This window comes from Falsiroseomonas selenitidurans (assembly GCF_012103215.1).
Taxonomy (GTDB): Bacteria; Pseudomonadota; Alphaproteobacteria; order Acetobacterales; family Acetobacteraceae; genus Falsiroseomonas; species Falsiroseomonas selenitidurans.
The window spans coordinates 1-111,064 of record NZ_JAAVNE010000009.1 but is presented as its reverse complement, the minus strand read 5'-3'; the positions used below and the strand labels follow the sequence as shown (position 1 = coordinate 111,064).

Sequence of the window (111,064 nt, the reverse complement as noted above, 5' to 3'; positions counted from 1 at the left end):
CCTTCAAGCAGACCGCCAGCGGCACCGTGGTGATCGGCGGCGGCCATCAGGGACGGAGCGACAAGGCGGCCGAGACCTCCACCGTGCTGTTCGGCAGCCTGGCCCATGCCGCGCGCATCGCCGCGGAGATCTTTCCCTGCGTCGCCCAGGCGCGCATCGTCCGCAGCTGGACGGGGACCGAGGCTCGGCCGCCGGACGACATGCCGGTGATCGGCGAAAGCCGCACCCTGCCGGGGCTGTTTCATTCCTTCGGCTTCGCCGGCCACGGCTTCCAGCTCTCCCCGGCCGCCGGCGCGGCGGTGGCGGAGCTGATGGCGCGCGGCGCCACCAACCTGCCGGTGGCCGCCTTCAGCCAGGATCGCTTCGCCGTTCCGGCTTGATGCGGCGCGCCCGCTGGCGCAGGTTTGCGGATGATGAATCAACCTGCCCTCGACCTTGTCGGCCTGCGCACCGAATTCCGCATCGGCGGAGAATGGCACCCCGCGGTGCGCGACCTGTCGCTGACCCTGATGCGGGACGAAACCCTGGCCCTGGTGGGGGAAAGCGGCTGCGGCAAATCCGTCACCGCCCTGTCCGTGATGGGGCTGGTGCAGCCGCCCTTCGGCCGGGTGGCCAGGGGGCGGATCCTGCTGGATGGCCAGGACCTGGCCGGCCTGTCCGACCAGGCGCTGGAATCCGTGCGCGGCAACCGCATGGCGATGATCTTCCAGGAACCGATGACCAGCCTGAACCCGGTGATGACCGTGGGCGACCAGGTGGCGGAGGTTTTGCGCATCCACCGCGGCATGGACCGCAGCGCGGCGCGGGCGCGGGCGAAACAGCTGTTCGAGGAGGTCAAGATTCCCTCCGCCGAGCAGCGGCTGGACGAGTATCCGCACCAGTTCTCCGGCGGCATGCGCCAGCGCGTGATGATCGCCATCGCGCTGGCCTGCGAGCCGGCGGTGCTGCTGGCGGACGAGCCGACCACGGCGCTGGATGTCACCATCCAGGCGCAGGTGCTGGGGCTGCTGGCGGATCTGCAGAAGAAGCACGGCATGGCGGTGCTGTTCATCACCCACAACCTGGGCGTGGTGGCGCAGATCGCGGACCGGGTGGCGGTGATGTATGCCGGGGAGATCGTGGAGCAGGGGCCGGTCGGCGCCATCTTCGCCAATCCCCAGCACCCCTATACGCGCGCCCTGTTCAGCGCCATCCCGCGGCTGGACCAGCCGGGCCAGGCGCTGTCCGCCATTCCCGGCCGCGTGCCGCCGCTGGATGCCATGCCGCGCGGCTGCCGCTTCGCGCCCCGCTGCGGCATGGCCCGCGCCGGGTGTGAACAGGAACAGGTGCTGGCGGGCGTGGCGGACGGCCACGCGGCGCGCTGCCATGTCGCGACGGGAGCCCTGATGCATGCTTGACCCTGTGGGACGCGTGGTCCTGGTCTCCGGCGCCTCGCGCGGCATCGGGCGGGAGGTGCTGCGGCGCCTGCATGGCAGCGGCTGGCTGGTCAGCGCCGGCGTGCGCAGCGCCGGCCGGCTGGTCGCCGGGCCGGACCTGCTGCTGCACCCCTATGAGGCCGAGGGCAGTGCCGCCGAATGGGTGGCGGCGACCATGGCGCGCTTCGGGCGGATCGACGCCGTGGTGAACGCCGCCGGCATCAACCCCAAGGCAAGGCTGCTGGATGAGGACGAGACCGCGCATGACGCCATGTGGCGGGTGAACGTGAAGGGCCCGATGCGCGTCATCCGCGCCGCCTGGCCGCATCTGGTGGCAAGCGGGGAGGGGCGGGTGGTGAACCTCGCCTCGCTGTCCGGGAAGCGCGTGGCGAATGAGAATATCGGCTACGCGATGAGCAAGTTCGCCGTGGTGGCGATGACGCAGGAAGTGCGGCGGCTGGGCTGGGAGCATGGCATCCGCGCCACCGCCGTCTGCCCCGGCTTCGTGGCGACGGAGATGACCGCGCAGGCGAACTACCCGCGGGAGGCGATGAGCCGGCCGGAGGATGTGGCCGCGCTGGTGGAGATGGTGCTGCGCCTGCCCAACACCGCGACCGTGGGCGAGTTGAAGGTGAATTGCCGGTTCGAGGCGCTGGCGTGACCGCGACCCGCCTGCTTGACCAGGACCGGCCCGGCCTCATCTTCACCGTCGATGGCGTGGAGGTACCGGCGAGGCAGGGCGACACGCTGTTGACGGCGATGCTGACGGCGGGCCTCGGCCATGTGCGCACCAGCGAATTCGGCGATGGCGGGCGCGCCGGCTTCTGCTGGATGGGCGCCTGCCAGGATTGCTGGGTGCAGGTGGCGGGCCAGGGCATCCGCCGTGCCTGCACGACATTGGTTCAACCCGGGCTCGAGGTGATCAGGCGATGAAGGTCGTGGTTGTAGGTGCCGGCCCCGCCGGCATCCGCGCGGTGGAACAGCTTGTGCGCGCCGGCGTGACGCCGACCTGGATCGAGGAATCGCCCGATGGCGGCGGCCGCATCACCCAGCGCCCGCCCGCCGGCTTCACCCGCAGCGCCGCGGCGCTGTACGGCGCCGATGCCGGCCGCGCCCGCCGCCTGCACGCGACTCTGGATGCGATGAAGCCGCGCACGGATTGGCGGCCGGACACGCTGGTGTGGAACATCCGCCCGCAGGACCGCGTGCTGCACACCCAGACGGATGGCGCGGCGCAGGCGGAAGTGCCCTATGACGCGCTGATCCTGTGCACCGGCGCCATGGACCGCGTGCTGCCGCTGCCGGGCTGGACGCTGCCGGGCGTCACCACGCTGGGCGGGGCGCAGGTGGCGCTGAAGGCGCAGGGCGTGGGCATCGGCGCGAAGCCCATCCTGGTCGGGACCGGCCCGCTGCTGTGGCTGACCGCGCTGCAATATGCCAAGGCCGGCGCCAAGCCCGCCCTGGTGCTGGACACCACGCCCTTCCTGACCAAGGCCTGGCAGGCCGCCGGCATGATGTGGAACGCCCCCACCTTCCTGCGCGGCATCGGCATCATGGCGGCGCTGCGCCTGCGCGGCGTGCCGATCGCCGAGGATGCGACGCCGCTGGCGATCGAGGGGGTGGAAGGCGCGACCGCGCTGCATTGGCGCGACGCGGCCTGGAAGGAACATGTCACGCCCTGCGACGCGGTGGCGCTGGGCTGGGGGCTGAAGCCGGAATCGCAGCTGGCCGACCTGGCCGGCGTGCCCTTCGACTATGACGCGCTGCAGCACAACTGGGTGCCGCGCCGCGACGCCGCCGGCCGCGCGCCGGTCGCCGGCGTCTACATGGCCGGCGATGGCGCCGGGATCGGCGGGGCGGAGGTGGCGGAGCTCTCCGGCGCCCGCGCCGCGCTGGCGCTGCTGGCCGATGCGAAGCTGCCCTCGGACGCGGCGCTCACCGCGCATCTGGACGGCCGGCTGCGCACCGAGGCGCGCTTCCGCGCCGCGCTGGAACGCGCCTTCCCCTACCCGGCGAAGCTCGCCGCGCGGATGGAGGACAGCACGCCGGTCTGCCGCTGCGAGGTCATCACCGCCGGCGAATTGCGCGCCGCGGCGGCGGCCGATGCGCCGGAGATGAACCGCGCCAAGGCCTTCTCCCGCATCGGGATGGGCCGCTGCCAGGGCAGGCTCTGCGGCACGCCGGCGGCGGAGGTGCTGGCCAGCGCGCTGGGCGTGACGGTGGCGGAGGTCGGGCGGCTGCGCGGCCAGCCGCCGGTGAAGCCCATCCCGCTGCAACAGCCGGCCGCCTGAGGCGTGCAAGCAGATGTCCTGATCGTCGGCGGCGGCGGCGCCGGCTGTTCCGCCGCCTTGCATCTGGCGAAGCGGGGCGTGCGGGTGGTGCTGCTGGAACGCGGCCTGGTGGGCAGCCAGGCCACGGGCGTGAACTATGGCGGCGTGCGCCAGCAGGGCCGCCACCCGGCCGGCATTCCGCTGGCGCGCAAATCCCGGGAAATCTGGTCGCGCATCACCGAACTCACCGGTGCGGATGTGGAATTCGATCCCTGCGGCCACCTCAAGCTGGCGCGCAGCGAGGCGGAGGAGGCGGAACTGCTGCGCTGGAACGCGCTGGCCGCGGAACACGGGCTGCACCCGCGCATGATCGGCCGCAACGCGATCCGCGAGCGCTTCCCGCATTTCAGCGACGTGGTCATCGGCGGCAGCCTGATGGAGGAGGATGGCAGCGCCAATCCGCGCCTGCTGGCCCCCGCCCTGGCGCGCGCCGCGCGGGCCGCGGGCGCCACCATCCTGGAACACCACGCGGTGACGGAGCTGGCGCATGACGGCGCCGCCTTCGACGTGCGGGCGAATGGCACGCACTTCACCGCGCCCTGGCTGCTGAACTGCGCCGGCTTCTGGGGCGGCGCGATCGCGGCCCGCTTCGGCGAGCCCGTGCCGGTGGAAAAGCTGCACCCCAACATGCTGGTGACGGAGCCGCTGCCCTACTTCCTGCGCGAAAGCCTCGGCGTCGTCGGCGGCGACCTGTACCTCCGCCAGATCCCGCGCGGCAACGTCATCTTCGGCGGTGGCCGCGGCGAGAGCGACGCTGCCATCAGCGTGACGCGGCCACGCCCGGAGGCCGCCTTTGGTGCGATGCAGCGCGCCATCGCGGTGATCCCGCGCCTGGCCCATGCCATGGTGATCCGCAGCTGGACCGGCACGGATGGCGAGATGCCGGACCATTTCCCGGTGCTCGGCCCCTCCCGCACCACGCCGGGGCTGGTGCATGCCTTCGGCTTCTGCGGCGAGGGATTCCAGACCGGGCCGGGCGTCGGCGCCGTGCTGTCCGAGCTGGTGATGGACGGGGCCACGGATGTGCCGCTGGAGGCCTTCGACATCGGGCGCTTCACGGCGGCGCCTGGAGCGGTCTAAGCTCCCCGACAGATCAAACGGGGAAAAATTTCATGCGGGGATTTCGTGCGGCGCTGCTGGGCAGCGCCATGGCCATCGCTTCCGCCATCGGGCTGAACACCACGGCGATGGCGCAGGGTGCCGCTGGGGGCCAGACGCTGCGCGTCGGCATGGCGGCGCAGGATGTCGGGCGGCTTGATCCCCACTTCGCCGTCTCCACCATCGACCGCGTCGTCGTCGCCTGGATGTTCAACGGCCTGGTGCGCTTCAAGCCCGGCTCCATCGACCCGGCGCTGATCGAGCCCGACCTCGCGGAACGCTGGGAGAGCAGCGCCGACGGCAAGACCTGGACCTTCCACCTGCGCCGCGGCGTGCAGTTCCATGGCGGCTTCGGCGAGATGACCGCCGATGACGTGGTGTTCTCGCTGCGCAAGGCCGGCACCGCCGCCTCCAGCGCCTTCGCCGCCGACTACCGCGCGATCGAGACGATCGAGGCGGTGGATTCCCACACCGTGCGGATCGTGCTGCGGAACAACGTGCCGAGCCTGCTCGGCATCCTCACCAACTATTCCGGCGGCTACATCGTCTCGAAGAAGGCGGTCGAGCAGCGCGGCGACAATTTCGTGCGCGCTCCGATCGGCACCGGCCCCTTCGCGCTGGACCGGGTGACGCCGAACCAATCCGCCGAGCTGGTGGCGCATGCGGGCTATTTCCGCGGCGCGCCGCAGCTGGGGCGCATCAGCTACCGCTTCATCCCCTCCGACGCCTCGCGCGACCTGGCCTTCCAGAATCGCGAGCTCGACCTGAATTACGGCCGCGCCGACCAGACCTGGGTGAACCGCACGCGGCAGGTGCCGAACACCGTGGTCGATGTGTTCGAGCCGGGTGAGCTGGCGATCCTGCACCTGAACACCACGGCGCCGCCCTTCAACGACATCCGCATCCGCCAGGCGATGGCGCATGCGGTGAACCGGTCGGAGCTGGTGCGTTTCCGCGGCCAGGACGTGTCGCGGGAAGCGCAGTCCGTGGTGCCGCGCGGCTATCTCGGCTTCACGGCGGAGCACACGCTGCCGGGTGCCGATCCGGCGCGCGCGCGGGCGCTGCTGGCGGAGGCCGGGCACCCGAACGGCATCACCATCCGCGTCATCCACACGCAGCTGCCGGAGATGCTGAACATGATGCAGGTGGTGCAGCAGCAGCTGCGCCGGTCCGGCATCACGCTCGACCTTCAGGTGGTGGAACACGCGACCTTCCACCAGCAGATCCGCCAGGACCTGTCGCCGCTGGTCTATTACTCCGCCGCGCGCTTCCCGGTGGCGGACATCTACCTGACGCAGTTCTTCCATGGCCGGTCCATCGTGAAGACGCCGACGGCGGTGACGAATTTCTCGCACTGCAACCAGGCGGATGAGCAGATCGACCAGGCGCGCGTTTCCACCGACATCGAGGCGCAGCGCCGCCTGTGGGGCGAGGCGCAGCGCATCCTGGTGCAGAATGTCTGCGGCGTGCCGCTGATCGAGACGCTGCTGGTCTTCGCCCGCCGCGACAACCTGGACTACGGCTACGCGTTGCGCGGCTCGATGAGCCTGGGCCCGCTGATCACCGAAGCGACGCGGCTGCGGTGACGCGGCCCGAGCGCTCACCCCAACCCTCTCCCGGATGCGGGAGAGGGCGCAGGGCCCGCCGATGATCGGCTTCGTCCTTCGCCGCCTGCTGGCGGCCGTGCCGACGCTGATCGCGGTGCTGACGCTGGTCTTCATCATCGTCCGCATCGTGCCGGGCGACCCGGCGCTGGTGATCCTGGGCGACCAGGCGACGCCGGAGGCGATCGCCGCGCTGCATGTCCGCCTTGGCCTCGATCGTTCGCTGTGGGCGCAGTATTTCAGCTTCATCAGCAGCGCGCTGATGGGCGATTTCGGCGTCTCCATGGTCACCGGCCGCTCCATCACCGCGGAGGTCGCGGCGGTGCTGCCGCACACCATCGACCTGACGCTGGCCTCCATGGTGTTCGGCGTGGCGGTCGGCGTGCCGGTCGGCATCTGGGCGGCGCTGAACCGCAACGGCGTGGTGGATGTGGCGGCGCGGGTGCTGTCGCTGCTCGGCCTTTCCTTCCCGGTCTTCGTCTCCGGCATTTTCCTCCTGCTGGCCTTCTCGCTGCATTGGCGCTGGTTCCCGGTGATCGGCGCGTCCGACCTGTCCGACTACGGCGACCGGCTGCACAAGCTGGTGCTGCCCACCGTGGCGCTCGGCCTCATCATGGCCGCCTACATCACCCGCGTGACGCGCAGCGCCATGCTGCAGTCGCTGGGCGAGGACTACATCCGCACCGCCCGCGCCAAGGGCGTGCCGTGGCGGCGCGTGGTCTGGGTGCATGGGCTGCGCAACGCCTCCATCCCCATCGTCACCGTGGTCGGCCTCTATGTCGGCATCCTGCTGGGCAATTCGGTGCTGACCGAGATCGTCTTCAACCGGCCCGGCCTGGGCAAGATCATCGTCGGCGCGCTGAACCAGCGGGACTACACGATGCTGCAGGGGTTGATGGTGATCTACTGCTTCCTGATCGTCGTGGTGAACCTCATCACCGACCTGCTGTACGGCGTGATCGACCCCAGGGTGAAAGCCGAATGAGCGTCACCCAGGAACTCGTCGCCCCGCCGGCGCCCTCCGGCTGGCGGCGCGCGCTGGGCAAGGCGCGCAGCAACCCGACCACCGCGGTGGGCGTGGTGATCTGCGTGATCATCATGCTGGCCGCCGTGCTCGCCCCCTGGCTCGCGCCCTACGACCCGGCGGAGCAGGACATCTTCAACCGGCTGCAGCCGCCTTCCGCGGACTTCCTGCTGGGCACGGACCAGTTCGGTCGCGACATCCTCTCCCGCCTCATGTGGGGCGGGCAGATCTCGCTGACCGTCTCGCTCGGTGCCATCTTCGCTGCCGCCATCATCGGCGGCGCCATCGGCCTGGTCTCCGGCTATATCGGCGGCAGGTTCGACCTGCTGGTGATGCAGGTGATGGATGTGCTGCTGTCCTTCCCCTCGCTGATCCTCGGCCTGATCGTGGTGGCGCTGCTGGGGCCGGAGTTGATCAACCTGGTGGTGGCCATCGCGCTGACCGCCATCGCGCCCTTCGCCCGCGTCGCCCGGGCGCCCACCCTGGCGCTGAAGGAACGTGCCTTCGTGGAAGCCGGCCGGGCGCTGGGCTTCAGCCATACCCGCGTGCTGTTCCGCCACATCCTGCCCAACATCCTGTCCGAGGTGATGGTGATGGGCACGCTGTGGCTGGCCACCGCGGTGCGCGTGGAGGCGTCCCTGTCCTTCATCGGCCTTGGCGTGAAGCCGCCGACCGCGACCTGGGGCGGCATGACGCGCGACGGCTTCGAGAACATCCTGGACGCGCCCTGGCTCGCCGTGTTTCCCGGCATCGCCATCCTGTTCCTGGTGCTGGGGCTGAACATGGTGGGCGACGGGCTGCGCGACGCCACCGACCCGAAGCTGAGGAACGAATGACCACACCCGTCCTGGTCGTTGACGGGCTGCGCAAGCATTTCGTCTCGAAGAAGGGGTTCCCGACGCCGCGCACGGTCCGCGTCCGCGCGGTGGAGGACATCTCCTTCACCATCCATGCCGGCGAGGCCTTCGGCCTGGTGGGTGAATCCGGCTGCGGCAAATCCACCGCGGCCCGCGCCCTTCTCAGGCTGATCGAACCCGATGCCGGCACCGTCACCTGGAAGGGGGAGAATGTCCTCACCGCCCAGGGTGCCAGCCTGAAGGCGCTGCGCCGGCGCATGCAGATCGTCTTCCAGGATCCCTATTCCTCGCTCGACCCGCGGCAGTCCATCGGCAGCGCGCTGATGGAGCCGATGCAGGTGCATGGCCTGGCGGAGGGAAAGGAAGCCCGCCGCCGCGCCGCGGCGCTGCTGGAGGAGGTGGGCCTGCCGCCCGCGGCGCTGGATCGCTTCCCGCATGAATTCAGCGGCGGCCAGCGCCAGCGCATCGGCATCGCCCGTGCCCTGACGGTGGAGCCGGAGCTGATCGTGGCGGATGAGCCCGTCTCGGCGCTGGATGTCTCGGTGCAGGCGCAGGTGCTGCTGCTGATGCAGGACCTCCGCAAGCGGCGCGGCCTGTCCTTCCTGTTCGTCAGCCACGATCTTTCGGTGGTGCGCTGGTTCTGCGACCGCGTCGCGGTGATGTATCTCGGCCGCATCGTGGAGGAGGGGCCGGCCGGCCGCGTGCTGGCCAACCCGCTGCACCCTTACGCGCAGATGCTGCGCGACGCGTCGCCGATCCCGGACCCGGCGCGGCGCGGCGTGCTGCCGCGCATCATCGGGGAGATCCCCTCCGCCGCGAATCCGCCGCCCGGCTGCCCCTTCCATCCGCGTTGCCCGCACGCCATGCCGCAATGCTCGGTGCGGATGCCGGGTTGGACGCAGGCGGCGGGCGACAACCAGGGCGGCGTCGCCTGCCACCTGCACGGCTGATCAGCCGGCGGGAAAACCCTCCAGCACGATCTTGCCGCGCGACGTGCCGCTTTCGATCGCGGCATGGGCGCGGCGCAGATTGGCGGCGGTGATCGGCCCGAAATGCTCGCCCAGCGTGGTGCGCAGCGTGCCGGTGTCGAGCATCCGGCTGACCTCCACCAGCAGCGCGTGCTGCGCCTGCATGTCCGGCGTGCGGAAGCGGGACCGGGTGAACATCAGCTCCCAGTGCAGCGAGGCCGCCTTCAGCTTCAGCATCCGGAAGTCAGGCGCGGTCTTCGGGTCGTCGATCAGGCAGATGGCGCCCTGCGGCGCGATGATCTCGCAGACCGCCGGCCAATGGGCCTCGGTCTGCGTCGTCACGAAGATGGCCGGGAAGGGCACGCCGAGCGCCCTGGCCTGCGCCGCCAGGTCGCCCGCATGGTCCAGCACGTCATGCGCACCCATCTCCCGCGCCCAGGCCACCGTCTCCGGCCGGCTGGCGGTGGCCACCACCCGCAGCCCGGTGAGCTGGCGGGCGAGCTGCACGGCGATGGAGCCGACGCCGCCGGCACCGCCGATGATCAGCACCGCTTCCTCCCGCGCCGGGGTTCCGCGCGGGATGCGCAGGCGGTCGAACAGCGCCTCCCACGCCGTGATGGCGGTCAGCGGCACGGCGGCCGCCTGGGCGAAGGAAAGCGCCGCGGGCTTCGGGCCGACGAGGCGCTCATCCACCAGATGCAGCGCGGCGTTGGTGCCGGGGCGGGTGATGTCGCCGGCATAGAACACCGCATCGCCGGGGCGGAACAGCGTGGCCCCCGGCCCCACCGCGCGCACCACGCCGGCGGCGTCGTAGCCCAGGATCTTCGGGCTGCCACGCGGATCGTCGCGCAGCCGCACCTTGGCATCCACCGGGTTCACCGAGATGGCGTGCACCGCCACCAGCAGGTCGCGCCCGGTGGGGGCGGGCGGATCGGGCAGGTCCATGTCCTGCAGGGCGGCGGGGTCGCTGGCCGGCAGGCTGTGGGTATAGGCGATGGCGCGCATCACAGGCTCCTCGAAGGCTTGGCGGATCAGATGCGCCTGCCGGCGACGGTTGGGAATGGCCTGGCTGGACAAACCGATGGCGGCCGCAGGCCGGCCCGGCCGCCTCGACCCCGGCGGGGGACTGCGCCATTCTTCCGCCATGCAGGATATTGACGTGGTGGTGGCCGGGGCCGGGGCGGCCGGCATGATGACGGCGCTGGCGGCGGCCCAGGCCGGGGCGCGCGTGGCGCTGCTGGAACGCGACCTGGCGGCGCCGACCACGCTGTCCGTCTCCGGAGGGCTGATCGCCGCGGCCGGCACGCGCTGGCAGGCCGCGGTGGGGGAGGCCGATTCGCCCGAGGCCTTCGCCGCCGATGTCCGCGCCAAATCCGGCGCGGCGGTGGACCCGGTGCTGCTGGCCACGGTGACGCAGGGCGCGGCGGCGGCGGTGGCATTCCTGGCGGATGTCGCGGGGTTGCCGCTTCACCTGCACACCACCTCCCGCTGGCCGGGCCATTCCGCCATGCGGCTGCACGCCACGCCGGCCGAAAGCGGCGCGGAATTGCAGGCGCTGCTGCGCGCGGCGGTGGCGGCGCAGGCGGGGATCGCGCTGCGCGACGGGGTGCGGGTGACGGGCCTGCTGCCCGGGCAGCGCGGCGTGACCACGGCGGCGGGTCCGGTGCCGGCGCGTGCCGTGGTGCTGGCCACCGGCGGCTTCGGCGGGGCGGCCCCGATGCTGGCGCGGTTCTGTCCCGAGGCCGCCGCGGCGGTGCATGTCGGCGGCGTGCATTGCGACGGGGCGGGCATCAGCTGGGCGGCGGCGCTGGGGGCGGGGCTGCTGTGCATGGACAGCTACCAGGGCCAGCCGCATGTCTCGCCGCATCGCTGGAACGGGGTGCGGCCGCGCTTCGGCGCCTCGCTGCCCTCGCTGGGTGCGGTGCTGGTGAACCGGCAGGGCCGGCGCTTCGTGGCGGAGGACATGGGGCCGTCCGAACTCACCGCGCATCTGCTGGCGCAGCCCGGCGGCGTGGCGGTGGAAGTGTGGGGGGCGGCGGCGCAGCAGGCGGCGCTCGCCGGCGGCCCGTTCCGCCGCGCGGTGGAACTCGGTGCCGTTGCGTGTTGCGCCGACCTGCCGGCGCTCGCCGCCCGCTTCGGCCTGCCGGCGGCGGCGCTGGCGGAGACCCTGGCCGGGCATGGCGCGCTGCCCGACCCCTTCGGCCGGCAGCGCTGGGGCGGCACGCTGGCGCCGCCCTTCTTCGCGGCGGAGGTGACGGGCGCGCTGGCGCACACCCAGGGTGGCGTGCGGGTGGATGCACAGGCGCGGGTGCTGCGGGAGGATGGCACGCCCATCCCCCACCTGTTCGCCGCCGGCGGCGTGGCCTGCGGCATTTCCGGCCATGGCGCCGCCGGCTACGTGCCGGGCAATGGCCTGGCGCAGTCCTTCGCGCTGGGCCTGCGCGCCGGCCAGGCGGCGGCGGGCTGAGTGCCTGCGGCGACCGCGCTGCGGCCGGGCGTGACGAACGCCTGGATACCGCCGTTATAGGCAATCACGATGCCGGTTCGAGCCTCTGCGCCGCCAGCGGCAGCGCCCCGGGCAATGCCGCGCCATGCCGCAGCAGGTCCAGCAGCGCCTCGGCCGCCGTCGCGCCGATCGCCGGCACGGCGAGTTCGTAGAATTTCGCGGCGAGTTCGGCATCGGAAAGCGGCGCGTCCGGGTCGCCCTTGCGGGTCGGCTGGTGGTGTTCCAGCACCCGCCCATCCACTAGTTCCAGGCGCAGATTGGCGGCGCGCCGGGCCGGATAATCCTGCGCCAGGGCGGGGTCCAGGCTGACGGTCACCTTCTCCATCATGGCGTGGATGCGGGGATTGGCCAGGTTCGCCGGCGCGAAGGCGGCCAGCCGGACTCCGCCGAGGACCAGCAGCGCGCCGGCGCAGTATTGCGCGCTGAAGCGGGCCTGCTGTTCCGTCGCCACCACCGGCCGGTCACAGACATCCTTGGTGGCGCTGTAGCCGCCGATATGCAGCGCGGCGACCTGTTCCGCGGTGAAGCCATGCCGGTCCTGCAACGCCGCCAGCCCGTCCAGCGCGGCGAAGATGTGGCCGCAGCAGCCGTGGTTCTTGAAGGTCATGCGGGTGATGGCGACCCACTCATCCAGCCCCGCCAGCGCCTTGTCCCATTGGCCGGCATCCGCGCTGGTGGCGGCGGCGAAGCCCACCGGGCCGTGCAGCACGTCCAGCGCCCCGGTCACGCCGGCCGAGGCGGCGAGCGCCGCCAGGGCGCCGGCTTCCGCCGCATGGCCGGGATGCAGCGGCTTGCTCATCCCCTCGCCGCGGAAGGCCTGTTGCAGCCCGCCCGCCATTGTCGCCGCGGTGGCCAGGGCATGGGCCATGCGGTGCGCATCGAGGCCCAGCACCACGCCGACGGCGGCGGCCGCGCCGAAGGTGCCGACGGTGCCGGTGGTGTGCCAGTAGCGGTAATGGCTGGGCTGCACCGCCAGGCCGATGCGGCAGGAGACCTCGTAGCCCGCGACCATGGCGCGCAGCAGCGTGTCCATGTCCGTGCCCCGGGCCTGGGCGGCGGCCAGCGCGGCGGGGATGGTGGGGCAGCCCGGGTGGTAGCCGGCGTCGCGGAAGATGTCGTCGAATTCCACGGTATGGCTTGCGGTGGCGTTCAGCAGCGCCGCGTGGCGCAGCGCGCCCGCCTGGCCGTCCACGTAGCAGATCGCCCTTCCGGTGCCGCGCTGGTCGGCCAGCACCCCGGCCATCAGGCTGGCGGGGGGCTGGGTGCAGCCGGGCAGCAGGGCGGCGAACCAGTCGATCAGCGCGCGTCGGGCATGGTGCGCCACCGCCGCCGGCAGCGGCCGGTCGCGCCAGCTGGCGGCGTGTTCGGCCAGGCGGATCAGCGGGTTTTCCATGGTGCGCGCTCCTGCATTCCCGGCGGGCAGGATAGGCGCAACGGGGCGCGGTGGCGAAGGCCCCGGCCGGGCGTTGCCCCGCCTGCCTATCCCGCCTGGGCCGCCAAGCGCCGGTAGCGTTCGCGCGCGGCTTCCAGGTGGCGGCGCATCGCGCCGCGGGCGGCTTCGGGGTCGCCTGCCGCGATCGCCGCCGCCACCAGGCGGTGCTCGCCGCGCACCTGGGCCAGGTATTGCTTCCGCTCCGCCTCGCTGCGCTCGACCAGGCCGAGCGCCCGGCGCGGGATGGCGTGGCGCCCCAGCACTTCCAGGAAGCGCAGGAAATGCGGGTTGCCAGTGGCCATGAAGATGGCGCGGTGCAGCGCGAAATCGGCCTCCGCGGCATCGCCGCCGGCGGCCACGGCGGCGTCGAACAGCGCCTCCGCCTCCTCGATCATCGCCAGGGCGGCGGCGCTGCGGCGTTCGGCGGCCAGGCCGGCGGCCTCCACCTCCAGCGCCAGGCGCAGTTCCAGCACCTGGATCACCTGCTGCAGCCCCTCCGCCTCGCTGGGCGTGAGGCGGAAGATGCCCTCCCCGGGGCGCTCGGTGACGAAGGCGCCGACACCCTGGCGCGTCACCACCAGCCCCTCCGCCCGCAGCGCGGCCACGGCTTCGCGCACCACGGTGCGGCTGACGCCGGCTTCCCGCATCAGATCCTGTTCGGTCGGCAGGCGGGCGCCGGGGGCCAGGCGGCCGCTGCGGATTTCCTCCGCCAGCCGGTGCACCAGGGCGCCGGTCAGGTTGGCGGAGGGGCGCAGCGGCGCCATCCCGATATCGCGGCGCATCATGGAACAGGCATCCGGCGGGGCAAATCCGTACGAGTCATCATATGACCTGATGACGCTAGGGGCTGCCCCGCCCCCCGTCAACGCATCCGCAGCGCCGTCAGGCCACGCCGGCCGCGGAAACGCCGGCTTCTTCTGCCGAGATCAGCCGCCCCTCGAACCACAGCGCGGCGGCAACGGCGGACATGGCGCGGCCGTCATGGCCGATGCCCGCCACCGGCACCAGGCGCCAGTTGCAGGCCACGCCGCGCCGCGCCGCCGCCGCCCGGCCTTCCGCCAGGTAGTTATGCGCCCGGGCGAAACGATGCGGCCCCTGGGCGAGGGCGGCCGGCGAGGATGGCAGGGAGGCGGCGTTGGTCTCCGTGTCCTGGTCGCCGGCCAGGATGGTCATCGGGAAGGCCAGCAGCCGCAGCAGGTCGGCCTCCGCCAGCCCGATGCCGCCCAGCCCCTCGGGGAAGGCCCGGTCCAGGGTGGGCAGGGTGTACCAGCCGGGATTGCCGATGGTGGCCGCTTCCAGCCAGTCATGCGGCTGGGTCGACATCAACCGGTGGCCGAACTGGCCGCCAGCGGAATGGCCGAACAGATGCGCCCGCGGGCGGGTGGTGACGCCGGCCGCCCGCAGCGCGGCGAAGACCCGGGCCGGGATGCCATAGGCCCAGGATTGGCGCGGCCTGGGCTGGCCGAGATCGTCCAGCACCAGCCCGTTGTTGTAGTGCTCGGCCTCCGGCCAGCCGGCCTTGCCGAAGGTCGGCGCGATGATGAGCAGCCCGTGCTTTTCCGCCGCCGGGATCCAGAAGTCCCGGTAGTCGTCGCCATTGCGCAGCATGCCGTGCTGCACGATCACCACCGGGTTTTCCGGCCGGTGGCCGGCGGGGCGATAGCCATGCAGGGTCAGCGGCCGTTCCAGGTCGCAGGCGGCATCCGCCCAGGGGATGGCGCTGCGACCGGTGGCGGAGAAGGCCTGCGCCAGCGGATTGAGGGGCGGGGTCATTCGGGCCGCACCTCCTGCGCCAGGGTCCGCTGGTCCATGCGGCCGGCATAGGCCAGGCCGCGCCGGAAGGCCCAGACCGCGCTCTCGAAATGGATCGGCACGACCGGGCCCTGTTCCAGCCCGATGCGCGAGGCCTCGCGCAACAGCCGGCCGCGCTCGGCATCGTCCATCGTCGTCACGGCGGTGACGGCGGCGGCGTCGAAGGCGGCGTTGGACCAGCCGGCATAGTTGCTGCCGCCGAGGCCGCGGGCGCGGTCCGTGCTGGTCATCCAGGTGCGGAAGAACAGCAGCGTCTCCTCCGCATTCGCTGCCCAGCCACCCATGGGGACGGAGAATTCGCGCCGCGCCCGGCGGCCGAAGTAGACGTTGGAGGGCATGGCATCCACCTCCGCCCGCACGCCGATGCGGTTGAGGTACTGGGCGATGGCCTGGATCACGCGGGCATCGTTCACGTAGCGGTTGTTGGTGGCGTGCAGCACCAGGCTGAAGCCCTGCGCATGGCCGGCCTCCGCCAGCAGGGTGCGGGCGCGGGCGGGGTCGTAGGGCAGCACGGGCAGGCCGGGGATGGTGCCGAACATGCCCTCCGGCAGGAACTGCGTCGCCGGCAGCGCCAGGCCATCCATCACCCGCTCCGCGATCGCCTTGCGGTCGATGGCCAGCGACAGCGCCTGGCGCACGCGGGGATCGCGCAGCGGGTTGGCCCCGGTGCCGCCATTGACGAAGGGTGCGGGCTCCCGCTGGTCGAGTTGCAGGAAGATCAGCCGCGTGGTCGGCGCCACCGCCAGGCGGATGGCCGGGTTGCTGCGCAGGCGCGGGATGTCGCCGGTGGAAGGCGCCTCCACGATGTCATGGTCCCCGGCCAGCAGCCCGGCGAGCCGCGGTCCCGCCGCCGTCACCGGCTGCAGCCGCACCGTGGCCCAATGCGGCTTCTCCCCCCAGTAGTCATCGTTGCGTGCCAGCTCCGTCACGCCGCTGCGGTCGAAGCGGCGCATCCGGAAGGGGCCGGTGCCGATGGCGGCGGCGCCGTCGTTGAACTGCGCCAGGGTCGGCCAGGGCTGGCCGGCGCCGGCGCATTTGTCCTCCAGGCTGAAGGCGATGGGCCGCGCCGGCACCAGCCCGGCGGGGATGATCCGCAGGCTGGCAATGTCTGCCGGCAGCAGCGGCTCCGGCTGCCGCGTGGCGATCACCACGCGGTGCGGCCCTTCCGCCTCCACCCGCGCCAGCCGGCGCACGATGGAGGAGTAGGAGACGGCCAGCTCCGTCTCGTTGTTCAGGATGCGGCAGAGGGAGAACACCACATCGGCCGAGGTGAAGTCCTGGCCATTGTGGAAGCGCACGCCCTGCCGCAGGTCGAACACCCAGGTGGTGTCGTCGCGCCGCGACCAGGCGGTGGCGAGGGAGGGCGTGGTCTTCAGCCGCGCATCCTGCTCCACCAGCGTCTCGAACACATGGTCGTGCAGGGTGGAGTTGGGGGCGGCGGCATAATGTTGCGGGTCGGCGGAGGTCGCCTCCGCCGAGGTCGCGATGCGCAGGGTCTGCGCCTGAGGCGCCCCCTGGAAGGCGCCGGTCGCCAGGGCCAGGCCGGCCGCGCCGGCCAACAGGATCCGCTTCATGCCGCATGGTCCTCCATCGGCGGCGATCATGCCGCCGATGCAGGGGTGGCGGAAGTCAGACCACCCGGAAGTTGCGGAACTGCCACGGATCGGTGGTGTCCACCGCCTCCGGGAACAGCACGCCGCGGCCTTCCAGCGGCGTCCAGTCCGCGTATTCGCCGACCACGTCGCCGAGGTAGGGGGCGCAGATCTCCAGCACCCGCGCATGGTCGATCTCGTCCGATTCCACCACGCCCCGGCGCGGGTTCTCCATCGCCCAGATCACGCCGGCCAGCACCGCCGCCGTGACCTGCAGCGAGGTGGCGTTGTTGTGCGGCGCGGCGCGCCGCGCCTCCCCGATCGTCAGGCGGGAGCCGTACCAGTAGGCGCCCTTGGCATGGCCCATCAGCAGCACGCCGAGCTCGTCCATGCCGTGGGTGATCTCATCGGTCATCAGCCGCTTCTCGGGCTGCATCTCCCAGTTCTTGCCGGCCAGCTCATGCACCGACAGCACCGCATCGTCGCAGGGGTGGTAGGCGTAGTGCGCGGTGGGGCGATAGACCACCGTGCCGTCGGCGTCGCGCAGCGTGTAGTAGTCGGCCAGCGAGATGCTCTCATTGTGGGTGATGAGGAAGCCGTGCATCGGCCCTTCCAGCGGCGTCCAGGTGCGCACGCGGGTGGAGGCGCCGGGGCGCATCAGGTAGATCGCGGCGTCGCAGCCGAAGCCGTGGCGGTGGCCATCCGGCGGCAATTCCTTCTCATGGCTGCCCCAGCCGAGTTCCGCCGGCTGGCAGCCTTCGCCCACGAAGCCATCGACCGACCAGGTGTTGACGAATTCGCCCGGCTTCTTCGGGCGGTCGGCCACCTGGGTGTCGCGCTCCGCGATGTGAATCACCTTCACCCCCAGCTTCGCCGCGATGCCGGCCCAGGCCGCGCGGTCGCTGGCCGGCGGCGGCGTGGCGACGGGCGCGCCGGTGTCGCGGGCGATGTCGAGCAGCGCCTGCTTGACGAAGTGGCTGACCAGCCCCGGGTTGGCGCCATGCGCGGTGATGCTGGTGGGGCCGCCGGCGAAGGCTGGGCGCAGCGCCACCGCTTCCTCCCGCATCGCATAGTTGGAGCGCTGGGAGGGGGTGAGGGAGGTGTCCGTGTAGCCGCCGGCCCAGGGCTCCACCACCGTGTCGAGATACAGCACGTCCAGCCGGTTGCAGAGCTTCATCAGCTCCACCGAGGAGACGTCCACCGACAGGTTCAGCAGGAAGTCGCCGCTCGACAGCAGCGGGGAGAGCAGGTCCGAGAAATTCTCGCGCGTCGCGGCCTGCAGGATGAAGCGGATGCCGTATTCGGCCGCCACCTCCCGGCCACGCTCCTCCGCCGTCACGATGGTGATGCGCTCCGCCGGCAGGTCGATATGGCGCAGGATCAGCGGCAGGACTCCCTGGCCGATCGAGCCGAAGCCCAGGATCACCAGGCGGCCGTCGAAGGCGACATGCTTCATTTCAAGGGCACTCCCGAACAAGGAAAGGGGCGCCGCAGGCTGCTACGGCCTGCGGCGCGGGTCACGCGACAAGATGGAGGCGGACCCTGCCATGTGGGCAGGGTCCGGCCCGGCGGCGTCAGGCGGCCAGCGCCACCCGGCCATAACCCGGGGTGTGCAGCAGCGGCGCATCGGCCACCTCCACCATCCCGGCGCGATCGAAGCCGTTGAAGGCGGTGCGCAGGCAGGCGCCATAGGCCCCGAGCTGGCCGATCTCGATCCAGTCGCCCTCCGCCACATCGGCCGGCAGCAGGAAGGGGCCTTCCATCCGGTCCGCCGTGTCGCAGGTGGGGCCGAAGAAGCTGAAGGGCACCGTCTCCACCGTGCTGGCGGAACCGGGCCGGATCAGCTTCACCGGAAACCGGAAGCCCGGCACGCCGGCATCGGACAGCGCGCCATAGACGCCGTCATTGATGAACAGCATGCCATCCCGCCGCGCCTGCACCTGCACGACGACGGAGGCGCCGCCGGCGACCAGCGCGCGGCCCGGCTCCGCCCACAGCTCCACCCCCGGCAGCGCCGCGGCGGCGAAGGCCGTGCGGATGGCCGCCATGAAGGCCGACAGCGGCGGCGGCACCACATCCGGATAGGCGACGGGGAAGCCCCCGCCGACATCCAGCACCTCCACCGCCACGCCGGCGTCCCGGATCACTTCGGCGGCCAGCGCGATGGCGCGGGCGTAGGCGCCCGGGTCCAGGCATTGCGAGCCGACATGGAAGGACACGCCCAGCCGGCCGGCATGCGGCCGCGCGGCGCGCAGCAGGGCGGCGGCTTCCGCCGGCTCCGCGCCGAACTTGCCGGACAGGTCGTAGGTCGCGTTGCCCTTCGGCAGGCCGAGCCGGATGATGAGGTTCAGGCCCCGGCCACCGGTCTCCGCCAGGATCTTGTCCAGCTCCGCCCGGCTGTCGAGCACGAAGTCGCGCACGCCATGCGCGCCATGGGCCTCGCGGATCGCGCCGCGCGCCTTGACCGGGTGCATGAAGTGGATCTCGGCCTCCGGGAACATGGTGCGGACCAGGCGGACCTCGCCGGCGGAGGCGCAGTCGAAGTGGCGGACGCCGCCCGCCCACAGGGCGCGCAGCATCGCCGGCTCCGGGTTGCACTTCACGGCATACATGACGGTGCCCGGGAAGGCGGCCAGGAAGCTCTCCGCCGCGCCGGCGACGGTGGCCGGGCGCAGGCAATGCAGCGGCGCCTCCGGCCGCAGCGCGGCCACCAGCCCGGCGACGTCGCGCGGCAGGTCCTGGGCGGGAGCCCGGCGGAGCGGCGCAACGGCGCCACGGAAACGGAGGTCGGTCATGGCAGCAACCCCTTCGGCGCTGGAGAGGTGGTTCCTCGCGTCCGATGACCGGAGGGCCGTATCGGACGCGTCTTCAAGAGACGCCCGCCGCCGCGCCACGATCCCGGGGGAGCGGGGGGCGCGGCGGCGGGAAAGAGGGAACCGGGGCTTCATGATCGTCGCACACCCGGGCACCGCGCGCGGCACGCCACCCGCCGGGGGCGGGGGGACGGGACGCGGGCGGCGGAAGCGCTGCCGCGCCACGCGCCTCGATCCCTCGGGATCGGGCAGGCGGGGAGGCGGCGCTTCGGGCGCGATGACGCGGTCAGTGCGGGAGGTTGGATCCCGGCTTCGCGCGGCGGCGATCAGGCGACACAGGCGGTTCCCTCGAACCTTCCGGCCCTTGCGGACCGGCGTGAACAAAGGACGCGTCCCGTCGTTGCTGTGCCCCCGGATCTGGCAGGGGGCTCGCGGCACGTGCGATGGCGTCGGGTCTCAGGACGAAGCGCCAGGCGCCTCGTCACGGCCGGATAAATAGCGGCGCCCCTGCGGGGATGCAAGAGGTTTTTCTGGCCCTTTGCAAAAACCCCGCGCGGGTCTGCCGGCCGATCTGCAAAGGCGCCGGAAGTCTTTCAGCCGCGGCAGAGATACTCCCAGGCCATGGTCGCCGCCGCCAGCGCGGTGATCTCCGCATGGTCGTAGGCCGGCGCCACCTCCACCACGTCCATGCCACGGAAATCCAGGCCACTGAGGCGCCGCAGCACCGCCTGGGCCTGCCAGCTTGCCAGCCCCCCCGGCTCCGGCGTGCCGGTGCCGGGGGCGAAGGCGGGGTCCAGCGCGTCGATGTCGAAGGAGAGATAGGCCGGCGCCGCCCCCAGCACCTGTCGCACCCGCGCCGCCACCGCCTCAGGCCCGGTGGCATGGAAATCCTGCGCGGTGACGATGGTGACCCCCTGGGCCAGCGTCCAGTCCCAGACCTCGCGCTGCACGGGAGAGCGGATGCCGAGTTGGATCATCCGCCCGGCGTCCACCAGCCCCTCCGTGATCGCGTGGTAGAAGACCGATCCATGCGCATAGGCCTGGCCGAAATTATCCGCCCAGGTGTCGACATGCGCATCGAAGACCAGCAGGCCGAGCGGCGCGCCGAGGCGCTTCCGCAGCGCCCGCAGCAGCGGCAACGTCACCCCATGCTCGCCACCCAGCGCCACCAGGTGTTCCAGCCCCGCCGCCTGCTGCTCGATCCGCGCCAGGCTGCCCGGGATGTCGCCCAGCGCCAGCGCGAATTCGCCGATGTCGGCGAGCTTCAGGGTGGCGGGGTCCACCCAGCTTTGCGGATGCGCGCCATCGACCAGCATGCGGGAGGCGGCGCGGATGGCGCGCGGCCCGTCGCGGGTGCCGGCGCGGTTGGTGGTGCCGATATCCAGCGGGATGCCGGCAAGGGCGATGGCGCCCGCCGGGTCGCTTCGCGTCACGCCCAGGAAGCCGGGCGGGGTGGCGTAGGTGGGGGTTCCGGCCATGCGCGCGGTCTCCTGCAATGCGGCGCCGCTTCCTGCCAGCCGGGCGGGGATGGACACAAGCGCCCCCGTGGCGGCAGGCTGGGCGAAATGACCAAGAAACCGGCCTCGGGGAAGGCAACGACGGAAGACGGCACGGCAGCCGTGCGCTCCGTTCTCATGGCGGTGCGGGTGCTGGAGGCGATGGCGTTGGCCGGCGGCCCGCTGCGCGTCTCCGACCTGGCGCGCCAATTGGCGGAACCGAAGGGGCGGGTGCACCGCCACCTGGTCACGCTGCGCCAGGCCGGGCTGGTGGCGCAGGAGGAGACGACGGAGCGCTACCACCTGACCTGGCGGATGTTCCAGATCGGCCAGGCGGCGGGGGAGCAGTTCGACCTGAAGCGGGTGGCGGAAGCCGCGATGCACCGGCTGCGCGACGCGGTCGGGCAATCCGTGCTGCTGGCCGTGCCGACGGGCGGGGACCCGCTGGTGGTGCATGCGCTGGAAGCGCCGAACAAGGTGCTGATCAGCGTGCAGCCGGGCAACCGGCCGGCGGCGCATTGCTCCGCCCAGGGCCGCGTCATGCTCGCCTTCGGCCCGCCCGATGCCCTGGCCCGCACCCTGGCCGGGCGGCTGGAGCCGCTGACGCCGCATTCCCTGACCGACGTGCCTTCCCTGCGGGCGCGGCTGGAGAAGGTGCGCGGCCGGATGTGGGAAACCGCACCGTCCGAGGCGCTGCTCGGCATCAACGTGCTGGCCGCGCCGATCTTCGCGGCCGGGGAGGTGCTGGTGGGCTCGCTCGGAATCGTGGGGTCCGTGCAATTCGTGCAGGACCCGCCGGCGCCCGCCATGCTGGCGGCACTGCAACAGGCGGCCGCCGAGATCAGCGCCCGCCTGGGTTCCGCCCGCTACCGCGATTCCGGCGGCACGAAGTCCCGCCAATAGCCCGGCCGGTCCGGCTGCACGCCGTAGCCGACCTGGCGATCGGCGGCGAGGCCGATGAGGTCCTCCACGCTGCCGCCGGTGCGCGCCAGATAGGCCTCGATCTCGGCCACCGCCGCCGCCGCGCGGGCGAAGCCGCCGGCCATCACGGCGCTGGTCATCTCCACCGCGCGCGCGCCGGCCAGCAGGAAGCGCACCACGTCCAGGCCGGATCGCGCGCCATTGGTGCCGAGCAGCGGGAAATCCGGCCCCAGCCGCTTGCGGCTCTGCGCCAGCCAGCGGCAGGTAAGCGCCAGGGACCAGGGGCCGCCGATGGCACCCGCCGTGCCGGTCATCGGCGCGCGGGTTTCCACATCCGGCACCAGGGCCATGAAGCGGCCCATGACGATCACCGCATCGGCGCCGCCCGCCTGCGCCGCGGCGGCCAGCGCCGCCACATCCTCGCTCTGCCCGGTCAGCTTGATCCAGAGCGGGATGGCGATGGCCTGGCGCAGCATGGCGGTGATCTCGCGTACCCGGTGCGCCGCGCGTTCCTGGATGATGGCGCCGGGCACCGCCTCGTCGCCATGCGGCGCGCCGATGTTCAGCTCCAGGATGCGGATGCCGGCGGCCTGGTACTGCCGCGCCAGCTCGCAGGCGACAGCCAGGTCCGCCAGTATGATGGAGCCGATGACGTATTGCCCGGCCTCCGCCGCCGCCCGGTCCTGCGCCGCGACCTCGGCAATCCAGTCCGCGCTGGCGGCCTGGTGCAGGCCGGACCGGCCGAACAGCATGGCATCCGGCGGCGGGGCGAAATCCCAGGGCAGGGGCCGCCACTGGCTGTCCAGCAGCAGATGGTCCGAGCCATCGAGCTGGCGCTTCGCCGCCGCGCTTTCGTTGATCGATTTCGCCACCACGGCGCCGGCGCCGCTGGCGCGCGCGGCCGCCAGCCCGCCCGCGGTCATCACATGGTCGCCGGAGCCGATGATGACCGGGTTGTTGAGCGTGACGCTGCCGATGCGGATGGACAGGTCAGGCATAGTCGGGCCGCGCCGGGGTGAAGACATCGAGGTTCAGTACCGGCTCCTCGCCCACCACCTCGCCATGGTGCAGGGCGTTGGGCGGCACCACCAGCAGCCCGCCGGCCGAAAGCCGGTGCACCATGCCCTCGACATGGAAGTCGATGGTGCCGGCCAGGATGTAGACGATCTGTTCGAAATGATGGCTGTGCGGCTTCGGCTCATGCCCCGGCATCAGCCGGTGCAGCGCGAGGGTGGCACCCGCGCCGGTGAAACCCTTGCGCTCCACCCCCGGGCGCACCGGCGTCCAGGGGATGGCGTTCCAGTCGATGGTCGGGATCGGCATCTCAGCGCCTCTCGATCTTGGCCGCGGTGATCACGCGGCCCCACAGCGCCGTCTCGTCCACCAGCAACTGGCGCATCGCCTCCGGCGTCGTCGGTGTCGGCACCACGGCCAGCGGCAGCAGCCGGTCGCGGATCTCGGGCAGCGCCAGCACGCGGCGCAACTCGGCGTTCAGCCGGTCCACCACCGGGCGGGGCGTGCCGCGTGGCGCGGCCATGCCGTTCCAGGTCATCACGGTGTAGTCCGGCAGCCCGCTTTCGGCGACGGTCGGCACCCCCGGCAGCACGTCGATCCGGCGCGGCGAGGTGACGGCGAGCGCCCGCAGCCGGCCGCCGGAAATCTGCCCCAGCGTCGTCGCCGCCACTTCCATGGCGCCGCCGATATCGCCGGTGGCCGTCGCGTTCAGCAGGTCCCCGGTGGTGCGGTAGGTGACGATCTCCACCGGCAGGTTGCCCATGGACTGGAACAGCGCCAGCGACAGATGCAGCGCCGTGCCGACGCTGACGGAGCCGAGGTTCACCTGCCCCGGCGTGGCGCGCGAGGCCGCCATCAGGTCCTGCAGGCTGCGATAGGGCGCATTCGCCCCGGTGACGATGATGTGCGGGAAGCTGGCGATCTGGCTGACGAACTCGAAATCATTGATCGGGTGATAGGGCAGGGTGCTGAACAGGTGCGGCGCCGTCGCGGCGGTGGCCGTCACCAGCAGCAGGGTGTGGCCATCGGGCGCCGCGCGCGCCACCGTCTCGGTTGCCACGATGCCGCCGGCGGAGGGGCGGTTCTCGACCACCACGGGCTGGCCCAGGCCCTCCGACAGCTTCTGCCCGACGAGGCGCGCCGTCATGTCGCCGACGCCGCCGGCGCCGAAGCCGACGATCCAGCGGATCGGGCGGTTGGGATAGGCGCCCTGGGCCCAGGCCGGCAGGGCGGCGCAGGCCAGCAGGGCGGCAAGCAGGATGCGTTTCATGACGTGGCTCCCAGGAATTGTCGGCTGCGGCCGATCTTGCGTTTCAGGAAGTCCCAGCGAAGGCCGAGATTCGCCGGGTCGAGGAGGAAGCGCCTGGACTGCGCCGCCGCCTGCGGGTCGAGGCGCTGCAACGGCCCGGCCGCGGCGGCGCGCAGCTGCACATCGGCGGCCCATTCCAGCACCGTCATGCCGATGCAGGCTTCCGCCACATTGGCGCCGACCACCAGCGCGCCGTGGTTCTTCAGCAGCAGGCCGCGCCGTGGCCCGAGCGCGGCGGCGATGGCATCGCCCTCCGCCGTGTCCAGCACGATGCCGTGGAATTCGTCGAACAGCGCGATGTCGTCGGCGAAGATGGCGCCGGTCTGGGTGATCGGCTCCAGCGTCATCCCGGCGCAGCCCAGCGCCACGCCGGCCTTGCCATGGGTGTGGATGATGCAGGCCACATCCGGCCGCGCGCGGTAGATGCGGGTGTGGATGTGCAGCGTGGGGTTCACGCGGCCCTCGCCACGCAGGGTGCGCAGGTCGAAATCCGCCTCGATCAGCCCCTCTGCCCGCACCTCGTCGAAGCCCACCCCCCAGCGATGCGACCAGAAGCGGTCGGCGCCGGGCAGGCGGGCGGTCAGGTGGCCGGCGATGCCGCTCGCCTGCCCATCCGCGTCCAGGATGTGGTAGGCGTGCAGCAGGTCGTGCTTCAGCGCGGCCTCGGCGTCGGTCACTGCTTCTGCACCCCGGCCAGCTGCGCCATGTGGCCCCAGGCCGCGACCTCGCGCGGGATCATGGCACCGAGTTCCTCGGGCGAGCTGGCTTCCGGCAGGCCGCCGAGCTCGATCAGCCTGGCGCGGATTTCCGGCACGGCCAGCGCCCGGCGGATGGCGCGGTTCATCGCCTCCACCTGCGGCCTTGGCGTGCCGGCGGGAAAGACGATGGCGTTCCAGGACCGCACCAGATAGTCCGGCATGCCGCTCTCGGCGCTGGTCGGCACGTTGGGCAGGCTGGGGAAGCGGGTCGGCGCGGTCACCGCCAGCAGCTTCACCGCGCCGGAGAGCACATGCGGCATCAGCGGGGCCAGCAATTCGCCGGCCACCTGGATCTCGCCATTGGACAGCGACAGGATCAGCTCGGGCGAGGAGCGGTAGGTGACGGTGGTCATGTCCACCTGCGCCATGGCGCGGAACAGCTCCACGCCCAGGTGCTGCGCGTTGCCGACCGCGATGGAGCCGATGTTGAGCTGCCCGGGCCGCGCCTTGGCCAGCGCCACCAATTCGGTCAGGGAGGCCACCGGCAGGCGCGGGTTCACCGCGATGACATGGTCGTACCAGACCATGCGGCCGACCGGCGTGAAGTCCCTGGTCACGTCGAAGGGCATGGCGCGGTAGAAGGCGGGGGCGGCCATGTTGCTGGTGGTCAGCAGGTACATGGTGTGGCCGTCCGGCGCGGCGCGGGCTACCGCCTCGCCGCTGATCAGCCCGCCGGCGCCGGGGCGGTTGTCCACCACGATGGGCTGGCCGATTTCCGCCTGCATGTGCGGCGTCAGCATCCGCACGGTGATGTCCCCGGCGCCGCCCGCGGCGAAGCCGAGCACGAAGCGCACCGGGCGCGTGAACAGCGCCTGGGCGCGGGCGATGGCCGGCATGGCCAGGCCCGGGGCGCTGGCGAGCAGCGCGCGACGTCCGATCATTGTTGTTCTGTTTCCTCCCCGAAGCGATCGTTCAGGTGGCGGAACCGTAGCCCCCGCCGCCCGGCGTTTCCATCAGCACCTCATCCTCCGCGGCCATCGCCATCTTCTGCGACTTGTTCACCGCCTGGCCGTTCACCAGGAAGCGCCCGGGCTGGCCGCCCGCCCCGCCTTCCAGCCCCTCGGGCCCCAGATCCGTGCGGCTGGCCACCACGTTGAGCAGCCAGGGGTCCCGCGTGCGCATCCGGAAGCCGATGAGCTGGCCGTCGCCGCCACGCTGCCGCCCGGCGCCGCCCGATCCCCGGCGCAGTTCCTTGCGGGTGAAGACGATGGGCATGGCGGCTTCCAGCACCTCCACCGGCACGGCGGCGACGCCGGTGGGGTAGCAGGTGGCGGAAAGCCCCGGCTTGTCGCGCCGCGCGCCCATGCCGCCCGAATAGTTGAACATGGAGGAGGTGAAGGGCCGCCCATCCGCCTCCCGCCCCTGGATCTGGATGGTCCAGACGGCGCCGGAGCCTTCCGCCAGCACCCGGTCCGGCATCACCTGGTGCAGCGCCTTCAGCACCGGCATCGGCACATACATGCCCACCACATGCCGCGCATTCACCGGCGCCGGGTAGCGGCAGTTCACGATGGAGCCTTCCGGCGCCACCACGCGCACCGGCAGCAGGCTGCCGAAATTGTTCGGCAGGTCCGGGTCCAGGCAGGCGCGCACGGCGAAGTTGGCGTAGGCGGCGGTGTAGTTCAGCACGACGTTGATGCCGATTGGCGCTTCCGGGCTGCTGCCGGTGAAGTCGATGGTCAGCTCCCCGGCATCGGCATCCACGGTGACCGCCGCCTTCAGCGTGATGTGGGCGCCGCCGGGCACGTCGAAGATGCTCTCGCCGTGATAGGTGCCGGGGCGCAGCTTGCGGATGCTGGCGCGCGTCGCCTGTTCCGAGCGCTGCAGGATGGCTTCGGCCAGCTCCTGGATGTCGTCCAGGCCGGTGCGGTCGCACAGCGCGTTCAGCCGCTCCGCCCCCACCCGCCCGGCGGCGACCTGCGCGGCCAAATCGCCGGAGACGTGTTCCGGCGTGCGCACGTTGCGGCGGATGATGGCGTGCAGCAGCGCGTTGGGCTGCCCCTTTTCGTAGAGCTTCGCAAGGGGGATCCAGAGGCCCTCCTCATGCACGTCGCGCGCCCCCGCGCCGACGCCGTAGCCGCCGATATCGGTGTGGTGGATGGTGCTGCCGAAGAAGCCGATGCAGCGGTCGCGCCGGAACACCGGCGTCATCACCGTGATGTCGAAGAAATGGCCCGCGCTCAGCCAGGGGTCGTTGGTGATCAGCACGTCGCCGGGATGCAGCGAGTCCGGCGGGAATTCGCGGACGAAATGCTGGCCGGCGGCGGCCAGGCTGTTGATGTGGCCCGGCGTGCCGGTGACGGCCTGCGCCACCATGCGCCCCTGCCGGTCGAACAGGGCGGTGGCCAGGTCCCCGGCCTCCCGCACGATCGGGCTGAAGGCGATGCGCTGCAGCGCGCGCGCCTGTTCGGTGACGGTGGCGATCAGGTTCGACCACTGGATCTCCAGGGCGATGCCATCCAGCTGCGTCATGCCGCGCGCTCCGCCACCACCGCGCCGGTGGCGTGCACGCAGGCGGTCCAGCCGCGCAGCACCACCAGCGTGGTTTCCCTCTCCTCGATGATCGCCGGGCCGGCGATGCGCTGGCCCACGGCCAGCGTGGCGCGGTCGAAGACCGGCACCTCCGGCCCCGCCGCCTCCACCGCCACGCGGCGATGCGTGCGGGGTGCCGCGGGCACGCCGCCGGTGGCGGGGGGCGGGCTGGCCTCGGGGATGGGGCCGCGCGCCGCCAGCCGCCAGGTCACCACCTCCAGCGGCACATCCGGCAGGGTCAGGCCGTACAACGCCTGGTAGGCGGCCTCGAAGGCCGCGCGCAGGGCGGGGGCGTCGCCGGCTGCCAGCACGGCCAGCGGCAGGTCCGCCGTCACCTCGTTCTGCTGGCCGCGGTAGCGGCAATCCACCGCCAGCTCCAGCATCGCCTCCGCCGCCCGCACCCCGGCTTCCGCCAGCGCGGCGCGGCCCTCCGTCTCCATGCCCTGCACCAAAGCGCGCGTCGCGGCCCAGTCCAGCGCAGCGAGCGGCGCGAGGGCGGAGCGCACCAGGTCGAGCCGCACCGGGCTGACCAGCGTGCCGAAGGCGGACAGCACGCTGGCCATCGGGGGGAAGACCAGGCGCGAGCATTCCAGCAGCTCCGCCACCCGGCAGGCATGCACCGGGCCGGCGCCGCCGAAGGCCAGCATCGGCAGGCCGCGCCAGTCGAGGCCGCGGTCCGTGGCATGGGCGCGGGCGGCGCCGGCCATCTGCTCGCACACCACCTCGAAGACGCCGCGCGCCGTGGTGACGGCATCGGTGCCGAGCTGGGCGCCGAGGGCACCCAGCGCGGCCTCCGCGCCGGCGCGGTCCAGCTTCATGTCGCCGCCCAGGAAGCGGTCGGCATCCAGCAGGCCGAGCACCACATCGGCATCCGTCACCGTGGGCTGGGTGCCGCCGCGGCCGTAGCAGACCGGCCCGGGCTCCGACCCCGCGCTGCGCGGGCCGACCTTCAGCAGGCCGAGCGTGTCGACGCGCGCGATGGAGCCGCCGCCGGCGCCGATCTCGATCATGTCGACGGCCGGGATGGTGATGGGAAAGCCGCTGCCGGGCTTGAAGCGGTAGCGGCGATCGACCTCGAATTCCCCGGCCACCAGCGGGCGGCCGCCCTCGATCAGGCAGGCCTTGGCGGTGGTGCCGCCCATGTCGAAGGACAGCAGCCGCGGCAGGTCCAGCACGGCGGAGAAATGCGCCGCCGCCAGCGCCCCCGCCGCCGGGCCGCTTTCGATCATCCGCACCGGGAAGCCGCCGGCCACCCGGGTGCCCACCACGCCGCCATTGGACAGCATGATGAGCGGCCGGTTGGGAAAGCCGCGCCGCGCCAGCTCCGCCTCTAGCGCCGCCAGATAGGGGGCGACGATGGGCTGGGTGTAGGCGTTCATCACCGTGGTGGAGGCGCGCGGATACTCGCGGATCTGCGGCGATACCTCCGACGACAGCGTCACCGCCATCCCTGGCGCCGCCGCCAGGATCGCGGTCCGCGCCGCCTGTTCATTGGCGCCGTTGCGATAGGCGTTCAGCAGGCAGATGCCCACCGCCTGCACGCCATCCGCCTGCATCCGCCGGGCGAGCGCCGAGGCTTCCGCCGCATCCACCGGCTTCGCCACGCTGCCATCGGCGTGGGTGCGTTCATCCAGCGTGTAGACCAGCGCATCGGGCACCAGCGGATCGGGGAATTCGATCTGCGGGTCGAACATGTCGTAGCGGTGCTCGTTGCGGATGCTGAGCACGTCCCGGAAGCCCCGGGTCGCCAGCAGGGCGGTGGGCGGGCCGCGGCGCTCGATCACCGCATTGGTCACCAGGGTGGTGGCGTGGACCGTCACCGCCGTGACCGCCGCCGGGCCGATGCCGGCGCGGTCCAGCGCCAGCTCGACGGCGCGGAAGAAGCCTTCCAGCAGGTTGCGGTGGGTGGTCAGCGTCTTGTCGGTGACGGAAGCGCCGCCTTCGTGGCGCAGCACGACATCGGTGAAGGTGCCGCCGATGTCCACGGCCAGGGCAAAGCCCGAGGTGGCGGTCACGGCGCGTGCCGCCGCGGTGCGCACATCATCCGGCACGGCGTTTCCTTCCCTTGATCCTGCAAGATGCGTGTCTCGTATTGCAGGACGTCGTCCTTCTTTCCAGAAGCTTGCGCCCCGTCGCGGCGCGGCGTCAAGCGTCCTCAAGGAAGCGGCGGACCGCCGGATCCTGCGTCAGCCCGATCGCGCGCCGCCGCGCCGCCGCAGCCTCCGCCACGAGGCCCTGCTGGCGCAGCAGGGCGGCCCGCGTCACCCAATAGGGCTGGTAGTCCGCCACCCGGTCCGCTGGCAGCGCGGCCAGGGCCACCGCCGCGGCCGCCAGGTCCCCGGCTTCGAGCAGGGCCGCGGCGCGGGCCGTCAGCACCCCCAGGCTGGGCGCCTGCTGGGCCAGGAGATCGTAGAGAAGGCGCAGCGCCGCATGGTCCGTGCGGCCGGTGGCCGCCCGCTGGGCATGCACGGACTGGATCGCCGCCTCGCAGAGGAAGCGGCCGAAGCGGCCGGCGCGCGAGCCCTCCGTCAGCAGCCGCTCCGCCTCCGCGACCAGCGGGCGCGACCAGAGGCGGGGGTCCTGGCGCGCGAGCGGCACGAAGCGGCCGGCCGCGTCGCGCCGCGCGTCGCGGCGTGCCTCGCAATGCAGCATCAGGGCGAGCAGGCCCCTGGCTTCCGGCTCCTCCGGCAATTCGGCCACCAGCAGCCGGCCGAGCGCGATCGCCTCCGCCGCCAGGCCGAGCGGGCCGGTGCCTTCCCAGCCCGTGCCATAGGCGGCGTAGACCGCTTCCAGCACCTCGGCCAGGCGGGCCGGCAAGTCCTCCCGCCCCGGCAGTTCGAAGCGCAGCCCGGCGAGGCGGATCTTCGCCTTGGCCCGGACCAGGCGCTGGCTCATGGCGGCAGGGGACAGCAGCAGCGCGCTGGCGATGCGCGCGGCATCCAGGCCCAGCACCACCTGCAGCATCAGTGGCGTGCGGATGCCGGCATCGATGGCAGGATGGGCGCAGACGAACAGCAGCTTCAGCCGCTCGTCCGGCCAGTCTTCAGGGGCCTCCGCCGGGTTCTCCGGTTCCGCCTGCCGGCGTTCCAGCGCCGCGGCGGCGGCCAGGGCCACCCGGCGGTGGCGGCCGGCATTGCTCTGGGCGTTGCGCGCCGTGGTCAGCAGCCAGGCCTCCGGCGAGGCCGGCACGCCGCGCTGCGGCCAGTGGCGCAGCGCGGCGGCGAAGGCCTCGGCCAGGGCATCCTCGGCGCCCGCGATGTCGCGCGACCGGGATGCGAGGCGCGCGACCAGGCGGCCATAGGCGGTGCGGGCCGCATGCTCCGCCGCCTGGATCGCGGCCTCGCTCATCCGGCGGGGAGGGGCATCGGCGGCAGCAGGGGCCGGATTTCCACCGCGGCGCTGGCGGCGGAGGGCGCGCGGGCCGCCCAGGCCAGGGCGGTGTCGAGGTCCGGCACCTCGATGATGAAGTAGCCGCCAAGCTGTTCCTTGCTGTCGGCAAACGGCCCGTCCTGCACGATCGGCTTGCCGTCGCGCAGCCGCAGCGTCGTCGCGGTGTGCGGCGGCAACAGCCCGTCGCCGCGGACGATGATGCCGGCCTGCGCCATGGCACCGATGAAGGCGGTCCAGCCGGACCAGTAGGCGGGGGCCTTCTCCGGGTCCTCGCGCTGGGCGAATTCGGCGGCGGTCTCGGTCAGCAGCATCATGTATTGCATGGCGGTCTCTCCTTCACGCCGGGTCCCGCGGGGCCGGCTGATCCGACCCGGCGAGACTGGCTGATGGGAAGACACTTTTGGCTGCGTCACTTCGACAGGCGGCGAAGAATCTTTATGGCGCCGATCCGAGGCCGTGCGGGACGAGGAGGCGCCCGGCGCTACCGTTTCCAAACCCGGTCGAGCGGCATCAGCCGGTTCACCAGCACCAGCAGCGCCATGGTCACCAGGATGAACAGGGTGGAGATGGCGTTCACCGTGTTCTCGAGGCTGAAGGTCGCCTCCGCATAGATGCGCACCGGCAGGGTCTGCAGCCGCGCCGTGGTGAGGAAGGCGGTGACGGTGACCTCGCCGAAGGACATCAGGAAGCCGATGACGCAGGCCACCGCCATGCCCGGCGCCAGCTGCGGCAGGATGACGCGGCGGAACACGCGGGCGGGTGTGGCCCCCAGCCCGCCGGCCGCTTCCTCCAGCCCGCGATCCAGCTGGGCGACAGAGGCCCGCAGCAGCGCCAGCATGAAGGGCGTGACCAGCACCACATGCACCGCCAGCACGCCGAGGAAGGGCGGCACCTGGTTGAACCATTGCAGCAGCCGCAGCATGCCGAGGCCGATGGCGATGCCGGGCAGGGCCAGCGGCAGCATCAGGAAGGCGCCCAGCGCCTCCTTTCCCGCGAAGCTGCCGCGCACCAGCGCGAAGGCGGCGGGCAGCGCCAGGGCAAGGGCGATGGCGACGCAGCACAGCGCGAGCTGCAGGCTGGTCCAGGCATCGGAGAGATAGCGCGGATTGGTCAGCACCGCAGCGTACCATTTCCAGGTGAAGCCGAGGAATTGCGCCACCGTGGCCTGCGGGCTGTCATTCACCGAGGCGACGGCCACCAGCAGCAGCGGGAACATCAGGATGAAGATGCCCGCGCCCAGCAGCAGCGGATAGACCACCGGCGCCAGCGCCTCCGCCACCTGCACCAAAGCACGGCGCGGCGCCGGCGGCAGGCCGGGCCAGCGCCGCGGCACCCGCGCGGCGACCCAGGGCGTCGCCAGGCCGATCAGCCGCGCGATCACCAGCGTGACCAGGACGGAGGTCGCCAGCATCAGCATCGCCAGCGCGGAGGCCAGCGGGTAGTTCAGGATCTCCATCCCCTCCCGCAGCACCACCATGCCGGTGACCAGCACCTTGCGCCCGCCGACCAGGGTGGCGGAGACATAGGCCGTCGACGCCATCAGGAAGACCAGCGTCAGCCCGCCGCGCAGCCCGGGCAGGGAAAGCGGGAAGGTGACGCGCCAGAAGCGCATGGCGGGCCCGGCGCCGAGCCCCGCCGCCGCTTCCTCCAGCCGCTTCTCCTGCGCCTCCAGCACGTCGTACAGCGCCAGCACCATGAAGGGCAGGAACACCTGCACGAGCGAGACGCCGACGGCGAACCAGCCGAACAGCAGGTTCACCGGCTGCAGGCCCAGCCACTGCCCGATGCCGGAGACGACGCCCTGCGGCGCCAGCAGCAGGATGATGCCGAGCGAGCGCACCACCACATTGGTCAGCAGCGGCACCAGGATGATGGCGAAGCCATAGGGCTTGGCACGCGGGCTGAGGCGCGTCAGCCACAGCGCCAGCGGATAGGCCAGCAGGGCGGAGGCCCCGGCGACGGCGAGCCCCAGCAGCAGCGTGTTGCCCAGCAGCCGCCGGAAGAAGGCGTCGCCCAGAATCTCCGCATACTGGGCGCCGGAGGGCACCAGCTCTAGCGGCGCGAACATCTCGCTGCTCTCCTGCACGGAGAGCAGTGCGACGGCACCGAGCGGCGCGGCGAAGGCCGCCAGCAGCCACAGCACATAGGGCGCGGCCAGCAGGCCGGCCCGCTTCGAGTCCTGCATCACATTCAGGCCAGGCTCAGCCCGCGATCTCCCGCGTGAAGCGGCTGGACCAACGCGGCTGGTTGCGGATCACCACATCCCAGTCGAAGTCGATCAGCTTCTCCACCGCCGCCTCGCCCATGATGAGCTTGGCGGCGAGTTCGGGCGGCAGGCTGATGTTGCGGATGGTCGGGCTGTAGTAGGTCTGCTGCGCATAGGCGGTCTGGCATTCCGGGCTGAGGTGCAGGTTCACGAAAGCCTCGGCCAGCGCCTGGTTCTTCGTGCCGGCGGTGATGCAGGCGTAGTTCGCCGCCACCGCCTGGCCCTCCACCGGCTCCGCGATCACGATGTTCGGGTTGCGGGTCTCGGCATAGGTGCGGGTGAAGCTGCCGAATTCGACGGAGGCCGCGCCCACCTGCTGGTCGAACATGCCATAGAGCTGGTCCTGGCTGCCCTGGATGGCGGCGAAGGGCTTCAGCTCGGCGATCTTGCGGAAGGCCGGGTCGATGTTGGTCTCCGACCCGCCCCAGACCTTGGCCGCCATCAGCAGCCCCGCGGTGCCCTGGGCGCCCGGATAGGTCGGCCAGATGACCTTGCCCTTCAGATCCTCGCGCCAGAAATCCTTCCAGGACGTCATCGGTGCGGCCACCTTGCGGCGGTCATAGACGATGGTGACGGGGTTGAAGGCCACGCCATAGCCGCCGACCTTGGCCAGCGGGTACAGGTTGGCGAAGTTGGGCACATTGGCGGAAGGCGCCAGCGTCACGCCATCCTTCACCGCCTGGCGGCTTTCGAAGATGTTCAGGTACAGCAGGTCGAAGGAGGGCCGGCCGCGCTCGGCATAGGCGCGCGCGCGGCGCTCCGTGGTGCCCCCCAGCACGTAGTTGATCTTCACGCCGTGCTGCCGCTCCAGCGGCTCGACGCAGTACTGCCGGGTGATGCGTTCCTGCGCGCCGCCCCAGATGCCGACGGTCAGCTCGTCGCCGCGGCGGATCTGCGCCACGGCGTCGCGGCCCCAGATGGCAGGCGCGGCCAGCGCGGCGGTGGCCAGCAGGCCACGACGGGTGGGGGAGAGGGTCATGGCTCGGCTCCGGTTGCTGTGGAAAAATCTTCGATCCAGGCGATGGCCTCGGGCGGCGCGGCCAGCGTCACCGCGGCACCGGGGGCGAAGGCAGGCTCGGCGCTTGGCCGGTGCACGCGGATGCGGTGCGGCCCGGCCGAGACCTCGTAGTGGATGCTGTCATCCAGCCGCGTCGCCGCCTCCACCACCACGGGCAGGGCCAGCGCCCCGGCCGGGCCAGCGCCGGCAGGCAGCAGCAGCAGCCGGGCGGCGCGCAGCACCAGGTGGCTCGGCCGGTCGGGCGCGGCCGGCGGCAGGGGCAGCGCGAAGCCGCCCTCGGTGTGGAAGGCGCCGGCTTCGGCGCGGCCGGGCAGCACGCTGCGCGCGCCCAGGAAGCCGGCGGTGAACAGGTGGCGCGGCCGTTCCGTCAGCGCCGCCGGCGCGGCGCATTCGACAATGCGGCCGCAATCCATCACCGCGACGCGGTCGGCCAGCGCCAGCGCCTCCTCCTGGTCATGCGTCACGAACAGGGTGGTGATGCCGGCGGCCTGGCGCAGCCGGGCGATCTCCTCCCGCATTTCCACCCGCAGCCCGGCATCGAGGTTGGACAGCGGTTCGTCCAGCAGCAGCAATTCGGGGCGGATCACCAGGGCGCGGGCCAGGGCGATGCGTTGCTGCTGGCCGCCGGACATGCGCGCCGGGTAGCGGTCCGCCAGATGCGCCAGGCCCACCATGGCCAGCGCCTCCGCCACCCGCCGGTCACGCTCCGCCCGGCCCACGTCGCGCATCTCGAGGCCGAAGGCGACATTGCCGGCGGCGGTCAGGTGCGGGAACAGGGCGTAGTTCTGGAACACCATGCCGATCTGCCGGCGATGCGGCGGCGCGTGCTCGATCGCCGTGCCGTTCAGCAGGATGTGGCCCTCATCCGGCAGGATGAAGCCGGCGACCAGCCGCAGCGTGGTGGTCTTGCCGCAGCCGGAGGGGCCGAGCAGGGCGATGCATTCGCCGCGCACGACGCTCAGCGCCACGCCGTCGACGGCGGCCTGGCTGCCATAGCGCTTGGTCAGCCGGTCTAGGACCAGATGGGGGGTGGTGTCGGTCACGGCGTCAGTCTGGCAAAGCCGGTGCCACGGCGCCAGGACCGCCGGCCGCGGGGAACCGTGCCGGCAGGGCAGGCCGGGTGTCCGTCCTGCCCATTTTTGTCGCGTCTGCCCGCTTTCACGGCGAACCCGCCCCGCGCTATGCCGGTCGGCGGAGCGGTACACTTGGCATGGGCCTTGCTGTTCCGGCAACAGTGGCCTGATACAGGGCCTGGGACAGCGAAAGCCCGGCGGCCATCGCCGCGGCGGACAAGCGAGGAGGGACCGGCGGATGCGGACACGGTATCGGATGGAACGGCGGGCGCTGCTGACCGGCGGCACCGCCCTGGCACTGACCGCGGTGGCCGGCGCGCGGGTGCCGCTGGCCCAGACGCTGGACAAGGTCTCCTTCCAGACCAACTGGCGCGCCCAGGCGGAACATGGCGGCTACTACCAGGCCGTCGCCGCCGGCATCTATCGCCGCCACGGGATCGAGTGCGAGATCCGCATGGGCGGCCCGCAGCAGAACCCGGCGCAGCTGCTGCTGGCCGGCCGGGTGGACTTCATCATGTCCAACGGCTTCCAGGCGCTGAACTATGTGCGGGAAGGCCTGCCCTTCCTGACCGTCGGCGCGATCATGCAGAAGGACCCGCAGGTCCTGATGACGCATGAGGGCAACGGCATCAATTCCTTCGAGGACATGAAGGGCCGCCCGATCCTGATCGGCGCCTCCGGCCGCGTCACCTACTGGCCCTTCCTGAAGGCGAAGTTCGGGTTCACGGACGAGCAGATCCGCCCCTACACCTTCAATGTCGGCCCCTTCCTGGCGGACCGCATGGCGATCCAGCAGGGCTTCATCTCCTCCGAGCCCTTCGCCGCCCAGCAGGCCGGCGCGCGGCCCAGGGTGTTCCTGATCGCCGATGCCGGCTACCAGAACTACCAGACCACCATCGACGTCTCGCAGCGCATGGTGAACGAGAAGAAGGACCTGGTGCAGCGCTTCGTCAACGCGACGATCGAGGGCTGGTCCGCCTACATGAAGGGCCAGGATGTCGCCGGCGCCAATGCCGCCATCAAGCGCGACAATCCCGAGATGGACGACGCCAAGATCGCCTATGCGGTGCAGGTGATGAACCAGGCCGGCATCGTCGCTTCCGGCGACGCGCTGACCATGGGCATCGGCGCGATGACGGAGGCGCGCTGGAAGTCCTTCTACGAAGGCATGCGCGATGTCGGCCGCTACCCGGCGGGCCTCGACTACGCCAAGGCCTACAGCCTGGAGTTCGTGAACAAGCGCGTCGGCCTCGCCTGAAAGATCGTGCATTGATGCCCGGCAAAGCCGACGTCACAGGACGCATGCGCATGGCTCCCACGGGCATCGATGCTCGATCTTGCTTCCACCACAGGCGCTGAGGTGACGCCTCCGCCCGCGGTCGTCTCGCTGGAGGGCGTGACGAAGCGCTATGCCAACGGGACGCTCGCCGTCCGCGGCGTGGACCTGACGGTGGCCAGGGGGGATTTCGTGTCCCTCCTCGGCCCCTCGGGCTGCGGCAAATCCACCGTGCTGCGGATGATGGCGGGGCTGATCCCGCCTTCCTCCGGCCGCGTCGAGATGGCCGGCGGGGGGGAGACGGGGGATATCGGCTTCGTCTTCCAGGAACCGACCCTGGCCCCCTGGTCCACCGCGCTGAAGAACGTGATGCTGCCGCTGCGGCTCGCCGGCATGGCGCGGGCGGAGGCGGAGCGGCGGGCGGCCGCGGCGCTGGCCTCCGTCGGGCTGGCGGGCTTCGAGAAATCCTACCCGCGCGGCCTTTCGGGCGGCATGCGCATGCGCGTCTCCATCGCCCGGGCGCTGGTGACGAAGCCGCGCCTGCTGCTGATGGACGAGCCCTTCGCGGCGCTGGATGAGATCACCCGCCACCGGCTGAACAACGACCTGCTGACGCTGTGGCAGGCGGAGCGCTTCACCGCCGTCTTCGTCACCCATTCGGTGTTCGAGAGCGTGTACCTGTCCCGCCGCATCGTCGTCATGGCGGCCCGCCCCGGGCGGGTGGTGGAGGATCTGGCGGTGGACGCGCCCTATCCGCGCGGCGAGGTGTTCCGGACCTCCGCCGACTATGCCGCGCATTGCCGCGACATCTCCGCCGCACTCAGCAGGGCCATGGGCGAATGAGCGTCTCCCTTTCCGCCAACGAGGCCGCCGAGGCGCCGGTCGAACACCAGGCGAAGCGCTATGCCGGGCTGACCGCGGAGACCTGGTTCCGCATCCTGGCGCCGACCGTGATCGGCGTGCTGGCGCTGCTGGGGTGGGAGGCGGTGGTGCGGATCAATGAGATCCCGCCCTACCTGCTGCCGGGCCCCGTCAGCGTGTTCCAGACGCTGATCCGCGAATGGCCTTCGCTGTCCGTCTCCCTGCTCATCACGCTGCAGATCACCTTCGCGGCGCTGTTCGTGGCCGCGGCGCTGGGGCTGCTGCTGTCCGTGCTGTTCGCGCAGTCCCGCATCATCGAGATGTCGCTGTTCCCCTATGCGGTCATCCTGCAGGTGACGCCGGTTGTCGCCATCGCGCCGCTGATCATCATCTGGGTGGACGACATCCGCATCGCGCTGCTGATCTGCGCCTGGATCGTCGCCTTCTTCCCCATCCTGTCCAACACCACGCTGGGGCTGAACAGCGCCGACCACAACCTGACGGACCTGTTCCGCCTGTACCGCGCCAGCCGCTGGCAGGTGCTGCGCTACCTGCGGCTGCCCACGGCGATGCCCTATTTCCTGGCCGGGCTGCGGATTTCCGGCGGGCTGGCGCTGATCGGCGCCATCGTCGCGGAATTCGTCGCCGGCACCGGCGGCCGTGCCTCCGGCCTCGCCTACCGGATCCTCGAAGCCGGCTACCAGCTGCAGATCCCGAAGATGTTCGCCGCCCTGGTCCTGGTCTCCCTCACCGGCATCGCGATCTTCCTCGCGATGAGCCTGATCTCCCATCTGTGCCTGCGCCACTGGCATGAAAGCGCCATGAAAGAACGTCGATGAAGGACGAACTCGCCGCCGCCGGCCCCGACTACTGGCTGCGCAACGCCCGCAGCCCGGCCGCCCTGCTGCAGGGGCTGGCGGCGCCGGCCGAGGCCGACGGCCTGGTGCGGCTTGATATCCGGGTGCAGGACGGCCGCATCGCGGCGCTGGCGCCGCAGGGCACGGCGGAGGACGGCATCGACATGCGCGGCGGCCAGGTGTGGCCGGGCTTCGTCGATGCGCACACGCATCTGGACAAGGGCCATATCTGGCCGCGCATGCGCAACCCGACGGGCGATTTCGCCGGCGCCATCGCGGCCGTGATGGGCGACCGCGGTGCCGCCTGGTCCGAGGCCGATATCGCCGCGCGTGCGGATTTCGCGCTGCGCTGCGCCCATGCCCATGGCACGGTCGCCATCCGCACGCATCTGGACACCTACCTGCCGCATGGCCTGGCCACCTGGCGCGTCTTCCGCCGGCTGCGGGAGGAATGGGCCGGGCGCATCGCGCTGCAGATGTCCTCCATCTGCCCGCTGGACCGCTTCGCCGGGCCTGACGGCGCCATGCTGGCCGATACCGTGGCCGAGTCGGGCGGCGTGCTCGGCATGGTCACGCGCCATTCCGGCGGCATCCATGACGCGCTGCCGGAAGCCTTCCAGGCGGAGCTGGACCACTTCTTCAGCCTCGCCGAGGCCCGCGGCCTGGACCTCGACCTGCATGTCGATGAATCCGGCGAAACCGGCGCGCGGGCGCTGCGCGAGATCGCGCTGACCGCACTGCGGCGCGGCTTCCGCGGGAAGATCCAGTGCGGCCATTGCTGCTCGCTCTCCATCCAGCCGGAAGACTTCGCGAAGGAGACGATCGCCCTTGTGGCGGAGGCCGGCATCGACATCGTCGTGCTGCCGATGTGCAACATGTACCTGCAGGACCGCGTGGCGGGCCGCACGCCGCGCTGGCGCGGGGTGACGCTGGTGCATGAGATGCGGGCGGCCGGCATCCGCGTCTCCGTCGCCTCCGACAACACGCGCGATCCCTTCTACGCCTATGGCGACCTCGACATGGCGGAGGTGTTCCGGGAGGCGACGCGCATCCTGCACCTGGACCACCCCTTCGGCGACTGGCCCGCCGCCGCGGCGCTGCGGCCGGCGGAGGCGATGGGCATCGCCGGGGCGCATGGCAGCATCCGGGTCGGCGCCGTGGCGGATCTGGTGCTGTTCTCCGCCCGCTTCATGACGGAGCTGCTGTCCCGCCCGCAATCGGACCGCGCGGTGCTGCGCGCCGGGCGGCTGCTGGGGGCGACGCCGCCGGATTGGCGGGAGCTCGACGCCCTGCTCGGCGTGGCGGGCTGACGCCGCTACCAGCGCGCCAGCGCGGCGCGGACCCGGCCCAGGAAGGCCTCGCATTCCGGGCGGCTGCGATGGTCCATCCGGGTCAGCGTGTACCAATCGACGCGGCAGTCCCGGGCGCAGAGCCGGCGGATGCCGCGGTTCACCAGCTTGCGGTCGGGATGGCCGATATACCAGAGCAGCCAACGCGGCGAGCCATAGGTGGTGATGACGCCGATGCGGCGGATGTTGGTCAGCAGCGGCGTGATGGCGCCCTCGCCCAGCCGGAAGGCGACGCCGGGCGCCCAGACGCGGTCGAACCAGCCCTTCAGCATGGCCGGCATGCCATACCACCAGGTGGGATGGACCAGCAGCAGCGCCTCCGCCCGGCGCAGGCTGGCGACATGATCCTCCACGCCGAGCAGGTTGTCCGTCACCGCATGGTAGCGGCCGCGTTCCTCCGCGCTCAGCGCCGGGTCGAAGCTCTCGGCATACAGGTCGCGCAGTTCCACCTCATGCCCCGCTTCTTCCAGGGCGGCGCGGGCGGCGTCGCGCAGCGCGGCGGAGAAGCTGTCCGGGCGGGGGTGGCAGTGGATCAGCAGCACGCGCATGCATCGGGCCTTTGTGGTGGCAGCGTCGGTCATGCAACCTTTGCCGCCGAGAACGCAACGGAGAATCGCCGCCGATGATGCCCGCTCCCGTCCTGGCGCGCCGTGCCGCCGATCTGCGCGGCTTCCGCATCGCCCCCGGTGACAGCAACTACTTCGCCTGCCTGTTCGACCCGCTGGCGGATGGCGTGACCTTCACCCTGGTGGTGGAGATCTTTGCGCCGGGCGGCCGCACGCCGCCCAACACGCACAGCGTGGCAGAGGAGTGCTTCTTCGTCCTCAAGGGGTCGGGCAAGGCCCATGCCGATGGGGTGGAGACCGCAATCGGCCCCGGCGACTGCTTCGTGCTGCGCCCCGGCACCGAGCATGTCGTGGTGAACGACACGGCGGAAAAGCTCTACTGCCTGACCTTCATGACGCCGAACGAGGGTTTCGCCGAACTCATCCGCAACGGCACGCCGATCGACCTGCCGGCGGAGGACATCGCCGTGCTGACCGGGGCCGCCGCCTGATGCGCATCCTCTACCTCTATGCCCACCCGCTGGAGGAAAGCTTCCACGCCGCCATCCGCGACGCGGCGCTGGCGGGGCTGCGCCAGGCCGGGCACCGCGTCGATCTGTGCGACCTGTATGCGGAGGGCTTCAACCCCGTGCTCTCCGCCGCGGAGCGCCGCGGCTACCACGAGATCCCCGGCAATCGCGGCCCGGTGGAGGGCCATGTCCGCCGTCTGGAGGAAGCCGAGGCGCTGGTGCTGTCCTTCCCCACCTGGTGCTTCGGCCTGCCGGCGATCCTGAAGGGCTGGATGGACCGCGTTCTGCTGCCCGGCGTGTCCTTCCGGCTGGAGGATGGCGTGGCGAAGCCGAACCTGCTGCATATCCGCAAGGTGGCCGGCATCAGCACCTATGGCCGCCCGCGCTGGACCGCGATGCTGGCGGGCGATCCGCCGCGCAAGGCCATCACCCGCTATTTCCGCCTGATCACCGCCGGCCGCGCCGCCATCGCCTACCACGCGCTGTACGACATGAACCGCGCGGATGCGGCGCGGCGCGCGGCCTTCCTGGCCCGGGTGCAGGGCGCCATGGCACGGTTCTGATCACGGCTTGCCCTGGCCGCCCATCGCGGCGATCCTGCAGGCCAACCGTTTGCAGGGAGGAGATCCGACAATGATCGGACGCAGATTGATCCTGGGTGCCGCCGGCGCCCTGGCCGCGCCGGCCGTGCTGCGCGCGCAGGGCGCCTGGCCGAACCGGCCGGTGCGCATCATCGTGCCCTTCGGCCTGGGCGGGTCCGCCGATGTCGCGGCGCGGGCGCTGGCGGAGCCGCTGGCGCAGGCCTTCGGCCAGAGCTTCGTGGTGGAGAACCGGCCCGGCGCCGGCGCCACCATCGGCACCGACCATGTGGTGAAGTCCGCCGCGGATGGCCACACGCTGCTGCTGATGTCGAACACCCACACGGCGAACGAGACGCTGCTGCCGAACCGGCCCTATGTGCTGATGCGGGACCTGGCGCCGGTGGCCGCCATCAACATCGCCCATCACGTGCTGGCGGTGCATCCCTCCATCCCCGCCGCCAACCTGGCGGAGCTGATCGCGCTGCTGCGGGCCAATCCGGGCAAGTACGACTATGCCTCCTCCGGCCCCGGCACGCCCTATCACGTGGCCGGCGCGGTGTTCCTGGCCATGGCCAATGCGGAGGCCACCCATGTGCCCTTCCGCGGATCGAACGAGGCGCGCACGGCGCTGATCGCCGGCACGGTGCCGCTGATGTTCGATGCCATCCCCACCATGCGGCCGCAGATCGAGGGCGGCCGCGTGCGCGGCTTCGCCACCACCGGCCCGCAGCGCAGCAGCCTGATGCCCGACCTGCCCACGGTGGCGGAGGCGCTGCCGGGCTACGAAGCCTCCATCTGGCTCGGCTTCATGGCCCCCGCGGCAACGCCGGTGGAGATCCGCCAGAAGCTGAACACGGAGCTGAACCGCATCCTGGCCCTGCCGGCGACGCGGGAGGCGCAGCTGCGCCTCGGCGCCCAGCCCATGCCGATGGACATCGCCGCCTTCGACGCCTTCCTGCGGCGCGACATCACGCGGCAGGCGGAGTTCGTCCGCATGGCGAAGATGACGCCGGCTTGATCGGCTTCACCCTGAACGGCGCGGCGGTGGCCGCGCCGATCGAGGCTGAGGCGCCGCTGCTGGCGGCGCTGCGCGGGCCGCTCGGCCTGTCCGGCACCCGCTTCGGCTGCGGTGCGGAGCAATGCGGTGCCTGCCTGGTGCTGCTGGACGGGCAGCCGCGCCACGCCTGCACCCTGCCGGTGGGCGAGGTCGCCGGCCGCGACGTCACCACGGTGGAGGGCATCGGAACCGCCGCCGCGCCGCATCCCCTCCAGAAGGCGCTGCTGGACCAGCAGGCCGGGCAATGCGGCTTCTGCCTCTCGGGCATCCAGATCCGCGCGCTGGCGCTGCTGCGCGCGACGCCGCGGCCGACGGAGGTCGAGATCCGCGCGGCGCTGGACCCGCATCTGTGCCGCTGCGGCAGCCACAATCGCATCATCCGCGCCATCCAGCAGGCCGCGGCGGAGATGGCGCCATGAACCTCGCCTTCGCCGGCCCGATCCAGGATGGCAGGCCGAAGCTGCCCGGCAGCCTGCATGTGAACCGCCGCCTGGACCAGTGGCTGGCCTTCCTGCCGGAAGGCGCGGTGCGGCTGACGCCGGGCAAGGTGGAGCTGGGGCAGGGGATCCTCACCGCGCTGGCCCAGATCGCGGCGGAGGAGCTGGACGTGGCGCTGTCCCGCATCCGCGTGGTGGCCGCCAGCACGCCGGGCAGCCCGGACGAGGCGGTGACCAGCGGCAGCCTGTCCGTGCAGGAATCCGGCATGGCCATCCGCCATGCCTGCGCCGAGGCGCGCGCCATCCTGCTCTCGGTCCTGGCCCAGCGCAGCGGCGTCTCCCCGCACGATATCCGGGTGGAGGATGGCGCCTTCCTGGCCCCCGACGGCCGGACGCTTGGCAGCTACTGGTCCATGGCCGATGCGGGGCTGCTGGCGGCGGAAGCCTCCCCGGACATCGAGGCCAAGCCCGCGACGGCGCGCCGCATCGCCGGTACATCCGCCCCCCGGCTGGATCTGCCGGAGAAGGTGTTTGGCAGTCCGCGCTTCATCCACGACTTGCGGCTGCCGGGCATGCGCCATGCCCGCGTGGTGCGGCCGGCCTCGCGCGGCGCGGTGCTGCTGGCGGTGCGTGAAGGGGCGCTGCCGGGCGATGCGGTGGTGCACCGGGATGGCAGCTTCCTCGCCGTGCTCGCCCCCCGGGAACAGGAGGCGGAGGCCGCCGCGCTGCGCCTTGCCGGCCGTGCCGAGTGGCAGGCGGCGGAGACGCTGCCGCCGGATGGCGCCGTCGAGGCCTGGCTGGACGCGGCCCCGGCCGAGGAAAGCCTGGTGGCGGAGCGGGTGGCCGAAACGCCGCCGGCCGCGCACCGCATCGCGCGCCGCTTCTTCCGCCCCTTCGTCACCCATGCCTCCATCGGCACCAGCTGCGCGGTCGCGCTGTGGCAGGACGGGCGGATGCATCTCTGGACCCACAGCCAGGGCATCTACAACCTGCGCGCCGATCTGGCGAAGGCGATGCGCCTGCCGGCCGAGACCTTCCTGATCCAGCATGTCGAAGGCGCCGGCTGCTACGGCCACAACGGCGCCGACGACGTGGCGCTGGAGGCCGCGCTGGTGGCCCGCGCCCATCCCGGCATCCCGGTGCGGCTGCTGTGGAGCCGGGCGGAGGAGCTGGGCTGGGGCCCGGCCTCCCCGGCCATGCTGGTTGCGGTGCAGGCGGAAGCGGCGGCGGATGGCACGCTGCTGCGCTGGTCGCAGCGTGTCACCTCCAACGGCCATTCCGGCCGGCCCGGCCGCGGCAAGCACCCGACGCTGCTCGCCGCCTCGCAACTGGCCGATCCCTTCCCGGTGCCGAATGCCATCAACCCGCCCCTGGCCGGCGGCGGCGGGGCGCAGCGCAACGCGGTGCCGGGCTACCGCGTGCCGGCGCTGGATGTCCGCATGGCGCATCTTCAGGTCATGCCGCTGCGCACCAGCGCGCTGCGCGGCCTGGGCGCGCTGGCCAATGTCTGGGCCATCGAGAGCGTGATGGACGAACTGGCCGCCGCCGCCGGTGCCGACCCCCTGGCCCATCGTCTGCGCCACCTGGACGATGCCCGGGCGCGGGACGTGTTGGCGCGCGCCGCCGCCATGGCTGGCTGGGAAAGCCGCGCCCGGCGCGAGGGCTTCGGCCTGGGCCTGGCCGTGGCACGCTACAAGGGCACCGGCGCCTGGTGCGCCGCGGTGGCGGAGGTGGAGGCGGCGGAGCGCGTGTTCTGCCGGCGCCTGTGGCTGGCCGCCGATGTGGGGGAGGTGGTGAGCCCCGACGGCACGCTGAACCAGATCGAGGGCGGCGCCATCCAGGCGACCTCGCTCTGCCTGCTCGAAGCGGTGCGCCACGATGCGCGCGGCGTTACTTCCGACAGCTGGGAAGGCTACCCGATCCTGCGCTTCTCGGAGGTGCCGCGGGTTGCCGCGGAACTGCTGGCGCGGCCGGAAGCCCCGCCGCTCGGCGCCGGGGAATGTAGCATGGGGCCGGTGATCGGCGCCATCGCCAATGCCATCGCCGATGCGCTGGGCGTGCGCCCGACACATTGGCCCTTCACGCCGGAGAATCTCGCCAAGGCCATGGACACCGCATGACCCGCCTGACGCTCGCCTGCACCCGCAGCGACCGCACCCAGCCCGTGCTGGACGGCCGCATCCCCATCGCAGGCTTCGAGATCGCCGCCGAGGCGGGGGAGCCGGAAGACCTGTTCCGCACCGCGATGCGTGAAGCCCGCTTCGAGATCACCGAACTCTCGATGGCCAGCCACATCCTTTCCGTCGCGCGCGGCGACAGCCGCTACATCGGCGTGCCGGTGTTTCCCTCCCGCGCCTTCCGCCATTCCGCCATCTACATCCGCACCGATCGCGGCATCGAGGGGCCGGAGGACCTGGGCGGGCGCACCATCGGCGTGCCGGAGTACCAGCAGACCGCGGCGATGTGGGTGCGGGGCATGCTGCGCACCTATTACAACGTGCCGATGCGCAGCATCGCCTGGCGCTCGGCCGGGGAGCGCACGCCGCTCGACCTGCCGAAGGAGATCGACATGCAGGTGATCCCGGCCGGGGAGAGCCTGGAGGCGATGCTGGCCGATGGCCGGATCGACGCCTTCATCGGCCCGCGCCCGCCTTCCTGCTTCCTGGATGGCAGCGCCCCGGTGGCCCGCCTGTTCCCCGACAGCCGGGCGGAGGAGGAAGCCTATCTGCGCGCCACCACCTTCTTCCCCATCATGCACTGCATCGCCATCCGCCGCGACGTGGCGGCGGCGCATCCCGCCCTGCCGCGCGCCCTGTTCGAGGCCTTCGACGCGGCGAAGCGCCAGGCGGTGGCGGAGCTTGCCATGGTGAATGTGCTGCGCGTCTCGCTGCCCTGGATCGCGGCGGAAGCGGCGGCGCAGACGGCGATGATGGGCGGCGATCCCTGGCCCTATGGCTTCACCCGCAACCGCGCCGAGCTGCAGGCGATGTGCCGCTTCGCCCAGGCCGACGGGTTGACGGCGCGCCCCGTTCCGGTCGAGGAGTTGTTCGAGACATCGACGCACGGCACCTGAAGGCGCCGGCGCTACGGGAGGAACCACAACCATGACCATCTTCAGCCGCCGCGCCCTGCTGGGCGCCAGCCTGGCCGCCCCGCTGGCCGCCCCGCGCCTGGCCAGCGCCCAGGGCCAGACCATCCGCATCGTCGTCCCCTTCGGCCCGGGCGGCTCCACCGACGCGGTGGCGCGGCTGGTCTCGCCGGGGCTGACGCAGCGGCTCGGCGCCACGGTGGTGGTGGAGAACCGCTCCGGCGCCGCCGGCTCCATCGGCGCCGACATCGTCGCCAAGGCGCGCCCGGACGGGCTGACCTGGCTGCTGACCTTCGACAGCCACTCCACCATCCCCGCCCTGCTGCGCAACCCGCCGCTCGATGTGCTGAAGGACCTGGACCCGGTCATGCTGATCGGCGGGTCTCCCTATGCGGTGGCGACGCGGCCGGACAAGCCCTTCCGGACCATGGCGGATGTGGTGGCGGCGGCGAAGGCGCGGCCGGATGGCGTTTCCTACGGCTCCACCGGCAATGGCACGATCGGCCACCTGTCGATGATCCGCCTGGGCGAGGCGGCCGGGGCGCGCATGACGCACGTGCCCTATCGCAGCGGCGGCCTGGCGGTGAACGATGCGGTGGCCGGGCATGTGGACATGATGATCGGCAGCGCCGCGCTGATGCTGCCGCACATCGCCGGCGGTTCGCTGCGCCCGCTGCTGCAGTTCGGCCCGCAGCGCCTGTCCCGCCTGGCCCAGACCCAGACGGCGGCCGAGGCCGGCTTCCCGGGCCTGGAGGCCGAGGCCTGGTGGGCGGTGTTCGCGCCGCACGGCACGCCGCCGGCGATGGTGACGCGGATGAACGCGGCGCTGCGCGAATCCCTGTCCGAGGAGCGGGCGAAGACGGTGATGACGGAAACCCAGCAGGCCCGGCTGATCCTGTCCTCGCCCGAGGAATGCGGCAGCTTCTTCCGCCAGCAGGTGGCGACCTGGGGCGGCCTGGTGCGCGCCGCCAACATCCAGCCGGACTGAGATCGGAAGGGCGCCAGCGACCGCTGGCGCCCGCCTGGCCTCAGCCGGTGATCTTCGCCGCCTCGATCACCCGCCGCCAGCGCGTCAGGTCGCCTTCCAGGAAGCGGCCGAACTCGGCGGGGGAGGAGGGGGTGACGATGGCGCCCAGCCCCTTCAGCCGTTCATGCGTCGCGGGCTTGGCGAGCGAGGCGCGGATCGCCTGGTTCAGCCTCGCCACCACCGGCTCCGGCGTGCCGGCCGGGGCGACGACGCCGAGGCCCTGGCTGTAATCCTCGAAGCCCGGGAAGCCGATCTCGGCCATGGTCGGCACATCCGGGTAGTCCGGGCTGCGCTGCGCGGTGGAGACACCCAGCGGGCGCAGCGCGCCGCGGGCGATGTGGTCGGCGATGCCGATCATCGGGTAGAACATGAAGGAGACACGGCCGGCCATCACCTCCGTCAGCGCCGGGCCGTTGCCGCGGAACGGCACATGCGTCATCTCCGCCCCCGCCCGTGTCGCCAGCAGCGCGCCGGCCAGGTGGGCGGAGCCGCCATTGCCGGCGGAGCCGTAGCTGACCTCGCCCGGCTTCGCCTTCGCCGCCGCCACCAGGTCCTGCATGCTGCGGAAGGGCGTGCTGGCGCCGGTCACCGCGATCAGCGGCAGCACCACGAGCTGCGCCACCGGCGCGAAGTCACGCAGCGGGTCGTAGCCCGCATTCGGCAGCAGGATGGCGTTCACGCTGTGCGACAGCGTGGTGACCAGCAGGGCGTGGCCATCCGCCGGCTCCCGCGCCACGGCCTGGGTCGCGACCAGCGCATTGGCGCCGGTGCGGTTCTCCACCACGACCGAATGGCCGAGGCTGGCCTGCATGTCCTGCGCCACGACGCGGGCGATGACATCGGTGGGGCCGCCGGCGGAATAGCCGACGACGAGGCGGATGGTACGGCTGGGAAAGCCTTGCGCCCGTGCCAGGGCGGGCAAAGCGAGCCCGCCCAGCAGCAGCTTGGCGCCATGTCGCCGGGTGATGGTCATTCTTGGTTTCCTCCCTGAATTGGTCGGCACGTTTCAGGCGATGCCGTGTTCCAGCACGCCGATCCGGGCGATCTCCATGCGCAGCCGGTCGCCGCTGCGCAGCCAGCGCGGCGGGGTGCGGAAGGCGCCGGAGCCCGCCGGGGTGCCGGTGGCGATGACGTCGCCCGGCTCCAGCGTCATGAAGCGGCTGAGATGGGCGATCAGCGTGGCGACGGGGAAGATCAGGTCCCGCGTATTGCCGTGCTGCACCAGCTCCTCGTTCAGCCAGCAGCGCAGCTCCAGCGCCCAGGGCTCGCCCACCTCCTCCGGCGTCACCAGGAAGGGCCCCATGGGGCAGAAGCCGTCCATGCCCTTGGCGAAGGAGGTCTGCGGCGGCGCCACGTCGAACTGGAATTCCCGCGCGCTGACATCGTTCAGCAGGGTGTAGCCCGCCACATGTTCCAGCGCACGGGACGCCTCCACCTGCCAGGCCGGGCGGCCGATGACGACGGCCAGCTCCGCCTCCCAATCCGGCTTGGTGACGGCGGGCGGGATGCGCAGCAGGCTGCCGGGCGCGGCGACCGAACTGGCGGGCTTGAGGAAGATGCGCGGCATCTCCTGCTTCGGCCCGCCGACCTCCTTCGCATGCTCGCCGTAATTGCGGCCGACGCCGAGGATCTTGCCCGGGCGCGGCACCGGCGCCAGCAGCAGCGCCGCATCGTAGGGCCGGCGCAGCGCCGCCTGGTCCGGCCGCGCGGCGAAGGCCAGCGCCCGCGCGGCATCGGCCAGCGCCCCGTCGCCGCCCCACAGGAAGGCCACCATGTCTCCGGGCAGCGGCGGCCCCGGCGGTTCCCCGGCCGCGGCGCGCGCGGCCGCCAGCGCATCGCGCAGATCCACCATCCGGTCGGCGCCGAGCAGGGCGCCGAGGCGCGCGCCATCCGGCGCGCGGTAGCTCAGCAGGCGCATCAGGCGGCCAGCCGGGCGTAGTCCAGCGTTGCCATCACCTGCACGCGCAGGATGTAGCGCGGCTCATCGGCGCGGTAGTCGGCGACGGCGTTGTGCGTGGTGGCGATGTTGTCCCACATCAGCACGTCGCCTTCCGTCCACTGGTGCGAATACAGGTATTTCGGCTGCGACTGGTGGCGGAACAGATACTCCAGCATCGCCGCGCTTTCCGCCGCCTCAAAGCCCTCGATGTGCATGGCGTAGCCGGGGTTGCAGTACAGCACGCGGCGGCCGGTGATGGGGTGGGTGCGGAAGATCGGCTGCGGCACGGGCGGCTTGCGGCGGCGCTGCTCCTCGGTCAGCGCCGGGCGGGTGGACCCCGGGCGCTGGCGCATCATCTCCCAGAACTTGTTGAAGTCGTGGATGGCGCTGCGGCCCTCCAGCCGCTGCACCACCTCCGCCGGCAGGTCGTCATAGGCCGCATGCATGTCGAGGAACTGCGTGGCGCCCAGCGGCCTGCCGTCGCGCCGCGGCACGCGCCTGGCGTGCAGGATGTTGGCCAGCGCGATCTCCTGCGAATAGCTCATGTCGGTGTGCCAGCCCTGGCCGGCATCGTTCAGCCCGACCGGCTTGCCATCCTCCACCACATTGGACAGCACCATCACCTCCTGGTGCCCGGGCGGGTGGAACATGTTGGCGACGTTGTGTTCCAGCGTGCCGAAGCGACCGCCCAGCCGGCTGAGCTGCGCGGCATCGAGCGACTGGCGCGGCGCGCAGAGCACGCCATGGCTGCCAAGCGCGCGCAGCAGCGTGCGGAAATCGCCCTCCGACAAGGGCTGGGCGAGGTCCACATCCTCCACCCGCGCGCCGACGCCGCCTGCATTCGCGATGATGCGCATCACCCTGCTCCGTTTCCCCTTGCAGGCAGGCTTCCCCGAGGGCGGGGCGCCGGTCAACAGACGTTGCAGCGCGCTGGCGCGATTCCACATACATGAAGCGGCAGATGGGGGCGGGGCGGATGGACGGCGTGGTGAAATCCGCCGGTCGGGTGCTGGAGATCTTCGAGTTCTTCGCCCATCGCCACGCCCCGGCGACGGTGACGGAGGTGGCCGCCGCGCTGGGCTTCCCGCTGTCCTCCACCTCCGTCCTGCTGAAATCCCTGCTGGCGCTGGGCTACCTGGAATACGCGCCGCGCGCGCGGGAATACCAGCCGACCATCCGCTTCGCCGTGCTCGGCACCTGGATCTTCGACCGCTTCTTCGCCGAGGAGGGCGGCATCCCGCGCGTGATGGATGCGCTGCAGGCGGAAACCGGGGAGACCATCGTGCTGGCGATGCAGCATGGCGAATACGTGGACTACATCCGCATCCTGCAATCCATCCGGCCGGTGCGCTTCCATATCAAGCCGGGATCGCGCCGCCCCATCTTCCTGCCCGCCGCCGGCAAGGTGCTGCTGGCGCAGCAGGGGGAAGCGGCGGTGGTGAAGCTGCTGCGCGGCATCAATGCACGGGGGACGACGCCGGTGGCGGTGGCGCCGCTGCTGGCCGAGCTCGCGCAGATCCGCGCGCAGGGCTACGCGACAAGCGAGGCCTCCGTGGTGCCGGACACGGCGATGTTCGCCATGGCGCTGCCCGTGGCGCCCGGCCACCGGCCGCTGGCGCTCGCCGTCAGCGGACCGCTGGCGCGCATGCGGCGCAGCCGCGCCTCGATCCTGCGGCTGATGCGCCAGCGGCTGGCGACGCTTTCGGGAAACCCCTGATCCTGCCTGGCATCCCTATGATCCGCGGCGGCCTGGCGATAGCATGCGGCATCGGAGGAGACGAAGATGCAGGACCTGGCCACCACGCTGAAAGCCATCGGCGATTCCTACCCCTTCACCACGCGCTGGCACGTGAAGGATCTGCGCCGGGGCGCGGAGGCGCATCACGAGGGCGATGTCCGCGCGCCATCGGCCAGCGTGCGCAAGACCTCCATCCTGATGGCGGCGCTGGCCGCGGTGCAGGCCGGGAAGCTGACGCTGGACGAGAAGGTGGAGATGGAGGCGCGGCTGCAGAAGGATGTCGCTTCCGGCACCTGGCGCTACATGACGCCGGGCTGCGTCATCCCGTTCCGCGACGTGCTGGTGAACATGATCATCACCAGCGACAATGTCTGCACCCAGGCGGTGCTGGAGCGGCTGGGGCCGGAGACGATGGACCCCTACTGCCATTCCATCGGCATGACCGGCACCAACCATCGCGGCCTGATCCCGCCGCTCGGCATCGGCTGGGACCACCCGGCGGAGGCGGTGGCGACGACGACGCAATCCGACCAGGTGCTGCTGCTGGACCTGATCCTGCGCGGGTCGGAGGATACGGAGGTGGCGAAGCGCCTCGGCTGCACGCCGGACCTGTGCCGCCTGGCGCTGGATATCCTGAGCTGGCAGATCCTGCGCAACGTCATCCCCTCGCTGCTGCCCTGGGGGACGAAGGTGGCGCACAAGACCGGCCGCGGCCGGCGCGGGCGGATGGATGCCGGCATCGTCTATGACGAGGGCCGGCCGCTGTTCATCCTCTCCGCTGCCACGGACTGGGTGCCGGAGACGATGCCGGACGGCCTGCCCGGCTTCGCCGCCAGCTTCGCCAGCATCGGCCGGATCGCGCGGGCCTGCTGGGACACCCTGCGCTGAGACGCCAGGCCGGGCGCGCAGGGGGCGCGCCCGGCCCTTTGGTTCAGTTCGCCGGCCGCACATCCTGCGGCCGCGTCCGCTCATCGGTGCGCGGCGTGTGCGTCACGTTGCGACGCATCGCCCAGACATTGCGCTGCACATGCGTGGGAATGATCGCCTGGTCGGCGATCGCCAGGCGGATCGCGTCCTGCAGCATCCCCTCCCGCTTCGTATCGTCCAGCTCCTGCCGCGCGCGGGCCAGCAGCGCATCGAATTGCGGGTTGGAGTAGCGCCCGCGATTCACCGAACCGGTGCCCGCGGCGCGGTCGTAGGTGGCGAGCACGGAGCGCATGCCGGCCGAAGGCTCGCCCGTCGAACTGCCCCAGGACACGAGGAAGGAGGAGAATTCCTGCCGCGAGGCGCGGGAGACGAAGCTGGAGAAGGGCTGCACATCCACCGCCGTGCGCACCCCGATGCGCGACCACATCTGCGCCACCGCCTGGGTGATGCGCGCATCGTTCGGGTAGCGGTCGTTCGGCCCGTGCAGGGTGATCCGGAAGCCCTCCGGATAGCCGGCTTCCGCCAGCAGGCGGCGCGCCGCGGCCGGGTCCGCCGGCGGCGGCGGCAGGTCCGGGGCATGGCCGAAGGCGCCGGGCGGCATGAACTGGTTGATCGCCGCCGCATTGCCTTCCATCACGCGTTCCACGATCGCGTTCCGGTCCACCGCCATCGCCAGGGCGCGGCGGACGCGCAGGTCGCGCAGCGGGTTGCGCGGCAGCGGGTTGCCGTCATTGTCGGTGATGAAGGGGGAAGGCCCCTCGCGCAGGTGGTCGAAGTGGAAATACACCAGCCGCAGGCTGGCGATTTCGGAAATCCGGATGGCTTCGTCGCGGCGCAGCCGGGCCAGATCGGCGGTCGGCACCTGGTCGATGAAGTCCACATCGCCGGACAGCAGGGTGGAAGTGCGCGCGGCGGCGTTCGTCACCATGCGGTATTCCACCCGCGCCCAGGGTTCCGCCCCGCCCCAATAGGCGTCGTTGCGCTCCAGCTCGATCTTGTCGGTGGAGCGACCGCCGATCATCCGGTACGGCCCGGTGCCGATGGCGACGCGGCCGGAATTGAAATCCTCGGTCGAGGCGCCTTCATGGATATGGCGCGACAGCATCGGCACCTGCGAGAGGTTGGCCGGCAGCACCGGGTCCGGCCCACGCGTGCGCAGCCGCACCGTGGTGGGGTTCACCACCTCCACCCCGATCACCGCATGGGTGTAGGTGCGGAAGCTGCCCGGGCTGTTCACCACCTTCGGGATGCGGTCGAAGGTGAAGGCCACGTCGTCCGCGGTGAAGGGCGTGCCGTCGTGGAAGCGCACGCCTTCGCGCAGCTTCAGCTCCCACACATCCTCGCCCACCGGGCGCCAGCTTTCCGCCAGCGCCGGCACCGGCCGCGAATTCGGGTCCATCTCCATCAGGTTGGAGAAGATGGCGGAGGCGAAGGCGTTGTTGGGCGAGATGTTGTGAAAATGCGGGTCGATCGACGTCACCTGCGCGCCGACCGCCATGCGCAGGGTCTGCGCCCCGGCGGGGGCGGCCCCGCAAACGGTGGCCGCCAGCAGCATCGCCTTGAGGGTGCTGTTCTTCATTGCCGTTCCTCCCTTTGCTTTCTTCCTGCCTGTCAGCCCAGCAGGTAGTCGACTTTGCCGCGGTCGCAGATGCCGCGGATCAGGCGATCCAGCGCCGGCGGCACCGGGATCCCCTCCTGCAGCCGTCGCGCCCGCGCCGCTTCCTCCGGGTCGCCGGCCACCAGAACGGGTTTTTGCGGGTCTGCCGGCGGGGTCGCGCGTAGTACGTCGATGGCCGAGTCCAGATCGGCCTCGAATTCGCCTGCCGCGCGGAAGGCGGCGGGGTTCAGCGCCATGAAGAAATGCCCGAGCCCGTCCGGATCCGTCTCCGACTGCGTGCGATTGCGGATCGGCGAGAAGCTGGCGCCGACCAGCGTGCCGCCCAGGATGTGCACCATCATGGCCAGGCCATAGCCCTTGTGGCTCGCCATCTCCGGCGTGCCGCCAAGCGGCGTCAGGCCGCCTTCCGGCCGCTGCATGACGAATTCATGCGCCCGGTGCGGGTCGGTGACGCTTTCGCCCGCGCCATCCATCACCCAGCCGGCCGGCACCGGCCGGTCGTTCAGGTGGTGGACCTTCACCTTGCCGGCGGCGACCGTGGTGGTCGCCATGTCCAGCACGAAGGGGCGGTTGCGCGCGGCCGGCGCAGCGAAGGCCAGCGGGTTGGTGCCCAGCACCGGCACCGCGCCGCGCGTCGGCACCATGGCGATGCCGCGCGTGGCGCTGGTGACCATGCCGATGGCGCCGCGTTCAGCCGCGATGCGCGCATAGATGCCGGCGGCGCCGAAATGGTGGGAGTTGCGCACGCCCACCACCGCGACGCCGCATTGCATCGCCTTGTCCACCGCCAGGTTCATGGCGAAGACGGAAACCGGGTGGCCGAGCCCCGCGCCGGCATCCACCAGCGCCGTCGCCGCGCTTTCCTGCACGATGCGCGGCCGCGCCTGCAGGTTCAGCCGGCCCTCGCGGTAGCGCGCCTCATAGGTCATCAGCATGGAGATGCCGTGGGAGTCGACGCCGAGCAGGTCGGTCTCCACCATCATCCTCGCCGTGGTCTCGGCCAGGTCCGGCGTCATCCCCCAGGCCAGCAGGATGGACAGGATCTGCGCGCGCACGCGCGCCGCCGGCACCATCAGCATCGCATCCGCCACCGCGCTCATGCCCCGAACACCCGGGCGGAGCGGCGTTCCACCACCAGCCAGGCGCCGTTCGCGTCACGCTCCAACCGATCCTCGGCCGCGGCGATGGAAAGCGGCACGCCAAGCGGCGCCGGCGGCTTCGCCTCCGCCTCGCCATCGTGGCGGAATACCAGCGTGTTGTAGCGGGCGCGGGCAGCCTCCGGCCCCTCCAGCTCCACCACCAGGTTCTGCACCAGATGCGCGGTGACGCGCCCGGCCGGGCGCTCCGCCATCGCCTGCGCCACGTCGCCCGGGCCCCGCAGCGCCTTGCCCTGGCGGTGCCAGATTCCGTGTGGCGCCAGCGCATTGGCCACCGTGGCGAAGTCGCCACGGTCCAGCGCCGCGTAGAAGCGGTGGATTGCCTGCTGGCAGGCGAGGATGCGCGCCGCCGCCAAGATCTCGTCCATCCGGTTCAGCCTTCCTCGTCGATGACGTGGTTGCGCAGCGTGCCGAGGCCGGTGATCTCCACCTCGAACACATCGCCCGCGCGCAGCCAGCGCGGCGGCGTGCGGCGGGAGCCGACGCCTTCCGGCGTGCCGCTGGCGATGATGTCCCCGGGCGCCAGCGGCGTGATGGTGGAGACGTAGTGCAGCAGCGTCGGGATGTCGTAGATCAGGTCGCCGGTGGAGGCGTGCTGCACCTCCTCCCCATTGAGGCGGGAGCGGAGCGTGAGCGTCGTCGGGTCGCCGACCTCATCCGCGGTGACGAAAAAGGGCCCGCAGGCGCCGCTGCGGAAGAAGTTCTTGCCGGAGGTGGTGGTGTGCTGCTGCCAGTCGCGCACACTGCCGTCGCAGAAGCAGGCATAGCCGGCGATGTGGGCGTAGGCGTCCGCCTTGGCGATGTGCCGGCCGGGGCGGCCGATGACGATGGCCAGCTCGCCCTCATAATCGAACTGCAGGGATGCCTTCGGCCGCAGCAGCGCCTCCCCATGGCCCACCACGCTGTCGTTCCAGCGGCTGAACACGCGCGGGAAGGGCGGCGGCTCCCGCCCCGCCTGTTCCGCGACGTGGGAGCGGTAGTTGAGGCCGATGCCGATGATCTTGCCCGCGTCCGGCAGCGGCGGCAGCAGCGCCAGATCCGGCAGGGTGTGGTCCGCCGCGGTTTCGGCGCGCGCCGCGGCCAGGCCTTCCTCGCCGGCTTCGAGCAGGGCGCGCAGCGTCGGGTAGCGGGTGCGGCGGCCGAGATCCGTCACCGTCTCGCCGCGCAGGACGCCATGGCTGGCGCCCTGCGGCGTGCGGAAGCTGAGCAGCTTCATTCCGCGGCGGCCAGCGCAGCCTGCGGCACGAAGCCGGGCTGGAAGACGCGGTCCGCCATCACCTGGCAGCGCTTCATCAGCCGCGGCTCATCGGCGCGGTAGTCCGGCAGCGCATTGTGCAGCGTGCCGATATTGTCCCAGATCAGCAGGTCACGCTCCGCCCAGACATGGTTGTAGATGAAGCGGTCCTCCAGCTGGTGCGCGAACAGCAGGTCCAGCATCCGGGCGCTTTCCGCCTCGTCCAGCTCGTTGATGCGCACGGCGTAGCCCGGGTTGCAGTACAGCACGCGCCGGCCGGTGATCGGATGGGTCAGGAAGATCGGGTGGATCGAGGGCGGGCGGCTGGCGCGCTGCGCCGGGGTCAGCGCGCCGCGGCCACTGCCCTTGGCCAGCATGCCTTCCCAGAACTTGTTGAAGTCATGCGTCGCGGTCATGCCCTCCAGCTTCCGCTGCAGCGCCGGGTCCAGCGCCTCATAGGCCGCGTGCATGTTGGCGAACTGCGTGTTGCCCAGCGGCCTGCCGTCGCGCATCGGCACCTTGTGGGCGTTCAGCACGTTCACGAAGCCCATCGTGTCCCGATAGGACATGTCCGTGTGCCAGTCCTGCCCGGCATCGGCGATGCCGATCGGCTTGCCGTCGATGACGATGTTGGACAGCGTGCCGACCTCCGGCACTTCCGGGTCCTGGAACTTGCCGGTGACGGAATACTGGATGCTGCCGAAGCGGGCGGAGAAGTCGCGCAGCGCGGCCGGCTGCAGCAGCTGTTCCGGGAAGCGCAGCACGCCATGCGCGCCGAGCGCGCGCAGGATGCCGGCGAAATCCGGCTCCGACATGGGGCGGGAGAGGTCGATCCCGGTCACGGTCGCGCCGAGCACATCACCGGTGGGGCGGATGTCCAGCATGGTTTCCTCCTTCTCCCGCCGCGTCTGCGCGCGGCGTTTGCCTGGCCCGGCGCGCTTGGTCGCGACGGGTCGGGAAACACCCTGTTTCCCATATTATGGGGAAAGCTAGTGCGGTGGCCCCGTCGCGCGCAACCCCCAACCCGGCTATTCTGGCCGGCATGTCATCCGAAGCCCTGGCACCCCAGCCGGCCCCGATCGCCCCGCGGCGCCCCCGCGCGCCCGGCCCCGCGCCGAACGGCGCCGGCAGCCTGGCGCGGATGCTGGAGGTGCTGGACCTGTTCACGGCGGAGACGCCGCTGCTGCGGGTGGACGACCTCCAGGCCCGGCTCGGCTACACGAAATCAACCGCCTACCGCTATGTGAAGACGCTGTGCGACGCCGGGCTGCTGGCCCAGCCGGCGCAGGGCTGCTACGCGTTGGGCCCGCGCATCGTCGAGTTGGAGCGGCTGATGCGCATCGCCGACCCGCTGCTGCAGGCCGGCGAGGCGGTGCTGCCTTCCCTGGCGGCGGAGGTGCCGAACAGCATGGTCCTGCTGTGCAGCCTGTACCGCGACAAGGTGCTCTGCGTGCATCGGGAGGGGCCGGAGGCGATCCAGGCGGGCGGCCGGTCCATCACCATCCTGCGCGCGCGCGGCCTGCCGCTGCCGCTGTTCCAGGGCGCGGCCTCGCTTGCCATCCTCGCCTGGCTGCCGCCGCACCGCATCCGCGCGCTGTTCCTGCTGCGGCAGGCGGCGATGGCGGCGGCGGGGCTGGGGGCGGATTGGGCCGCGGTGCGCCAGCGCCTGGCGGGCATCCGGCGGGAGGGCTTCGTCGCCACTGCCGGGCGCTTCAACCGGCATCTGGCGGCGGTTTCCGTGCCGGTTCTGTCGCGCGACGGCAGCCAGGTGGCCGGCAGCCTGACCCGCATCATGGCGCTGTCCGACTATGCAGGCCAGGAGCCGGCGCTCCTGGCCCGCGCGCTGCAGGGCGGCGCCGGGCAGGTTTCCGCCCGGCTCGCCTGACCGGCTTCAGCCCGCCGGCTTCTCGATGTTCCAGATCACCGGGAAGCCGAAATCGATCACGCCCTTCAGCTCCCGCCGCCACACCGCCGGGCTGCGGAACTGGCCGGCGATGGGGAAGGTGGCATTCTCGAAGGAAATCTTCTGCAGCTGCGCCGCGTATTCGCGGCGCTTCGCCGGGTCGCTCTCCGCCTCGAATTGCTGCAGCACCGGCGTCATCTCCGGCACGCAGTAGCCCCAGGGCTGGTTGTCCGTGCAGTTGAAACCGACACCCATGTTGGACAGCGGGTTGGCCAGGTCGAAGCCGGTATAGACCACCGGCACGATGTTCCAGCCGCCCTGGTCCAGCGGCTGGCGCTGCACCCAGCGCTGCGCGATGGAGGCCCAGTCGCTGGCCTGCACATCCAGGTTGAAGCCGGCCCGCTTGAGGCGGTCGATCATCACCAGGCCGTAGGGGTTCAGCAGCGGGCTGTCGGCCGGGTGCAGCAGCACCACGCGCTGGTTGGTGTAGCCGGCCTGCTGCAGCAGGGCCTTGGCGCGGTCCAGGCTGGGGTCCGCCACCAGCTCGCTGCCCAGCGTGCTGGAATAGGGCGCGCCGCACATGAACAGGCTGGCGCAATCCGGCTGGCCCAGGCCCTCGCCGAAGCCGGCGCCGGCCAGCACCTCCGTCCTGTCCAGCGCCTGCTGCACGGCGCGGCGCACCAGCACGTTGTCGAAGGGCGGCAGGTAGTGGTTCAGGCTGGCGCAGTACATCAGGGTGGCCTGGCCGCCGGCCTGGGCGATGGTCATCTGCCGGTTGGTGCGCAGCCGCGGCAGGTAGTCCACCGGCGCGTACTCCAGGTAGTCCACCTCGCCGGTCTGCAGCGCGGCCACGCGCAGCCCGGGGTCGGACATGGTGGCCATCTCCACCTGGTTCAGCTTCGGGATCTTGCCGCCCGCCAGCCCGTCCGGCGCCTCGTCGCGCGGCACGTAGTCCGGGTTGCGGCGGAAGCGCGCGCGCTCCCCCGGCACCCAGCTGGCGCGGTCGAACAGGAAGGGGCCGGAGCCCATGATCTCCCGCACCTGCTGCGCCGGCGGCGTGGCGTTGGCGATGCGCGCCGGCATGATGAACGGCACATGGACCGAGGGCTTGCCCAGGGCTTCCAGCACGCCGCCGAACGGCTTTGCGAGCTTCAGGACGAAGGTGCGCGGGTCTGTCGCCGCCAGGCTTTCCGTCGAGCCGAGCAGGCGCCGGCCGATCGAATCGCGGCCGCCCCAGCGCTTGAGCGAGGCGACGCAATCCTCCGCCGTCACCGCGCTGCCATCGTGGAATTTCAGCCCGGGGCGCAGCGTGAAGGTCCAGGTCAGCGTGTCGCCGCTGATCTCCCAGCCCTGCAGCATCTGCGGCTTGTACGCGCCCTTGCCGTCCATCGAGACCAGCGTGTCGAAGACCAGGTAGGCGAAGTTGCGCGTCACGAAGCTGGGGGAGGAGATCGGGTCGAGGTTCTGCAGCCCGACATTGACGATGAAGCGGAAGGGCGCCGCCTGCGCCTGCGCGCGCGAGGCCGCGCCCGCGGACAGGATGGTGATGCCGGCGCCCGCGAGCGCCTGTCGCCTGGTGATCTGCATGATCGGTCTCTCCTGCTTCAGCGGTTTTCCTGGGCGGCCCAGGCCTCGGCGATCTCGGCGCAGGTGGCGAACCACACGCCGTCGAAGCCCTGGATGAACTGGATCATCTCCCGCAGCAGGGCGATCCGGCTGGGGCGGCCGGAAAGCTGCGGGTGCATCACCAGGTGGTAGAAGCCACCCCAGCGATGGATTTCCTTGAACTCCTCCTGCCACACCTCGCGGATGTGGCTGTTGGTCATGATCGGGCGCGGCGTCTTCACGCTGAACAGCACGAAGGGCGCGTCATCCAGGCTCCAGTGATAGGGCAGTTCCACCAGCTGCCGCCCGCCATCCGGGTGCGGCAGGCGGTACGGATTGATGTCGCCCATCATGGAGCTGTCATAGAGGAAGCCGTGTCTTGCCAGTTGCCGCACCAGCTCGTCGGTCGTCTCCCCGGCGGGTGAGCGGTAGCCCTTGGGCACCACGCCCAGCACGCGCTGCAGGCTCTCCAGCCCCTTCTCCATCTCCTCGATGTCCTTCTCCGGCGCGTCCGGGTCGGGCCAGGCGTGGGAGTAGGAATGATGGCCGATCTCGTGCCCCGCCTTCAGGATCATCTCGGCGCGGTCGGTATGGTGTTCCACGGTCCAGCCGGGGATGAAGAAGGTGCCCTTCACGCCGGCATCGCCCAGCGTCTCAAGGATCTTCGGCACGCCGACGCGCGCGCCATAGACGCCCTGGCTCAGCGTGCCGGGGCGGCGGGCATTGGATGGGTCGCGGGACAGCCACAGCGTTTCCGCATCGAAGTCGAAGGTCAGCGCCACGGCGCATCGCGCGCCATTCGGCCATTTCACGCTCATATCCATGCCGGACCCCTTTTGTGGATCAGGCGAGGCGACCGCCATCGATGGGCAGCGCCACGCCGTTGATGTAGCTGGCCGCGTCGCTCAGCAGGAACAGCACCGCCTGCGTCACCTCCGCCACCTCCCCGAACCGCCCGGAAGGATTCCTGGCGCGGAACATCGCCTCCACGCCGGCGGCGCGGTCGCCCAGCTGCTGGAACACGCCGCGCAGCATCGGCGTCTCGATCTGCCCCGGGCAGACGGTGTTGGCGCGGATGCCCTCCGCCGCATGGCTGGTGGCGACGCTGCGCGTCATCAGCACCACCGCGCCCTTGCTGGCGGAATAGGCCGGGAACACCGCATTGCCGATGAGGCCGGAGCCGGAGGCGATGGTCACCACCGCGCCGCCGCCGGCCCGGGCCATGCGCGGCAGCAGCGCGCGCAGCGCCAGCCAGGTGCCCTTCACATTCACCGCGAAAAGCCGGTCCCATTCCTCCTCGGTCACCTCCGCCAGCGGGCGGGTCGGGCCGAGCATCCCGGCGGCGGTGACCAGCAGGCTCGGCGGGCCCATCGCGTCCAGCGCCGCCGCGGCGCGGTCCATGTCGGCGGCGGCCGAGACATCGCCTTCCAGGGCGACCGCACCGGGGCAGGCGGCGGCGGTGGCCTCCAGCGCCGTGGCGTCGCGGTCCATCAGCACCAGCCGCGCGCCTTCCGCAGCCATCGCCAGCGCCGCGTCGCGGCCGATGCCGGAGGCCGCCCCGGTGACCAGGCCGATGCGGCCCGTGAATCTCTCGGTCAGCTCTGCCTCCTGCATGGCGTGTCGCGATGCAGGTTCCGACCGCGGGGCAGGGCGGTCAAGCCGCGCCGGCGCGTTCCATCAAGGCCGTGAACAGACGCGCCCTGGCCGATGCCCGTTCGGCAAACAGGGTTTCGCTGTTGTCGAGCGTGCCGGGCGCGACCGCGCCTTCCGGGGAAAGCCGCGCCCAGTCGCGCAGCAGCGCCGGCGTTGCTTCCGGGTGGAACTGCACGGCGATGGCGTTGGGCAGGGCGAAGGCCTGCACCGTGCCGGCATCCCGCGCCAGCACCTCGGCCTCCGGCGGCGGGATGATGACGTCGCCATGCCAGCGCGGCCAGGGGCCGGCCAGCGCCGGGTCCGCCGTCTCCTCGATGCCCAGCCAGCCGCGGAAGAAGCGGCCCTCCGGGTGGCGGGCCACGGCGCCACCCGCCGCGGCGGCCATCATCTGCGCGCCGAAGCAGATGCCGATGGTGGGCAGGCGGGCCGCCAGCCGGGCCGCGACCATCGGGCGCTGCGCCGCCACCCAGGGGATCTCCGTCTGGTAGGCGCCGCGCGGCGAGCCCAGCAGCAGCACCAGCGGCGCCGCCTGCATCTGTGCCGGCGTCACGGCCTCCGCCGCCACCACCACCAGCACATGGCCCTGCGCGCGCAGCCAGTCGCCGAAGGCGCCTTCCGGCGCGGTTTCGGAATTGCGGACCACCAGGATGTTCATGCCACGCGCTCCTCCCGTCGTCGCAGCCACTGCACCAGGGGCAGGGCGGCCAGCAGCATCCACAGCTTGCCCAGCACCTGGCCGGCCAGCAGGTCCAGGCTGCCGAAGGCCAGCGCCAGGAACAGCACGCTGTCCACCACCAGCCCGACCAGCCCGCTGGCCAGCACCGCCAGCACCAGGCCACGCCGTTGCAGCGGCGTATAGACGGCGAGGTCCGCCACCTCCGAGAACAGGAAGGCCCCGGCCGAGGCCAGCACCAGCGCCGGCGGCGCCAGCAGGGCGGACAGCGCGGTGCCGGCCAGGATGGCGCCGAAGGCCCAGCCGAGGCCCAGCCGGCGCTGCACCAGGTCCCGCAGCACCAGCGCCAGGCCGATCATCAGCACGCCGGACGGCGCCATCACGCCCGGCGCCACCGGGATCAGGCAGGGGCCTTGGGGGATGCAGACCGTGCCGACATGCAGGATCAGCCAGTTCGCCAGCGGAATGCAGGCGGCGAAGCCGAGGAGGAAGGCAAAGCCCTGGGCGCGGCGGTTCATGGGCTGCGATAGCGCTGCCAGCCGGCCCGGCGCAGGTCGCAGGCCGGGCATGTGCCGCAGCCCGCGCCCCAGTCATGCGGCGTGCGGTCGCCGAGGTAGCAGGAATGTGTCAGGGTGCGGATCGCCTCGACCAGCGTCTCGCCCCCCAGCTTTTCGGCCAGTGCCCAGGTCGCGGCCTTGTCGCGCCACATCAGCGGCGTGTGCAGCACGAAGCGGCGTTCCATACCCAGGTTGATCGCGACCTGCAGCGCCTTGATGGTGTCGTCGCGGCAATCGGGATAGCCGGAATAGTCCGTCTCGCAGACCCCGGTGACGATGTGGCGGATTCCCCGGCGGAAGGACAGCGCGGCGGCAAAGGTCAAAAAGATCAGGTTGCGGCCGGGGACGAAGGTGTTGGGCAGGCCGCCCGTTTCCATCTCGATCGCCACCGCCCGCGTCAGGGAGGTGTCGCTGATGCCGCCCAGCGCGCGCAGGTCCAGCAGATGGTCCGGGCCGAGCCGCGCGGCCCAGCCCTCATGCAAGGCCAGCGCCGCGCGCACCGCGTCGCGCACCTGCAATTCCACGATGTGGCGCTGGCCGTAGTCGAAGCCCAGCGTTTCGACATGCGCAAAGCGGTCCAGCGCCCAGGCCAGGCAGGTGGCGCTGTCCTGCCCGCCGCTGAACAGCACCAGCGCGGCGTCTTCCCTCATGCATCCAGCCTTTCCATGGCCCATCGCGCGGACTCCGCCACGGTGGGGTCGGCATCCTCGCACAGCGCCTGCGCCACCGGGCGCAGCGCGGCATCGCCCGCATTGCCGATGGCGATCAGCACGTTGCGGACGAAGCGGTCGCGGCCGATGCGCTTGATCGGGCTGCCGCTGAATTTTGCCCGGAAGCCGGCATCGTCCAGCAGGGCGAGCTCGGCCAGCCGCGGCGCGGTCAGCTCCGCGCGCGGCAGCAATCCCGGCTCGGTGTGAACCCGGGCAAACTTGTTCCAGGGGCAGACGGCCAGGCAGTCGTCGCAGCCATAGATGCGATTGCCCATCAGCGGCCGCAGCGCCGGGTCGATCGGGCCGCGATGCTCGATGGTGAGGTAGGAGATGCAGCGCCGCGCATCCAGCCGGTAGGCGGCGGGGAAGGCATCCGTCGGGCAGGCATCGAGGCAGGCGCGGCAGGTGCCGCAATGGTCACGCTCCGCCGGATCGGGCGCGAGGTCGAGACTGGTAAAGATCTCGCCCAGGAACAGCCAGGAGCCGTGCGAGCGGGAGACGAGGTTTGTGTGCTTGCCCTGCCAGCCGAGCCCGGCCTGCTGCGCCAGGGGCTTTTCCATGACCGGCGCGGTATCGACGAAGACCTTCAGCGGCTGGCCCTTGAAGCGCTGCGCCATCCATTGGCCGAGCGCCTTCAGCCGCTTCTTGACGATGTCGTGGTAGTCCCGGTTGCGGGCATAGACGCTGATGGTGCCGCGATCGCGCCAGGCCAGGCTTTCCAACGGGTCCGTCGCCGGGCCGTAGTTCAGGCCGAGCGCGATCACGCTGACCGCCTCCGGCCACAGCGCCTGCGGGTGGGCGCGCTGGTCGGCGCGCGCCGCCATCCAGCCCATGTCGCCGTGCATCCCCTCGGCCAGGAAGCGGGCGAGGCGTTCCCGCGCCTCAGGGGCCAGATGCGCACGGGCGAAGCCGACGGCGTCGAAACCCAGGCGCAGCGCCTCCGCCCTTATGGCGGCGCCGGCATCCTCCGGCGGCCTAGCCGCGCCCACGGTATGCCGGCACGTCCTGCGGCGGCACCCACACCCCGGCGGGGGCCTCGCCCGTGGCGTAGAAGACATCGATCGGGATGCCGCCGCGCGGGTACCAGTAGCCGCCGATGCGCAGCCATTCCGGCGCGATCGCCGCCACCAGTCGCCGCGCGATGCCGACCGTGCAGGCCTCGTGGAAGGCGCCATGGTTGCGGAAGGCGGTCAGGAAGAGCTTCAGCGACTTGCTCTCCACCAGCCAGTCGCCGGGGATGTAGTCGATGACCAGATGCGCGAAATCCGGCTGCCCGGTCATCGGGCAGAGCGAGGTGAATTCCGGCGCGGTGAAGCGCACGCAGTAGCGGGTGCCGGGATGCGGGTTGGGCACGCGTTCCAGCCGCGCCGCCTCCGGGCTTGCCGGCTGGGTGGCCTGGCCGCCGAGCAGGGTCAGGCCCGAGGTGTCGGTGGAGATTGCGGGGGGGTCAATCGCGGCCAAATTGCGCTAGCCTTGCTGGTGGCGGATCCTGGGCCGGCGCCGGGTGGGGCGGCCGGTGGCGGGTCTGTAGCGCCAAGAGGGGCGCCGCGTATAGAAGAACGGGGGAGCATGGGATGCGGATGCGGGGGTTCGGGGCCGGCATGGGGCTGGCCCTTCTGCTGGCGGGCCTGCTGGTGGGCCCGGCGCGGCCCGGCTTCGCGCAGTTGGCGCCGGAGATGCCGGGCAGCATCACCGCCTATTGCGGTGGCGGGGTGACGGGCGGCGGCGGCGGCACGCGCATCACCTCGGATGGCGAATTGGTCCGGCTGGATCGTGCCCGGTCCGGTGCGCCGCAGACCCTGACCCTGCTGGGCAACGACATCCAGGCCTATCGCCGCTGGAAGACGACGCTGGACGAGGCGGGCTTCACCCGCATGACTGATCTCCGCCCAGGCAATCTGAGCTGTTCCCTGACGCAGGAGGTGCGCGGCCGGCTGTTCGGCCTTGCCTGGCCTGGTGCCGCCCCGCCGAGCCGCATCCCCGAACCGGTGCGGCGGGTGTTCCTGGAGTTGCGCGCCCGGGGCGACTAGGGCCATCTGAACGCATTTCTTGCCCTGGAATCAAAGATTTCTAGAGCAGGAGCAGCGTTCAAGCGAACGCAGCGTGCACGAGAGCCGATTCACCGCAAGCGAAGACGGTCAAACGGCTCCGGCTTATTGTTTTGACGCATTTTCCGAGTCGCCTTGCGAAGCCGCAAGGCTTGAAAATGCTCCGGGTCCTTCAGCCATCCGGCGCCGCTGCCTCGGGCGCCGTGCCTTCCCAGCCGGCGGCGATCGCCGTGGCCTCCTCGGCAAAGCGTCCTGCCAAGATCGCCTGGCGCAGCCGGGCCATCAGGGCTTGGTAGTAGCGGATGTTGTGCCAGGTCAGCAGCATCGGCCCCAGCATCTCCTCCGCCTTCACCAGGTGATGCAGGTAGGCGCGGGAATGGTTGCGGCAGGCCGGGCAGTCGCAGGCGGCATCCAGCGGCACGGGGTCGTCCGCATGCCGGGCATTGCGCAGGTTCAGCACGCCGCGGCTGGTATAGGCCCGCCCGGTGCGGCCGGACCGCGTGGGGATCACGCAGTCGAACATGTCGACGCCGCGGCGGACGGATTCGATGAGGTCGGAGGGCGTGCCGACGCCCATCAGGTAGCGTGGAGCCTGCTGCGGCAGCAGCGGCGCGGTGAAGTCCAGCACGCGGAGCATCTCGGCCTGGCCCTCGCCGACGGCCAGCCCGCCGATCGCATAGCCCTCGAAGCCGATGCCGGCCAGCGCCGCCACGCTTTCGGTGCGCAGATCCTCGAAGACGCTGCCCTGGACGATGCCGAACAGCCCGTGCCCCTCCCGCGCCACGAAGGCCTGGCGAGACCGTGCGGCCCAGCGCATGGACAGGCGCATGCTGTCCGCGGCCTGCTCATGCGTGGCGGGGAAAGGGGTGCATTCGTCGAAGCACATGGTGACATCGGCGCCGAGCAGATGCTGGATTCTCACCGATTGCTCCGGCGTCAGCCGGTGTTTCGACCCATCGATGTGGCTCTGGAAGGTCACGCCATCCTGGTCCAGTTTCCGCAGGCCGGACAGGGACATCACCTGGAAGCCGCCGGAATCCGTCAGGATCGGGCCATGCCAGTCCATCAGCCGGTGCAACCCGCCGAGCCGCGCCACGCGCTCCGCCCCCGGCCGCAGCATCAGGTGATAGGTGTTGCCCAGCACCATGCGCGCGCCCGTCGCCCGCACGGCATCGGCCGTCATCGCCTTCACCGTGCCGGCGGTGCCCACCGGCATGAAGACCGGCGTCGGCACCTCGCCATGCGCGGTGTGCAGCACGCCGGCCCGCGCCGCACCGTCGCGGGCGGCCATCTTCCAATGCAGGGTCACTCGGGCACATCCTGGTCGCAACGGAACAGCAGGCTGCCGTCGCCGTAGGAGAAGAAGCGGTAGTTGTCGCGGATCGCATGCGCATAGGCGGCGCGCATCCGCCGCGTGCCGGCGAAGGCGGAGACCAGCATCAGCAGCGTCGATTTCGGCAGGTGGAAATTGGTCAGCAGCGCATCCACGGCGCGGAAGCGGTGGCCGGGCAGGATGTAGATGCCGGTCAGGCCGCGGAAGGGCGCCACCGTGCCATCCGCCGCCGCGGCGCTTTCCAGCGTGCGCAGCGCCGTGGTGCCCACCGCCACCACGCGGCGACCGGCGGCGCGGGCAGCGTTGATGGCGGCGGCGGTGGCGTCCGGCACCTCGCACCACTCCTGGTGGATGCGATGCGCCCGGGGGTCGTCGTCGCGTACCGGCAGGAAGGTCCCGGCGCCGACATGCAACGTGACGTTCGCCCGGCCGATGCCGCGCGCCTCAAGCGCCGCCAGCAGCCGGTCGGTGAAGTGCAGGCTGGCGGTGGGCGCGGCGACGGCGCCGGGGTGGCGGGCGAAGATCGTCTGGTAGTCCGCCGCATCCTGGGCGCCCGGCCCGCCCTGGCGCTGGATGTAGGGCGGCAGGGGAAGCTCGCCCGCCTGTTCCAGGGCGGCCGCCAGCGCCGCCTGGTCCGGCCCGAAATCCAGCCGGACGGAGCCGGCCTCTGGCGCTTCCAGCACACGGGCCGTGCAGCCGGCCGCACCTTCCACCGCCACCACGTCGCCCTGGCGCAGCCGGCGGGCGTTCCTGACCAGCGCCTGCCAGATGCCGCCGCCTTCCGACCGGTTCAGCATGATCTCGATGCGCGCCGCGCCGCGCCGCGCGTGCAGCCGGGCCGGGATCACCCGCGTGTCGTTCACCACGAGCAGGTCGCCCGGTGCGAGCAGCCCCGGCAGGTCCAGCACGCCGGCATCGGCCAGGCCATCGGGCCGCACCACCAGAAGCCGCGCGGCATCGCGCGGCCGCGCGGGTTCCTGCGCGATCAGCCGGTCCGGCAGCGCAAAGTCGAAATCCGCGGTGCGGAGCGGGGAGGGGGCCTCCGGCATGGCCGCGGCATGTGGCCCGGCCGGGCGGGCTTGTCCAGCATCGCTGTCGTCCATCCGTCACGCCAGGGCGGCCGGGCTTGCGATAGCGTCCGGCGCCCAACTGCCCCCGGAGCCGCCATGCGCCGCCTGTTTCTGCTCGCCGCCCTCAGCTTCGCCAGCCTGCCGGCCCTGGCGCAGCGCTTCGATTTCGTCGCGCTCGGCGACATGCCCTACACCACGGCCAGCGCCCCGGAGGAACCCGCCCGCTACGACCAGCTGATCGACCGGATCAACGCCCTGGCGCCAGCCTTTTCCATCCATGTCGGCGACACCAAGGCCGGCAGCACGACCTGCTCGGACGAGGCGCTGATCCGCTCCGCCAGCCACTTCACCCGCTTTGCCGGCGCCGTGGTCTACACCCCCGGCGACAATGAATGGACCGATTGCCACCGCGCCAATAATGGCGGCTTCGACCCGCTGGACCGGCTGGCGATGATCCGCCGCACCTGGTTCGCCCGTGCCAGCAGCCTCGGCCAGCGGCCGATTACGCTGCAGCGCCAGGCGGACGCCATGGCCGACCGCTTCGCCAGCTTCGTCGAGAATGCCCGCTGGACGCATAACAACGTCGCCTTCGTGACCGTCCACATCGTCGGCAGCAACAACAACTTCGAGACGCGCGCCGGCGCGCCCACGGAATTCGCCGCCCGCGACGCCGCCAACCAGGCCTGGCTGGCCGACAGCCTGGCGCGCGCCACGCAGGATGGCGCGATCGGCGCCGTCATCGCCTTCCAGGCCGACATGTGGGAGGAGCGGACACCGCCGGAGTCGCTGCAGAACGGCTTCGCCCGCACCATCGAGACCCTGCGGCGGGAAGCGGCGCGCTTCGGCAAGCCGGTGCTGCTGGTGCATGGCGACGCCCACCGGCTGCGCATCGACCAGCCGCTGCGCGATGGCGGCCGCCCACCGCGCACCATGGAGAATGTCACCCGGCTGATGGTGATGGGCGCGCAGGAGGTGCACGCGGTGCGGGTGACGGTGGACCCGGCCGAGCCCGGCCTGTTCAGCTTCACCCCGCTGCGCGTGCCGGAAAACCTGGCCGCGCCGCGGTTCTGAACCCGCTGCGCATCGCGTCCCGCCAGGCCGGATGCGCGGCCTGGCGCGGCGACGCCGGCCGCGGGTTTCAGCCCGCCGGGTGCCAGCGGATGAGCCGGCCGAGCTCCGCCGCATCGCCCTCCGTCACGCCGATGACGGCGGAGATGTCGACGCGGCCGCGGCCCGGGATTTCCAGTGTCGGCGGCTCCACATCCACGATTCGAGTGCCCTCCGGTGCCTCCAGATGGCCGGCGGGGCGCGGTTCCTCGGGAGTGGCCGCCTCGGGCTCCTCGGCTGCCGCAGCGCCGCCACGGCCGCCATAGCCGACACCGTCCAGCGGGGCGAAGCTGTAGCGCACCTCCGCCGGCTCACCCTCGGTCTCATAGCGGTAGATGGCGAAGCGTTCCGTCATGCGGCCGGTTCCTGTCCTGTCCGGGTCAGCAACGCCGGCCCGTGGGCGACGGTTGCGACCGCTCAGGCGTGCACCAGCCCGCCCAGCGGCGGAACCTCCGGGCTGTCGGGGAAGGCGCGGGCCACGGCGGCGGCCGGCAGGCGCAGATGGTCGCGCAGCAGGCCCTTGGCCAGGCTGCGCAGGTCGCGGGTCGGCCGCAGGTCGCGATTCTCCAGCAGCGCCTCCGTGCCAAGGCCCGGCCAATCCGCCAGCACCCGCCCGCCCGCCACGGCGCCGCCGACCAGGAAGGCGACGCCCGCCGTGCCGTGGTCGGTACCGGCATTGCCATTGACGCGGGCGGTGCGGCCGAACTCCGTCACCACCAGCACCGCGGTGCGGGCCCAGGCCTCGCCCAGGCCTTCCTGCAGCCGGGCCAGCCCGTCATCCAGCGCGGCGATCGGGCCGCGCAGCCGGCCAGCCTGCTGCACATGCGTGTCCCAGCCGCCCAACTCCAGCGCCGCCACGCGCGGGCCGCGTGCTTCGGCCAGCAGCTTGCCGGCCGCCAGGGCGAGGCGCGGGAAGCTGCCGCGTTCCCGGTCCTGGTCCGGCGCGCCCAGGGTCTGGCTGGTGAAGCCGCGGCTGCGCATGCCCTCGGCGAAGGCCTGGTGCAGCTTCGGGTCGGCCTGGTGCAGGCCCGCCAGGCGGTACATCAGGTCCGGCGCCGGGCTCTCCACCTCGCCGGGGGCGTAGCTGCCCACCGGCACGGCGCCGCGCAGCAGCAGCGGCACGCCGGTGCCGATGGCCATGCCCGCGCCGGTCTGCTGCGCCGCCGGCAGGCCCTGCAGGGCGCGGTTCAGCCAGCCGCTGGTCAGGCGCTGCGGATTGCCCGATTCCAGCAGGTCCTGCGCCTCGAAATGGCTGCGGCTGCGATAGGGGCCGGCCACGGCGTGCAGCAGGCTGGCCTGGCCGGCGGTGAACAGCGCGTGCAGATGGCTGAAGCGCGGATGCAGGCCGAAGCGTCCGCCGAGGTCCAGCAGCCCGCCTTCCCGCCCGGGCTCCGGCAGCACCAGCGGCGCGCGCAGGGCGGCCAGGCCGGGGTCGGCATAGGGCTGCACCACGAACAGCCCATCCATGGCGCCGCGCAGCAGGATGACGACCAGCCGCCGCTCCCCGGGCGCCTGGGCGAAGGCGAGGCGGGCGCGGCCGAGGGCGAAGGTGGCGCCCAGCCCCAGCAGCAGGCCGCGACGGCGGAACGAGGGATGCGGGCTCATCGATGCATGAACTCCGGGCTGGCCAGCAGCAAGGTCAGCGCATCGCGCGTCGATCCGGCGCGACGCATCTCGGCCACCGTCTCCGCCCGAGCGAAGGGGCCGAGCGCGGCCTCGGTGACCGCGGCCAGATCGGCCCGGGCGAAGCGGCCGGCCAGGCGATAGGCCCAGTCCACCCGCCGCATCAGCGCCTCCGGCGTCGCCCATTCGGCGGCACGGTCCGGCCAGCCATTCGGCTGCGGTGCCGTCCACAGCGGCTGGGCGAGCTGGCCCATGCCGTTGCGCACCAGATCGCCCTGCGTGCCCGTCAGCCCCAGCGCCCGGCCGGCCGCCAGGGTATAGTCCGAAGGGGTCCGGAACTTGGTGAGTGGCGGGTCCCAGGCCTCCGGCAGCTGCACCAGGGCGCGGCTGGCGGCGCCGAGGTCGCAGTCGCTCTCGCGCAGCACGCGCTCCAGCGCGGAGACGGCGGCAGGCGGCGGTGTGTCGGCGACGAAGTGGCGGGCGAGCTTCACCGCCAGATGCCGTGCGGTGGCCGGATGCCGCGCCAGGACGCGCAGCGCCGCCTCCCCGCCCGCCTCGCCTTCCGCGAAGCGCTGGCCGAGCAGGCGCTTGGGGCCGGGCTCATGCGCCGCCGGCCGGAACTGGAAATCGTGTGGCGGCCGGGCGTTGTTCACGCTCCAGCCTGTCAGGATCCGCGCCAGCTCCTGAACATCGCCCTGCGTGTAGCCGCCGGCGGGCGAGAGGGTGTGCAGTTCAAGAATCTCTCGCGCCAGGTTTTCATTCAAGCCGCGCCGGATGCGCTGGCCGGCGGGGCTGTCCGGCCCGACGGAGGCGGTGTTGTTGAGGTAGAACAGCATGGCCGGGTGCCGCGCTACGGCGAGGACCATGGCTTCGAACGGGCCGGTGAGATGCGGGCGGATCGCCCGGCGCTCGAAATCCCCGATGAGCAGGGAGACATTGCCGTCCCGCCGGCTAACGGTGAAATGGTTCATCCAGAAATCGACCAAACGTTCGCGGAAAGGCTGCCCGGTCGTCAGGCGGCGCTCGGTCTGGGCGCGAATTTCGGCCTGCATGAAGTCGATCAGGGCAGCCTGGGTCGCTGCCCGGTCGCCCACCGGGTCACGCGGCCGCCGGGCCTGCTGGAAGGCGATGCGAATAGCCATGGCATCGGCGATCGGCGCCCCCTCCGGCCCCGGCGCCGGCTTCTCCAGCTGCTCAAGCAGCCAGGCGCGCGGCTCGGCCGGTGGGGACTCGCCCAGGCGAAGCCCGAGGCCGAAGCGTATGGCGGCGATCTGACCCTGGACACTCATGCAGCCCCGCATAGCACGAAGCCCGCCGCCGGCGGAGCGCCGCTTGGTGACATAGCGTGACCCGGCGCTTGCAAAACCGTCAGGGAAAGGGCATGTCCCGCCGCGAGAAGCCTAGACTTGGACAATTTGCGCGGGCGGCAACGGGCGGTGGCCCGGTGACGGTCCCGCTTTCGCGTATGGAGACCCATCGTGGCGCGCACTGAACTGGACCTGATCCGCAATATCGGCATCACCGCGCATATCGATGCGGGGAAGACCACCACGACCGAGCGGATCCTGTACTACACCGGCAAGTCCCACCGCATCGGTGAGGTCCACGACGGCAACACCACCACCGACTACATGGCGCAGGAGCGCGAGCGGGGGATCACCATCACCTCCGCCGCGGTGACCGCGATGTGGAAGGACCACCGCATCAACATCATCGACACGCCCGGCCACATCGACTTCAACATCGAGGTCAACCGGTCGCTGCGCGTGCTCGACGGCGCCATCTTCATCATCGAGGGCGTGGCCGGCGTGCAGCCGCAGTCCGAGACCAACTGGCGCCTGGCGGACCGCTACAACGTGCCGCGCATCATCTTCATCAACAAGCTGGACCGGACGGGCGCCGATTTCTATCGCGCTGCCGAGACGCTGACCGAGAAGCTGGGCATCAACTGGGTGGCCCTGCAGCTGCCGATCGGCATCGAGGACACCTTCAAGGGCGTCGTCGACCTGGTCGAGATGAAGGCCATCATCTGGTTTGGCGACGACCTGGGCGCGCAGTACGAGTACCAGGACATCCCGGATGACCTGAAGGAGAAGGCGGCCGAGTTCCGCCAGAAGCTGGTCGACACCGCCGTCGGGATCGACGAGACGGCGATGGAGGAATATTTCGACAAGGGCGATGTCTCCGTCGAGACCCTGAAGAAGTGCATCAAGAAGGGCACCATCAGCGGCGAGTTCCGCCCGGTGCTGTGCGGCACCGCCTTCAAGAACAAGGGCGTGCAGCCGCTGCTCGATGCCGTGCTGGACTACCTGCCGAGCCCGATCGACATCCCCGGCATCAAGGTCGCCCCGGCCGAGGGCGAGGACGAGACCGCCGACCGCGCCGTGATCCCCGCCGATCCGGACGCGCCCTTCGCCGGCCTCGCCTTCAAGATCATCAACGACAAGTACGGCAACCTGACCTTCGTGCGCGTCTACCGCGGCACGCTCCGCCAGGGCGACATGGTGCAGAACACCACCAAGGGCCAGCGCGAGCGCATCGGCCGCATGTTCCAGATGCACGCCGACAAGCGCGAGGAAATCAAGGAAGTCTTCGCCGGCGACATCGCTGCCTTCGTCGGTCTGAAGGACACCGGCACGGGTGACACGCTGGCCGCCAGCGAGGATCCGGTGGTGCTGGAGCGCATGGCCTTCCCGGTGCCGGTCATCGACATCTCCGTCGAGCCGAAGACCAAGGAAGGCGTCGAGAAGATGACGCTCGGCCTGCAGAAGCTGGCGGGCGAAGACCCCAGCCTGCGCCTGCGCACGGACCAGGAGACCGGTCAGACCATCCTCTCCGGCATGGGCGAGCTGCATCTCGAGATCATCGTCGACCGCCTGATGCGCGAATACGGCGTGGACGCCCATATCGGCGCGCCGCAGGTGGCCTATCGCGAGACGATCACGAAGAGCCACACCGAGACCTACACCCACAAGAAGCAGTCCGGTGGCTCGGGCCAGTTCGCCGAGGTGAAGATCGTCTTCGAGCCGAAGGAGCGCACCGAGGGTATCGAGTTCGTCAACGGCACCACCGGTGGCTCGGTGCCGCGCGAATACATCCCGGCGGTGGAAAAGGGCATCAAGGTGCAGGCCGACACCGGCGTGCTGGCGGGCTTCCCGACGGTGGACTTCAAGTACACCCTGGTGGACGGCAAGTACCACGACGTCGACTCGAGCGCGCTCGCCTTCGAAATCGCCGCCAAGGCCTGCTTCCGCGAAGGCATGAAGAAGGCCGGCCCGGTGATTCTGGAGCCGATCATGGACGTGGAAGTCACCACCCCGTCCGACCATGTCGGCGACGTCGTCGGCGACCTGAACCGCCGCCGCGGCGTCATCCAGTCCCAGGACATGGCCGGCACCTCGGTCATCGTCCGGGCGCATGTGCCGCTGAAGGAAATGTTCGGCTACATCTCGAACCTGCGCGGCATGACCAAGGGCCGCGCCAGCTTCTCGATGCAGTTCCACCACTACGACCCGGTGCCGCGCAACGTCGCCGACGAGATCATGAAGAAGTCCGCCTGATCCCAGCCGGATCGGCGGGTCGCGAACGGCGCGGGGGGCAACCCCCGCGCCGTTTTGCGTTGCGGGCCCCGCCGATGGGGGCCGAAGCCGGTGGCTTCCCCCCCGCCGAGCCTGCCCGAGGCGGCGCTGGAGGAGGTGAAGGGCGGGGCGGCCATCCTCGATCCGGCGGACCCCGGGCCGGGCCTCATGCAGCACCGTCGCCGGGCCGCCTTGGGCGGCCGCGGCTGGCGCCTTTGCCCGTCGCGCCTTTTTCTCGCCCCTTCCTGCAGCCGGCGCTTGTCGGCGCGACCGTCGCCTGCCTAGCCTTGCGGCAAAGCAAGGATAGGGAGGAAACGCATGCAACGCCGCGCTCTCATCATCATCGGGTCCGGCCTGCTGGCCGCACCGGCATTGCGCGCCCAGCCCGTCTGGCCCAGCCGCAGCGTGCGCCTGCTGGTGCCCTTCATTCCCGGCAGCGCGCCGGATGTCATTGCCCGGCAATTGGCGGAGCGGGTAGGTGCGGCCATCGGCCAGCCCATGGTGGTGGAAAACCGCGGCGGTGCCGGCGGCAATATCGGCTTCGAGGCCGGCGCCCGCAGCGCGCCGGATGGCTACACCTTCATGCTCGGCACCAATTCCCTGGTGATCAACCAGGCGCTGACCCGCCGCACGCTGCCCTATGAGACCTTCCGCGATTTCGTGCCGGTGACGCTGGCCTATGCCATGCCGCATCTGCTGATCGTGCCGTCCAACGGCCCGGCGACCACGGCGGCGCTGATCGAAAGTCTGAAGGCGCGGCCGGACCAGAACTACGCCTCGGGCGGCAACGGCTCAGGCGCGCATCTGGCGGCGGAGATGTTCAAGGCTGCGGCGAAGGTGCAGGCGGTGCATGTGCCGTTCCGCGGCGCGCCGGACATCGTCAACAACGTCATGGCCGGGCAGGTGCAGTTCGGCTTCCCCACCCTGGCGACGGCGACGGAGCTGGTGAAGTCCGGCCGGCTGAAGGGCCTGGCCGTAACCTCCCCGCAGCGCAACCACGCGCTGCCCGATGTGCCGGCGATGGCGGAGACCCTGCCGGGCTTCGACCTGACGTCCTGGTTCGCGGTGATGGCACCCACCGGCACCCCGGCCGACGCCATCGCGCGGGTCGACGCGGCCATCCAGCAGGCCCTGGCGGACCCCGCCTTCCGCGCCCGCACCACGGCGGATGGCAGCATCGCTGTCGGCATGGGCCCGGACCGCTTCGCCACCTTCCTGCGCGCCGAGGCGGTGAAGTGGGGCGAAGCGGTCCGGATCAGCGGCGCCAAGGTGGACTGATCGGCGCGCCGCTCAGGCGGGGGCAGCCACCGGCCCCCGCCGGAAGCCACGGCCCAGCATCACCAGCCAGATGCCAAGCGTCACCACCCCCAGCGTGCCGGCGATCGGGCGGCTGAAGAATTCTAGCCAGTGGCCATCCGCCTTGATCATGGACTGCACGAAGGTCTGTTCCAGCATCTCGCCCAGCACCAGGCCCAGGATCAGCGGTGCCACCGGGATGCCGTGCTCCTCCATCACCCAGCCCAGGATGCCCATGGCCAGCATCAGCACCACGCCGTACAGGCTGTTGGTCATGGCGAAGCTGCCCACCAGGCAGAACAGCAGGATGACCGGCAGCAGCATGTTGCGCGGCGCGCGCAGGATCTGCCGGGCCGATTTGATGGCGGCCCAGCCCAGCGGCAGCATGATGATGTTGGCCAGGATGAAGATCAGGAACACCGCGTAGATCAACTGCGGGTTTTCCTGGAACACCGTCGGCCCCGGGTTCATGCCCTTCATGTAGAGCACGCCGATGACAATGGCGGTGATGCTGTCGCCGGGGATGCCGAAGACCAGCGCCGGGATCCAGGCGCTGGCCAGCGCGGAATTATTGGCCGAGGTGGCATCGACGATGCCCTCCACCTCCCCGGTGCCGAACTTCTCCGGCTGCTTCGAGAAGCGCTTGGACATGGCGTAGCTGATCCAGGCGGCGATGTCCGCGCCGGCGCCGGGCAGGGCGCCGATGGCGGTGCCGATGGCGCTGCCGCGCAGGAAGTTCAGCCAGTAGCGGCGGAACACGCCGCCCACGCCCTTGAAGATGTTGCCCACGGCCTGGACCACCACCTTCGCGTCCTGGTCCAGGCTGACCGCCCCGCGCATCAGCTCGCTGACCGCGAACATGCCGATCATGGTGGCGACGAAGTTCACGCCGCCCATCAGATCCACATTGTCGAAGGTGAAGCGCGGGAAGCCCGCCGCCGGGTCGATGCCCACCGTGGCCAGCAGCAGCCCGAAGAACAGCGAGAGAAAACCCTTCACCGGGTCAGCGTTGGACATGAAGACGGCGCAGGTCAGGCCGAGGCAGGCCAGCCAGAAATACTCGTAGGAGGAGAAGTTGATCGCGACCTCGGCCAGCAGCGGCGCGAAGGCGATCAGCACGGCCACCCCGATCATCCCGCCGGCGACGGAGAACACCAGGTTCACGCCCATGCAGAGGTTGAGCTGGCCCTTCTGCGTCATGGCGTAGGATTCATCCGCATAGGCCGCGGAAGCCGGCGTGCCTGGCATACGCAGCATGGCGCCGGGGATGTCGCCGGCGAAGATCGCCATGGCGGTTGCGGTGACGATGGCGCCCAGCGCCGGGACCGGCGGCATGAAGAAGGTGACGGGCACCAGCAGGGCGGTGGCCATGGTGGCCGTCAGGCCGGGCATGGCGCCGACGAACATGCCGAACAGAGCGGAGACACCGATGACCCCGAGCACGAAGGGGTCGAAGACCAGCCCGAAGGCCTGCAGAAGCGCGTCCATCAGCGGGTCCTCACAGCACGCTGTCCAGCAGCCCGCGCGGCAGCGGCACGCGCATCAGCCCGGCGAAGAACCAGTGCACCAGCAGCGTCATGCCGGCGGCGACCGGCAGCGCCAGCACGGGCCTGGCGCGGAACCACAGGAACAGGCCCAGCAGCAGCAGGAAGGCGGTGGGGATGAAGCCCAGAGGGTCCGACAGCAGGATGTAGGCCAGCGCCCCGCCCGGGATCATCAGGAAGGACGCGACGCGCGCCGGCTGCCTTGTCCAGGGCTCCAGCACCAGGGCGGCGCCGCCGGCACGCAGGCCGCGTAGCAACAACAACAGGGCGCACAGCCCGATGCCGGCGGCCAGGATGCGGGGGAACAGGTTCGGCCCGTAATCCTGCCCGGGGAAGGAGGGGAAGTAGGTTGTCAGCCACCAGACCCAGCCCGCGAAGACCAGCAGGATGGCGCCGAGGAGCGAATCGTTCAGACGCATGCTTCGCCCTTCCGGACGCAGCCCGGGCGCAGCCGGCCGCGCCGGGTGCGCCCCGGGCCAGGGGGCGGCGCGGCGCGGCCGCGCCAATCGGCCAGGAGGCGGCGCGGCCGGCGGCCGCGCCGGATGCTTAGCCGCGGGCCAGGCCGGCGCCGCGCATCGCCGCGCCCATCGCGCGGTCGCCTTCCGCCATGAAGCTGGCGAAGCCCGCGGCGTCCTGCCACACCGTGCCGAAGCCGCGGCTGGACATGAACTCCTTGAACTGCGGGTTGTCGTAGGCCGCCTTCAGCGCCGCGCCGTAGCGCTGCGCGATCGGCGCCGGCAGGTTCTTCGGCGCGGCGATCCCGCGCCAGGCGCCGACCGAGTAGTTGATGCCCAGCGTCTCGTTCAGCGTCGGCACCTGGGCGAACATCGGGTTGCGCTGCGGCGCCATGATCGCCAGCGACTTGGCGCGGCCGGCATCGATCATTGCGCGCGCTTCGGGCACCGAGCAGGTGACGATGTCGACACCGCCCGCCGCCAGTTCCTGCATCGCCGGGGCGGCGCCGTTGGAGGGGACCCAGCGCACATGGTCGCCCTTCAGCCCCATCGCCTGCAGCCAGCCCACCAGCGCCAGGTGCCAGATGCCGCCCTGGCCGGTGCCGCTGGCCTTGAAGGTGCCGGCCGGCCGCGCCTTGATGGCATCCGCCAGTGCCTTGATGTCCTGATAGGGCGAATCCTGCTTCACCTGCACGCCCGGCGGGTCGGAGTTCATCAGCGCCAGCGGGGTGTAGGAGGTGGGGTTGAGCTGCGTCAGCCCCTGCCAGTGCATCATGGTGATTTCCACCGTGATCATGCCGATGGTGTAGCCATCCGGCGCCGCCGTCGCGATGGCGGAATGACCGACCACGCCGGAGCCGCCGGTGCGGTTCACCACGTTCACCGGCTGGCCGAGGTCGCGTTCCAGCAGGCTGCCGACGATGCGCGCCGTGGCATCCGTGCCGCCGCCGGCGCCCCACGGCACCACCAGCTGGATCGGGCGGTTCGGCCAGTTGCCCTGCCCTAGCGCCGGCATGGCCAGCGCCGCGCCGCTCGCGGCCAGCAGGGAACGACGGGTCAGGATGGGCATGGGAACGTCTCTCCTCCGTGATGCGCCCGGTTGCTCCGGATCGCTTGCTGCGGAGGCTAGGCCGGGTTGCGCGGCCGCATCAAGCCAGGAGAGGGGCGGCGAACCGTATTCATTCCGCATCCTCGGCCGGATGGCCGTCGCGGCGGTCCACCGCACAGGTGAGGGCGCGGCGCTGCGCATAGGCGCTGCGGTAGACGGCATAGGGGTCCAGCGCCTCGGCCTCGGCCCGCGCCAGGCCGGGCGCGGCCTCGGCATAGCTCACCAGCAGGTCGCTGCTGCGCCAGGGCACATAGACCCCCATGCCCAGCCCATGCGCCAGGCCCGCATTGGCGGCGAAGAGCGCCCCGGCATCGCGCAGGTTGGAGGGGCCGAGCAGCGGCAGCACCAGATAGGGCCCGGCCGGCACACCCCAGGCGCAGAGCGCATCGCCGGGCGAGGATGGCTGCCGGGGATGCCCCCATGCCGCCGCCACGTCCCGCACCCCGCCGAGGCCCAGGCTGGAATTGATGCCGAAGCGGATGGCGGCGTTCCGCGCCAGCGCAAGCTCCCCGGCCGCGAGCCCGGAGGCCGCGCTCAGCGGCTCCCGCAGATTGGCCAGCACATTGGCCACGCCCTGCCGGACCGGATCCGGCACATGGCTGCGCCAGGCTGCCGCCATCGGGTCCAGCACCGCCCGGCGCAGCTGCTGGTTCAGCACCTCGACCCGCCGGTTGAACGGCTCGAACGGGTCCGTCACCTCCGCCATCGCGGGCGGGGCCAGGCAGAGCAGCGTGGCGATCAGCAGGCGGCGCATGGGGTGGAACCTTCTCCGGGCGGACAGGTTCCGGAACGGCCGGGCCGCGCCGGGGTTCCGTTCCCGGGTGGCGGTCAAGCCTGGCCGGCCGGGTCCGGCTGCGGCCGCACCACCAGCACCACGCCGTCCACCGCCTCCACCCGCATGGCCGTGCCATCCGCCGGCACCGCCACGCCGCGTGGCAGGCGCGCCGGCCATTCGCTGTCGCCCAGCCGCACCCGCAGCGCGCCATCCGGCCCATGCAGCAGGGTGGCCGCCCGCCCCGCCAGCCCGGCTTCCGGTGCATTCACCCGGCGCGAGGCGGCCCCCGTGCGGCGGCGCATGGCCAGCGAGCCGGCGACCCCGGCGGCCAGCAATGCCAGAAACAGCGCCACGTCCAGGCCGAAGCCGAGGTCCCCGGCCAGCAGCAGCACCAGCCCGGTGCCGGTGGCGGCGAAGCCGGCCCAGACCAGGTAGACCCCCGGCAGGACCAACTCCGCCCCCAGCGCCAACAGCCCGGCGAGGATCCAGATCAGGCCCGGTTCCACGGCCTGTCCCCGGGAAGCAGCCCGCCGCCCGGGTCGGCGGGCGGCGCCGGGCCACCCGCCGTCCCCGGGCCGCGCAGCAATTCCATGGCCTGGGTGATGCCGCCGGCCAGCGCCGCGCTTTCCATCGGCACGATGACGAGGCGGGAGGAGGGGTTGGCCGCCATTGCCTCGAAGGCTTTCACGTATTTGTCGGCGATGAAGTAGCGCAGCGCATCCGCGCCGGCCCCGGCGGCGGCATCCGCCACCATCTTGGTGGCATTGGCCTCGGCCTGTGCCAGGGCCTCGCGGGCCTCCGCATCCCGCATCGCGGCGTCGCGCCGGCCCTCCGCCTGCAGCACCAGCGCCTGCTTCTCGCCCTCTGCCTTGGCGACGCTGGCGCGGCGCTCGCGCTCCGCCGTCATCTGCAGGTTCATCGCGCGGATCAGCGTCTCCGGCGGCTCGATCTTGCGGATTTCCACGCGGCTGACCTTGGCGCCCCAGGGCTCCGTCGCCCCGTCCAGGATGTTGAGCAGCGAGGTGTTGATGCGATCGCGGGAGGAGAGGGTCTGGTCCAGGTCCATCTCGCCGATCACGGCGCGGATATTGGTCATCGCCATGGCGACCAGGGCCTGCTTCAGGTCCTGCACCGCATAGGCGGCCTTGGCCGGGTCCATCACCCGGTAGTAGACGATGCCGTCCACCGCCACCGTGGCATTGTCCTTGGTGATGACGGATTGCTCCGGGATGTCCAGCACCACCTCCTGCACGTTCAGCTTGTGGCCGACGCGGTCGATGTAGGGGACGATCAGATTCAGCCCGGGGGCGAGCAGGCGGGTGAAGGCGCCGAAGCGTTCCACCGTCCAGACTTGGCCCTGCGGCACGGTTCGGATTCCCTGGGCGACCGTCACCACCGCCAGCAGCAGCACGGCGATCAGCACGACGGTGGGCAAAGACAGCTCCGGCATGGTGTCCTCTGGGGTTCCGGGCGCCATCCTGGCGCGGGGATCGGGGGGGCTTTTCCCACCGCCGCTTCCCGCCCAGCATGCCCGGAATCGGGGAGACAAGCCACATGCCAGCGTTGCCGCCGCAGAACCTTCTGGTGATCCTGGCCGACGAGCACAGCCCGAAGGCGCTGGGCTGCGCCGGCCACCCCTTCGTGCAGACACCGAACCTGGACCGGCTGGCCGCCCGCGGCACGCGCTTCACCGCGGCCTACACCCCATCCCCCATCTGCGTGCCCGCCCGCGCCGCCATGGCCACCGGCCAGGCGCTGCACGCCATGGGCCGCTACGCCGACAATGCCGACCCCTATGACGGCGCCATCCCCTCCTGGCACCACATGGTCCGGGCGGCGGGGCATGAGGTGGTCTCGATCGGCAAGCTGCATTTCCGCGGCCTGCCGGGCGACGACCATGGCTTCACGGAAGAACGCCTGGCCATGCATGTGGTGGAGGGCAAGGGCGACCTGCTGGCGCTGATCCGCGACGAGACGGCGCCGCCGCGCAAGGGCGCCGCCAAGATGGCCGCCGGCGCCGGCCCGGGCGAGAGCGACTACACCCGCTACGACCGCGACATCGCCGCGGCGGCCGAGGCCTGGCTTCAGGCGAAGCAGGGCGCCGCCCCGGATCGCCCCTGGGTGCTGTTCGTCTCGCTCGTCACCCCGCATTTCCCGCTGACGGCGCCGCCCCAGCATTTCGACCGCTACCCGCCCGAGGTGGTGGGGATGCCCAAGCTCTATGCGCCGGACCAGCGCCCGACCCACCCCTTCATCCGCGACTATGCCGCGACGGTGCCCTATGATTCCGGCGTGACGGACCAGGCGACGGTGCAGCGGATGCTGGCCGGCTATTACGGCCTGGTCTCCTTCATGGATGAACAGGTCGGCCGCATCCTGGCGGCGCTCGAAGGCACCGGCCTGAGCGGGGCGACGCGGGTGCTCTACACCTCAGACCACGGCGACAATGTCGGCGCCCGCGGCCTGTGGGGGAAAAGCGTGATGTATGAGGAATCGGCGTCGGTGCCGATGATCCTCGCCGGGCAGGGGGTGACCCCCGGCGCGGTCTGCGCCACGCCGGTCTGCCTGACCGACCTGGCCGCCACGGTGCTGGAGGCGGTGGGCTGCGCCACGCCGCCGCCCGCCGGCTCCGCCTCCCTGTTCCGCATCGCAGAGGGGGCGGAGGCGGATCGGACCGTGCTGTCCGAATACCATGCCAGCGGATCGCGCGAGGCGGCCTTCCTGCTGCGCGATGGGCCTTACAAATACGTCCGCTACGCAACCTACCCGCCGCAGCTCTTCGACCTCGCGGCGGACCCCGAGGAGCTGGCGGATCTGGCGACGGACCCTGGCAACGCCCTGCTGCTGGCGCGGCTGGAGATTGCGCTGCGCGAGAAGCTGGGTGGCGCCGATCCGGCCGAGATCGACGCCGGCGTGAAGGCCCGCCAGGCCGCGATCCTGGCGGCAAATGGGGGGCGGGAGGCGGTGCTGGCACGCGGCGACCTGCCCTTCTCCCCGCCCCCGGGCGTCACCCCCGCCTGGAGCTGAGTCCGGCGCGGCTCACGGCAGCTCGGCATCCCGCAGCGAGGCATTGCCCTTGTGGTCGGTGCGGGAGGCCAGCGCCGTGTCCAGCGCCCGGGAGGCCTTGGCCAGCGCCCCCCTTATCGCCTGTGGCACCGTCGCCGCCTCATGCGTCACCGCCACCGGCTTGTGGCTGACCGGCCGCGCTTCCACCATGCAGCGCTTGTCCTGCGCCCCGCCCTTGCCGGCATTGGCGTCCGTCAGATGCACCTCGACCCGGGTCAACTGGTCCGCGAAACGGCTGAGGGCGTCCTGCACCGCCTGTTCCACCCGCTCCACCAGTTCCGCGCCGCCTGCGCCATCCTGGGTGTTCACCTGGACCTGCATGCCGGTCCTCCTCACTGTCATCCGGCCTCAACGCGCCCGGGTCGGCAAAGTTGGGCGGGGAAGTTGAGCGGGGCGGCGCTGGCCGGGCCGGGCGATCCGCGCGATACTGGCGACCTTGGCAAAGGAGCGCTCCATGCAGAACTCGGAACAGATCTGGCAACTCGTCGACCAGCGGCGCGAGCCCTATGTCGAGCTTGCGGACAAGATCTGGGGCATGCCGGAGCTCTGCTACGACGAACACCGCAGCAGCGCCGAGCACAAGGCGATGCTGGAGGCCGAGGGCTTCCGGGTCACCACCAACGTCGCCGGCATCCCGACGGCGGTGATGGGCGAGGCGGGCGAGGGCGGCCCGGTCATCGCCATCCTCGGCGAATACGACGCGCTGCCGGGCCTGTCCCAGGAAGCCGGCGTCACCGAGCCGCGCCCGGTGCCGGGCGAGAGCCGCGGCCATGGCTGCGGCCACAACCTGCTCGGCTCCGCCAGCCTGATGGCCGCCGCCGCGGTGAAGGACTGGCTCAAGGCCAATGGCCTTCCGGGCCGCGTGCGCTACTACGGCTGCCCGGCCGAGGAAGGCGGCGCCGCCAAGGGCTTCATGGTGCGGGACGGCGCCTTCGACGATGTGGACATCGCCATCACCTGGCACCCGGCCAGCTTCGCCGGCGTCGATGACATGATCTCGCTGGCCAATACCCGCATCGACTTTTCCTTCGTCGGCCGCGCCTCTCATGCCGCCGCCGCGCCGCATCTCGGCCGCTCGGCGCTCGATGCGGTGGAGCTGATGAATGTCGGCGTGAACTACATGCGGGAGCACATGCCCTCCGACGCCCGCATCCACTACGCCTACCTCGATGCCGGTGGAATCGCGCCGAACGTGGTGCAGTCCACCGCCAAGGTCCGCTACCTGATCCGCGCCCGCAACGTGACCGAGCTCAACGCCCTGGTCACCCGCGTGCGCAAGATCGCCGATGGCGCGGCGCTGATGACGGAATGCACCGTCTCCACCCGCGTCGTCTCCGCCGTTTCGAACCTGATGGGCAATGCGCCGCTGGACAAGGCGATGCAGGCCAATCTGGACCGCCTCGGTGCGCCGGAATGGGACGATGCCGACCGCGCCAAGGCCGCCGAATTCCAGGCGACGCTGTCGGAGGAAGACATCTCCTCCGCCTGGCGCCGCGTCGGCGTGGAGCCGCGGCCGGGCGAGGTGCTCTGCGAGCAGGTGGTGCCGGAGAACGCCAAGGGCGTGCCGATGATCGGCTCCACCGACGTCGGCGACGTCTCCTGGAAGGTGCCGACCGTGCAGGCCCGCGGCGCCACCTGCGCCATCGGCACGCCCTTTCATTCCTGGCAGCTCACCGGCCAGGGCAAGCTGCCGGCGGCCCACAAGGGCATGGTGCATGTGGCGAAGGTCATGGCTGGCACGGCCATCGACGCGCTGCAGAACCCGAAGCTGATCGCGGAGGCCAAGGCCGACCACGCCAAGCGCACCGGCGGCAAGCCCTACGAAAGCCCGCTGCCCGCCGACGCCAAGCCGGCGCTGGACATGAGCGTCTCGGTCTGAAGGCGCCGGTTGCGCAGGTGATTGCAGGAGGGGCGATGCCCCTCCTCGTCAGCGCAGCGCCCTGACCCCGCAAGGAGCCTTGGCCCTCTGCATCCATGATTGATGAGCGGAGGGGGCCTGGGGCCCGAGGCCCCTGGCAGGGGGGCAGCCTCCCCCTGCAAGCCACCGGCGCCGCCCTACAGATCCCCGAACAGCCGTGGCAGGCCCAGCGCCAGGTCGGGGATGAAGGCGACCGCCAGCAGGGCGCTCAGCATCGCCAGGACGAACCAGATCACCCAGGGGATGGTCGATTCCATCGAGGTGCCGGCCACCTTGCAGGTCACCATCAGGTTCACCGCCATGGGCGGGGTGAAGGCGCCGATGGCGACGTTCATGGTCAGCAGGATGCCGAACCAGGTCAGGTCCCAGTCGAAGCTGCGGGCGATGGGCAGCAGGATGGGCAGGAAGACCAGGAAGATGGAGATGGCGTCGATCAGCATGCCGGCGACCAGCACCAGGGCGGTGATCATCAGCAGCATGACCGTCTCGTTGGCGGTGATGCCGACCAGCGCCTGGGCCAGCGCATCGAAGGCGCCGACGGTGCTGCCGGCATGGGCGAAGATGCTGGCCAGGGCCACGATCATCAGCACCACGGCGCTGATTTCCGCGCTGTCGCGCAGCGTGGCGTAGAGGTCGCGCCAGGTCAGCACGCGGTAGATGAACAGGCCTACGCCGAGCCCGTAGAACACGGCGACCACGGCGGCCTCGGTGGGCGTGAAGGCACCGGAGCGCAGGCCGCCGAGGATGACGATGGGCGCCAGCAGGCCCCAGATCGCGTCCTTGAAGGAGGCCCAGATCGGCGGCCGGTCCTCCGCCACCTCCGGCAGGCCGAAGCCGTGGATACGGGCCAGGACGATGGCCGGCACCAGCAGGGCGAGGCCGGCCAGCAGCCCGGGCACGACGCCGCCCAGGAACAGCGCCGGCACGGAGACGCCCGGCACCAGCACCGCATAGACGATGAACGGGATGGAGGGCGGGATCAGCACGGCGGTCGACCCCGCGGCGGCGATCAGGCTTGCGGAATAGGCGCGCGGATAGCCCTGCTTCAGCATGGCCGGCAGCATCACCGCGGCGACGGCCGCTGAATCCGCGGCGCCGGAGCCGCTGATGCCGCCCAGCACCAGGCAGACCAGCACGGCGACAATGGCCAGCGCGCCATGCCGGGCGCCGACCAGTGCCTGGGCGAACAGCACCAGCCGTGCGGCAACGCCGGCGCGTTCGAACACCATGCCGGCCAGGACGAACATCGGCAGCGCCAGCAGCGGATATTTGGCGATGCCGGTCCAGATGTTGGTGGGCAGGGCCATGACGCCCAGCCCCTCGATGGCGATGACCAGGAAGCCGGAAACGCCGAGGGAGACGCCGACCGGCACGCCGAGGAACAGCAGCACGAAGAAGCTGCCGAGCAGGATGAGCGAACCTTCCAGGGCCATCGTGTCAGGCCCGCGCCACGCGCAGCATCCGGCCGGCGATGCGCAGGCAGATCACCACCGAGAGCAGCGGCATCCAGATGGTGTAGTACCAGGACGGCACGCCGAGACCGGGCGAGAGCACCTCGAAGCGATACTCGTCCCAGGTGTACCAGGCGCCGAGCCAGGCGATGGCGGCGAAGATGCCGAGGCAGGCCAGCAGCACCACCTGTTCAACCCGCCGTGCGAGGCGCAGCGGCAGGCGCTCGGTGAAGAACGTCATCCGGATGTGGCGGTCGTTGCCGAAGGCGGCGGCGGCGCCGATGAAGGCCATCACCACCATCAGCGCCACCGAGTATTCCTCCGTGAAGGCGAAGGAGACGCTGGTGAAGTAGCGCACCACGACATTCGCGAAGGTGATCAGCGCGAGGGTCGCCATCAGCGCCGCGCCGATCGCGCCCTCGATCGTCACCGGGATGCGCGGCGGCGCTTCCCCGAGTTGCAGGCCGGGGGCCTGGATGTCGGCGTGCTGGTCCATCTGGGGCATTCCGTGGGTGGCGGCGGGGTGCAGGCCCCGCCGCCGGTTGCGCGTCAGGCCCGCGCGGCGTTGATGGCGGCCTCGGCGCGGCGCACCAGGTCGGCGCCCACGGTCTGCGTCCATTTGTCGTAGACCGGCTTGGTGGCGCGGGCGAAGGCCTGCTTCTCCGCATCGCTCAGCACCGTGACGGTGACGCCGCGGCGCTGCATCTCGTCGATCGAGCTGCGGTCGCCATTGGGGTCGAGCCCCTTGCGGCTGCCGATGATCTGCGCCTGCGCGGCTTCCTCGGCGCAGGCGCGGACCAGGTCGCGGTCCTGCGGCGAGAAGCTGTTGTAGGCCTGCTTGGTCAGCAGGAAGATGCCGGCATCCGCCACGTAGTTCCAGATCGACAGGTGCTTCTGCGCCAGCGTGTCCATGCGGAAGGCGAGGAACAGGTTCACCGGGTTCTCCTGCCCGTCCACCGCGCCGGTGGACAGCGCCGGCTGCAGGTCGGCGAAGGACATCTGCACCGGATTGGCGCCGAGGCCCGAGAAGATCTCGGAGAAGATGGCGCCGGCGGCGAAGCGGATCTTCATGCCGCGCAGGTCGTCCGGCGTGCGGATGGCGCGCTTGCTGTTGGAGATCTCGCGGAAGCCGTTCTCGCCCCAGGCCACCGGCTGCACGTCGCGCGATTCCAGCGTGCGGAACAGCTCGGCGCCGATCGGGCCCTTCACGATGGCATCGAAGCCGCGGGAATCACGCAGCAGGAAGGGCAGGGAGAACAGGTTCATCTCGCGGATCTGCGGCGAGATGTTGATGGTGGAGAACACCGCGAAATCCACCACGCCCTGGCGCATCGCCACCAGTTCGCGGGTCTGGTCGCCGCCGACCAGCTGGCTGCCCGGGTAGACCTTCACGTTGATCCGCCCGCCGGAGCGTTCGGTCACCAGCTCCGCCCAGCGGAAGGCGCCTTCGGAAAGCGGGATCGGGCGGTTGCCGACGACCGAGAGCTTGTATTCCGACTTGTAGCGGCCCTGGGCGGCGGCGATGTGGGGCGCGGCGAGCGCGCCGGCCGCAGCCGCCAGCGCCAGGCGCCGGGTGATCAGGCTGACCATGGAACTTTCTCCCTTTCCCGCCGTGCCTTCGCCGGCCGGCTTTTCATCGGCGGAGAATGCGGGCGGCGGCGGTTGTTCCGCAAGGGGGGCTTCAGCCGGCGGGGGGATCGGCGGTGACCTCCTCGAACCAGGCGGCGGCGGCGTCGAAGGGGGCCGGGTCCAGGCCGGATTCGGCCGGCGCCCGGCGCAGCTCGGCATAGACGCGCTTGATCGGCGCGGGCACGCCCGGGTCGCGCAGCAGCGCATCGGTGCCGGCCTCGTGGTGGCGCAGCGCGGGCGAGAGGAAGGCCTCGGTCTCCAGCGCCGTCTCCCGCCGGAAGGCCACGCCGAGCTGCGCCAGAAGGCCGCGCCAATCGGCCAGCAGGTCGTCGTAATGCACCACGGCGCGCGGCAGGTGGCGGCTGTCGCGCTCCGCCGCCAGCACATGGCCGAGCCACAGCAGCAGGCCCTGCGCCGTACCGATCCGGTTGCGGACCAGCAGGGATTGCGCCACCTCCAGCGGGTTGCGCACCGGCAGCAGCACGGCGGGCGTGGCGCCGAGCCGTTCGATCGCCGGCAGCCAGACCGGCAGCAGCCGGCAGAGCCGCGGTTCCTTCAGGATGAAGGGCGCGTCGCCGGGGAATTCCTCCGCCAGGGCGGCGGCGGCCTCGGCGATGAAGGGCTCACGCGCCTCGGCGGGCAGCAGCGCCCACCGCACCGGGCGCGGGTCGTCATAGCGCCGCGCCAGCCGGGCGAGCAGCCGCTTGTTCACATCGACCACCGCCTGTGATTCCCAGAACCCCAGCGGATTGTCATGGCCCGGCTTCACCATCCGGGCCGGCAGCGCCAGCCCGTGCAGGGCGAGCACGCGGGTGATGGCCGAGGTGCCGGAGCGATGCATGCCGAGCACCAGCACGGCGGTGCGGGCCGGGCGGGGGCCTGCCGGCCGGGAGGCTGGGGGCGGGGACTCCATGGTTTCAGGCCCCCGCCCCGGCTGGCGCGTCGCTGACCGCCGCCTCCAGCCAGGCGGCGGCGGCGTCGAAGGGGGCGGGGTCCAGGCCGGATTCGGCCGGCGCCCGGCGCAGCTCGGCATAGACGCGCTTGATCGGCGTGGGCACGCCCGGGTCGCGCAGCAGCGCATCGGTGCCGGCCTCGTGGTGGCGCAGCGCGGGCGAGAGGAAGGCCTCGGTCTCCAGCGCCGTCTCCCGCCGGAAGGCCACGCCGAGCTGCGCCAGAAGGCCGCGCCAATCGGCCAGCAGGTCGTCGTAATGCACCACGGCGCGCGGCAGGTGGCGGCTGCCGCGCTCCGCCGCCAGCACATGGCCGAGCCACAGCAGCAGGCCTTCCGCCATGCCCAGCCCCTCCCGCTCGGTGAGCGAGCGGGCGGCCTCGATCGGGTTGCGCACCGGCATCACCACCATCGGCCGGGCACCGAAGGCGTGCAGCACCGGCTCCCAGAACCACATCAGGCGGCAGATCCGTGGATCCTTCAGGATGAAGGGCGCCTCGCCCGGCAGTTCATCCTGCAGGATGCGCAGCGCCTCCGCGGCAAAGCGCTCCCGCCTCTCCGGCGTCAGCAACGCGGGGACCGGCGGCCGCGGGTCGCGCCAGCTGCGGCCGGCGGCCCGCAGGATGCGGTCGTCCAGCAGGGTCACGGCGCGGGATTCCCAATAGCCGCGCGGATTGGCCGGGAGCGGCACCAGCAGCTTGCTGGGCAGGGCCAGCCCCTGCAGCGCCAGAACCCGGGTGAAGGCGGAGGTGCCGGATCGGTGCATGCCCAGCACCAGCACGGCGGGGCGGGAGGGAGCTTCGGCCATCATGGGGCCTCTCTGCCACGGCGCACCCGGATCCGGCAAAGGGCACCGCGCGCCGGGGTCCGGCCTTGACGTGGCGCCGCCGCCGACGCGTTCTTCCGGTCTGCCAGGAGGAGTTGTCGATGTCCCAGCCCGTGTTCCCGCCCGCGCCCCGTCCGCTGCATGTGGTCGCCCTGGGTGGCGACGGCATCGGGCCGGAAGTGACGGCCCAGGCGCTGCGCGTGCTGCGCCACATGCAGGCGCGCCACGCCCTGCCGCTGGTGATCGAGGAGATGCCCTATGGCAACGCCACCTGGCGGGCCACCGGAAGGCTGGTGCCGGCCGCGACGGATGCCGCGATCGGCCGCGCCGATGCCATCCTGTTCGGCGCTGCGGACAGCCTGGGCCGCAGCGCCATGCCGGCGGAGGAACGCGCCCGCGGCAGCCTGCTGGCGTTGCGCCGGCGGCTGAACCTGTTCGCCAATATCCGCCCGGTGCGGACGGAGCGCGCGCTGGACGAGGTCTCGCCCTTCAAGGCGCGCACCTTGAGGGGGGTCGACCTCGCCTTCGTGCGGGAATTGTCCGGCGGCATCTATTTCGGCGAGCCGCGCGGGATCGAGCGGCTGGAGGATGGCCAGCGCCGCGGCATCAACACCCACAGCTACACCGAGGAACAGGTGGTGCGCGCCGCGCGCTTCGCCTTCGCCCTGGCGCGCGGCCGGCGCGGCCGGGTGACCAGCGTGGACAAGGCCAATGTGATGGAGGCCGGCGCGCTGTGGCGCCAGGTGGTGGGCGCGCTGCACCATGACGAATTCCGCGACGTGGCGCTGGACCACATGCTGGCCGATACCTGCGCCCTGATGCTGAACCGGGACCCGCAGCGCTTCGACGTGATCCTGACGGACAACCTGTTCGGCGACCTGCTCTCCGATGCCGCGGCGGGGCTGGCGGGCAGCCTGGGCCTGCTGCCCTCCGCCTCGCTGTCGCCGCCGGCGCCGGACGGCAGGCGGCGGGCGCTGTACGAGCCGGTGCATGGCTCGGCGCCTGACATCGCCGGCAAGGGCATCGCCAACCCGCTGGCCGCCATCCTCTCTGCCGCGCTGCTGCTGCGCTGGTCCGCGGGGGCGGAGGCGGCGGCGCGGGAGGTGGAGGCCGCCGTCAGCGCGGCCCTGTCCGCCGGCGCCCGCTGTGCCGACATCGCCCTGCCGGGCGAGGCGGTGCTGGACACGGCGGGCATGGGCGACGCGGTGCTGGCGCGGCTCTGACCGCAAACGGCCGGGCGCGCTATTCCGCCTTCAACAGCCGCCTGGACCGGGTCCAGCCCCTGGCCATGGAGCGGCAATGGCAGGCGACATGCGGGGCCACCGCCTCGCACCAGGCGCGGGCCTCGGCGTTGACGCCGCGCAGCCGCTCGGCGGCGGCATTCGCCTCCCGCGCCAGCTTCGCCTCGTCGATGCCCAGCACGCGGCGATCGCGCAGCTTCCACTGGCCGGCGATCATCACATCGACCACGGCGCTGCCATCCTCGGTCCAGACCATCTGGTTCGCCGCATCGTTCAGCGGTGCCCAGTTCACATGCTCCAGGTCCAGCAGCACCAGGTCGGCGTTGCGCCCGGCCTCGATGGTGCCGCCCTCCAGCCCCAGCAGGCGCGAGGAGCCCTGGGTCGCCAGCCGCACCGTCTCCGCCGTGCCCAGCCAAGCGGCGTCCTCCGCATCCTCCCAGAGGCGGGAGGCGAAGGCGGCGAGGCGCATCGCCTCGAACATGTTCTGGTTGTCGGAGGAGGAGGAGCCATCGGTGCCGATGCCGACGGTGACGCCGGCCGCGATCGCCTTGCGCACCGGGGCGATGCCGGAGGCGAGCCGCATATTGGCGCCCGGGTTGTGCGAGATGCCGCCGCCACGTTCCGCCAGTAGCGCCAGGTCACCCTCCGTCAGCCAGACGCCATGCGCCACGCTGAACCAGGGGCCGACGAGGCCGAGCCTGTCCATGTGCTCCAGCAGCGTCGCGCCCGTGTAGCGGATTTCGCCGCCCGCGGCCTGGTAGCGGCTTTCCGCCACATGGGATTGCATCGGCAGGCCGTGTTCGGCGGCGAGGGCGCGGCAGGCCTGCAGGAAATCATCCGTGCCGTGCAGCGGGATGGTCGGCGCCACGCCGAAGCGGATGTTGCGCCCGCCATGCGACCAGCCGCGGGCGATGGCGCCCATGGCGGCCAGCGTCTCGGCCGCCGGCGCGGTGGCCATCGCCGCGACCTTGGAACGGAACGGCTCCGGCAGGCTCTCGATCAGGCCGGGGGTTGCCTGGAAGAAGGTGAGGTCGCCCAGCATCGGCGCCAGAACGGCGCGCAGGCCGACCGCCGCATAGGCCTCCGCCATCGCATCCAGCCCCTCGGCCGTGGGCAGCGGGATCTCGGAGGGCAGGTCGTAGACCGCGGTGCAGCCCTTCTTCAGGTTCTCCACGGCATTGAGGGCGGAGGACAGGTACTTGTCCTGCAATTGCCGCCCGCCGGTGACCCAGGGGGCATGGGCCAGCAGCAGCGCCAGGTCCCACTTGTCGCCGGAGCCCTTGGCCAGCCCGCCATGGCCATGGGTATGGCCATTCACCAGGCCGGGGATGACCAGGCGGTTGCGCGCATCGAAAGTCTGAGCGGACTCCACCGTGCTGCCGGGCGGCAGCAGCGCGGCGATCCTGTCGCCCTCCACCAGGACATCCTGGAAGCGGGTGGACAGCGCATCCGGCGCCAGGATCCGGGCGCCGGTCAGAAGGGTCTTGGTCATCGCCGAACTCTCCAACCCATGAGGCGGCCGGTGCCCTTCGCACCGGCCGAGCGGCCGGATGGCCGCCGCCGCCTATGCGGCGAAGCCAAGCCGGCGGAGCCGGCGCCCGGCGTTCCAGCCAGGCGGCCGGTGCCCTTCGCACCGGCCGAGCGGCCGGATGGCCGCCGCCTATGCGGCGAAGCCAAGCCGGCGGAGCCGGCGCCCGGCGTTCCAGCCAGGCGGCCGGTGCCCTTCGCACCGGCCGAGCGGCCGGGTGGCCGCCGCCGCCTATGCGGCGAAGCCAAGCCGGCGGAGCCGGCGCCCGGCGTCTGAGGGCAGCAAATCCCTCAAAACATCCGCTCGGACTTCGGCGGCAGGTAGCGGTCCGTGAACATGCTCTCGGCGGCCGGCGGGTTGGCGACGCCCAGCGCCTGCGCATTCACCGAAACCAGTTCCCGCGCCCGCGCCATGTCCAGGTAGCCCATGCCGTTGGCGCGGCTGTTGGGCGTGATGATGGAGCGGTCGCGCGTCATCGCGAAGCGGCGGGCCTCCAGCGCCTCGTCGAACAGCGCCTCGCGCCGCTTCAGCGCCGCCATGCCGCCGGGCACGTCGTTCAGCAGCAGCTTCAGCCCGTCGATCGAGGCCTTGATGAAGCGGGCCGCCACCTCGCCGTTGCGCTCCAGCCAGTCAGCGCGGACGAAGACGCCGGAGCCGTAGAGGTCGAGGCCGTTCTCGGCATAGGGCCAGGAGAGGATCTGGTCCTCCGCGATGCCCAGGCCCACCAGGTTGAAATGCACGGTGAACAGGAAGCCGGTGACGGCATCCACCTGGCCGGTGCGCAGCATGGTGTCGCGCAGATTGGCTGCCATCGAGGTCCAGCGGATGCGGCTCGTGTCGATGTTCGCCACCCTGGCGAAGGCCGGGAACAGCAGGCGGGAGCCTTCGCCCTCCGGCGCGCCCAGGCTCTTGCCCGCGACATCCTGCGGCTTCTCGATGCCCCGCCCCTTCATGGTGACGATGGCCGCCGCGGTGCGGTCGAACACCGGGTAGAGCATCACCAGCCGGCTGTTCGGGTTTTCCGCGTTGAACTTCACCGCGCCGGAGAAATCCGCGAAGCCGATGTCGTAGGCGCCGGAGCCCACCTTCACCAGCGCATCGCCCGAGCCGAAGCCGCGGTCCATGCGGACCGAAAGCTGTTCCCTCTGGAACAGGCCGCGATCCTGCGCCAGCGCCCACATGCCGTGGTTGCCCTGCAGCGCCCAGTCCAGCGTGAAGCGCAGCGCGGTCTGCGCCCGGGCGGTGCGGATGGCGGGCAAGGCGAGCGTCGCGCCGACGCCGGCGGCGATCAGGGTGCGGCGGTTCAGCATGATGGGGATCCCTCCGTGAGGCGCGCACCATAACCCGGAATGGGCGCCTGTCACCGGCCGCCAGGCCAGGTCGCCGCGCGAATCCGGGCAAGACTGCCTCCCCTGCAGGCGGTCTGCTGCCAGGTTGGGCAGGGCTCAGCCCGTCCCCTGGCTGCGCTGCGCCAGGTAGAGGGTGGCAGCCAGCAGGACCAGCGTGCCCCAGAACAGGCCCCAGCCGGGCGTCTCGGCGAAGGCCAGCAGGCCGATCAGCGCCGCGGCGGGGATCTGCACATATTCGATCGGCGCCAGCAGCCCCACCGGGGCCCGCCGCGCCGCCCAGGAGGCCATGAAATCCCCCGCCATGGCGCAGAGCGACCCCGCCACCAGCAGCACCAGGGCGCGGGGCGTCGGCGTCTGCCAGACGAAGGCGGAGACCGGCGCCCATAGCAGGACGGAGCCGATGGCATACCAGGCGACGACGCGGGCCGGGGGCTCCGTGGTGGAGAGCGTCTTCACCGCCACCAGCACCATCGCCCCCGCCGCCCCGCCGGCCAGCGCCGCCGCCAGGCCGGACGCCGGCAGGTCCGGCCCGCCGGCGGCGAGGTCCGGGCTGGCGATCACCAGCACGCCGGCGAAGCCGATCGCCGCGGCGATCGCCCGGTCCCAGCCGATGCGTTCCCCCAGCAGCAGAAAGGCCAGCGGCAGGGCCCAGAGCGGCTTGGCGTGCAGGATCGCCACCGCATCGGCCAGCGGCAGCCACAGCAGGGCCAGCATGGTCAGCAGGAAGCTGCAGGACCCGGCGGCAAATCGCCCGAGATGGGCGCCGGGGCGGCGGGTGGCCAGCGCCTGCGGGCCGCGCCGCAGCAGCCAGGGCAGCATCACCAGCGTGGTGAACAGGCCGCGGGCGAAGGGCACCAGCGGCACCGGCAGGCCGTCCTGCATGGCGGCGCGGAACAGCGCGCCCATCACGGCGAAGGCCAGGCAGGCGCCCACCATCAGGCCCATGCCGGCCAGCGCGCGGCGGCCCTCCGCCAGGGGTGGGGCCGCCGCCTCGGGCATGGTCGGGCTACTTCTTCTCCGGCCCCAGCTCCGTCTCCAGCTCCTTGATCCGGGCCAGCAGGGTGGTGCGCAGGCTGGGCGAGTTGTGCGGCTTGATCCCGGCCAGGGTCTCCTTCAGCTCCGCCAGCAGGCGGCGCTTTTCCTGGGGCGACCGGCGGATCGGCCGGTTGTCGGAGAACTGGCCCTCATGCGAGCGCATCGGCGTGACCTTCCCGGGCTGGTTGTTGTCGGGCAGGGGTTAGAAGGCGGCGGGCCGGGCGTCAACGCGGGGGGGCGGCAGGCGGCGGGGTGCCCGGCATTGTCCGGACAGCTTGCCTCGCGCCGCCGTCCGGCGCAGAAATCGGCCGGCGCGGGACACCGCGCGACAGGGATGAGCACAAGGGAACAAGACCGATGCCGAACACCTACCTGCCCTCCCGCCGCGCCGTGCTGCTGGGCGCCGCCGGGGCGCTCGCCGCGCCCGCGCTGCTGCGCGCCCAGCCCGCCACGGTGAAGCTTGGCATCCTGCAGCCCGTCACCGGCGCCCTGGCGCAGGATGGCGAATACGGCCGGCTGGGCGCCGAGCTGGCGATCGCCGAGATCAACGCGACGGGCGGCATCAAGGCGCTCGGCGGGGCGAAGATCGAGATGGTCTTCGGCGATGCGCGCTCCAACCCCGAAGGCGGCACCGCGGAGGTGGAGCGCATGAACGGCGAGGGCGTGGTCGCCGTGGTCGGCGGCTTCGCCAGCCCGATCTGCCTCGCCTCCTCCCAGGCCGCGTCGCGCTACGACCTGCCCTATGTGGTCGATGTCGGCGTCTCCGACGCCATCGTCACGCGCGGTCTGAAGAACACCTTCCGCTTCTCCCCGGGCTTCGGCAGCATCACCGCCGCCGCGCTCGACAATTTGGTGAAGCTGAACGACGCCGCCGGCAAGCCGGCCAAGACCGTGGTCGTGGTGCATGAGGACGGGCTGTTCGGGTCCGGCATGGCCCGCCTGATGGGCGCGGAACTGCCGAAGCGCGGCTTCCAGGTGCTGGAGACGATCAGCCACCCGACCCCGGCGCGGGACATGTCCAACATCGCGCTGCGCATCCGCGCGCTGAACCCGGACCTCATCATCCCGTCCAGCTACTACGCCGAATTCGTGCTGCTGAGCCGCACGCTGCAGCAGCGCCGGATCCGGCCGAAGGGCATCTACTGCGTGCTGAACGGCGCCGCTTCCAACTACCGCTTCGTGCGCGAATTCCCGGATGCGGCGAACCTGGTGATGGACGTGAACCACTGGGCCGACCCGCGCAAGCCGAAGACGGCGGAACTGCGCCGGCAGGTGGAGGCGCAGAACCGCTTCTGGCTGTACAACACGCCGATGAACTACTCTGCCGTGATGCTGGTGGCCGATGCGCTGGAACGCGCCGGCGCGGCGGACCGCGGCAAGCTGATCGAGGCGCTTGCCGCCACCGACGGCCGCTTCACCCGCCACATCATGCCCTATGGCCCGACGCGCTTCGTCAACGGCCAGAACCAGGCCGGGCAGGCGGTGAACACCCAGGTGCAGGGCGCCGACATCAAGGTGATCTTCCCGACGGACTTCGCCGACGCGCAGGCCGTCTTCCCCTGGCCCGCCTGACGCCTTGAACAGCTTCCCGCCCGAGATCGTGCTGGAGGCCGTGGCGAACGGCCTCCTCACCGGTGCCGTCTACGGGCTGGTGGCGCTGGGGCTGACGCTTGTCTACGGCGTGCTGCACATCATCAACTTCGCGCATGGCGCGTTGCTGACGCTGGCGATGTACGCCGCCTGGGTGGCCTGGGCCGCCTTCGGGCTGGATCCCTATGTGGCGATCATCCCGCTGGTGCCGATCTTCTTCGCCGCCGGCTATGCCGTGCAGCGCCTGGTGATCGGCCCGGCCAGCCGCGGCGACGACCAGAACATCCTGCTGGTCACGCTGGGGCTTTCCATCGTGCTGGAGAACGCGATGCTCGCGATCTTCCGGTCCGACACGCTGTCGGTGCAGGTGGACTACGCGATGGAGGTGGTGGAGGCGCCGCTGTTCTTCAGCGCGCCCATGCTGCTGTCCTTCCCCCGGCTGGTCGGCTTCGGCGTCGCCTTCCTGGTGGCCGGCGTGCTGTTCGTGCTGCTGACCATGACCGATACCGGCCGCGCCATCCGTGCCGTGGCGAAGGAACGCACCGGCGCGGCGCTGTCCGGCATCGATGTCGCGCATATCTACGCCGTGACCTTCGGCATCGGCACCGCCTGCCTGGCCGTCGCGGCCTGCCTGCTGCTGCCCTCCTTCTACGTCAACCCGCGCGTCGGCAACGCCTTCGTGCTGGTGGCCTTCACCATCGTCGTCATGGGCGGCATGGGCAGCGTGCCGGGGGCGCTGCTGGGCGGGCTGGTGATCGGGGTGGTGGAGAGCCTGTCGGGGCTCTATCTCGGCGACAGCCTGGGCCAGCTCGGCATCTTCGTGATCTTCATCCTGGTGCTGCTGTTCCGGCCCACCGGCCTGTTCGGGGCGCGGGCATGACGCTGCGCGATGCCTGGCCGGTCCTGGCCTTCGGGCTGGTGGCGGCGCTGCTGCCGGCCTTCGTCACCGCCGGCACGCTGCTGAACTTCGCCATCTTCACGCTGATCCTGTGCCTGGCGGCGCAGGGGTGGAACATCCTCGGCGGCTATGGCGGGCAATACTCCTTCGGCCATGCGGCCTTCTTCGGCACCGGCGCCTATTGCGCCGGCATCCTGCAGGTGCGCTACGGGGTGAACCCCTATGTCACCTTCCTGGCCGGCATCGCCCTGGCCGCGGCGGTGGGCGCGGTGATCGGCTTCCTGTCCTTCCGCTCCGGCCTGCGCGGCAGCTATTTCGCCCTGGTGACGCTGGCCTTCGCCGAGGTTTTCCGGGTGCTGGCCAACGCCGTGCCCTTCACCGGCGGTGCCGCGGGGCTGCTGATTCCGCTCGACGCCCGGCCGGTGAATTTCCAGTTCGGCGAGCGCGGCAGCTTCTACCTCATCGTCCTTGCGCTGGTGGTGCTGGCGCTGCTGCTGACCCGCGCGCTGGAACGCTCGCGTCTCGGCGCGCAGCTGGTCGCGGTGCGGGAGAACGAGGAGGCGGCGCGGGCGCTGGGCGTCGATGCGCTGCGCGTGAAGCTGGCGGCCATCACGCTTTCCGCCGGCATCACCGGGGCGGCGGGCGGGCTGTATGCGCAGTACTTCCTGTATGTCGACAGCACCATCGCCTACGGCACCTGGATCAGCGTGGAGGCGCTGCTGGCGCCCATCATCGGCGGCGCCGGCACGGTGTTCGGCCCGGTGGTCGGTGCCATCGTGCTGCACAGCCTGGCGGAGGCGACGCGCAGCCTGGTCGGACGCATCCCCGGCATCGACCTGGTGATCTACGGCATCGTGCTCATCCTGGTGGTGCGCTTCCCGCCGCGCCGGCTGCCGGCGCTGATCCGCGCGCGGTGGCGGCGATGAGCACGATGCTGCAGGTGCAGGGCGTCTCCATGCGCTTCGGCGGGCTGCTCGCCGTGGCGGATGCGAGCTTCGAGGTGGCGGAAGGCAGCATCACCGGGCTGATCGGGCCGAACGGCGCGGGCAAGACCACGCTGTTCGCCATCGTCTCCGGCTTCCAGAAGCCCAGCAGCGGCCAGGTGCTGTGGCGGGGGGAGGATATCACCGGCCGCAAGCCGCATCTGCTGGCGCGCCAGGGCCTGTCCCGCACCTTCCAGATCGTGCAGCCCTTTGCGGGATTGTCGGTGCGGGAGAACATCGCGGTCGGCGCCTTCCTGCGCCACAAGCGCCGTGCGGAGGCGATCGCGGTGGCGGAGCGGGTGGCCGAGCAGGTCGGGCTGACGGCGGAGCTGGACAAGCCCGCCGCGGCCCTCACCGTCTCCGGCCGCAAGCGCGTGGAACTGGGCAAGGCCCTGGCCACCGGCCCGCGCCTGCTGCTGCTGGACGAGGTGCTGGCCGGGCTCAATCCCTCGGAGGTGCGCGACATCGTCCCCGTGGTGCGCGGCATCCGCGATTCCGGCGTGACGGTGCTGATGATCGAGCATGTGATGCAGGCGGTGATGAACCTGTGCGACCGGGTGCATGTGCTGGCGCAGGGCCGCATCATCGCGAACGGCACCCCGGCGCAGGTGGTGGCGAACCCGGCGGTGGTGGAGGCCTATCTGGGCCACGGCGCCGCCACAAGGCTGGCGGGGCGCGCCGATGCTTGAGGTGCGCGACCTGGTCGCCGGCTACGGCCTGACGCGGGTGCTGGAAGGCGTCAGCCTGGAGGTCGGCGCCGGCGAGGTGGTCGCCGTGCTGGGCTCCAACGGCGCCGGCAAGACCACGCTGAACATGGTCATCAGCGGCCTGGTCGCGGCGCGTGGCGGGGAGGTGCGCTTCGCCGGCGACCGAATCACCGGCCTGGCGCCGGCGCAGGTGATGGCGCGCGGGCTGATCCAGGTGCCGGAAGGTCGCAAGATTTTTCCCAATTTGAACGTGCGCGAGAACCTTGAGTTGGGCTCGTACCGCCGGGCGAAAGCCAACCGCGCGCGCAATCTCGAAAAGGTCTTCGCCACCTTCCCGCGGTTGCGCGAACGCGTGGCGCAGCCTGCCGGCACGCTCTCGGGCGGGGAACAGCAGATGCTGGCAATCGGCCGCGGCATGATGGCGGAACCGCTGCTGCTGATCCTGGACGAGCCCTCGCTCGGCCTGTCGCCGCTGCTGGTGGAGGAGATGTTCGCGCTGATCCGCCGCCTGCACGCGGACGGCCTGGCCATCATGCTGGTGGAGCAGAACGTCGCGCAGTCGCTGGATATCGCGGGCCGCGCCTATGTGCTGGAACATGGCCGCTTCGCGCTGGCCGGCCGCGCCGCGGAGGTGCGGGAGAATCCGGAACTGAAGCGCGCCTATCTGGGCCTTTAGGGGCCATGGGTCTGTAGGGAAGGAATCAGGATTATGGCCATCGTGACGCCGGGCGTGGCGCCCGCTTCCGCGTTGCTCGCCACGCCGCCCTCGCCGTGGCTCGGCGAATGGTGCGCCTTCGCCGCCCGCACCCGCTTCAGCGACCTGCCGGCGGAGGTGGCGCAGCGCACGCGGCTGGCGCTGCTGGACTGCATCGGTGCCATCGCCGCCGGCGCGCAGGAAGGCGAGGCGCATGCGCTGGCGGCGCGGATGATCTGGCGCGAGGGCGGCGGCGAATCGCCTGTCATCGGCTATGTCGGCGGCGCCCGCCCCGGCACCGCCGCCTTCCTCAACGGCACCGCCGGCACGATGCTGGAGTTGGACGAGGGCAACCAGTATGCGCGCGGCCACCCCGCCATCCACGTGGTGCCGGCACTGCTGGCCGCGCCGCGCGGCGATGGCGCGGCGCTGCTGACGGCGCTGGCGCTGGGCTACGAGATGGGATCGCGCGTCGGCATCGCCAGCAAGCTGAACGTGGCGATGCATCCGCACGGCACCTGGGGCACGCTGGGGGCGTCCGTCGGCGTCGCCAAGCTGCATGGCGCGACCGCGGGGGAGTTCCGCAGCGCCATCAACATGGCCGCCTCGCTCGGCCTCGCCACCTCGCGCAACAACATGCTGGAAGGCGGCACGGTGCGGAACACCTATGCCGGCGTCTCCAACATGCTGGGGCTGACGGTGTGGGACCTGGTGCGCGCCGGCTTCGCGGCGGAACGCGACGGCGTCGCCACCATCTTCGGCCAGGTCTCCGCCAGCGACTTCCAGCCGGAGGAGATGGTGAAGGATCTCGGCACGCGGTGGGAGGTGGCGCGCAACTACTTCAAGCGCCACGCCGCCTGCCGCTACACCCATGGCGCGCTGGACGCGCTGGCGCAGATCCTGGCGAAGACCGGCCCGCTGCAGCCCGGCCAGGTGCAGGGCATCGCGGTGCAGACCTATGTCTGGGCGGCGCAGCTGGACAGCCCGGCGGCGCCCAACATGCTGGCGGCGAAGTTCAGCATCCCCTTCGCCCTGGCCACCTTCATCGCCCATGGCGCCGCCACCGTGCCGGCCTTCCGCGGCCCGGCGCGGGAGGATCCGGCGATCCAGGCGCTGGCCGCCCGCGTGACGGTGGATGAGGAGGCGGCGATGACGGCGCAGCTTCCCGGCCTGCGCCCGGCGCGCGTGACGCTGACGCTGGCCGATGGCAGCGCGCATGTCGCGGAAGTCACGACCAATCGCGGCGACACCGAAGATCCCTTCACCGAGGCCGAAGTGCGCGCAAAATTCCAGGAGCTGACCATCCCCGTCTATGGCCGCGACCGTGCCGCGGCGATCGAGGAGGCGGTGATGGGCCTCGGCCCGCATGACGAGGCGACGGCGCTGGTGGATCTGCTGAAGCCATGAGCGTCGATGCCGTCACGCTGGCCGTGCTGAAGGGCCGGCTGGAACAGATCGCCGACGAGATGGACGCGACGCTGTACCGCAGTGCCTTCAACCCGATCATCGCCGAGGCCCGCGACGCCTGCCACGGCCTGTACCAGGCTGAGACCGGCGCCACGCTGGTGCAGGGCACCAAGGGTCTGCCCATCTTCGTCGGCGCCATGTCCTTCGCCGTGCAGGCCGTCATCAAGCGGGTGCAGGCGGGCGCCGGGCTGGAGCCGGGCGACACCTTCATCTTCAACGACCCCTATGAGGGCGGCACCCACCTCAACGATTTTCGCCTCGTCCGCCCGGTGTTCCGTGGCGGAAAGCTGTTCTGCTGGCTGGCGAGCGTCGGCCACTGGCTCGACATCGGCGGCAACGTGCCCGGCAACTACAATCCGCGCGCGACGGAAAGCCACCAGGAAGGCGTGCGCTTTCCACCCGTGAAACTGTTTCGCGCCGGCGTGATGCAGCAGGATATCCTGGACATCCTCGCGGCCAATTCGCGCGTGCCCCAATCCAACTGGGGCGATCTGAACGGCCAGCTCAATGCGCTGGACCTGGGGGAGCGCCGTCTGCTGGAACTGCTGGACGATACCGGCGATGCGGTGGTCGATGCCGCCTTCGCCGCGCTGGCGGACCGCGCCGCCGCGCTGATGCAGGCGGAGATCGAGGCGCTGCCGGACGGGCACTACGCCTTCGAGGATTACCTCGACAATGACGGCGTGGTGGATGAGCGGCTGACCATCGCGCTGGACATGACGGTGCAGGGCGGGCGGATGACGCTCGACTTCTCCCGCAGTTCGGCGGCATGCCTCGGCCCGATCAACATCAGCTACGCGACCAGCGTCGCCGCCTGCTACGTGGCGCTGAAGCACGCCTTCCCGGATGTGCCGGCGAATGCGGGGGTGCTGCGGCCGATCGACTTCGTGATCCCGGACACCTCGCTGCTCGCGGTCGGCCCGCCGCGGCCGGTGGCGGGCTATACGGAAACCATCCTGCGGCTGATCGGCGTGATCTTCGGGGCGCTGGGCAAGGCCGTGCCGGAGCGCGCCACGGCGGCGCCCTTCGGCACCATCAACGCGCTGTCACTGTCCGGTCAGAAGCAGGACGGCACGCGCTGGGTCATGTTCTCCTTCTTCGGCGGCGGGCTTGGCGGCAATCCGGAAAGCGATGGGCTGCACCACGCCAACAACCCGATCTCCACCGCCACCATCCCGCCGGCGGAGATCCTGGAAGCCGCCTATCCGGTGATGTTCACGCAATGGGCGCTGCGGCCGGATTCCGGCGGCGCCGGCCTGCATCGCGGCGGCGTCGGCGCGGTGTATGAGATCGAGGCGCTGTCGCCCGGCACCACGGAAGTGGCGCTGCTGGGCGAGCGCGGCCGCTACGCGCCCTTCGGCGTCTCGGGCGGCGGGCAGGGCGCACTGAACCGCTTCGCCTGGCAGGATGGGCAGGGCTGGCAGACGCCGCCGATGGCCAGCAAGATCGTCGGCGTGAAGCTGCAGCGCGGCCAGAGGCTGCGGCTGGAAAGCCCGGGCGGCGGCGGCTGGGGCGATGCGAAGCAGCGGCCGAGGGAGGCCGTGGCGCGCGACGTCAGGCTGGGCTTCGTGACGCCGGCTGCGGCAAAGCGCGATTACGGATACGAAGCATGAGCGGCGATACCAAGGGCGGCCCCATCGTGGGTGTCGATGTCGGCGGCACCTTCACCGACCTGTTCCTGTTCGATCCCGCGCAGGGGACCTTCCGCGTCGCCAAGGTGCCGTCCAACCGCGGTGACGAGGCCGTGGGTTTCATGGCCGGGCTGCGCAAGCTGGGCGGTCCGGCGGGGTTCGAGGCGATCGTCCACGGCACCACCGTCGGCACCAATGCGCTGCTGGAACGCAAGGGCGCGAAGCTCGGCGTCATCACCACCGCCGGCTTCCGCGATGTGCTGGAGATGCGGCGCCGCGACCGGCGCAACACCTGGGGCCTGTGGGGCGAATTCCTGCCCGTGACGGACCGCGACCTGCGCGTGGAGGTGGCGGAGCGCGTGCTGGCGGACGGCACCATCCACACCCAGATGCATGCGGCGGAAGTGCAGGCGGCGGCGCGCGAATTGCTGGCACGCGGCGCGGAAGCCTGCGCCATCGTCTTCATCAATGCCTATGCGAATGGTCGCAACGAGGCCGCGGCGGCGCTGGCGGTGCGCGCCATCTGGCCGAACCCGCATGTCTCCGTCTCCGCCGAAATCCTGCCGGAGATCCGGGAGTTCGAGCGCGCCTCCACCACCGCGCTGAATGCCTATCTGCAGCCGGTCGTCGCCAGCTATCTCGGCAAGCTGGAACGCGCGCTGGGCGAGGATGGCTTCAGCGGGCGCTTCCACATCGTGCAGTCGAATGGCGGCATCATGTCCACCGCGACCGCGCGCGGCGTGCCGGTACGCACGGCGCTGTCCGGCCCGGCGGCGGGCGTGATCGCGGCGGCCGCGATCGCCAGGGCGGCGGGGTTCGAGAACGCCATCACCTGCGACCTCGGCGGTACCTCCTTCGACGTCTCGCTGGTCAGCCGCGGGCGGATGGAGCTGGCGGCCCAGGCCACCATCGATTTCGGCCTGGTGATCCGCAGCCCGATGATCGAGATCACCACCATCGGCGCCGGCGGCGGTTCCATCGCGCAGGTCGATCGTGGCGGTCTGCTGCAGGTGGGGCCGGAATCCGCGGGTAGCCGCCCCGGGCCGGTCTGCTATGGCCAGGGCAATACGCGGCCGACGCTGACGGATGCGAATGTGGTGCTCGGCCGCATCAATGCGGACAAGCCGATCGGCGGCGCGCTGGCGCGGCTGGACGTGGAGGGCGCGAAGGCCGCCATCGCGGAGCATGTCGGCAACCCGCTCGGCCTCGATGCCATGCAGGCGGCGGAGGCCATTGTCCGGGTTGCCAATGCGAAGATGGCGGGTGCCATCAGGCTCGTCTCGATCGAGCGCGGACATGACCCGCAGAAATTCGTGGCGCTGCCCTTCGGCGGTGGTGGCGCGCTGCATGTCGGTGCGCTGATCAAGGAGGTCGGCCTGCGCGCCGCGCTGGTGCCGCGCTTCCCGGGTGTGACCAGCGCGCTGGGCTGCGTCATCGCCGATGTGCGGCACGACCAGGTGCGCACGCTGAACCTGAACCTGGCCGGCATCGATGCCGCGGCGCTGGATGCGCGGATGGTGGAGGAAGCCACCGCCGCCCGCGCCGTGGTGGATGGCGCCGGCCTGCCGGTGACGCGCACGGAGATCCGCTTCGAACTCGACATGCATTATGCCGGCCAGACCCACACGGTGGGCGTGCCGCTGCCGGTGCATGTGATCGAGGGCACCACCGGCATCTCGGAAGCCATCATCCGCACCGCCTTCGAGGCCGCCTATCAGACCGCCTTCAGCCGGCTGCTGCCGGGCCTGCCGATGCGCATCGTTTCCCTGCGCACCGCGGCCATCGGCGTGCGGCCGGATTTCGACCTGTCGGCGCTGGCGCCGCCGGCCGATGCCACGGTGGAAGGGGCGGCGCGCGGCGTGCGCCAGGTGTGGTTCGACGGCGCCTGGCACACGGCCCAGGTCTGGTCGCGGCTGGACCTGCCGGTGGCTGCGCGGGTGCACGGCCCGGCCATCCTGGAACAGCCGGATGCGACGGTGGTGGTGGACCCGGACCTCGTCGCCCGTGTCGATGCCTACGGCAACCTCATCATCGAGCGGGAGTGACGCCATGCTGTCCGACACCGCGCTGCTGCTGTGCGACCTGCAGAACGACTTCATCCATCCCGATGGCGCCTATGGCCGCGCCGGGCAGGGGGCGGCGGAGATCGCCGCGATTCCCGCCCGGCTGAAGCCGCTGGCGGACCGGGTGCGGGAGCGGGGCGGCTGGATCGCTTCCACCCACTTCACCCTGTTCACCGGCAAGGGCGGCGAGCCTTTCATCGACCCGCATCTGCGGCACCTGCGGCCCTTCCTGAAGAAGGGTGATTTCGTGCAGGGCAGCTGGGGCCATGCGGTGGTGGAGGAGCTCGCGCCCTCGGACCTGCCGGTGGAGAAGGTGGGCTATGACGCCTTCTACCAGACCCGCCTGGAATGGATTCTCCGAAAAGCCGGCATCAGGAAACTGCTGGTGGCGGGAATCGTCACCAATGGCGGCGTGGCGTCGACCGTGCGCGGCGCACATGTGCGGGAGTTCGAGGTGACGGTGCTGGAGGATGCCTGCGCCGCCTTTTCCCGCACCGTGCACGAAACCGCCATCGAGGCGCTGCGCCCCGTCGCGAAGATCAGCACCGTCGCCGCCGAGCTGGCGAAGCTGCCATGAGCATCAGCCGTGAGCAGGACCCGGTCTTCGAGGCGGAGGTGCCGGTCGCCATCATCGGCGCCGGTGCCGCCGGGCTGGTCGCGGCGCTGGCCTGCCGCGCCGAGGGGGTGGAGCCGCTGGTGCTGGAGCGCGATGCGGTGCCGCGCGGCAGCACCTCGCTCTCCGCCGGGCTGATCCCGGCCGCCGGCACGCGGTTCCAGCGCGCCCATGGCATCGCGGATGACGCCGAGACCTTCGCCGCCGACATCCAGCGCAAGGCGCATGGCGAGGCCGAGCCCGGCACGGTGGCCACCGTGGCGCGGGAGGCGGCGCCGACGCTGGAATGGCTGGCCGATGTGCATGGCCTCGATTTCAGCGTGGTGCATGATTTCGACTATCCCGGCCACAGCCACCGCCGCATGCACGGCCTGCCAAGCCGCAGCGGCGCGGAGCTGGTGGACCGGCTGCGCGCCGCGGCGGAGGCCGCCGGGGTGCCGCTGCTGACCGAAGCGCGCGTCACCACGCTGGTGATGGACCAGCACGGCGCGATCCGCGGCCTGGTGGCAGAGCGGCCGGATGGCACGCGGGAGCGTATCGGTGCGCGCGCCATCGTGCTCGCCTGCTGCGGCTATGCCGGCAACAAGGCGCTGGTCGCGCGCTACATTCCGGAGCTGGCCGAGGCGGTCTATTTCGGCCATCCGGGCAATGAGGGCGAGGCGCTGGCCTGGGGCGAGGCGCTGGGCGCCGCATTGCGCGACATGACGGGCCACCAGGGCCACGGCTCCATCGCGCATCCGCAGGGCATCCTGGTCTCCTGGGCCGTCATCATGGAAGGCGGCTTCCAGCTCAACGCCGCCGGCGAGCGCTTCTGGAACGAGGCCAGCGGCTATTCCGAGGCCGGCCGCGCCGTGATGGGCCAGCCCGGCCATATCGCCTGGGACATCTTTGACCAGCGCATCGCCGGCATCACGCGGCAATTCGAGGATTTCCGGCAGGCAGAGGCGCAGGGTGCGGTGCTGGTGGCGGACAGCGTGGAGGAGCTGGCGCGGATCACGAAGCTGCCGCTGGAATCCGCCATGGCGTCCGTTGCCGCGCTGAAGCAGGCCGGCGTGACCGACGGCTTCGGTCGCAGCTGGGCCGGTGTCGCCCCGCTGGCGCCGCCCTACTGCGCCGTGCGCGTCACCGCCGCCCTGTTCCACAGCCAGGGCGGGATGGTGGTCGATGATCGCGCCCGGGTGCGGCTTGCCGAAGGCGGGGTCATCCCGAATCTCTTCGCCGCCGGCGGTGCGGCCTGTGGCGTATCCGGGCCGGACGCTTCGGGTTATCTGTCGGGCAATGGGTTGCTCAGCGCGGTGACGCTCGGCCGGATCGCCGGCGAGCAGGCCGCTTCGCTCGGGCGCGGATAAGGGAACGGACAGGCATGGACGCGATCGGCACGCAGACCGGCGAAGACCAGTTCGGCATCGGCCAGCCGGTGCGGCGGAAGGAGGATGTGCGGCTGCTGACCGGCCGCGGCACCTATACCGACGACATCGACCTGGCCGGCCAGGCGCATCTGGTCATCCTGCGCAGCCCGCATGCCCATGCGCGCATCCTGTCCATCGACACCAGCGCGGCCAGCGCCGCGCCCGGCGTGCTGCTGGTGCTGACCGGCCACGACGCGGCGGCGGATGGGCTCGGCCTGTTCCCGGTGATGGTGGAGGTGCCGCCGATGGCCGGCACGCCGCCGCTGTTCGCCCCGCCACGCGCCATCCTGCAGACGGAAGCCGTGCGCTTCGTCGGCGACCCCGTGGTGGCCATCATCGCGGAGACCCGCGCCCAGGCGGCGGATGCGGCGGAGTTGGTCGCGATCGACTACGAGATGCTGCCGGCGGTGACCGACACCGCCCGCGCGCTGGATGCGGCGGCGCCGGTGATCTGGCCGGAGCGCGGCAGCAACCTCTGCGTCACCTGGTCCAACGGCCGGGAAGCGGAGACGGACGCCGCCTTCGCCCGCGCCGCGAAGGTGGCGAAGGTGGAGCTGGTGCAGAACCGCCTGGTCGGCAACCCGATGGAACCCCGCGTCGCCGTCGGCGCCTTCGAAACCGAGCGCGACCGCTACGAGCTGTACAGCCCGAGCCAGGGCGTGATCCGCGTGCGGGAATCGCTGGCGAGGTTCATCTTCAAGGTGCCGATGGAGAAGCTGCGCGTCGTCTCCCGCGATGTCGGCGGCGGCTTCGGCCTGCGCGGCAAGAATTTTCCCGAATCCGCCATGGTGCTGTGGGCGGCGAAGAAGCTGGGGCGGCCGGTGAAGTGGCGCGCCGACCGCACGGAGACCTTCCTGTCCGACCCGCATGGCCGCGACCATGTGACCCGGGCGGAAATGGCCTTCGACGCGCAGGGCAAGGCGCTGGGCATGCGCACGAAGACCATGGCGGCGATGGGCGCCTACCTGTTCGATTTCGGCCCGCGCATCCCCACCGTCGCCGGCGCGCGCATCGCCGGCACGGTCTATGACCTGCAGGCGGTGAACCTGCAGGTGCAATGCGTCTTCACCAACACCCATTCCACCGATGCCTATCGCGGCGCCGGGCGGCCGGAGATCGCCTATACGGTGGAGCGCCTGCTGGATGTGGGCGCCGCGCTGTTCGGGCTGGAGAAGGACGAGATCCGCCGCCGCAACTACATCCGCCCGGACCAGATGCCCTACGTCAACTGCGTGGGCAACGAGCTGGACAGCGGCGATTTCGCCGGCACGCAGCAGATGGCGCTCGACCTCGCGGACTGGACCGGCTTCGCGGCGCGTCGCGCGGCCTCGGAGGCCAAGGGGAAGAAGCGCGGCCGCGGCATCGGCTATTTCATCGAGGCATCCGGCGGCCAGCCGCAGGAATGGGCGCGGCTGAACATGGGGGCGGACGGCAAGGTGCGGCTGCATGTCGGCACCTTCAGCCACGGCCAGGGGCATGAGACCGCCTTCGCCCAGATCGTCCATGCCCGCCTCGGCATTCCCTTCGAGGATATCGAGCTGGTGCAGGGCGACACGGACACGGTGGAGCAGGGCTTCGGCACCGGCGGGTCGCGATCCTCCCAGATGGGCGGCGTGGCGACCTCGCGTGCCTCGGAAGCCGTGCTGGCCAAGGCGAAGCGCATCGCGGCGCATCTGCTGGAGGCGGGCGTCGCGGATATCGAGTTCCATGCCGGCCGCTTCAGCGTGGCGGGAACCGACCTCGCCGTGACCTGGCAGCAGGTGGCGTCCGCGGCGCAGGATCCGGCGAAGCTGCCGGAAGGCGATGAGCCGGGGCTCGATGAACGCGTGCTCTACAAGCGCAGCACGGAATGCAACTTCCCCAATGGCTGCCATGTGGCGGAGGTGGAGATCGACCCGGAGACCGGGCTGCTGACGGTGGACCGCTACGCCGCGGTGGATGATGTGGGCAATGTCATCAACCCGATGCTGGTGCATGGCCAGTCGCATGGCGGCATCGCCCAGGGGCTGGGCCAGGCGGTGCTGGAACATGCGCTGTACGACAACGATTCCGGCCAGTTCCTGACCGCGACCTTCCAGGACTATGCCATGCCGCGCGCGGCGGACCTGCCGGACCTGGCCATCGGCTTCAACATCGTGCCCACGCCGATCAACGAGCTGGGCGTGAAGGGGGCCGGGGAGGGGGGCGCCTGCGGCGCACCGCCGGCCATCGTCTCGGCGGCCTGCGATGCGCTGGGGGTGGCGCATATCGACATGCCGCTGACGCCGGAACGCGTCTGGCGCGCGCTGGCGGGCTGATGCCCGGCGCCTGAAGTGCCGAAGCACTTCAGGCCTCAGCCGCCGGCGGGTTCCGGGCGCAGCAGCAGGGCCTGGCGGCGCACCAGCCACACCGCGCGCTCGAACTGCGCGGTGGTCGCGAACAGCAGGCTGCGCGCCGCCATCGGCAGGTCCGGCTCCTGCTGCGCCAGGCGGCGGCGCAGGCGGTTCATCATCTCGCCGCGATCATCCGTCAGCCGGCGCAGCATGGTCGCATCCTCGGCGTCGCCGCCGGCCGCCAGCTCCGCCAATTGACCGAGCAGCAGGTGCAGCGCCTCGGCCAGCGCCTGCAGCGGGGCGCGCAGCGCCGGCGCATCGGCGATGCAGGCTTCCAGGCTGGTGGCGAATTCCCCCAGCGTCTCGCGCAGCGCCGCCAGCCCGCCATTGGCGGCCTCCAGCGCCACGGCGCGGTCCAGCTGCGCCCGATCGCCGCCGCGGGCCAGCACCTCCGCCAGGAAGGATTGCACCGCCGCCTCCAGCGCCGCACCGGCCTCCAGCAACTCCTTCCGCCGGCTTCCCGCCAGTTCCGGCTCCGCCCGCAGCGCATCGACCAGGGCGGGCAGCCGCTCCGCCAGGCGCTGCTGCTCCAGCGCCACCAGGTCCAGCGCCGTCGGCGGGTGGTCCAGCGCGCGTTCGTACAGGTATTGCGGCCGCGCCGCGGTTTCCGCCGGGCTGTCCGGCGAAAGCTGCGCCAGCAGGCGCTCCAGCGGCGCGGCGGGGGCCAGTCCGGGCAAGGCGGTAGCCAGTTGCAGCAGCAGGAACAACAGCCCGATCCGGTGCTGCGCATCCGCCGCCAGCATTTCGGTCAGGCTCAGCACCAGCCCGGCGCCGGCCAGATGCTCCACCACGAAAAGCAGCAGGAACAGCAGCACGCCGGCCGCCTTCACCAGGGCCTGGAACAGCGCCAGCCGCCGCGCGCTGCCGGTGAGGCTGGCCGAGAGCATCAGCACGGCGCCGCCCGAGCCGAGCGAGGCGCCGTAGACCGCCAGCGCCGTCTGCTCCAGCGTCATCAGCCCGCTGCCATGCAGCGTCAGCGCCAGGATGGCGACGGTGGAGGAGGATTGCGTCAGCAGCGTCACCCCCGCCGCGGCCAGGAAGGGCAGCGCCAGCCCGGCCAGGCCGGTCAGCTGGCCCAGGGCGGCCAGGTCGCGCAGCGGCAGCGCGGTGGTCTTCATCAGATCCAGGCCCAGGAACATCAGCCCGAGCCCGAGCAGCGCGCCGAGTGCCGGCTTGAGCCGGCCGTCGCGGTCGAGGTCCAGCGCGCTGGTCAGCCCGACCAGCCCCACCAGCCACAGCACCGCCAGGCGGATATCCACGGTGGCCAGCAGCACCAGCCCCGCCGTCCCGGGATTGGCGAAGGCGACGATCGGCAGGGCCCGGTGCAGCGACAGGACCCGCGCCTGTACCATGGCGGTGACGATGAAGGTCACGGCGTTGCTGCTCTGCGTCAGGCCGCCGAGCAGCAGCCCGGTGGCGGCGCTGGCCAGCTTGCCGCGCGTTGCCCGCGCCACGACGCTGCGCATCCGCGGCCCCGCCAGGGCCTGGAGATTGGCGGAAAGTCCCTTGATCCCGAGGAGGAACAGGCCAATCCCGCCGAGCAGGGCGCCGATCACCTCCATGCCGGATGCCGTGATGCTGTCATGCTTTGGTCACAAACTCAGGAAAATCAATCTGTTGCCTCAATCTGGCCGAACCAGCCTTCCGGGTCCAGTTTGCGCTGGCCGGCGGCAGGGTGGGGGGACGCGACAAGCGCGCGCCGCACGGCTAGGCTTGCGCCACTCGGCTAGAAAGAGAGCACGGACGTGCCGCCAGCGCTTGCCCTGACCATTCCGCCCGAAACGGACGAGGTGACGCGCCTGTTGGACGCGCTGGAGGGCTTTGCCGAGGCGGCATCCCTGTCGCCCAAGGCCGCGCACCGGCTTGCCGTGGTGGTGGAGGAACTCGCCGCCAATGTCGCCATGCATGGCAGCACCGGGCCGGGGGCCGCCACCTTCGTCGCCGTGACCGTGCGGCAGGAGGGCGAGGAGGTGATCGCCACCGTGGAGGATGACGGCCGCCCCTTCGACCCCCTGGCCAAGGCGGCGCCGGATACCGAGGCGGCGCTGGAGGACCGCGATGTCGGCGGACTCGGCGTGCATTTCGTGCAGCAGATGACCAAGTCGCTGCGCTACAGCCGGGAGGATGGCCGCAACCGGCTGGTCGCCGTGCTGGACGCGGCCGGCTGATCCGGTGGCGGCGGCCAGCCGAGGGGGCATGACGGAGGCCGCCGCGGACGCCGTGGCCCCCGATTCCGCCCCGCGCGGTGGCATCCCGCCCGCCCTGCCGGCGCTGGGCGCGGTGCAGGACCGGCTGGCGGGGCTGGCCGGCTTCGCCGCCTCCGACGTGTTGCGCAACCGCCTGCTGCGCGCCGCCCCGCTGCTGGCCCGCCTGCCCCTGGACCGGCCGGGCATCGAGCATCCGGACTGGGCGGCGCTGCTGGATGCGGTGACGGTGCAGGAGACGCGGATGTTCCGCGCCGCCAGCCAGATCGAGGCATTCCGCCACGAGGTGCTGCCGCAGCTTGCCAGCGGCCCGGCGCCGCTGCGCCTGGTCTCGGCCGGCTGCGCCACGGGGGAGGAGGCCTGGACGCTCGCGATCCTCGCCGCCGGCACCGGCAGCGACTGGCGGGTGGAGGGGCTCGACCTCTGCCGCCCGGCGCTGGAAGCCGCGTCGGCCGCCCGCTACCGGCTGGGCCCGCCCGATGCGCTGCGCGAGATGCCGGTGGCCGACCGCGCCTGGCTCGACATCGCGGAGGGGTGGTTCGAGCCGGTGGCGGCGCTGCGCCCGAACACGGTCTTCCGCCGCGCCAACCTGCTGGATCCGGTGCTGCCGGACGCCGCGGCGGATGCGATCCTGTGCCGCAACGTGCTGATCTACATGACGGAGGACGGAAGGCAGACGGTGCTGCGCCGGCTGGTGGCGGCGCTGCGGCCGGGCGGGGCGCTGCTGCTCGGCGCCACGGATTCGCCGCCGCGCGACATCGGCCTGCGCCCCTGGTCGCGCGACCTCGTCGGCATCTGGCGGCGGGAGGGCGCGGCATGACGACGCCCCCCGCTCCTGCCGAGCCGGCGGCCGATACCGCGCGGGCGCTGCGGGCCGGCGGGCGGCTCCACGCCCTGCCGGCGGGCGCGGTGAAGGTGGCGCCGTCGCGGCCCGTGGCGGCATCACACAGCACC

General features: G+C 71.6%; 105 protein-coding genes (1 of these 105 cut by a window edge). 46 read left to right on the top strand and 59 right to left on the bottom strand.

Features of this window, described 5'->3' with window-relative positions:
• The 10 genes from HEQ75_RS08050 to HEQ75_RS08005 all read left to right on the top strand — a co-directional run.
• A protein-coding gene (locus HEQ75_RS08050) for an NAD(P)/FAD-dependent oxidoreductase (RefSeq protein ID WP_168029066.1) crosses the window boundary here: on the top strand, positions 1–380 show its final stretch. It extends 736 nt beyond the left edge of the window; only the last 380 of its 1,116 coding nucleotides appear in the window; its start codon lies beyond the left edge, outside the window; its stop codon occupies positions 378–380.
• A gap of 33 nt (positions 381–413) precedes the next feature.
• Positions 414–1,397 carry an ABC transporter ATP-binding protein gene (locus HEQ75_RS08045; RefSeq protein ID WP_168029064.1) on the top strand — a complete coding sequence of 328 codons (984 nt, stop codon included), beginning with the start codon at positions 414–416 and terminating at the stop codon, positions 1,395–1,397.
• Entirely contained in the window at positions 1,390–2,076 is a 687-nt protein-coding gene (locus HEQ75_RS08040) for an SDR family NAD(P)-dependent oxidoreductase (RefSeq protein ID WP_168029062.1), read from the top strand. The genes HEQ75_RS08045 and HEQ75_RS08040 overlap by 8 nt, the downstream gene beginning before the upstream one ends.
• Positions 2,073–2,348 carry a (2Fe-2S)-binding protein gene (locus HEQ75_RS08035; protein WP_168029060.1) on the top strand — a complete coding sequence of 92 codons (276 nt, stop codon included), beginning with the start codon at positions 2,073–2,075 and terminating at the stop codon, positions 2,346–2,348. The genes HEQ75_RS08040 and HEQ75_RS08035 overlap by 4 nt, the downstream gene beginning before the upstream one ends.
• The gene (locus HEQ75_RS08030) at positions 2,345–3,706 is read left to right on the top strand and encodes an NAD(P)/FAD-dependent oxidoreductase (protein ID WP_168029058.1); all 1,362 of its coding nucleotides are present in this window, start codon (positions 2,345–2,347) and stop codon (positions 3,704–3,706) included. The genes HEQ75_RS08035 and HEQ75_RS08030 overlap by 4 nt, the downstream gene beginning before the upstream one ends.
• 3 nt (positions 3,707–3,709) lie before the next feature.
• Positions 3,710–4,825 (top strand): NAD(P)/FAD-dependent oxidoreductase, encoded by a 1,116-nt coding sequence (locus tag HEQ75_RS08025; protein WP_168029056.1) that lies wholly within the window; start codon positions 3,710–3,712, stop codon positions 4,823–4,825.
• 32 nt (positions 4,826–4,857) lie between these two features.
• A complete protein-coding gene (locus HEQ75_RS08020; protein ID WP_168029054.1) occupies positions 4,858–6,429 on the top strand; it encodes an ABC transporter substrate-binding protein in 1,572 nt (523 codons plus the stop codon).
• A gap of 61 nt (positions 6,430–6,490) precedes the next feature.
• Entirely contained in the window at positions 6,491–7,432 is a 942-nt protein-coding gene (locus tag HEQ75_RS08015; protein WP_168029052.1) for an ABC transporter permease, read from the top strand.
• Positions 7,429–8,307 carry an ABC transporter permease gene (locus HEQ75_RS08010; protein ID WP_168029050.1) on the top strand — a complete coding sequence of 293 codons (879 nt, stop codon included), beginning with the start codon at positions 7,429–7,431 and terminating at the stop codon, positions 8,305–8,307. Before HEQ75_RS08015 ends, HEQ75_RS08010 begins: the two co-directional genes overlap by 4 nt.
• Positions 8,304–9,278, top strand: coding sequence for an ABC transporter ATP-binding protein (locus tag HEQ75_RS08005; protein ID WP_168029048.1), 975 nt, complete (start codon positions 8,304–8,306; stop codon positions 9,276–9,278). The genes HEQ75_RS08010 and HEQ75_RS08005 overlap by 4 nt, the downstream gene beginning before the upstream one ends.
• Here the strand turns inward: HEQ75_RS08005 and HEQ75_RS08000 are convergent, their stop codons facing one another.
• On the bottom strand, positions 9,279–10,301 hold the full coding sequence (locus HEQ75_RS08000) for a zinc-binding alcohol dehydrogenase family protein (protein WP_168029046.1): 1,023 nt from the start codon (positions 10,299–10,301) through the stop codon (positions 9,279–9,281). It lies immediately after the preceding gene.
• A gap of 139 nt (positions 10,302–10,440) precedes the next feature.
• On the opposite strand from HEQ75_RS08000, the gene HEQ75_RS07995 reads away from it, so the two are divergent.
• Entirely contained in the window at positions 10,441–11,763 is a 1,323-nt protein-coding gene (locus HEQ75_RS07995) for an FAD-dependent oxidoreductase (RefSeq protein WP_168029044.1), read from the top strand.
• Between the two features lie 64 nt (positions 11,764–11,827).
• On the opposite strand, the gene HEQ75_RS07990 is transcribed toward HEQ75_RS07995, so the two are convergent.
• The 7 genes from HEQ75_RS07990 to speB form a co-directional block, all read right to left on the bottom strand.
• Positions 11,828–13,195 (bottom strand): MmgE/PrpD family protein, encoded by a 1,368-nt coding sequence (locus HEQ75_RS07990; RefSeq protein ID WP_168029042.1) that lies wholly within the window; start codon positions 13,193–13,195, stop codon positions 11,828–11,830.
• A gap of 86 nt (positions 13,196–13,281) precedes the next feature.
• Positions 13,282–14,019, bottom strand: coding sequence for a FadR/GntR family transcriptional regulator (locus tag HEQ75_RS07985; RefSeq protein WP_209318407.1), 738 nt, complete (start codon positions 14,017–14,019; stop codon positions 13,282–13,284).
• 97 nt (positions 14,020–14,116) lie between these two features.
• The gene (locus HEQ75_RS07980; protein ID WP_168029040.1) at positions 14,117–15,007 is read right to left on the bottom strand and encodes an alpha/beta hydrolase; all 891 of its coding nucleotides are present in this window, start codon (positions 15,005–15,007) and stop codon (positions 14,117–14,119) included.
• Positions 15,004–16,620 carry an ABC transporter substrate-binding protein gene (locus HEQ75_RS07975; RefSeq protein ID WP_168029038.1) on the bottom strand — a complete coding sequence of 539 codons (1,617 nt, stop codon included), beginning with the start codon at positions 16,618–16,620 and terminating at the stop codon, positions 15,004–15,006. The genes HEQ75_RS07980 and HEQ75_RS07975 overlap by 4 nt, the downstream gene beginning before the upstream one ends.
• A 55-nt stretch (positions 16,621–16,675) precedes the next feature.
• Positions 16,676–18,094, bottom strand: coding sequence for a homospermidine synthase (locus tag HEQ75_RS07970; RefSeq protein WP_168029036.1), 1,419 nt, complete (start codon positions 18,092–18,094; stop codon positions 16,676–16,678).
• A gap of 118 nt (positions 18,095–18,212) precedes the next feature.
• Positions 18,213–19,433, bottom strand: a complete 1,221-nt coding sequence (locus HEQ75_RS07965) for a type III PLP-dependent enzyme domain-containing protein (RefSeq protein WP_168029034.1) — start codon at positions 19,431–19,433, stop codon at positions 18,213–18,215.
• 611 nt (positions 19,434–20,044) lie between these two features.
• Positions 20,045–20,929: an agmatinase gene (gene speB / locus HEQ75_RS07960; protein ID WP_168029032.1), complete on the bottom strand. Its 885-nt coding sequence runs from the start codon at positions 20,927–20,929 to the stop codon at positions 20,045–20,047.
• Between the two features lie 87 nt (positions 20,930–21,016).
• On the opposite strand from speB, the gene HEQ75_RS07955 reads away from it, so the two are divergent.
• Positions 21,017–21,850, top strand: coding sequence for an IclR family transcriptional regulator (locus tag HEQ75_RS07955; RefSeq protein ID WP_168029030.1), 834 nt, complete (start codon positions 21,017–21,019; stop codon positions 21,848–21,850).
• Here the strand turns inward: HEQ75_RS07955 and HEQ75_RS07950 are convergent.
• From HEQ75_RS07950 to HEQ75_RS07895, 12 genes are all read right to left on the bottom strand, one after another.
• Positions 21,814–22,866 (bottom strand): beta/alpha barrel domain-containing protein, encoded by a 1,053-nt coding sequence (locus HEQ75_RS07950; RefSeq protein WP_168029028.1) that lies wholly within the window; start codon positions 22,864–22,866, stop codon positions 21,814–21,816. The two genes, HEQ75_RS07955 and HEQ75_RS07950, sit on opposite strands and share 37 nt — an antisense overlap.
• Entirely contained in the window at positions 22,859–23,191 is a 333-nt protein-coding gene (locus tag HEQ75_RS07945; RefSeq protein ID WP_168029026.1) for a cupin domain-containing protein, read from the bottom strand. Before HEQ75_RS07945 ends, HEQ75_RS07950 begins: the two co-directional genes overlap by 8 nt.
• A gap of 1 nt (position 23,192) precedes the next feature.
• Positions 23,193–24,152, bottom strand: coding sequence for a Bug family tripartite tricarboxylate transporter substrate binding protein (locus tag HEQ75_RS07940; protein ID WP_168029024.1), 960 nt, complete (start codon positions 24,150–24,152; stop codon positions 23,193–23,195).
• The gene (locus HEQ75_RS07935; protein WP_168029022.1) at positions 24,149–24,868 is read right to left on the bottom strand and encodes a class II aldolase/adducin family protein; all 720 of its coding nucleotides are present in this window, start codon (positions 24,866–24,868) and stop codon (positions 24,149–24,151) included. Before HEQ75_RS07935 ends, HEQ75_RS07940 begins: the two co-directional genes overlap by 4 nt.
• Positions 24,865–25,830 (bottom strand): Bug family tripartite tricarboxylate transporter substrate binding protein, encoded by a 966-nt coding sequence (locus HEQ75_RS07930; RefSeq protein ID WP_168029020.1) that lies wholly within the window; start codon positions 25,828–25,830, stop codon positions 24,865–24,867. The genes HEQ75_RS07935 and HEQ75_RS07930 overlap by 4 nt, the downstream gene beginning before the upstream one ends.
• Before the next feature lie 31 nt (positions 25,831–25,861).
• Positions 25,862–27,421 carry a hydantoinase B/oxoprolinase family protein gene (locus HEQ75_RS07925; RefSeq protein WP_168029018.1) on the bottom strand — a complete coding sequence of 520 codons (1,560 nt, stop codon included), beginning with the start codon at positions 27,419–27,421 and terminating at the stop codon, positions 25,862–25,864.
• Complete coding sequence (locus HEQ75_RS07920; protein ID WP_209318406.1) at positions 27,418–29,532, bottom strand: hydantoinase/oxoprolinase family protein; 2,115 nt, start codon at positions 29,530–29,532, stop codon at positions 27,418–27,420. The genes HEQ75_RS07925 and HEQ75_RS07920 overlap by 4 nt, the downstream gene beginning before the upstream one ends.
• A 94-nt stretch (positions 29,533–29,626) precedes the next feature.
• Entirely contained in the window at positions 29,627–30,829 is a 1,203-nt protein-coding gene (locus HEQ75_RS07915) for an RNA polymerase sigma factor (protein ID WP_168029016.1), read from the bottom strand.
• On the bottom strand, positions 30,826–31,194 hold the full coding sequence (locus HEQ75_RS07910; protein WP_168029014.1) for a YciI family protein: 369 nt from the start codon (positions 31,192–31,194) through the stop codon (positions 30,826–30,828). Before HEQ75_RS07910 ends, HEQ75_RS07915 begins: the two co-directional genes overlap by 4 nt.
• 158 nt (positions 31,195–31,352) lie before the next feature.
• Positions 31,353–33,056, bottom strand: coding sequence for an ABC transporter permease subunit (locus HEQ75_RS07905; protein WP_168029012.1), 1,704 nt, complete (start codon positions 33,054–33,056; stop codon positions 31,353–31,355).
• Between the two features lie 16 nt (positions 33,057–33,072).
• The gene (locus HEQ75_RS07900) at positions 33,073–34,116 is read right to left on the bottom strand and encodes an extracellular solute-binding protein (protein ID WP_168029011.1); all 1,044 of its coding nucleotides are present in this window, start codon (positions 34,114–34,116) and stop codon (positions 33,073–33,075) included.
• Complete coding sequence (locus tag HEQ75_RS07895) at positions 34,113–35,198, bottom strand: ABC transporter ATP-binding protein (RefSeq protein ID WP_168029009.1); 1,086 nt, start codon at positions 35,196–35,198, stop codon at positions 34,113–34,115. Before HEQ75_RS07895 ends, HEQ75_RS07900 begins: the two co-directional genes overlap by 4 nt.
• A 268-nt stretch (positions 35,199–35,466) precedes the next feature.
• Here HEQ75_RS07895 and HEQ75_RS07890 point away from each other — a divergent pair, with 268 nt between their 5' ends.
• The 4 genes from HEQ75_RS07890 (at position 35,467) to HEQ75_RS07875 (ending at position 39,532) form a co-directional block, all read left to right on the top strand.
• Positions 35,467–36,486 (top strand): ABC transporter substrate-binding protein, encoded by a 1,020-nt coding sequence (locus HEQ75_RS07890; RefSeq protein WP_168029007.1) that lies wholly within the window; start codon positions 35,467–35,469, stop codon positions 36,484–36,486.
• Positions 36,487–36,588: 102 nt separating this feature from the next.
• Positions 36,589–37,347: an ABC transporter ATP-binding protein gene (locus HEQ75_RS07885; RefSeq protein ID WP_328733481.1), complete on the top strand. Its 759-nt coding sequence runs from the start codon at positions 36,589–36,591 to the stop codon at positions 37,345–37,347.
• Positions 37,344–38,204 carry an ABC transporter permease gene (locus tag HEQ75_RS07880; RefSeq protein ID WP_168029003.1) on the top strand — a complete coding sequence of 287 codons (861 nt, stop codon included), beginning with the start codon at positions 37,344–37,346 and terminating at the stop codon, positions 38,202–38,204. Before HEQ75_RS07885 ends, HEQ75_RS07880 begins: the two co-directional genes overlap by 4 nt.
• Positions 38,201–39,532: a cytosine deaminase gene (locus HEQ75_RS07875; RefSeq protein ID WP_168029001.1), complete on the top strand. Its 1,332-nt coding sequence runs from the start codon at positions 38,201–38,203 to the stop codon at positions 39,530–39,532. Before HEQ75_RS07880 ends, HEQ75_RS07875 begins: the two co-directional genes overlap by 4 nt.
• Positions 39,533–39,537: 5 nt before the next feature.
• On the opposite strand, the gene HEQ75_RS07870 is transcribed toward HEQ75_RS07875, so the two are convergent.
• On the bottom strand, positions 39,538–40,119 hold the full coding sequence (locus tag HEQ75_RS07870) for an NAD(P)H-dependent oxidoreductase (RefSeq protein ID WP_168028999.1): 582 nt from the start codon (positions 40,117–40,119) through the stop codon (positions 39,538–39,540).
• A 77-nt stretch (positions 40,120–40,196) separates the two neighbouring features.
• Here HEQ75_RS07870 and HEQ75_RS07865 point away from each other — a divergent pair, with 77 nt between their 5' ends.
• The 7 genes from HEQ75_RS07865 to HEQ75_RS07835 all read left to right on the top strand — a co-directional run bounded on the left by HEQ75_RS07865 (position 40,197) and on the right by HEQ75_RS07835 (position 46,797).
• Positions 40,197–40,628, top strand: a complete 432-nt coding sequence (locus HEQ75_RS07865; protein WP_168029136.1) for a cupin domain-containing protein — start codon at positions 40,197–40,199, stop codon at positions 40,626–40,628.
• Positions 40,628–41,209, top strand: coding sequence for an NAD(P)H-dependent oxidoreductase (locus tag HEQ75_RS07860; RefSeq protein WP_168028997.1), 582 nt, complete (start codon positions 40,628–40,630; stop codon positions 41,207–41,209). Before HEQ75_RS07865 ends, HEQ75_RS07860 begins: the two co-directional genes overlap by 1 nt.
• A 70-nt stretch (positions 41,210–41,279) precedes the next feature.
• On the top strand, positions 41,280–42,245 hold the full coding sequence (locus tag HEQ75_RS07855; protein WP_168028995.1) for a tripartite tricarboxylate transporter substrate binding protein: 966 nt from the start codon (positions 41,280–41,282) through the stop codon (positions 42,243–42,245).
• Positions 42,242–42,703 carry a (2Fe-2S)-binding protein gene (locus HEQ75_RS07850; protein ID WP_209318405.1) on the top strand — a complete coding sequence of 154 codons (462 nt, stop codon included), beginning with the start codon at positions 42,242–42,244 and terminating at the stop codon, positions 42,701–42,703. The genes HEQ75_RS07855 and HEQ75_RS07850 overlap by 4 nt, the downstream gene beginning before the upstream one ends.
• Positions 42,700–44,841 (top strand): molybdopterin cofactor-binding domain-containing protein, encoded by a 2,142-nt coding sequence (locus HEQ75_RS07845; RefSeq protein ID WP_168028993.1) that lies wholly within the window; start codon positions 42,700–42,702, stop codon positions 44,839–44,841. The genes HEQ75_RS07850 and HEQ75_RS07845 overlap by 4 nt, the downstream gene beginning before the upstream one ends.
• Positions 44,838–45,794 (top strand): type 2 periplasmic-binding domain-containing protein, encoded by a 957-nt coding sequence (locus HEQ75_RS07840; protein ID WP_168028991.1) that lies wholly within the window; start codon positions 44,838–44,840, stop codon positions 45,792–45,794. Before HEQ75_RS07845 ends, HEQ75_RS07840 begins: the two co-directional genes overlap by 4 nt.
• 31 nt (positions 45,795–45,825) lie before the next feature.
• The gene (locus HEQ75_RS07835) at positions 45,826–46,797 is read left to right on the top strand and encodes a tripartite tricarboxylate transporter substrate-binding protein (protein WP_168028989.1); all 972 of its coding nucleotides are present in this window, start codon (positions 45,826–45,828) and stop codon (positions 46,795–46,797) included.
• Positions 46,798–46,837: 40 nt separating this feature from the next.
• On the opposite strand, the gene HEQ75_RS07830 is transcribed toward HEQ75_RS07835, so the two are convergent.
• The 3 genes from HEQ75_RS07830 to HEQ75_RS07820 are packed head-to-tail and all read right to left on the bottom strand — an operon-like array spanning position 46,838 to position 49,632.
• Positions 46,838–47,809, bottom strand: coding sequence for a Bug family tripartite tricarboxylate transporter substrate binding protein (locus tag HEQ75_RS07830; RefSeq protein WP_168028987.1), 972 nt, complete (start codon positions 47,807–47,809; stop codon positions 46,838–46,840).
• Between the two features lie 33 nt (positions 47,810–47,842).
• Positions 47,843–48,754: a fumarylacetoacetate hydrolase family protein gene (locus HEQ75_RS07825; protein WP_168028985.1), complete on the bottom strand. Its 912-nt coding sequence runs from the start codon at positions 48,752–48,754 to the stop codon at positions 47,843–47,845.
• On the bottom strand, positions 48,754–49,632 hold the full coding sequence (locus tag HEQ75_RS07820) for a TauD/TfdA dioxygenase family protein (protein ID WP_168028983.1): 879 nt from the start codon (positions 49,630–49,632) through the stop codon (positions 48,754–48,756). Before HEQ75_RS07820 ends, HEQ75_RS07825 begins: the two co-directional genes overlap by 1 nt.
• A 92-nt stretch (positions 49,633–49,724) precedes the next feature.
• On the opposite strand from HEQ75_RS07820, the gene HEQ75_RS07815 reads away from it, so the two are divergent.
• Entirely contained in the window at positions 49,725–50,492 is a 768-nt protein-coding gene (locus HEQ75_RS07815) for an IclR family transcriptional regulator (RefSeq protein WP_168028981.1), read from the top strand.
• A 66-nt stretch (positions 50,493–50,558) separates the two neighbouring features.
• On the top strand, positions 50,559–51,401 hold the full coding sequence (locus HEQ75_RS07810; protein WP_168028979.1) for a serine hydrolase: 843 nt from the start codon (positions 50,559–50,561) through the stop codon (positions 51,399–51,401).
• A 43-nt stretch (positions 51,402–51,444) separates the two neighbouring features.
• Here the strand turns inward: HEQ75_RS07810 and HEQ75_RS07805 are convergent, their stop codons facing one another.
• The 5 genes from HEQ75_RS07805 to HEQ75_RS07785 are packed head-to-tail and all read right to left on the bottom strand — an operon-like array spanning position 51,445 to position 56,333.
• A complete protein-coding gene (locus HEQ75_RS07805) occupies positions 51,445–53,019 on the bottom strand; it encodes an ABC transporter substrate-binding protein (RefSeq protein WP_168028977.1) in 1,575 nt (524 codons plus the stop codon).
• Positions 53,020–53,051: 32 nt separating this feature from the next.
• On the bottom strand, positions 53,052–54,158 hold the full coding sequence (locus HEQ75_RS07800) for an Ldh family oxidoreductase (RefSeq protein ID WP_168028975.1): 1,107 nt from the start codon (positions 54,156–54,158) through the stop codon (positions 53,052–53,054).
• Positions 54,155–54,583, bottom strand: a complete 429-nt coding sequence (locus HEQ75_RS07795; protein ID WP_168028973.1) for a nuclear transport factor 2 family protein — start codon at positions 54,581–54,583, stop codon at positions 54,155–54,157. The genes HEQ75_RS07800 and HEQ75_RS07795 overlap by 4 nt, the downstream gene beginning before the upstream one ends.
• 5 nt (positions 54,584–54,588) lie before the next feature.
• Positions 54,589–55,431 (bottom strand): fumarylacetoacetate hydrolase family protein, encoded by an 843-nt coding sequence (locus HEQ75_RS07790; protein ID WP_168028971.1) that lies wholly within the window; start codon positions 55,429–55,431, stop codon positions 54,589–54,591.
• Entirely contained in the window at positions 55,428–56,333 is a 906-nt protein-coding gene (locus HEQ75_RS07785) for a TauD/TfdA dioxygenase family protein (protein WP_168028969.1), read from the bottom strand. Before HEQ75_RS07785 ends, HEQ75_RS07790 begins: the two co-directional genes overlap by 4 nt.
• 158 nt (positions 56,334–56,491) lie before the next feature.
• Here HEQ75_RS07785 and HEQ75_RS07780 point away from each other — a divergent pair, with 158 nt between their 5' ends.
• The gene (locus tag HEQ75_RS07780; protein WP_168028967.1) at positions 56,492–57,334 is read left to right on the top strand and encodes an IclR family transcriptional regulator; all 843 of its coding nucleotides are present in this window, start codon (positions 56,492–56,494) and stop codon (positions 57,332–57,334) included.
• Between the two features lie 6 nt (positions 57,335–57,340).
• Here HEQ75_RS07780 and HEQ75_RS07775 read toward each other — a convergent pair whose 3' ends face one another.
• The 8 genes from HEQ75_RS07775 to queF are packed head-to-tail and all read right to left on the bottom strand — an operon-like array spanning position 57,341 to position 64,002.
• Positions 57,341–58,939: an ABC transporter substrate-binding protein gene (locus tag HEQ75_RS07775; RefSeq protein WP_168028965.1), complete on the bottom strand. Its 1,599-nt coding sequence runs from the start codon at positions 58,937–58,939 to the stop codon at positions 57,341–57,343.
• Between the two features lie 17 nt (positions 58,940–58,956).
• Entirely contained in the window at positions 58,957–59,781 is an 825-nt protein-coding gene (locus HEQ75_RS07770; RefSeq protein WP_168028963.1) for a polysaccharide deacetylase family protein, read from the bottom strand.
• A gap of 19 nt (positions 59,782–59,800) precedes the next feature.
• The gene (locus HEQ75_RS07765; RefSeq protein WP_168028961.1) at positions 59,801–60,571 is read right to left on the bottom strand and encodes an SDR family NAD(P)-dependent oxidoreductase; all 771 of its coding nucleotides are present in this window, start codon (positions 60,569–60,571) and stop codon (positions 59,801–59,803) included.
• 40 nt (positions 60,572–60,611) lie between these two features.
• Positions 60,612–61,265, bottom strand: a complete 654-nt coding sequence (locus HEQ75_RS07760) for a glutamine amidotransferase-related protein (protein WP_168028959.1) — start codon at positions 61,263–61,265, stop codon at positions 60,612–60,614.
• Entirely contained in the window at positions 61,262–61,801 is a 540-nt protein-coding gene (locus tag HEQ75_RS07755; protein WP_168028957.1) for a VUT family protein, read from the bottom strand. Before HEQ75_RS07755 ends, HEQ75_RS07760 begins: the two co-directional genes overlap by 4 nt.
• A complete protein-coding gene (queC, locus tag HEQ75_RS07750) occupies positions 61,798–62,490 on the bottom strand; it encodes a 7-cyano-7-deazaguanine synthase QueC (RefSeq protein ID WP_168028955.1) in 693 nt (230 codons plus the stop codon). Before queC ends, HEQ75_RS07755 begins: the two co-directional genes overlap by 4 nt.
• Positions 62,487–63,539 (bottom strand): tRNA epoxyqueuosine(34) reductase QueG, encoded by a 1,053-nt coding sequence (gene queG, locus HEQ75_RS07745; RefSeq protein WP_328733480.1) that lies wholly within the window; start codon positions 63,537–63,539, stop codon positions 62,487–62,489. The genes queC and queG overlap by 4 nt, the downstream gene beginning before the upstream one ends.
• Positions 63,526–64,002, bottom strand: a complete 477-nt coding sequence (gene queF, locus HEQ75_RS07740) for a preQ(1) synthase (RefSeq protein WP_407925889.1) — start codon at positions 64,000–64,002, stop codon at positions 63,526–63,528. Before queF ends, queG begins: the two co-directional genes overlap by 14 nt.
• A 128-nt stretch (positions 64,003–64,130) precedes the next feature.
• On the opposite strand from queF, the gene HEQ75_RS07735 reads away from it, so the two are divergent.
• Positions 64,131–64,580 (top strand): hypothetical protein, encoded by a 450-nt coding sequence (locus tag HEQ75_RS07735; protein ID WP_168028951.1) that lies wholly within the window; start codon positions 64,131–64,133, stop codon positions 64,578–64,580.
• Between the two features lie 190 nt (positions 64,581–64,770).
• Here the strand turns inward: HEQ75_RS07735 and tgt are convergent, their stop codons facing one another.
• Together tgt and queA are read right to left on the bottom strand one after the other, a co-directional pair.
• Positions 64,771–65,889 (bottom strand): tRNA guanosine(34) transglycosylase Tgt, encoded by a 1,119-nt coding sequence (gene tgt, locus HEQ75_RS07730; protein ID WP_168029130.1) that lies wholly within the window; start codon positions 65,887–65,889, stop codon positions 64,771–64,773.
• A 14-nt stretch (positions 65,890–65,903) separates the two neighbouring features.
• On the bottom strand, positions 65,904–66,980 hold the full coding sequence (queA, locus tag HEQ75_RS07725; RefSeq protein ID WP_168028949.1) for a tRNA preQ1(34) S-adenosylmethionine ribosyltransferase-isomerase QueA: 1,077 nt from the start codon (positions 66,978–66,980) through the stop codon (positions 65,904–65,906).
• A gap of 117 nt (positions 66,981–67,097) precedes the next feature.
• Here queA and HEQ75_RS07720 point away from each other — a divergent pair, with 117 nt between their 5' ends.
• Complete coding sequence (locus HEQ75_RS07720; protein ID WP_168028947.1) at positions 67,098–68,072, top strand: hypothetical protein; 975 nt, start codon at positions 67,098–67,100, stop codon at positions 68,070–68,072.
• 67 nt (positions 68,073–68,139) lie between these two features.
• Here HEQ75_RS07720 and HEQ75_RS07715 read toward each other — a convergent pair whose 3' ends face one another.
• The 3 genes from HEQ75_RS07715 to HEQ75_RS07705 all read right to left on the bottom strand — a co-directional run bounded on the left by HEQ75_RS07715 (position 68,140) and on the right by HEQ75_RS07705 (position 71,020).
• Entirely contained in the window at positions 68,140–68,463 is a 324-nt protein-coding gene (locus tag HEQ75_RS07715) for a hypothetical protein (RefSeq protein ID WP_168028945.1), read from the bottom strand.
• Between the two features lie 62 nt (positions 68,464–68,525).
• Positions 68,526–69,713, bottom strand: coding sequence for a DUF1501 domain-containing protein (locus HEQ75_RS07710; RefSeq protein WP_168028943.1), 1,188 nt, complete (start codon positions 69,711–69,713; stop codon positions 68,526–68,528).
• Positions 69,710–71,020: a DUF1800 domain-containing protein gene (locus HEQ75_RS07705; RefSeq protein WP_168028941.1), complete on the bottom strand. Its 1,311-nt coding sequence runs from the start codon at positions 71,018–71,020 to the stop codon at positions 69,710–69,712. The genes HEQ75_RS07710 and HEQ75_RS07705 overlap by 4 nt, the downstream gene beginning before the upstream one ends.
• A 189-nt stretch (positions 71,021–71,209) precedes the next feature.
• Here HEQ75_RS07705 and fusA point away from each other — a divergent pair, with 189 nt between their 5' ends.
• Together fusA and HEQ75_RS07695 are read left to right on the top strand one after the other, a co-directional pair.
• A complete protein-coding gene (fusA, locus tag HEQ75_RS07700) occupies positions 71,210–73,291 on the top strand; it encodes an elongation factor G (protein ID WP_168028939.1) in 2,082 nt (693 codons plus the stop codon).
• Between the two features lie 336 nt (positions 73,292–73,627).
• Positions 73,628–74,587 (top strand): tripartite tricarboxylate transporter substrate binding protein, encoded by a 960-nt coding sequence (locus HEQ75_RS07695; protein ID WP_168028937.1) that lies wholly within the window; start codon positions 73,628–73,630, stop codon positions 74,585–74,587.
• A gap of 12 nt (positions 74,588–74,599) precedes the next feature.
• Here the strand turns inward: HEQ75_RS07695 and HEQ75_RS07690 are convergent, their stop codons facing one another.
• The 6 genes from HEQ75_RS07690 to HEQ75_RS07665 form a co-directional block, all read right to left on the bottom strand.
• Complete coding sequence (locus tag HEQ75_RS07690; RefSeq protein ID WP_168028935.1) at positions 74,600–76,093, bottom strand: tripartite tricarboxylate transporter permease; 1,494 nt, start codon at positions 76,091–76,093, stop codon at positions 74,600–74,602.
• A 10-nt stretch (positions 76,094–76,103) separates the two neighbouring features.
• Entirely contained in the window at positions 76,104–76,568 is a 465-nt protein-coding gene (locus tag HEQ75_RS07685) for a tripartite tricarboxylate transporter TctB family protein (protein WP_168028933.1), read from the bottom strand.
• Between the two features lie 127 nt (positions 76,569–76,695).
• Entirely contained in the window at positions 76,696–77,673 is a 978-nt protein-coding gene (locus tag HEQ75_RS07680; RefSeq protein ID WP_168028931.1) for a tripartite tricarboxylate transporter substrate binding protein, read from the bottom strand.
• A gap of 109 nt (positions 77,674–77,782) precedes the next feature.
• Complete coding sequence (locus HEQ75_RS07675) at positions 77,783–78,466, bottom strand: MlaA family lipoprotein (RefSeq protein ID WP_168028929.1); 684 nt, start codon at positions 78,464–78,466, stop codon at positions 77,783–77,785.
• 74 nt (positions 78,467–78,540) lie between these two features.
• Complete coding sequence (locus HEQ75_RS07670; protein ID WP_168028927.1) at positions 78,541–78,993, bottom strand: NfeD family protein; 453 nt, start codon at positions 78,991–78,993, stop codon at positions 78,541–78,543.
• The gene (locus HEQ75_RS07665) at positions 78,978–79,937 is read right to left on the bottom strand and encodes an SPFH domain-containing protein (RefSeq protein ID WP_235961384.1); all 960 of its coding nucleotides are present in this window, start codon (positions 79,935–79,937) and stop codon (positions 78,978–78,980) included. Before HEQ75_RS07665 ends, HEQ75_RS07670 begins: the two co-directional genes overlap by 16 nt.
• 104 nt (positions 79,938–80,041) lie before the next feature.
• On the opposite strand from HEQ75_RS07665, the gene HEQ75_RS07660 reads away from it, so the two are divergent.
• Positions 80,042–81,514: a sulfatase-like hydrolase/transferase gene (locus HEQ75_RS07660; RefSeq protein WP_168028923.1), complete on the top strand. Its 1,473-nt coding sequence runs from the start codon at positions 80,042–80,044 to the stop codon at positions 81,512–81,514.
• Between the two features lie 12 nt (positions 81,515–81,526).
• Here the strand turns inward: HEQ75_RS07660 and HEQ75_RS07655 are convergent, their stop codons facing one another.
• Positions 81,527–81,874 (bottom strand): HPF/RaiA family ribosome-associated protein, encoded by a 348-nt coding sequence (locus tag HEQ75_RS07655; protein ID WP_168028921.1) that lies wholly within the window; start codon positions 81,872–81,874, stop codon positions 81,527–81,529.
• Between the two features lie 133 nt (positions 81,875–82,007).
• On the opposite strand from HEQ75_RS07655, the gene HEQ75_RS07650 reads away from it, so the two are divergent.
• A complete protein-coding gene (locus tag HEQ75_RS07650) occupies positions 82,008–83,432 on the top strand; it encodes a M20 family metallopeptidase (RefSeq protein WP_168028919.1) in 1,425 nt (474 codons plus the stop codon).
• A gap of 176 nt (positions 83,433–83,608) precedes the next feature.
• On the opposite strand, the gene HEQ75_RS07645 is transcribed toward HEQ75_RS07650, so the two are convergent.
• The 5 genes from HEQ75_RS07645 to HEQ75_RS07625 all read right to left on the bottom strand — a co-directional run bounded on the left by HEQ75_RS07645 (position 83,609) and on the right by HEQ75_RS07625 (position 88,308).
• The gene (locus HEQ75_RS07645; RefSeq protein WP_168028917.1) at positions 83,609–84,904 is read right to left on the bottom strand and encodes a TRAP transporter large permease; all 1,296 of its coding nucleotides are present in this window, start codon (positions 84,902–84,904) and stop codon (positions 83,609–83,611) included.
• 4 nt (positions 84,905–84,908) lie between these two features.
• Positions 84,909–85,418, bottom strand: coding sequence for a TRAP transporter small permease (locus HEQ75_RS07640; RefSeq protein ID WP_235961383.1), 510 nt, complete (start codon positions 85,416–85,418; stop codon positions 84,909–84,911).
• Positions 85,419–85,471: 53 nt separating this feature from the next.
• Positions 85,472–86,512 (bottom strand): TRAP transporter substrate-binding protein DctP, encoded by a 1,041-nt coding sequence (gene dctP, locus HEQ75_RS07635; RefSeq protein WP_168028913.1) that lies wholly within the window; start codon positions 86,510–86,512, stop codon positions 85,472–85,474.
• 91 nt (positions 86,513–86,603) lie between these two features.
• Positions 86,604–87,464 carry a sulfotransferase family protein gene (locus HEQ75_RS07630; RefSeq protein WP_168028911.1) on the bottom strand — a complete coding sequence of 287 codons (861 nt, stop codon included), beginning with the start codon at positions 87,462–87,464 and terminating at the stop codon, positions 86,604–86,606.
• 4 nt (positions 87,465–87,468) lie between these two features.
• Positions 87,469–88,308, bottom strand: a complete 840-nt coding sequence (locus tag HEQ75_RS07625; RefSeq protein ID WP_168028909.1) for a sulfotransferase family protein — start codon at positions 88,306–88,308, stop codon at positions 87,469–87,471.
• A gap of 119 nt (positions 88,309–88,427) precedes the next feature.
• Between HEQ75_RS07625 and leuB the strand changes: the two genes are divergently transcribed.
• Complete coding sequence (gene leuB / locus HEQ75_RS07620; protein ID WP_168028907.1) at positions 88,428–89,549, top strand: 3-isopropylmalate dehydrogenase; 1,122 nt, start codon at positions 88,428–88,430, stop codon at positions 89,547–89,549.
• A gap of 19 nt (positions 89,550–89,568) precedes the next feature.
• Here the strand turns inward: leuB and HEQ75_RS07615 are convergent, their stop codons facing one another.
• The 4 genes from HEQ75_RS07615 to HEQ75_RS07600 form a co-directional block, all read right to left on the bottom strand.
• A complete protein-coding gene (locus tag HEQ75_RS07615; protein WP_168028905.1) occupies positions 89,569–91,059 on the bottom strand; it encodes an amidohydrolase family protein in 1,491 nt (496 codons plus the stop codon).
• A 326-nt stretch (positions 91,060–91,385) separates the two neighbouring features.
• Positions 91,386–92,405, bottom strand: coding sequence for an ABC transporter substrate-binding protein (locus HEQ75_RS07610; RefSeq protein WP_168028896.1), 1,020 nt, complete (start codon positions 92,403–92,405; stop codon positions 91,386–91,388).
• Between the two features lie 135 nt (positions 92,406–92,540).
• Positions 92,541–93,443: a DMT family transporter gene (locus tag HEQ75_RS07605; RefSeq protein ID WP_235961382.1), complete on the bottom strand. Its 903-nt coding sequence runs from the start codon at positions 93,441–93,443 to the stop codon at positions 92,541–92,543.
• Positions 93,444–93,450: 7 nt separating this feature from the next.
• Positions 93,451–93,642, bottom strand: coding sequence for a hypothetical protein (locus tag HEQ75_RS07600; protein ID WP_168028894.1), 192 nt, complete (start codon positions 93,640–93,642; stop codon positions 93,451–93,453).
• 194 nt (positions 93,643–93,836) lie between these two features.
• On the opposite strand from HEQ75_RS07600, the gene HEQ75_RS07595 reads away from it, so the two are divergent.
• Genes HEQ75_RS07595 through HEQ75_RS07545 form a run of 11 tightly spaced genes read left to right on the top strand, consistent with a single transcriptional unit; the run spans position 93,837 to position 107,831 of the window.
• On the top strand, positions 93,837–95,051 hold the full coding sequence (locus HEQ75_RS07595; protein WP_168028892.1) for an ABC transporter substrate-binding protein: 1,215 nt from the start codon (positions 93,837–93,839) through the stop codon (positions 95,049–95,051).
• A 4-nt stretch (positions 95,052–95,055) separates the two neighbouring features.
• Entirely contained in the window at positions 95,056–95,949 is an 894-nt protein-coding gene (locus HEQ75_RS07590) for a branched-chain amino acid ABC transporter permease (protein ID WP_209318403.1), read from the top strand.
• Complete coding sequence (locus HEQ75_RS07585; RefSeq protein ID WP_168028890.1) at positions 95,946–96,893, top strand: branched-chain amino acid ABC transporter permease; 948 nt, start codon at positions 95,946–95,948, stop codon at positions 96,891–96,893. The genes HEQ75_RS07590 and HEQ75_RS07585 overlap by 4 nt, the downstream gene beginning before the upstream one ends.
• On the top strand, positions 96,890–97,639 hold the full coding sequence (locus HEQ75_RS07580; RefSeq protein WP_235961381.1) for an ABC transporter ATP-binding protein: 750 nt from the start codon (positions 96,890–96,892) through the stop codon (positions 97,637–97,639). The genes HEQ75_RS07585 and HEQ75_RS07580 overlap by 4 nt, the downstream gene beginning before the upstream one ends.
• Complete coding sequence (locus HEQ75_RS07575) at positions 97,632–98,333, top strand: ABC transporter ATP-binding protein (RefSeq protein ID WP_168028888.1); 702 nt, start codon at positions 97,632–97,634, stop codon at positions 98,331–98,333. The genes HEQ75_RS07580 and HEQ75_RS07575 overlap by 8 nt, the downstream gene beginning before the upstream one ends.
• A 33-nt stretch (positions 98,334–98,366) precedes the next feature.
• Positions 98,367–99,758, top strand: a complete 1,392-nt coding sequence (locus HEQ75_RS07570; protein WP_168028886.1) for an MmgE/PrpD family protein — start codon at positions 98,367–98,369, stop codon at positions 99,756–99,758.
• Positions 99,755–101,431, top strand: coding sequence for a hydantoinase B/oxoprolinase family protein (locus HEQ75_RS07565; RefSeq protein ID WP_168028884.1), 1,677 nt, complete (start codon positions 99,755–99,757; stop codon positions 101,429–101,431). Before HEQ75_RS07570 ends, HEQ75_RS07565 begins: the two co-directional genes overlap by 4 nt.
• Positions 101,428–103,494, top strand: a complete 2,067-nt coding sequence (locus HEQ75_RS07560; protein WP_168028882.1) for a hydantoinase/oxoprolinase family protein — start codon at positions 101,428–101,430, stop codon at positions 103,492–103,494. Before HEQ75_RS07565 ends, HEQ75_RS07560 begins: the two co-directional genes overlap by 4 nt.
• Before the next feature lie 4 nt (positions 103,495–103,498).
• On the top strand, positions 103,499–104,089 hold the full coding sequence (locus HEQ75_RS07555) for a cysteine hydrolase (protein ID WP_168028880.1): 591 nt from the start codon (positions 103,499–103,501) through the stop codon (positions 104,087–104,089).
• Positions 104,086–105,474, top strand: coding sequence for an FAD-dependent oxidoreductase (locus HEQ75_RS07550; RefSeq protein WP_168028878.1), 1,389 nt, complete (start codon positions 104,086–104,088; stop codon positions 105,472–105,474). The genes HEQ75_RS07555 and HEQ75_RS07550 overlap by 4 nt, the downstream gene beginning before the upstream one ends.
• Before the next feature lie 14 nt (positions 105,475–105,488).
• Entirely contained in the window at positions 105,489–107,831 is a 2,343-nt protein-coding gene (locus tag HEQ75_RS07545) for a xanthine dehydrogenase family protein molybdopterin-binding subunit (protein ID WP_168028876.1), read from the top strand.
• 35 nt (positions 107,832–107,866) lie between these two features.
• Here HEQ75_RS07545 and HEQ75_RS28735 read toward each other — a convergent pair whose 3' ends face one another.
• Positions 107,867–109,468, bottom strand: a complete 1,602-nt coding sequence (locus HEQ75_RS28735) for a Na/Pi symporter (protein ID WP_168028874.1) — start codon at positions 109,466–109,468, stop codon at positions 107,867–107,869.
• A 183-nt stretch (positions 109,469–109,651) separates the two neighbouring features.
• On the opposite strand from HEQ75_RS28735, the gene HEQ75_RS07535 reads away from it, so the two are divergent.
• Positions 109,652–110,074 carry an ATP-binding protein gene (locus HEQ75_RS07535; protein WP_168028872.1) on the top strand — a complete coding sequence of 141 codons (423 nt, stop codon included), beginning with the start codon at positions 109,652–109,654 and terminating at the stop codon, positions 110,072–110,074.
• 28 nt (positions 110,075–110,102) lie between these two features.
• Entirely contained in the window at positions 110,103–110,930 is an 828-nt protein-coding gene (locus HEQ75_RS07530) for a CheR family methyltransferase (RefSeq protein ID WP_168028870.1), read from the top strand.
• Positions 110,931–111,064: the final 134 nt, after the last annotated feature.

Coding starts and splice junctions, on each gene's coding strand:
- HEQ75_RS08045 (WP_168029064.1), top strand. CDS start 414: ATGAATCAACCTGCCCTCGACCTTGTCGGCCTGCGCACCGAATTCCGC.
- HEQ75_RS08040 (WP_168029062.1), top strand. CDS start 1,390: ATGCTTGACCCTGTGGGACGCGTGGTCCTGGTCTCCGGCGCCTCGCGC.
- HEQ75_RS08030 (WP_168029058.1), top strand. CDS start 2,345: ATGAAGGTCGTGGTTGTAGGTGCCGGCCCCGCCGGCATCCGCGCGGTG.
- HEQ75_RS08020 (WP_168029054.1), top strand. CDS start 4,858: ATGCGGGGATTTCGTGCGGCGCTGCTGGGCAGCGCCATGGCCATCGCT.
- HEQ75_RS08015 (WP_168029052.1), top strand. CDS start 6,491: ATGATCGGCTTCGTCCTTCGCCGCCTGCTGGCGGCCGTGCCGACGCTG.
- HEQ75_RS08010 (WP_168029050.1), top strand. CDS start 7,429: ATGAGCGTCACCCAGGAACTCGTCGCCCCGCCGGCGCCCTCCGGCTGG.
- HEQ75_RS08005 (WP_168029048.1), top strand. CDS start 8,304: ATGACCACACCCGTCCTGGTCGTTGACGGGCTGCGCAAGCATTTCGTC.
- HEQ75_RS08000 (WP_168029046.1), bottom strand. CDS start 10,301: ATGCGCGCCATCGCCTATACCCACAGCCTGCCGGCCAGCGACCCCGCC.
- HEQ75_RS07995 (WP_168029044.1), top strand. CDS start 10,441: ATGCAGGATATTGACGTGGTGGTGGCCGGGGCCGGGGCGGCCGGCATG.
- HEQ75_RS07990 (WP_168029042.1), bottom strand. CDS start 13,195: ATGGAAAACCCGCTGATCCGCCTGGCCGAACACGCCGCCAGCTGGCGC.
- HEQ75_RS07985 (WP_209318407.1), bottom strand. CDS start 14,019: ATGATGCGCCGCGATATCGGGATGGCGCCGCTGCGCCCCTCCGCCAAC.
- HEQ75_RS07980 (WP_168029040.1), bottom strand. CDS start 15,007: ATGACCCCGCCCCTCAATCCGCTGGCGCAGGCCTTCTCCGCCACCGGT.
- HEQ75_RS07975 (WP_168029038.1), bottom strand. CDS start 16,620: ATGAAGCGGATCCTGTTGGCCGGCGCGGCCGGCCTGGCCCTGGCGACC.
- HEQ75_RS07970 (WP_168029036.1), bottom strand. CDS start 18,094: ATGAAGCATGTCGCCTTCGACGGCCGCCTGGTGATCCTGGGCTTCGGC.
- HEQ75_RS07965 (WP_168029034.1), bottom strand. CDS start 19,433: ATGACCGACCTCCGTTTCCGTGGCGCCGTTGCGCCGCTCCGCCGGGCT.
- speB (WP_168029032.1), bottom strand. CDS start 20,929: ATGGCCGGAACCCCCACCTACGCCACCCCGCCCGGCTTCCTGGGCGTG.
- HEQ75_RS07955 (WP_168029030.1), top strand. CDS start 21,017: ATGACCAAGAAACCGGCCTCGGGGAAGGCAACGACGGAAGACGGCACG.
- HEQ75_RS07950 (WP_168029028.1), bottom strand. CDS start 22,866: ATGCCTGACCTGTCCATCCGCATCGGCAGCGTCACGCTCAACAACCCG.
- HEQ75_RS07945 (WP_168029026.1), bottom strand. CDS start 23,191: ATGCCGATCCCGACCATCGACTGGAACGCCATCCCCTGGACGCCGGTG.
- HEQ75_RS07940 (WP_168029024.1), bottom strand. CDS start 24,152: ATGAAACGCATCCTGCTTGCCGCCCTGCTGGCCTGCGCCGCCCTGCCG.
- HEQ75_RS07930 (WP_168029020.1), bottom strand. CDS start 25,830: ATGATCGGACGTCGCGCGCTGCTCGCCAGCGCCCCGGGCCTGGCCATG.
- HEQ75_RS07925 (WP_168029018.1), bottom strand. CDS start 27,421: ATGACGCAGCTGGATGGCATCGCCCTGGAGATCCAGTGGTCGAACCTG.
- HEQ75_RS07915 (WP_168029016.1), bottom strand. CDS start 30,829: ATGAGCGAGGCCGCGATCCAGGCGGCGGAGCATGCGGCCCGCACCGCC.
- HEQ75_RS07910 (WP_168029014.1), bottom strand. CDS start 31,194: ATGCAATACATGATGCTGCTGACCGAGACCGCCGCCGAATTCGCCCAG.
- HEQ75_RS07905 (WP_168029012.1), bottom strand. CDS start 33,056: ATGCAGGACTCGAAGCGGGCCGGCCTGCTGGCCGCGCCCTATGTGCTG.
- HEQ75_RS07900 (WP_168029011.1), bottom strand. CDS start 34,116: ATGACCCTCTCCCCCACCCGTCGTGGCCTGCTGGCCACCGCCGCGCTG.
- HEQ75_RS07890 (WP_168029007.1), top strand. CDS start 35,467: ATGCGGACACGGTATCGGATGGAACGGCGGGCGCTGCTGACCGGCGGC.
- HEQ75_RS07880 (WP_168029003.1), top strand. CDS start 37,344: ATGAGCGTCTCCCTTTCCGCCAACGAGGCCGCCGAGGCGCCGGTCGAA.
- HEQ75_RS07875 (WP_168029001.1), top strand. CDS start 38,201: ATGAAGGACGAACTCGCCGCCGCCGGCCCCGACTACTGGCTGCGCAAC.
- HEQ75_RS07870 (WP_168028999.1), bottom strand. CDS start 40,119: ATGCGCGTGCTGCTGATCCACTGCCACCCCCGCCCGGACAGCTTCTCC.
- HEQ75_RS07865 (WP_168029136.1), top strand. CDS start 40,197: ATGCCCGCTCCCGTCCTGGCGCGCCGTGCCGCCGATCTGCGCGGCTTC.
- HEQ75_RS07860 (WP_168028997.1), top strand. CDS start 40,628: ATGCGCATCCTCTACCTCTATGCCCACCCGCTGGAGGAAAGCTTCCAC.
- HEQ75_RS07855 (WP_168028995.1), top strand. CDS start 41,280: ATGATCGGACGCAGATTGATCCTGGGTGCCGCCGGCGCCCTGGCCGCG.
- HEQ75_RS07845 (WP_168028993.1), top strand. CDS start 42,700: ATGAACCTCGCCTTCGCCGGCCCGATCCAGGATGGCAGGCCGAAGCTG.
- HEQ75_RS07840 (WP_168028991.1), top strand. CDS start 44,838: ATGACCCGCCTGACGCTCGCCTGCACCCGCAGCGACCGCACCCAGCCC.
- HEQ75_RS07835 (WP_168028989.1), top strand. CDS start 45,826: ATGACCATCTTCAGCCGCCGCGCCCTGCTGGGCGCCAGCCTGGCCGCC.
- HEQ75_RS07830 (WP_168028987.1), bottom strand. CDS start 47,809: ATGACCATCACCCGGCGACATGGCGCCAAGCTGCTGCTGGGCGGGCTC.
- HEQ75_RS07825 (WP_168028985.1), bottom strand. CDS start 48,754: ATGCGCCTGCTGAGCTACCGCGCGCCGGATGGCGCGCGCCTCGGCGCC.
- HEQ75_RS07820 (WP_168028983.1), bottom strand. CDS start 49,632: ATGCGCATCATCGCGAATGCAGGCGGCGTCGGCGCGCGGGTGGAGGAT.
- HEQ75_RS07815 (WP_168028981.1), top strand. CDS start 49,725: ATGAAGCGGCAGATGGGGGCGGGGCGGATGGACGGCGTGGTGAAATCC.
- HEQ75_RS07810 (WP_168028979.1), top strand. CDS start 50,559: ATGCAGGACCTGGCCACCACGCTGAAAGCCATCGGCGATTCCTACCCC.
- HEQ75_RS07805 (WP_168028977.1), bottom strand. CDS start 53,019: ATGAAGAACAGCACCCTCAAGGCGATGCTGCTGGCGGCCACCGTTTGC.
- HEQ75_RS07800 (WP_168028975.1), bottom strand. CDS start 54,158: ATGAGCGCGGTGGCGGATGCGATGCTGATGGTGCCGGCGGCGCGCGTG.
- HEQ75_RS07795 (WP_168028973.1), bottom strand. CDS start 54,583: ATGGACGAGATCTTGGCGGCGGCGCGCATCCTCGCCTGCCAGCAGGCA.
- HEQ75_RS07790 (WP_168028971.1), bottom strand. CDS start 55,431: ATGAAGCTGCTCAGCTTCCGCACGCCGCAGGGCGCCAGCCATGGCGTC.
- HEQ75_RS07785 (WP_168028969.1), bottom strand. CDS start 56,333: ATGCTGGACATCCGCCCCACCGGTGATGTGCTCGGCGCGACCGTGACC.
- HEQ75_RS07780 (WP_168028967.1), top strand. CDS start 56,492: ATGTCATCCGAAGCCCTGGCACCCCAGCCGGCCCCGATCGCCCCGCGG.
- HEQ75_RS07775 (WP_168028965.1), bottom strand. CDS start 58,939: ATGCAGATCACCAGGCGACAGGCGCTCGCGGGCGCCGGCATCACCATC.
- HEQ75_RS07770 (WP_168028963.1), bottom strand. CDS start 59,781: ATGGATATGAGCGTGAAATGGCCGAATGGCGCGCGATGCGCCGTGGCG.
- HEQ75_RS07765 (WP_168028961.1), bottom strand. CDS start 60,571: ATGCAGGAGGCAGAGCTGACCGAGAGATTCACGGGCCGCATCGGCCTG.
- HEQ75_RS07760 (WP_168028959.1), bottom strand. CDS start 61,265: ATGAACATCCTGGTGGTCCGCAATTCCGAAACCGCGCCGGAAGGCGCC.
- HEQ75_RS07755 (WP_168028957.1), bottom strand. CDS start 61,801: ATGAACCGCCGCGCCCAGGGCTTTGCCTTCCTCCTCGGCTTCGCCGCC.
- queC (WP_168028955.1), bottom strand. CDS start 62,490: ATGAGGGAAGACGCCGCGCTGGTGCTGTTCAGCGGCGGGCAGGACAGC.
- HEQ75_RS07735 (WP_168028951.1), top strand. CDS start 64,131: ATGCGGGGGTTCGGGGCCGGCATGGGGCTGGCCCTTCTGCTGGCGGGC.
- tgt (WP_168029130.1), bottom strand. CDS start 65,889: ATGGCCGCCCGCGACGGTGCGGCGCGGGCCGGCGTGCTGCACACCGCG.
- queA (WP_168028949.1), bottom strand. CDS start 66,980: ATGCCGGAGGCCCCCTCCCCGCTCCGCACCGCGGATTTCGACTTTGCG.
- HEQ75_RS07720 (WP_168028947.1), top strand. CDS start 67,098: ATGCGCCGCCTGTTTCTGCTCGCCGCCCTCAGCTTCGCCAGCCTGCCG.
- HEQ75_RS07715 (WP_168028945.1), bottom strand. CDS start 68,463: ATGACGGAACGCTTCGCCATCTACCGCTATGAGACCGAGGGTGAGCCG.
- HEQ75_RS07710 (WP_168028943.1), bottom strand. CDS start 69,713: ATGAGCCCGCATCCCTCGTTCCGCCGTCGCGGCCTGCTGCTGGGGCTG.
- HEQ75_RS07705 (WP_168028941.1), bottom strand. CDS start 71,020: ATGAGTGTCCAGGGTCAGATCGCCGCCATACGCTTCGGCCTCGGGCTT.
- HEQ75_RS07695 (WP_168028937.1), top strand. CDS start 73,628: ATGCAACGCCGCGCTCTCATCATCATCGGGTCCGGCCTGCTGGCCGCA.
- HEQ75_RS07690 (WP_168028935.1), bottom strand. CDS start 76,093: ATGGACGCGCTTCTGCAGGCCTTCGGGCTGGTCTTCGACCCCTTCGTG.
- HEQ75_RS07685 (WP_168028933.1), bottom strand. CDS start 76,568: ATGCGTCTGAACGATTCGCTCCTCGGCGCCATCCTGCTGGTCTTCGCG.
- HEQ75_RS07680 (WP_168028931.1), bottom strand. CDS start 77,673: ATGCCCATCCTGACCCGTCGTTCCCTGCTGGCCGCGAGCGGCGCGGCG.
- HEQ75_RS07675 (WP_168028929.1), bottom strand. CDS start 78,466: ATGCGCCGCCTGCTGATCGCCACGCTGCTCTGCCTGGCCCCGCCCGCG.
- HEQ75_RS07665 (WP_235961384.1), bottom strand. CDS start 79,937: ATGCCGGAGCTGTCTTTGCCCACCGTCGTGCTGATCGCCGTGCTGCTG.
- HEQ75_RS07660 (WP_168028923.1), top strand. CDS start 80,042: ATGCCAGCGTTGCCGCCGCAGAACCTTCTGGTGATCCTGGCCGACGAG.
- HEQ75_RS07655 (WP_168028921.1), bottom strand. CDS start 81,874: ATGCAGGTCCAGGTGAACACCCAGGATGGCGCAGGCGGCGCGGAACTG.
- HEQ75_RS07650 (WP_168028919.1), top strand. CDS start 82,008: ATGCAGAACTCGGAACAGATCTGGCAACTCGTCGACCAGCGGCGCGAG.
- HEQ75_RS07645 (WP_168028917.1), bottom strand. CDS start 84,904: ATGGCCCTGGAAGGTTCGCTCATCCTGCTCGGCAGCTTCTTCGTGCTG.
- HEQ75_RS07640 (WP_235961383.1), bottom strand. CDS start 85,418: ATGGACCAGCACGCCGACATCCAGGCCCCCGGCCTGCAACTCGGGGAA.
- dctP (WP_168028913.1), bottom strand. CDS start 86,512: ATGGTCAGCCTGATCACCCGGCGCCTGGCGCTGGCGGCTGCGGCCGGC.
- HEQ75_RS07630 (WP_168028911.1), bottom strand. CDS start 87,464: ATGGAGTCCCCGCCCCCAGCCTCCCGGCCGGCAGGCCCCCGCCCGGCC.
- HEQ75_RS07625 (WP_168028909.1), bottom strand. CDS start 88,308: ATGGCCGAAGCTCCCTCCCGCCCCGCCGTGCTGGTGCTGGGCATGCAC.
- leuB (WP_168028907.1), top strand. CDS start 88,428: ATGTCCCAGCCCGTGTTCCCGCCCGCGCCCCGTCCGCTGCATGTGGTC.
- HEQ75_RS07615 (WP_168028905.1), bottom strand. CDS start 91,059: ATGACCAAGACCCTTCTGACCGGCGCCCGGATCCTGGCGCCGGATGCG.
- HEQ75_RS07610 (WP_168028896.1), bottom strand. CDS start 92,405: ATGCTGAACCGCCGCACCCTGATCGCCGCCGGCGTCGGCGCGACGCTC.
- HEQ75_RS07605 (WP_235961382.1), bottom strand. CDS start 93,443: ATGCCCGAGGCGGCGGCCCCACCCCTGGCGGAGGGCCGCCGCGCGCTG.
- HEQ75_RS07600 (WP_168028894.1), bottom strand. CDS start 93,642: ATGCGCTCGCATGAGGGCCAGTTCTCCGACAACCGGCCGATCCGCCGG.
- HEQ75_RS07595 (WP_168028892.1), top strand. CDS start 93,837: ATGCCGAACACCTACCTGCCCTCCCGCCGCGCCGTGCTGCTGGGCGCC.
- HEQ75_RS07585 (WP_168028890.1), top strand. CDS start 95,946: ATGACGCTGCGCGATGCCTGGCCGGTCCTGGCCTTCGGGCTGGTGGCG.
- HEQ75_RS07580 (WP_235961381.1), top strand. CDS start 96,890: ATGAGCACGATGCTGCAGGTGCAGGGCGTCTCCATGCGCTTCGGCGGG.
- HEQ75_RS07575 (WP_168028888.1), top strand. CDS start 97,632: ATGCTTGAGGTGCGCGACCTGGTCGCCGGCTACGGCCTGACGCGGGTG.
- HEQ75_RS07570 (WP_168028886.1), top strand. CDS start 98,367: ATGGCCATCGTGACGCCGGGCGTGGCGCCCGCTTCCGCGTTGCTCGCC.
- HEQ75_RS07565 (WP_168028884.1), top strand. CDS start 99,755: ATGAGCGTCGATGCCGTCACGCTGGCCGTGCTGAAGGGCCGGCTGGAA.
- HEQ75_RS07560 (WP_168028882.1), top strand. CDS start 101,428: ATGAGCGGCGATACCAAGGGCGGCCCCATCGTGGGTGTCGATGTCGGC.
- HEQ75_RS07555 (WP_168028880.1), top strand. CDS start 103,499: ATGCTGTCCGACACCGCGCTGCTGCTGTGCGACCTGCAGAACGACTTC.
- HEQ75_RS07550 (WP_168028878.1), top strand. CDS start 104,086: ATGAGCATCAGCCGTGAGCAGGACCCGGTCTTCGAGGCGGAGGTGCCG.
- HEQ75_RS07545 (WP_168028876.1), top strand. CDS start 105,489: ATGGACGCGATCGGCACGCAGACCGGCGAAGACCAGTTCGGCATCGGC.
- HEQ75_RS28735 (WP_168028874.1), bottom strand. CDS start 109,468: ATGGAGGTGATCGGCGCCCTGCTCGGCGGGATTGGCCTGTTCCTCCTC.
- HEQ75_RS07530 (WP_168028870.1), top strand. CDS start 110,103: ATGACGGAGGCCGCCGCGGACGCCGTGGCCCCCGATTCCGCCCCGCGC.